The following is a 113,274-nucleotide window of genomic DNA, read 5'->3' as shown; positions in this document are numbered from 1 at the left end:
GGCGTCGACGCCGGCCACGGGCAGGACTCGCAGAGCGACTTCACGGGCCTCGAAACCCCGCCGGCCGTGACCGGCGACCAGAAAGGCACGCAGTACGTGCTGCGCGGCGATTCGCTGGGTTCGGTCGACATCGGCTCGCCGATCTACTACCGCCGCGTGCAGGTCGGCCAGGTGGTCGGCTTCTCGCTCGACAAGGACGGCACGGGCGTCACGTTCAACGTGTTCGTCAATGCGCCGTACGACCAGTACGTCGGCGTGAACTCGCGCTGGTGGCAGGCGAGCGGCGTCGACCTGCGGCTCGATTCGAGCGGCCTGAAGCTGAACACGCAGTCGCTCGCGACGGTGATCCTCGGCGGCATCGCGTTCCAGACGCCGCCGAACCAGGACAGCGGCGCGACCGCGCCGAACAACACGACCTTCCGTCTCGGCTCCGACGAGGCCGACGCGATGCGCGACCCGGACGGCCAGCCGCTGCAGGTCGTGATGAACTTCAACCAGTCGCTGCGCGGGCTCGCCGTCGGCGCGCCGGTCGACTTCCGCGGCATCGTGCTTGGCGAAGTGACGAACATCGGCATCGACTTCGATCCGAAGACCAAGAACTTCCTGATGCCGGTGACGATGAACGTGTATCCGGAGCGGCTCGGCCCGCGCTTCCGCGAAACGATCGAGAGCAAGGGCGAACCGGCCCGCCGCGAGATCGTCGAGCGCCTCGTCAGGCACGGGCTGCGCGGCCAGCTGCGCACCGGCAACCTGCTGACGAGCCAGCTGTACGTCGCGCTCGACTTCTTCCCGAAGGCGCCGGCCGTGACGATCGACGCGGCACGCCAGCCGCTCGAGCTGCCGACCGTGCCGAACACGCTCGACGAGCTGCAGCTGCAGGTCGCCGACATTGCGAAGAAGCTCGACAAGGTGCCGTTCGACCAGATCGGCGCGAACCTGAACAGCGCACTCGCGAACGCCGACAAGCTGTTCAAGCAGCTCGACACGCAGGTCGCGCCGGAAGCGCGCGACACGCTGTCGGCCGCGAAGCAGACCTTCTCGACCGCCGAGGCGACGCTGCAGCAGGATTCGCCGCTGCAATCCGACGTGCGCGGCGCGCTGAAGGAGCTCACGCGCACGCTGCAATCGCTGAACGCGCTCGCCGACTATCTGGAGCGCCATCCCGAATCGCTGCTCAAGGGCAAGCCAGGAGACAAACCATGACGACACGCGTGAACGGTTTCGCGGGCGGCGCGGCGGCGGCCTTCGCCGCGCTCGCGCTCGCCGCGTGCAGCTCGCCGCCCGCGCGGTTCTATACGCTGAGCCCGGCAGACGCCGCGGCGCCCGTGCGCACCGCGCCCGCCAACCCGGCGTTCCTGATCGAAGTGCCGTCGGTCGGCGTGCCCGAACAGGTCGCGAAGAACCAGCTCGTCGTGCAGAAGAACGCCGCGCAGGTCGACGTGCTCGAACAGGAGCGCTGGGCCGCGCCGCCCGCCGACGAGATTCGCCGCGCGCTGTCCGACGATCTCGCCGCGCAGCTCGGCACGATCGATGTCGCGAATTCCGCGTACCCGGCCGGCGTGCCCGTCTATCGAATCAGCGTGAACGTGCAGCGCTTCGAGTCGTGGCCCGGCAAGCGTGCGGCGATCGATGCGGTGTGGAGCGTGCGCGCGCTCGGCACGCAGGCGGTGATGACGTGCCGCACGAGCGTCGCCGAACCGGTCGCCGACGGCTACGACGCGCTCGTCGCCGGGCACCGGCGCGCGCTCGACGTGATTGCGTCGCAGGCTGCGTCCGGCGTGCGCGCGCTGGCCGCGCGGCGCGGGGCGACGGCTGCGTCGGCCCCATCCACGACCGCATCCGGCAAGGCGGCGGCGGCCGCGCCCGTCGTGCCCTGCCCGGCCAATCCGACGCCAGGCGGCGACGCCGGCGCGACCGGCAAGTCCGGCGCGTAAGCGTGCGGCGCGCGCGCCGGTGTCCGGTGCATTCGCGCATGCGACTGCATTCGGCACGCGTCGCCCGGTAGCGCTCATCGGCAGCGATCCGCGGGCGCGCGCCGCCGCGCCCGCGAACCGGCCGCCATCGCCGACAAGGCCGATGCTGCACGTCACCCATCGGCCGGACGGCAGCTTTGCACTGTTTGTCAAAATCCGCCGGAACCGGCGCCACGCAGTGCGGTCGGCTTGCGTTTTCGCGGCCGATTGACGATCCTACGCACTTTCCGGCCGGCTCCCCTGTCGTGCGCGCCAGCCGGCGGCGATCCGTTCGCGTCCGGCGCGATCTCCGCATCTCCCGGGGCTCGCACGCAATCCGCGTGCACCGCATCGGGGCAGCCGCATCGCGGGTCGCCGCGCATCGTCCGGCAACGCGACCCGCCTCACCGTTCTCCCCGGCGCCGCGCCGTGTTCCCGGCCGGCATCCCGAACCCGCCCGTCCAGGGCTTTCGCCAATCCGTTTATGTTTCGTTCCCTGACGACCCTGATCAAGAAGTGGCGCGCGTCGCGCAATGCGAGCCACCAGCTCGATGCGCTGCTCGCGCATGCCGACGCGCAAGCGTCGTACGCCGAGCGCAGCGAATGGCTGATCGAGCTCGCGCACTGGCTGCGCCGCAACGGCGCGATGCAGGCCACGCAGGATGCGCCGGCCGAGCGTGATGCCGACACGCGCGTGTACCCGGCGCACGCGCGGCTGCGCTACCTGTTCCACGTGCTCGATCGCAATCCCGCGTGGAAATCGCACGCGGCGCGCATCCTGCGCGGGATCCTGCGCGAATGCGACGGCATCTCGCTGCTGTGCGACGCCGGCATGCCGGTGCACTCCGGCTTCTTCGGCGCGCTGTTCGAGCGGATCGACTCGTCGCTGATTCCGCCCGCGCCGAACCGCCGCGAGCTGACGGCGCTGTTCACGCTGATGTTCCCGGCACCGGAAGACGCGCAATGGATCGATGCGCTGCCCGACGACCTGCTCGCCCGCCTCGCCGAGCTGATCTCGTTCGACGTCACCGACGAAGAACGCCACGAGCCCGGCTCGTTCTCGCGCGACCTGCTGGCCGCGCTGCACAACCTGACCTGCCAGATCAGCTCGACCGGCCTGTCGCAGACGGTGCGCAGCCGCCTGTCCGACGACGACGCGCGCAAGCCGCTCGAAGCGCAGCCGTTCTACCGCCTCACGCGCGCGATGCTCGCGGTCGAGACCGCGCACGCGGCCGCCGAGGACGGCGGCGACGCGAGCAAGCTGCTGCACGAGGTGAACTACCTGCGCGTGCTGCTCGACGAATGCCGGATCGCGGTCGATGACGTGTTCGCGCACCTGTACCGCAATGGCGTGTCGGTCGACATCGTGTTCCAGGTCGAACGGATGCGCATGCGCATCCTGCGCGCGGAAACGCTGCTCAACGCGTGGATGGCACGCGACGACCTGCGCGGGATGGCGCGCCTGACGGCCGAGCTCGTCGACGCGAACCAGAACAGCCAGAGCGTCACGCACCTCGTGCGCAGCAACTTCTCGCTGTTCGCGCGCAAGCTCGTCGAGACCAACGCGGACACCGGCGAGCACTACATCTCGCGCGGCCGCGCCGAGTACCTGAAGATGCTGCGGATGGCCGCGGGCGGCGGCCTCGTCACCGTCGCGACCGTGTGCGTGAAGTTCGCGATCACGGGCGCGCACCTGCAGTCGATGCTCGAAGGGCTGCTCGCGGGCGTCAACTACGCGGCGAGCTTCATGCTGATGCACTTCCTGCACTTCACGCTCGCGACCAAGCAGCCCGCGATGACCGCGCCGACGCTCGCGCGCGAGCTCGATGACACCGGTCACGAGGAAGGCGTGAAGGCGTTCGTCGCGTCGGTGATCGCGCTGATCCGCACGCAGGCCGCGGCGATCTCCGGCAACGTGCTCGTCGTGCTGCCCGTGTGCCTGCTCGTGCAGCTGTTCGCGGGCAACCTGCTGCACGCGAACCTGATCTCGCCGGACAAGGCGCACGCGACGCTGCATTCGTTCTCGCTGCTGGGCCCGACGCCGCTCTACGCGGCGCTCACGGGCGTGCTGCTGTGGGCGTCGAGCCTGCTCGCGGGCTGGGCCGACAACTGGTTCGTGCTGCACCGGGTCGGCGACGCGCTCGCGTACAACCGCCGGCTGCGGATCACGCTCGGTGCGTCGGGCGCCGCGAAGCTCGCGCACTTCTGCCGGTCGAACGTCGCGGGCGTGGTCGCCAACGTCGGTCTCGGCCTGATGCTCGGCCTGATCCCGGCGATCGTCACCGTGTTCCTGTTCCCGTTCGAAGTGCGGCACGTGACGCTGTCGGCCGGCTCGATCGGAATCGCGCTCGGCGTGCTCGGCAAGGATGCACTGGGCACGCCAGAGCTGTGGTGGGCCTGCGCCGGCGTGCTGAGCATGGCGGTCCTCAACGTGCTCGTGAGCTTCGCGCTCGCGTTTACGATGGCCGTGCGCTCGCGCAGCCTGCGCCGCGCCAAGGTGCGCGCGCTGGTCGGCGCGATCGTCCGCACTGTGCTGTCGAAGCCGTCCGCGCTGTTCTGGCCGGCCGGTGGAACGGCCGCGCGGGCCGGCCAGCCGGGCTCGCACTGACCGTCTGACGGCGCCGCGCCGCCCGGGCGGGCGCCGCCGCACGGGCCCTGGCGGCGCGCCGTCACGGCCGGTGCGCCCTCGGCGGCGTCCCAAATCGGACCCAACGCCGGCTCCGGCCGCCCGCGCCGCGTACAATGGTGGACTTTTGCACGTCCTCACCCGCCTTATGTCCTCGCCCACCCTGTACGAATTCTTCGCTCCCTGCCCGCGCGGCCTCGAAGCGGCGCTTGCCGCCGAGCTGGCCGAAATCGCCGGCCGCCATCTGGACGGCGCGCCGTTCACCCCGGGCGCGCAGGTGCCGGGCGGCGTGCATTTCCGCGGCGGCTGGGCCGCCGGCATGGCCGCGAACCTCCATTCGCGGATCGCGAGCCGGATCCTGCTGAAGATCGCGCACCGCCCGTACCGCAACGAACAGGACGTCTACGCGCTCGCGCTCGAGCAGCCGTGGGAACGCTGGTTCGCGTCGACGCAGACGCTGCGCGTCGACATCACCGCGATCAAGTCGCCGCTGAAGAGCCTCGAATTCGCGACGCTGCGCGTGAAGGACGCGATCTGCGACCGGATGCGCGACAAGACCGGCTCGCGGCCGAGCATCGACACCGGGGCGCCGGACGTGCGCGTGTTCGCGTTCCTGACGGCCACCGAGTGCACGCTGTACCTCGATACGTCGGGCGAGCCGCTGTTCAAGCGCGGCTGGCGTCTCGACAAGGGCGCGGCGCCGCTGCGCGAGAACCTCGCGGCCGGCATCCTGCGCCTGACGGGCTGGACGCCCGGCACGCCGCTGTACGATCCGATGTGCGGCAGCGGCACGTTCCTCGCGGAAGCCGCACAGATCGCGCTCGGCGTCGCACCGGGCGTCGAGCGCCGCTTCGGCTTCGAAAAGCTCAAGCAGTACGACATCACCGCCTGGCAGGGCCTGAAGGTCGCGGCGCTCGACGCGAAGCGCGCGGCGCGCGGCAAGCGCGATGCGCTCGGCGTGTACGGCAGCGACATCTCGGGCGACATGCTCGAGAAGGCGCGCGCGAACCTCGAACGCGCGGGCGTGCCGTCGGTATGGCTCAAGCAGGTCGACGCGCGCGGGATGACGCCGCCGTGCGACGGCCCGGGCATCATCCTCGCGAACCCGCCGTACGGCGAGCGGATCGAGGTGCGCGGCCGCAGCGCGCGCGGCGAGGTACGCGAGACGGGCCGCAACCGCGGCAACGACGACGCGTTCCGCCGCACGCACACCGACGCGCCGGACAGCGAGTTCTTCAACGCGCTCGGCGATGCGCTCAAGCAGCGCTTCACGGGCTGGCAGGCGTTCCTGCTGACGTCGGACCGGTCGCTGCCGGGCCAGCTGCGGCTGCGCGAATCGGCGAAGACGCCGCTGTTCAACGGCGCGCTCGAATGCCGGCTGTTCCGCTTCGACCTGATCGCCGGCAGCGTGAAGGCACGCCCGGCCGCGCCGGAAGGCGACGCCTGACGCGCGAAGCGGCCGCTGCGGCCGCCTGCTGACACCCAGAAGATGCCCGGCCAATCGGCCGGGCATTTTTCTTTCCGCCGCACCCATGCGGGTGGCGCCACGCGTGCCGCTCCGCCACTGTCACGCCGCTGAGGTTTCGCACGGCTCTTGCGCCGGCGAAGCTGCCTTTTGTCAGCCCCGCCGTGACTACTGACAGCACGCTGTCAGCAGCCCCCCGTCACACTGCAATCCCGGCGCAATGCAAGGCTGGTTTCCATCAAGAACCCGAACAAGACAAGGAGCTCGTCATGACGTCCGCAACTGCAACCGCAACCGCAACGCTGGAACGCGCGATCGCGTGGTTCGACATCCCGTCCCTCGATTTCGACCGGGCGATCCGTTTCTACGAAACCGTGCTGCAAACGACGCTGCAGCGCGAAGTCATCGGCGGCGTGCCGATGGCCGTGTTCGATCACGAAGCGTCGAGCACGGGCGGCAGCATCGTGTTCGATCCGCAGCAGATGAAGCCGAGCGCGAACGGCGTGCTCGTGTACCTGAACGCCGGCGAGTCGGTCGTCGCGGCGCTCGAGCGCGCGAAACGCGCGGGCGGCGTCGTGCAGGGCTCGGTCGTCGAGCTGCCGAACAACTACGGCTACATCGGCTACCTGATCGATACCGAAGGCAACCGCGTCGGCCTGCACGCACCGAAATGCCACTGAGCGCGTCCACGATCCGGCCGGCGCGGGGCTATCATCGCGAAGTCCCCCTAGCCGCTGGAGTCGAGGTGCAGCCATGACGCGCCGTGCCGACCGCCTGTTCCAGATCGCCGAGCTGCTGCGCGGGCGGCGTCTCACGACCGCGCAGCAGCTCGCCGACTGGCTGTCGGTGTCGCCGCGCACGGTCTATCGCGACGTGCGCGACCTGCAACTGTCAGGGGTGCCGATCGAAGGCGAAGCCGGCATCGGCTACCGGCTGAACCGCAACGCGAGCCTGCCGCCGCTCACGTTCACGGCCGAGGAACTCGCGGCGCTCGCGGTCGGCGCGAGGATGCTCGAGACCTGGGGCGGCGCGCGCTTCGCGGGCGGTGCGCGGTCGGCACTCGCGAAGATCGCGTCGGCGATGCCGGCCGACAAGCGCACCGCGCTCGACCGCCTGCCGGTGTTCGCGCCGTCGTTCCACATCGACGAAACGTTCTGCGCGAAGGTCGACGCGATCCACCAGGCGGTCGACACGCACCACATCGTCAGCTTCGACTACCGCGACCGGCTCGGCGCGCACACGCAGCGCCGCGTGTGGCCGCTCGGGCTCGTCTACTGGGGCGGACGCTGGACGATCGGCGCGTGGTGCGAGCTGCGCGACGACTTCCGCACCTTCGACATCGCGCGAATGGGCGACATCACCGTGCACGAGCAGTTTCCGGACATGGAAGGCCGGCGGATCGCCGACTACATGCGAATCGCGGAAGCGCCGATGCGCTGACGCGCGCGGCGCCGAGCGACAGCTTCACCGCTTCGGCATGCGCGGGCACGTCGGCAATGGCGGCAGCAGGCGGCAAGCCCGCCCCCGCCCCGCCGCCATTCGTGCGCCGGGGCGTCCGCGCGCCGATAACGCCCGTCACTCCCCGAACACCACTGACCGCTTCGGCCGCTCGTCGACGTGCAGCGAAAACACGTCGGCGCGCGCATAGTGCCCCACGACGTCGAAGTCGTAACGCGCACGCACGAGCTCATCGGTATCGATGCGCGCGGTCACGAGCCCGGCCTCGCCGATCAGCGGCTCCGTCAGCAGGTCGCCGAGCGGCCCGACGATCACGCTGCCGCCGCGGATCAGCGGCCGCTCGGGATCCCACCCCGGCACGTCGATGCCGAGCGCACGCGGCGACGGCTGCACCTGGCACGCGCTCACGACGAAGCAGCGTCCCTCGTGCGCGATGTGCCGCATCGAGCTTTGCCACAGGTCGCGCTCGTCGACGGTCGGCGCGCACCAGATCTGCACGCCTTTCGCGTACATCGCGCAGCGCAGCAGCGGCATGTGGTTCTCCCAGCAGATCGCGGCGCCTGCGCGGCCCGCGGCCGTGTCGACCACCGGCAGCGTCGAGCCGTCGCCCTGCCCCCAGATCAGCCGCTCGGTGCCGGTCGGCATCAGCTTGCGGTGCTTCGCGACGAGCCCGTCGCGCGGATCGAAGAACAGCGCCGTGCAGTACAGCGTGCTGCCGCCGCGCTCGATCACGCCGACCACGAGGCTCGCGCCCGTGCACTGCGACAGCGCGGCCAGTTCGTCGGTTTCGGGCCCCGGCACGTCGATCGCCTGCGCGGCATAGCGCGCGTACGCGTCGCGGCCCTCGGGCAACCGGTAGCCGAGCCGCGTGCCGAAGATCTCGCCTTTCGGGTAGCCGCCGAGCACGGCCTCGGGCAGCACGACGAGCGACGCGCCGCTGTCGCGGATCGCGGTTTCGTAGCCGAGGATCGTGTCGAGCGTGGCGCGCGTGCCGGCGGGCGATGCGCCGATCTGCAGCGCGGCGATGACTGAGGTGGACATGAAGACGTCTCCAGTGAGTGGGGTGACGCCATCTTTGTCGATATCATTTCATCGATCAAATCGATACAACGATAACTGACATGAATTCAGATGATATCGCCGGACTCGACCTGAACCTGCTGAAAGTGTTCGAGGCGCTGTACGAGGAAGGCGGCGCGAGCCGCGCGGCGCTGCGGCTCGGCCTCACGCAGTCGGCCGTCAGCGCGGCGCTCGCCCGGCTGCGCGTGATCTATGCCGATCCGCTGTTCGTGCGCACCGGCCGCGGGCTCGCACCGACGCCGCGCGCGGACGAACTGAAGCCGATCCTGTCCGATGCGCTCGACCGCTGCCGCGAAAGCCTCGCGATCGCGGCCGATAGCGGCGAGCGCGTCGGCCGCACGATCTCGATCGGGCTGTCGGACGACTTCGAGATCGCACTCGGCCGCGCGCTGATCGACGCGGTCGCGCGGGAAGCCGCGGGCATCCGGCTGATCTTCCGGCAAACGCACAGCGGCATCGCCGGCGACGCACTGCTGCGGCACGGCGTCGATCTCGCGATCGCGTCGGGCGGGTTTTCGGCCAACGGCCTCAGCCGGCGCGCGGTCGCGACGGGCGGCTACGCGTGCCTGGTCGATCCGGCCGGCCGCGCGCGCTCGCCGCGCACGCTCGCGCTCGCCGATTTCCTGCAGCGCGATCACCTGCTCGTGTCGTCGGGCGGCGTGATCGGGATCGTCGACGAGGCGCTGGCCGCACTCGGCCACAAACGGCGCGTCGCGGCCTCGACCACGCACTTCGCGGCGCTGCCGTACCTGCTCGCCGGTTCCGACGCGGTGGCAACGATCCCCGCGCACGCCGCACGCGCGATCGCGCAATCGACGTCGCTGCGCGCGCTCGCGTGCCCGGTCGAGCTGCCGCGCTACCCGGTGGAGATCGGCTGGCGCACGAGCACGCAGCGCGATCCGGCGATCGTGCGCGTGCGGGACACGATCGCCGCCTGCGTCGCGACGATCGTCGCGCCGTGAAAAAACGGGGCATGATTGAACCGCTACCGGTTCGGCCCTGCCGCCGGGGCCGCTCGCCGATCGAGGCAGGCCACACCGCCGATACCCGATACGTGTCGCGGCGAATGGGGCGCCCGTCACCGCCGTGCCCATGAAATGACCAGGGTCGGATTCGTCTGACGATGCGGCCGGCAGCGTCCGGGCGCAACCGGTAAAATGCCGAACCATGAAACCCGAAATCTGGACCCCGCATGTGACCGTCGCGGCGCTCGTCGAGCGCGCCGGCCGCTTTCTCGTGATCGAGGAAGAAACCTCGACGGGCCTGCGCATCAACCAGCCAGCCGGCCATCTCGAAGCCGGCGAGACGCTCGCCGACGCCGTGATCCGCGAGACGCTCGAGGAAACCGCGCATCCGTTCGTCCCCGACGCGCTCGTCGGCGTCTATCTCGCGCACTACGACCGCCCCGGCACCGCCGGCGCGACCTACCTGCGCTTCACGTTCTGCGGCACGGCCGGTGAGCCGCTGCCGGGCCACACGCTCGACGACGGCATCGTCCGCGCGCTGTGGATGAGCGCCGACGAACTGCGCGCGTGCAGCGAACGCCACCGCTCGCCGGCGGTGATGCGCTGCGTCGACGACTATCTCGCCGGGCGGCGGATTCCGCTCGATTTCGTGCATACGCATTCGGTCGCGCCGCGTCCGGACGCATTCGACCGTCAGGCGGTAAACAAATGAGCAAGCGCCGTGTAGTAGTGGGCATGTCGGGCGGCGTCGATTCGTCGGTGACCGCGTGGCTGCTGAAGGAACAGGGGTACGACGTGGTCGGCCTGTTCATGAAGAACTGGGAAGACGACGACGACGGCGAATACTGCTCGACGCGCCAGGACTGGATCGACGTCGTGTCGGTCGCCGACCTGATCGGCATCGACGTGGAAGCCGTGAACTTCGCGGCCGAATACAAGGACCGCGTGTTCGCCGAATTCCTGCGCGAATACTCGGCCGGCCGCACGCCGAACCCGGACGTGCTGTGCAACGCCGAGATCAAGTTCAAGGCGTTCCTCGATCACGCGATGTCGCTCGACGCGGAAATGATCGCGACCGGCCACTACGCGCGCGTACGCGAGCGCGACGGTCGCTTCGAACTGCTGAAGGCATTCGATCATACGAAAGACCAGTCGTACTTCCTGCACCGGCTGAACCAGGCGCAGCTGTCGAAGACGATGTTCCCGCTCGGCGAGATTCCGAAGACGAAGGTGCGCGAGATCGCCGCGCAGATCGGCCTGCCGAACGCGAAGAAGAAGGACTCGACCGGCATCTGCTTCATCGGCGAACGGCCGTTCCGCGACTTCCTGAACCGCTATCTTCCGACGAAGCCGGGCCCGATGAAGACGCCGGACGGCAAGGTGGTCGGCGAGCACATCGGCCTCGCGTTCTACACCTTCGGCCAGCGCAAGGGCATCGGCCTCGGCGGCAGCAAGGACGGCAGCGGCGAGCCGTGGTTCGTCGCCGCGAAGGACATCGCGTCGAACACGCTGTACGTCGTGCAGGGCCACGACCATCCGTGGCTGCTGTCGCGCGAGCTCGTCGCCGGCAACGTGAGCTGGGTCGCGGGCGAGCCGCCGGCCGACGGCTTCTCGTGCGGCGCGAAGACGCGCTACCGGCAGGCCGATGCCGCATGCTCGTTCGGCCGGGCCGCGCTCGGCCAGGCCGACGAAGGACGCTTCTCGCTCACGTTCGACGACGCGCAATGGGCGGTCACGCCCGGCCAGTCGGCCGTGCTGTACGAGGGCGAGATCTGCCTCGGCGGCGGCATCATCGAGTTCGCGGCCACCGGCCAGCCCGGCCAGACGGCGCCGGTACCGGCGGCAGCCCACGCGGGCGCGCTCGCCGAAGCACGCTGACATCCATTCGGTTTAGACTTGCGGCACGCCGCGCCCGGCGGAACACGATTCCGCCGCGGCCGCGGCGCGCCGCCCTCGCAGCGTACGCATGGCGGCATTTCAAGATGCTTACGGAGCCCCCATGCTTTCACGACGCTACCTCGCGATGTGGTGTGCCGTCCTGCTGCTCGTTGCGGCGGCCGCACTCGCGTCGATCCACGTGCTTCCCTGGCTGTGGATCATCCTCCCCGTCGCCCTCGTCGCACTCGGCCTGTACGACCTGAAGCAAGACCGCCACGCGATCCTGCGCAACTACCCGCTCTGGGGCCATTTCCGCTTCCTGTTCGAATTCATCCGCCCCGAGATCCGCCAGTATTTCGTCGAGGACGACACCGACGAGAAGCCGTTCTCGCGCGCCCAGCGCAGCCTCGTCTACCAGCGCGCGAAGAACGTCGCCGACAACCGCCCGTACGGCACCGAACTGAACGTGAAGGCCGTCGCGCACGAATGGATCAGCCACTCGCTCGCGCCGACGAAGCTGCCGAACCACGACTTCCGCATCCGGGTCGGCGCGAACCGCGCGCAACCATACGACATCTCGATCTTCAACATCTCGGCGATGAGCTTCGGCTCGCTGTCCGCGAACGCGATCCGCTCGCTGAACCTCGGCGCGAAGAAAGGCGGGTTCGCGCACGACACGGGCGAAGGCTCGCTGTCGAAATATCACCGCGAGAACGGCGGTGACATCATCTGGGAAATCGCGTCCGGCTACTTCGGCTGCCGCAACGAGGACGGCACGTTCAACCCGGACAAGTTCGCGAAGCAGGCCGCCGATCCGCAGGTCAAGATGATCGAGGTCAAGCTGTCGCAAGGCGCGAAGCCCGGCCACGGCGGCGTGCTGCCGGCCGCGAAGATCACGCCGGAGATCGCCGAGACGCGCGGCGTGCCGATGGGCAAGGACTGCATCTCGCCCGCGACGCACTCGGAATTCTCGACGCCGCGCGGGCTGCTCGAATTCGTCGAGCGGCTGCGCACGCTGTCGGGCGGCAAGCCGACCGGCTTCAAGCTGTGCATCGGCCATCCGTGGGAATTCTTCGGGATCGCGAAGGCGATGACCGAGACGGGCATCGTGCCCGACTTCATCGTCGTCGACGGCGCGGAAGGCGGCACCGGCGCGGCGCCGCTCGAATTCACCGACCATGTCGGCGTGCCGCTGCAGGAAGGGCTGCTGCTGGTCCACAACACGCTCGTCGGGATCGGCGTGCGCGACCGCGTGAAGCTCGGCGCGAGCGGCAAGATCATCACCGCGTTCGACATCGCGCGCACGCTCGCGATCGGCGCGGACTGGGTGAACTCGGCGCGCGGCTTCATGTTCGCGGTCGGCTGCATCCAGGCGCAGCACTGCCACACCGACCGCTGCCCGACCGGCGTCGCCACCCAGGATCCGGTGCGCCAGCGCGCCCTCGTCGTGCCGGACAAGGCCGAGCGCGTGTACAACTTCCACCGCAATACGCTGCATGCGCTGCAGGAACTCGTGCAGGCGGCCGGCCTCGGCCATCCGTCCGAGCTGCGCGCGCATCACATCGTGCAGCGCGTCGCGCCGCACGAGGTACGGCTGATGTCGCAGCTGCTGAAGTACCTGAAGCCCGGCGCGCTGCTCGACGGCCAGACCTGCGGCTATACGCTGTACGACAAGTGGTGGCCGATCGCGCGCAGCGATTCGTTCGTGCTCGGCGAGACCGTTTACACGTCGATCGAGTAACGCGTGATACGCGCGACCGCCCGTCGCCCGGGCGATCCGCCAAAAAGAAAAGCGCCTCGCGGGGCGCTTTTCTTTTGTTTGCACGATCCGCGGCCGGCAGCCGGTCAGACTTGCGGCAGCGTGTCGGCGAACGTCTGCCGCTGCGACAGCTTCACGAAATGCTTGTCGAGGTTCGGATGGCGGTCGCGCCAGTCGAGTTCGGGCATCCGGAAGTCGAGGTAGCCGAGCGCGCAGCCGAGCGCGATGTCGGCGAGCGTGTAATGATTACCGACGCACCACGTCTTGCCGCCGAGGCCCTGCGACATCGCGACGAGGGCGTCGTCGATCTTGCGCTGCTGGCGCGCGATCCAGCTCGCGCTGCGCTGTGCTTCTTCACGCAACGTGTGTTCGAGACGGATCGCCACGGCCGCGTCGAGCACGCCGTCGCCCAGCGCTTCCCAGCAACGCACCTCGACGCGCTCGCGCCCCGACGGCGGAATCAGCTTGCCGACCGGCGACAGCGTATCGACGTATTCGCAGATCACGCGGGAATCGAACACCGCGGCCCCATCCTCCATCACGAGACACGGGACCTTGCCGAGCGGATTCGATGCATGAATGTCCGTCTCCGGCGCCCACACGTTCTCGAGCTCCAGCTTGTAGTCGATCTTCTTTTCAGCAAGCACGATCCGCGCCTTTCGGACGTACGGGCTGCTGAGCGAACCGATTAATTTCATCATCTGCCTTTTTAAGGGAACCGCCGAGAGTATAAGTTGTCGCCGATCATAACCGGCCGGCGCGGCCGGGTAGGAAATCGCCCGTCCGGCCTGTGGATGGTTTGCAACAGCCGTCGCCGAGCCCCGTCCGGCGCTGCTTGCGGCCGCGGCTTTCACGCGCCGCGTCCGGCGGCGCTACAATCGCACGATGAATGCGCCCCTCGATACCGCCATCGCCGTCGACGTCTACCGCCAGCGCCGCGAACGCGTGCTTGCCGCACTGCGTGCCGCGGGCGGCGGCGTCGCCATCGTCCCCACCGCGCCGGAAATGCTGCGCAACCGCGATACGGCCTTCCCGTACCGGCACGACAGCTATTTCCATTACCTGACGGGCTTCACCGAGCCGGATGCCGTGCTCGTGCTGAGCGCGGCCGGCTCGCACGGCGCGCCGGAATCGGTCCTGTTCTGCCGCGCGAAGAATGCCGACCGCGAGATCTGGGAAGGTTTCCATTACGGGCCCGAGGCCGCGCGCGATGCGTTCGGCTTCGACGCGGCCTACGCAGTCGACGTGATCGACACCGAAATGCCGCGGCTGCTCGCCGATGCGGGCACCGTGCACTACCGGTTCGGCGCATCGGCCGAATTCGACCGCCAGCTCGCCGGCTGGATCGATGCGGTGCGCGCGCAGGCGCGCGCGGGCGTCGCCGCGCCGGACGCGCTGCTCGACCTCACGCCGCTGCTCGACGACATGCGGCTCGTGAAGGACGAACACGAGCTCGCGATCATGATGCGCGCCGCGCACATCTCCGCGCTCGCCCATCGCCGCGCGATGCAGGTGTGCCGCCCGGGAATCCGCGAATACGAACTCGAGGCCGAGCTGCTGTACACGTTCCGCAAGCATGGCGCGCAGGCGCCCGCGTACGGCTCGATCGTCGCGGCCGGCGCGAACGCATGCGTGTTGCACTACCCGGCCGGCAACGCGGCCGCGCGGGACGGCGACCTGATCCTGATCGATGCGGCGTGCGAACTCGACGGCTACGCGTCGGACATCACGCGCACGTTCCCGGCCAACGGGCGCTTCTCGCCCGCGCAGCGCACGCTGTACGACATCGTGCTCGCCGCGCAGCAGGCCGCGATCGACGCGACGCGCGCGGGCGTGCCGTTCGAGGCGCCGCACGACGCGGCCGTGCGTGTGCTGGCGCAGGGGCTGCTCGATGCCGGCATCATCCCGAAAACGCGCTTCTCGAGCGTCGACGACGTGATCGCCGAGCGCGCGTACGCACGCTTCTACATGCACCGCACCGGCCACTGGCTCGGCATGGACGTGCACGATTGCGGCGACTACCGCGAGCGGCTCGCCGAGCGCGACGCCAACGGCGCGCTGCCGTGGCGCACGCTGAAACCCGGCATGACGCTCACCGTCGAGCCGGGCCTGTACGTGCGGGCCGCCGACGACGTGCCGTCCGAATACTGGAACATCGGCATCCGCATCGAGGACGACGCGATCGTGCGCGAGCACGGTTGCGAGCTGATCACGCGCGACGTGCCGGTGGCGGCCGCCGAGATCGAGGCACTGATGCGCGCGAGCGCGCCGCACGGCGCCTGAGCGTGCCGCAGGCTGCCATCGCGCGTCGGCGGGCGCGCCGTTGACCCGCCGTTGACCCGCCGTTGACCGTTACTCCGTTTCACGAACACTGATGACGACCGCTTCCTCCCCGGCCACGCCGGACTACGACCTCGCCATCGTCGGCGCGGGCCCCGTCGGGCTCGCGCTCGCCGGCTGGCTCGCACGGCGCAGCGCGACGCAGCACGCGTCGATCGCGCTGATCGACGCGCGCGAGCCGGCCGCGAGCGCGAACGATCCGCGCGCGATCGCCGTGTCGCACGGCAGCCGCGTGCTGCTCGACACGCTCGCGTGGCCCGGCGACGCGACGCCGATCGAACACATCCACGTGTCGCAGCGCGGCCATTTCGGCCGCACGCTGATCGACCGCGACGAGCACGACCTCGCCGCGCTCGGCTACGTGGTGCGCTACGGCTCGATCGTGCAGGCGCTCGCGCAGGCGGTGCGCGGCACGCGCGTCGACTGGCTCACGTCGACCACCGCCCGCGCGCCGCAACAGGACGCCGACGGCGTCACGCTGACGCTCGACGGCCCGCAAGGCGAGCGCACGCTGCGCGCGCGCATCGTCATCAACGCGGAAGGCGGGCTGTTCCACGAGCAGCAGGCCGATACCGGCAACCATCGCCGCGACTACGGTCAGACCGCGATCGTCGGCACGGTCACGGTCTCGGCGCCGCGCCCGAACGTCGCGTGGGAACGCTTCACGCACCAAGGCCCGCTCGCGCTGCTGCCGCTCGGCGGCCCGCGCCAGGCCGAGTATTCGCTCGTGTGGTGCTGCACGCCCGACGAGGCGGCCCGCCGCGCCGCCCTGCCCGACGACGCGTTCCTGCGCGAACTCGGCGCGGCATTCGGCGAGCGCATGGGTCAGTTCGTCGCGATCGCGGGACGCGCATCGTTCCCGCTCGGCCTGAACGCGGCGCAGACGCTCGTCAGCGGACGCATCGCGATCGTCGGCAACGCCGCGCAAACGCTGCACCCGGTCGCCGGCCAGGGGCTCAACCTCGGGCTGCGCGATGCGCATACGCTCGTCGACACGCTGTCCACGCAGGGCTTCGAAGCAACCGCGCTCGCGACCTTCAACGCGCGGCGCGTGCTCGACCGGCGCTTCACGATCGGCGCGACCGACACGCTCGCGCGCCTGTTCACGGTCGACACCGGCCCGCTTCCGCTGCTGCGCGGCGCGGCGCTCACCGCACTCGAATTCGTGCCGCCGCTCAAGAAGGCGATCGCGCGCCAGATGATGTTCGGCCAGCGCAACTGACGCGCGGCGCGCCGCGCAAACCGGGTCAAATCGGCGGGGCATGGGAATACGGTAAAATGCGCGTTTTCCCACCGCCCTTTTTTGCCCGCGACGCCCGGCGCTCGCGGGTGGTGCCATTGCAATGCCCGTTATCGGCTCTCACGTTTTGCGTAACAACCTGTTCGTCGCCCCGATGGCCGGGGTGACGGATCGTCCGTTCCGCCAGCTGTGCAAGCGGCTGGGGGCCGGATACGCCGTGTCCGAGATGGTCGCGTCCAACGCGCAGCTGTGGAAAAGCGCGAAGACGATGCGACGGGCGAACCACGCAGGCGAAGTCGAGCCGATCGCGGTGCAGATCGCCGGCGCCGATCCGGCGATGATGGCCGAAGCGGCCCGCTACAACGTCGACAACGGCGCGCAGATCATCGACATCAACATGGGCTGCCCGGCGAAGAAGGTCTGCAACGTCGCCGCCGGCTCCGCGCTGTTGCAGAACGAGCCGCTCGTGCAGCGGATCGTCGAGGCCGTCGTCGCGGCGGTCGGCACGGGGCCGGATGCGGTGCCCGTCACGCTGAAGATCCGCACCGGCTGGGACCGCGAGCACAAGAACGCGATCACGGTCGCGCGCCTCGCCGAGGCGGCCGGCGTCTCGATGCTGACCGTGCACGGCCGCACGCGCGCCGACCTGTACCGCGGCGATGCCGAATACGACACCATCGCGGCCGTGAAGGCGGCCGTGCGCATCCCGGTCGTCGCGAACGGCGACATCACGTCGCCGGCGAAAGCGAAGGCCGTGCTCGACGCAACCGGCGCCGATGCGCTGATGATCGGTCGCGCCGCGCAAGGCCGGCCGTGGCTGTTCCGCGAAATCGATCATTTCCTGCAAACCGGCGAGCTGCTGCCCCCGCCGCGGATCGACGAGATCCAGCACGTGATGAACGAACACCTGGAAGACCATTACGCGTTCTACGGTGAATTCACGGGCGTCCGTACTGCGCGCAAGCACATCGGCTGGTACACTCGCGGCCTTTCCGGTGCCAACGGGTTCCGGCACCGGATGAACACGCTTGATTCCACCCGCGAGCAGCTCGCCGCCGTCAATGCATTCTTCGAGGCGCAAAAGGCGCTGTCGGACCACCTCGTCTACGTCGATGACGAAGAGGAAAACGGCCAGGGCGAGTCGGACGACCATAACCAGTTAGCAGCATGAGCAAGCACAACATCGAACAATGTGTCCGCGAGAGCCTGGACGTGTATTTCCGGGATCTAGACGGCTCCAATCCGCACGACGTCTATGAAATGGTGATGTCCTGCGTCGAAAAGCCGATGCTCGAGGTCGTGCTCGTACAGGCCGGCGGCAACCAGTCGCTCGCCGCGGAGTACCTCGGCATCAATCGCAATACGCTGCGCAAGAAGCTGCAGCAGCACGGCCTGCTGTAGGCGGCCGTCCCGTCCCCGTTTCCCTGGCTATTGGTGGTTCCATCATGATCAAGCAAGCGCTCATTTCCGTTTCCGACAAGACCGGCATCGTCGACTTCGCGAAGTCGCTGTCCGACCTCGGCGTCAAGCTGCTGTCGACCGGCGGCACCGCGAAACTCCTGGCCGATGCGGGCCTGCCCGTTACCGAAGTGGCCGATTACACGGGCTTTCCGGAAATGCTCGATGGGCGCGTGAAGACGCTCCACCCGAAAGTGCACGGCGGCATCCTCGCCCGCCGCGACCTGCCCGAGCACATGCAGGCGCTGGAGCAGCACGGCATCCCGACGATCGACCTGCTGGTCGTGAACCTGTATCCGTTCGTCGCGACGATCGCGAAGGACGACTGCACGCTCGCCGACGCGATCGAGAACATCGACATCGGCGGCCCGACGATGCTGCGCTCGGCCGCGAAGAACCACCGCGACGTGACGGTCGTCGTCGATCCGGCCGACTACGCGGTCGTGCTCGACGAAATGAAGGCGAACGGCAACGCGATCGGCTACGCGACCAACTTCCGCCTCGCGACGAAGGTGTTCGCGCACACCGCCCAATACGACGGTGCGATCACGAACTACCTGACGAGCCTGACCGACGAGCTGCAGCACGCGTCGCGCAGCGCGTACCCGGCGACGCTGAACATGGCGTTCGACAAGGTGCAGGACCTGCGCTACGGCGAGAACCCGCACCAGAGCGCCGCGTTCTACCGCGACCTCGCGGCACCGGCCGGCGCACTGGCGAACTACCGCCAGCTGCAGGGCAAGGAACTGTCGTACAACAACATCGCGGATTCGGACGCGGCGTGGGAATGCGTGAAGACGTTCGACGCGCCGGCCTGCGTGATCATCAAGCATGCGAACCCGTGCGGCGTCGCGGTCGGCAACGACTCGGCCGACGCGTACGCGAAGGCATTCCAGACCGACCCGACGTCGGCGTTCGGCGGCATCATCGCGTTCAACCGCGAAGTCGACGAGACGGCCGCGCAGGCGGTGGCGAAGCAGTTCGTCGAAGTGCTGATCGCGCCGTCGTTCACGGACGCCGCGAAGCAGGTGTTCGCCGCGAAGCAGAACGTGCGTCTGCTCGAGATCGCGCTGGGCGACGGCCATAACGCATTCGACCTGAAGCGCGTGGGCGGCGGCCTGCTCGTGCAGTCGCTCGATTCGAAGAACGTGCAGCCGAGCGAACTGCGCGTCGTCACGAAACGCCAGCCGACCGCGAAGGAAATGGACGACCTGCTGTTCGCATGGCGCGTCGCGAAGTACGTGAAGTCGAACGCGATCGTGTTCTGCGGCAACGGCATGACGCTCGGCGTCGGCGCAGGCCAGATGAGCCGCGTCGATTCCGCGCGCATCGCCAGCATCAAGGCGCAGAACGCCGGCCTCACGCTGGCCGGCTCGGCCGTCGCGTCGGATGCGTTCTTCCCGTTCCGCGACGGTCTCGACGTCGTTGTCGCGGCAGGCGCGACCTGCGTGATCCAGCCGGGCGGCTCGATGCGCGACGACGAAGTGATCGCGGCAGCCGACGAGCACGGCATCGCGATGATCCTGACGGGCGTGCGTCACTTCCGTCACTGATCGCATGCGGCCCGCACGGCCGCCGCACGCAAACCCGGCGGCATCGCACCCGCCGGGTTTTTTGTTGCGCGGCGCCGGCGCACGCGACCGCGCGGCCGGCGCCGCGCACCATTCGTTGTAGTATCGCTGCATCAGGTTTTTCTCCTCACTCATGCGAATTCTCGGCATCGACCCCGGCCTGCGCGTCACCGGCTTCGGCATCATCGACGTCAGCGGCCACCGGCTCGCCTATGTCGCAAGCGGCGTGATCCGCACGCCGACGGCCGACCTCGCCACCCGGCTCGGCACGATCTTCCAGGGCGTGTCGACGCTCGTGCGCGAACACGCGCCCGACCAGGCCGCGATCGAACAGGTGTTCGTCAACGTGAACCCGCAATCGACGCTGCTGCTCGGCCAAGCGCGCGGCGCCGCGATCTGCGGGCTCGTCTCCGGCGGCCTGCCGGTCGCCGAATACACCGCGCTGCAACTGAAGCAGGCCGTCGTCGGTTACGGCCGCGCAACCAAGTCGCAGATGCAGGAGATGGTCACGCGGCTGCTCAATCTCACCGGCCAGCCCGGCAGCGACGCAGCCGACGCGCTCGGGATGGCGATCTGCCATGCGCACAGCGGCAACACGCTCGGCACGATCAGCGGCCTCGCGCCGGCGCTCGCGAAGAAGGGGCTGCGTGTGCGGCGTGGGCGGCTCGTCGGTTGATACGACGGCACGCAACCGCCCGGCGCGGCGCGCAGCCGCTCGCGTCGCGCGCATTGCACCTGCCACCGCCCTGCCCGCCTGCTCGACCCGCGTCGCGCACGCGCGGCGCATCGCCCCGACCTGACGGCCAACCCATCGGCATCGCGCCGCACCTGCGCTACACTCGCGCTTTCTTCCTCGCATCCCGCCATCCATGATCGGTCGCATCGCCGGCATCCTGCTCGAAAAGAACCCGCCTCACCTGCTCGTCGACTGCAACGGCGTCGGCTACGAAATCGACGTGCCGATGAGCACCTTCTACAACCTGCCGCAAACGGGCGAGCGCGTCGTGCTGCTCACGCAGCAGATCGTGCGAGAAGATGCGCACCTGCTGTACGGCTTCCTGACGCCGCAGGAGCGCACGACCTTCCGCGAACTGCTGAAGATCACCGGCATCGGCGCGCGCATGGCGCTCGCCGTGCTGTCCGGCATGAGCGTGCAGGAGCTCGCGCAGGCGGTGACGATGCAGGACGCCGCGCGCCTCACGCGCCTGCCCGGCATCGGCAAGAAGACCGCCGAGCGCCTGCTGCTCGAGCTGAAGGGCAAGCTCGGCGCCGATCTCGGTGCGCTCGCCGGCGCCGCGTCGCCGTCCGACCACGCGACCGACATCCTCAACGCGCTGCTCGCGCTCGGCTATTCCGAAAAGGAAGGCCTCGCCGCGATCAAGAACGTGCCGGCCGGCACCGGCGTGTCCGAAGGCATCAAGCTCGCGCTCAAGGCGCTGTCGAAGGTGTAACGGCGGCCCGGGCAGGCGCCCGAACCGGCTGTCGGAGCCAGTGTTGCGCCACCGCGCGGCGCGCGCCAGTCGGCCGTTCGGCCAGTTCGGCCGCGTGACGGTGCGCGGTACAATGGCCGCATGATTGAAACCGACAAACTCGCCGCCGAGCGGATCATCGCCGCCACGCCCGCCTCGTCGCACGAGGAGGTGTTCGAACGCGCGCTGCGGCCGCGCCACCTCGACGACTACGTCGGCCAGGAAAAGGTGCGCGGCCAGCTCGAGATCTTCATCGAGGCCGCGAAGCGCCGCTCCGAGCCGCTCGACCACGTGCTGCTGTTCGGGCCGCCGGGCCTCGGCAAGACCACCCTCGCGCACATCATCGCGCGCGAGATGGGCGTAAACCTGCGCCAGACGTCGGGCCCCGTGCTCGAGCGCGCGGGCGACCTCGCCGCGCTGCTGACCAACCTCGAAGCGAACGACGTGCTGTTCATCGACGAGATCCACCGGCTGTCGCCGGTCGTCGAGGAAATCCTGTATCCGGCGCTCGAGGATTACCAGATCGACATCATGATCGGCGAGGGGCCGGCCGCGCGCAGCGTGAAGCTCGACCTGCAGCCGTTCACGCTGGTCGGCGCGACCACGCGCGCGGGGATGCTGACCAACCCGCTGCGCGATCGCTTCGGGATCGTCGCGCGCCTCGAGTTCTACGATGCCGACCAGCTGTCGCGCATCGTGCGGCGCTCGGCGTCGCTGCTGAACGCGCAGATCGATCCGAACGGCGCGCTGGAGATCGCGAAGCGCTCGCGCGGCACGCCGCGGATCGCGAACCGGCTGCTGCGCCGCGTGCGCGACTATGCGGAAGTGAAGGCCGACGGCCAGATCACCGCGGCCGTCGCCGACGCCGCGCTCGCGATGCTCGACGTCGACCCGGTCGGCTTCGACCTGATGGACCGCAAGCTGCTCGAGGCGATCCTGCACAAGTTCGACGGCGGCCCGGTCGGCATCGACAACCTCGCGGCGGCGATCGGCGAGGAACGCGACACGATCGAGGACGTGCTCGAACCGTACCTGATCCAGCAGGGCTTCCTGCAACGCACGCCGCGCGGGCGCGTCGCGACGCTGCTCACGTACCGCCACTTCGGGCTCTCGGCGCCCAATGCCGGCAACGCCGAACGCGGGATGTGGGACACCCCCGACGGGAAGTAGCGCGCCGCCCGCGCCAAGCCAGCCATGACCACGCCGCCCAGCCCGCATCCCGCCGCCCCCGCACCGGGCCCGCGCTGGGCCGAGCCGATCCGCAAGCGGCTCGTGGCCGGCATCACGCACCTGACGGCAGGCGGCGGCGGTCCGTCGATCGATCTTTCGTCGCCGCCCGGAGATCCGGGACTGTTCGGCCCCAACGCCATCTGCTGGCGCGTGCATGCCGATTTCACGTCGATGATGACGGGCGGCATCGCCGCGCTGCTGCTGCAGGCGCTTCATCCGCTCGCGCTCGCGGGCGTCTGGGATCACTCGTCGTTTCGCACCGACATCCTCGGCCGCTTGCGGCGCACCGCCACGTTCATCACGGGCACGACGTTCGGCAGCCGCGCCGACGCACTCGCGCTGATCGAGCGCGTGAAAGCGATCCACGCGCGCATATCGGGTACCGCGCCCGACGGCCGGCCGTATCGAGCCGACGATCCGGCGTTGCTGACCTGGGTGCATGTCGCCGAAGTATCGAGCTTCCTCGCCGCGCATTTGCGCTATGTGAATCCGTCGCTGTCGGGCGAGTTGCAGGACGGCTATTACGCTGAAACGGCATTGATCGCCGAGCTGCTCGGTGCCCGGGATGTGCCTCGTTCACGTGCCGAGGTAGCGGCCTATTTCGCGCGCATGCAGCCCGAACTCGAAGCCGGGCCGCACACCTTCGACGTCATGGACATCCTGCTGAATGTGCCGGTCGCGACGCCCGCGCTGCGGCCGGCCGCGTCGCTGATCATGCATGCGGGGATCGACCTGCTGCCGCCCTGGGCGCAGCGCATGCTCGGTGTGTCGACGTTCGCACCGCTGCGACGCGCGGTGGTCCGGCCCGGTGTCCGGGCAGTCGCCCCCGTGCTGCGCTGGGCGCTCGTGAACGGCGCGTCGAAACGCGCACGCCGCCGCGCAACCGCGACACCGCCCGACGGCAACCCGCCCTCTTGACAGCACCTCGGATCATTTCGATTGACTGCCAGTCGCGTCCACGAACCCGGTGATCGACGGCAAGACGGGCGCCGATCTCGGGCGCGTGGATGCGATCAACGGCGGGAAGAAGTACAGCAAGGGGGAATTCGACAAGCTGCGTCAGCCGATCACGGCCGACGAGCCCGGCAAGATCGCGTACGCGCTCGACGACAAGACGCGCCACGCACTGCCGCGGCAAGCCTGACGGGGAAGGCGGCCCCCGGCCGGTCACGCCGGGCGGGGCCGGTACGATCGGTCAGAGCACCTTGCGATACCCGTCGTCGTCGCTCGCGGCGTCCAGATGCGACACGTCGGCCCAATGCACGACCTGCGCGCGGCCGTCGACGTAATCGACGACGTTGATGCTCGTGTTGAGCAGCTGATAGCTGCGCGGTGCAGACAGGTCGAGACCGTTTGCAAAGCGGTACACGCAGTCGAGCACGCCACCGTGCGCGACACACGCGATCCGGCCGCCGGGATGCGCGGCGACGATCGGCTCGAGCGCATGCAGCACGCGATGATAAAACTCGCGCTGCGACTCGCCGCCGTCAGGCGCGAAGCCCGGGTCGCGGGTCTGCCACGCGGCGTAGGCATCCGGAAACAGCGTCTCGATCTCGGTGCTGTCATGCCCCTGGAACACGCCGTACGCGCGTTCGCGCAGCCCTTCGCGCAACTGCAGCGGCAACCCGAGCGCATCGGCAAAGGGTTGCGCGGTCTGCTGCGCGCGCATCAGGTCGCTCGAATAGATCGCGTCGATCCGCTGCCCGTCACGCGCTTCCCGCGCAAGCCGGACGGCCAGCCGCTGCGCCTGCGCGAGCCCCGTGTCGGCCAGCGGAATGTCGATATGGCCCTGGATGCGCTTGATGCGGTTCCAGGCCGTCTCGCCATGGCGAATGAACAGGATCTGCGTGGTGGCCATCGCGGCGCGTCTCCGGGAAAGAATCAGGGCCGCACTTGCAGCCAGAACGTCACGGGGCCGTCGTTGACGAGCGACACCTGCATGTCGGCGCCGAACTCGCCCGTCTCGACGACCGGATGGCGCTCGCGCGCGGCCGCGACGAAATAGTCGAACAGGCGCGCGCCTTCGTCGGGCGGCGCGGCCGGCGTGAAGCTCGGCCGCAGCCCGCTGTTGGTATCGGCCGCGAGCGTGAACTGCGACACGAGCAGCAGGCCGCCGGTAGCGCCCGCGCCATCGATGTTCGACACCGGCAGGTTCATCTTGCCGGCCGCGTCGCTGAACACGCGATAGCCGAGCAGCTTCGCGAGCAGCTTGTCGGCCGCGGCCTCGGTGTCGCCGCGCTCCGCGCAGACGAGCGCGAGCAGGCCTGCGCCGATCTCGCCCGTCGTGCGCTCGCCGACGCGCACGTCGGCGCGCTTCACGCGCTGGATCAGCGCGATCATGCGGTCAACGTGACGCGCGCGAAGCGGCGCTTGCCGACCTGGACGACGAACTCGCCGGCCTCGACCTTCAGGCCCTTGTCGGACACGGCCGCGCCGTCGATCTTCACGCCGCCCTGCTCGATGTTGCGCAGCGCCTCGCTCGTCGACGGCACGAGGCCGGCCTGCTTCAGCAACTGGCCGATCGCGAGCGGCGCGCCCGCGAGCGTGACCGACGGGATGTCGTCCGGCACGCCGCCCTTCGCGCGGTGGTTGAAGTCCTCGAGCGCACGCTCGGCGTCGGCCTGCGAGTGGAAGCGCGCGACGATTTCCTGCGCGAGCAGCACCTTGAAGTCGCGCGGATTGCGGCCGCCTTCGGCGTCGCGCTTGAAGCCGGCGATCTCGTCGAGGCTGCGGAACGACAGCAGTTCGAAGTAACGCCACATCAGCGTGTCCGAGATGCTCATCAGCTTGCCGAACATGTCGGTCGGCTTCTCGCTGATGCCGACGTAGTTGCCCTTCGACTTCGACATCTTCTCGACGCCGTCGAGCCCTTCGAGCAGCGGCATCGTCAGGATGCACTGCTGTTCCTGGCCGTACTGCTTCTGCAGTTCGCGGCCGACCAGCAGGTTGAACTTCTGGTCGGTGCCGCCGAGCTCGAGGTCGGCGTTCAGCGCGACCGAGTCGTAGCCCTGCATCAGCGGGTACAGGAATTCGTGGATCGAGATCGGCACGCCGCCCTGGAAGCGCTTCGTGAAGTCCTCGCGCTCGAGGATCCGCGCGACCGTGTAGCGCGACGCAAGCTTGATCATCCCGTCCGCGCCGAGCGGCATCGACCATTCGCTGTTGTAGCGGATCTCGGTTTTTTCGCGGTCGAGCACGAGCGCGGCCTGTTCGAAGTAGGTCTTCGCGTTCGATTCGATCTGTTCGCGCGTGAGCGGCGGACGCGTCGCGTTGCGGCCCGACGGATCGCCGATCAGCGACGTGAAATCGCCGATCAGGAAGATCACGGTGTGACCGAGGTCCTGCAGCTGACGCATCTTGTTCAGCACGACCGTATGGCCGATGTGGATGTCGGGCGCCGTCGGGTCGAGGCCGAGCTTGATGCGCAGCGGCGTGCCGGTGGCCGCGCTGCGCGCGAGCTTCTGCGCGAACTCTTCCTCGATCAGCAATTCGTCGACGCCGCGCTTCGTGACGGCGAGCGCATGGCGGACTTCGTCGGTGATCGGGAAAACAGGCTTGGAACTGGGTTCGGTGCTCATCGGTGCCAGGAAGAATGTCGCAAAGACAGGGATTTTCCCATAACTTGCGCGTGCATCGCTTAACGACGCGTCAGGTTGCGCGGATAATCGGGCGCAAGGCGCGTGGCACCGGCCCGCGCCGCTCGATCCAGGAGAACCCAACGTGCCGCAACGACATCCGCAACCCGCCCATCCGGCCGACGGCATCTACTTCGGGCTGATGTCGGGAACCAGCATGGACGGCGTCGACGGCGTCGCCGTGCGTTTCGAGACGGGCCGCGCGCCGGTCGTGCTCGCGGAGGCATTCGTCGGCTTCGCGCAATCGCTGCGCGACGCGCTGTTCGCGCTGCAGCAGCCTGGCGACGACGAGATCGACCGCGAATCGGTCGCGGCGAACGCGCTCGTCGCACGCTACGCGGTGTGCTGTCACGAGCTGCAGCGCACGGCCGGGCTGTCGCGCGACGAGATCCGCGCGATCGGCGTGCACGGCCAGACGGTCCGGCACCGTCCCGAGCGCGGCTACACGCGCCAGCTCAACAATCCGGCGCTGCTCGCGGAGCTTGCCCATATCGACGTGATCGCCGATTTCCGCAGCCGCGACGTCGCATCGGGCGGCCACGGCGCGCCGCTCGCGCCGGCGTTCCATGCGACGGTGTTCGGCGCGCCGGGCGAGACGCGAATCGTCTGCAACCTCGGCGGCATCAGCAACATCACGATCCTGCCCGGCGAGGGTGGCGACGTGCGCGGCTTCGACTGCGGGCCCGCGAACGCGTTGCTCGACGCATGGGCGACGCGCCACCTCGGCAAGCCGTACGACGACGGCGGCAAGTTCGCCGCGCGCGGCACCGTGCACGCGTCACTGCTCGACGCGCTGCTCGACGAGCCCTACTTCGCCGCACCGCCGCCGAAGAGCACCGGCCGCGACCTGTTCAATCCCGCGTGGCTCGACACCAAGCTCGCCGGATTCGCGCAGGTCGCGCCGGAAGACGTGCAGGCGACGCTGACGGCGCTCACCGCCGTCTCGATTGCCCGCGAGATCGCACGGCACGCGGCCGGCTGCAAGGCCGTGTTCGTCTGCGGCGGCGGCGCCCGCAACCCGGTGCTGCTCGCCGCGCTCGCGGATGCGTTGCGCGAGGCCGGCGTGCCGGCGACGGTCAATACGACCGCCGCGCTCGGCGTGCCGCCGCAGCAGGTCGAGGCGCTCGCGTTCGCGTGGCTCGCGTATCGCTTCGCCGCGCGCCAGCCCGGCAATCTCGCGAGCGTGACCGGTGCCGCGGGTGAGCGCGTGCTCGGCGCGCTCTATCCGCGCTAGATACGCAATGCACGGTCCGCGCGGCACACACCGCGTACGGACATGAAAAACGGGGCATGAAGCCCCGTTTTTCATTCCGGCGAAACGGACAGGATCCGTCGTGCGCTCAGACCGAGAACGACGAGCCGCACCCGCAGGTGGTCGTGGCGTTCGGGTTCTTGATCACGAACTGGGCGCCGTTGAGGTCGTCCTTGTAGTCGATCTCGGCGCCGACCAGGTACTGGTAGCTCATCGAGTCGATCAGGAGCTGGACGCCGTTCTTGTTCATCACGGTGTCGTCCTCGTTGACTTCCTCGTCGAACGTGAAGCCATACTGGAAGCCCGAGCAGCCGCCGCCCTGCACGAACACGCGCAGCTTCAGTTCGGGGTTGCCCTCTTCGTCGATCAGTTGCTTGACCTTGTCGGCCGCGGCGTCGGTGAAGACGAACGGCAGCGGCATATCGGTGGTCGTTGCTGCGGATTCGGTAACAGCGTTCATGCGAACTCTCCAAAAAGCTTTAGCCGCTATTGTAGGGCCGATCAGAAGATCGTGCTGATGTCCATGAAATCAATAGGTTCTTGTTGATTTCAACGCGGGGTCCCGCACGCGGGTGGCCGCCGCGCGGGCATAAAAAAAACCGCCAGCGCGAAAGCTGGCGGTTTTTCCGGCGGACGCCGCCCGGAAGCGGCGCGGCCATGAAGCGGAATTAACGCTTCGAGAACTGCTTTGCGCGACGTGCCTTGCGCAGACCAACCTTCTTACGCTCGACTTCACGTGCATCGCGCGTGACGAAGCCTGCGTTCGACAGCGACGGCTTCAGCGTCGCATCGTAGTCGATCAGTGCACGGGTGATGCCGTGGCGCACTGCACCTGCCTGACCCGTTTCGCCGCCGCCATTGACGTTGACCTTGATGTCGAACGTCTGGCCGTGGTTCGTGAGTTCCAGCGGTTGACGCACGATCATCAGCGACGTTTCGCGCGAGAAGTAGTCAGCGATGGGCTTGCCGTTGACGATGATATCGCCCTTGCCAGCCTTGATGAAGACACGTGCGACAGCGCTCTTGCGGCGGCCCGTACCGTAGTTCCAGTTACCGATCATGTGGGCTCCCCTTAGATCTCGAGCGCCTTCGGCTGTTGCGCCGAATGCGGATGCGTGGCTTCAGCGTAGACCTTCAGCTTCTTGATCATCGCGTAGCCGAGCGGGCCCTTCGGCAGCATGCCCTTGACCGCTTTCTCGAGCGCACGGCCCGGGAAGCGTTCCTGCATCTTGCCGAACGTCGTTTCATAGATGCCGCCCGGGTAACCCGAGTGACGGTAGTACTTCTTGTCCAGCGTCTTGTTGCCCGTGACCTTCAACTTGCTCGCGTTGATGATGATGATGAAATCACCAGTGTCGACGTGCGGGGTGAACTCAGGCTTGTGCTTGCCGCGCAGACGGCGTGCCACTTCGCTGGCAACACGGCCGAGAACCTTATCCGTCGCGTCAATCACGTACCATTCGCGCGTCACCTCATGGGCTTTTGCGGAAAACGTCTTCATGATCGATCCAAAAAAAATGCTTTGCCCGATGTGTTCTTCCTGCTTGTCTGTGTGCGCTTCGTGGCGCGGTGCAGGCTCTCCCTGTTCTTTTTCCGTGGGCATGAATGCGGAAAAGCCCTGAATTATAAAGGAAATGCCGCGGCGCGGTCAAAGAGAATCCACGTCCCGTGCCGGCGGCGCCCGAAATGGGCCAGAATCCGGTCGTGCCCCAACACGCCAGGCGAACCGAGCGCCCGGGGAGGCACCCATCGACGCGCGGCACCTGACCTTGCCGCGCCAGACCGGCCGACAACGGAAAAACAACAAACAAGCATGATGAAACAACGACTTACGCCCTTTCTCGCGGCCGCATTGCTGGCCGCCGCCGCGCCCGCCGGCGCCGCCCGGACCGGCTGCGAGGCCAAGCTCGACGCACTCGACGCCCGCATCGCCGACGCCCGCGGCACCCATGCCGAAGATCGCATCGCCCGCCTGCGCGCGGTACGCGAACGCGTGCGCCACTTCTGCGCGCGCGGCCACGGCCATGCATCGGCCGCAAGCGCGCCGGCCCCTGCCGCCCGAGCCGCGGACACGCTGCCTGGCGCGGCGTCGCGGCCGGCCGCACGGCAGCCCACGTAACCGGTGTCAACGATGGGTGTCGGCGCGCGCAAACTGCACGCCAATGTTTGCACGGGACGAAAAAAAGCCCGAACGGCTGGTTCGGGCTTAATCCACCTTAGGAGGAGGGTGGAGGAGACATGCGGAGGTTGCCGCAGCGCGACAACCAATGAGGCTCATTATACGAATGCGTCGCCGGCTTCACAAGAAAATTTGCATTGCGAAATCTCGCACCATAATACGGAATAAGATGCCTCTCTCGAGACCGAACGCATTTCTTCTTTAAAATCAATAACCTGATCAACCAGACCACGACCAGGAACCCGCAGCGTCTAGAGTAAAACCCCTAAAGACGGCAGGGAAAATCGGCGTTCGGCGCCCCGCCGGGCGCCGCTCACGCCGGCACGGCGTTTCGCGTCGTGCAGCGCATCAGCCGACCGTTGCGCAGCGGGCTACAATGCCGGATCGAATCCGAATCAGGCAACGCTGGAGTGCAAGCATGGAATGCAAAGTAAGCTGGATGGGTCAGGACGGCATGGCGTTTTCCGCGCAGACCGGAAGCGGGCACCTCGTCGCGATGGACGGCGCGCCGGAAGGCGGCGGCCATAACCTCGCGCCGCGCCCGATGGAAATGGTGCTGGTCGGCACCGGCGGCTGCACCGCGTACGACGTCGTGCTGATCCTGAAGAAGAGCCGCCAGGAAGTCACCGGCTGCTCGGTCACGCTGAAGGCCGAACGCGCGAGCGAAGATCCGAAGGTGTTCACCAAGGTCCACTTCCACTTCACCGTCACGGGCCACAACCTGAACCCGGCCACGGTCGAGCGCGCGATCAACCTGTCGCACGACAAGTACTGCTCGGCGTCGATCATGATCGCGAAGACGGCCGAACTCACGCATTCGTTCGACATCGTCGCGGACTGACCCCGCGGCAGCCATGGATGAAAAAAAGGGCCGGCGCTCCCGATGGAGCGCCGGCCCTTTCGCATTCGAGCGGCAAAGCAGGCCGATAAGCCGGATTCTGTGCACGCCGCATGCCGAAGCACGCAGCGCGTGGCAGCCATTCCTCTAGGCGCGCCATTGCTGACGCGCTCAAGCTTCCTACCCGCAGACGAGACGGGGGCCCCGTCCTGCATCCGAAAATGCGCGCCTGCCTACTTGGAATTGCTCCGGGTGGAGGTTACCGTGCCGGCGAACGTCGCCGTCGCCGCGGTGCGCTCTTACCGCACCGTTTCACCCTTACCTGATCCCGGCTTGCGCCGGGCCATCGGCGGTTTGCTTTCTGTTGCCCTGTTCCGCGTGTCGCCACGGATGGCCGTTAGCCATCACCCTGCCCTGTGGAGTCCGGACTTTCCTCGCCCCCGCCTGCCCGAAGGCGACGAGGCCGCGACTGCCTGGCCTGCTTTGCGACGCGCATTCTAGCACTGTGCGCCGCCGCCGGCAGCACGCGAGCGGCGGCCGCTGCGGAAAACCGCCGGATCGTCATAGAACCCGGGTGCGGCATTCGCATCGCACCAGCCCGGCACGCCAAGCACCGGCAGCGGTGCGAAATCGCGGCTCGTCAGGTCGCGGGTCGCGAGCTCGCCGGCGATCCGCGCGTCGACATGCGCGGTACGCCGCGCGTCGGGCCACGCAAAATAGTCGTCACTCACTTCGACGATCCACGTGTGCGCGGTGCAGGACTTGTAAGGCGCGACGAGCTTCTCGAGCAGCGCATGGCCGACGAGCCGCGCCTCGCAGCGCGTGCCCCACGCGTCGCGCGCCGCCACCAGCAGCTGCGGCCAGTTGAAGCCGCGCAGCGCGTCGGCGAGCGTGCGCTCGGCCGTCACGAACAGCGCGGCGTTCTCGTCGAACAGCGTGAGCGCATCGCGCAGCGTGCCACGCACGGGCCCGACGCCGCCCGCGGTGTCGATCGCCGCGGCCTGGCGTGCGTTCAACGCGGCCTTGGTGCGCGGATACGCGAACCAGACGAGCGCATTGAAGAAGTCGTGAAGATTGTGGCGGGTCGGGACGCCGCCCGTGCCGGCGATATGGGTTTCGTATGCGACGCCGGGCGGCAGCTCGGCCTGCGGCACGAAGCGCAGCGGCCTGCCGCGGCCGCTGACGCGCGCGCCGTCGTGCATCGCGCCGTTCAATGCATCGAGCAGCGCGGCCTCGCCCGCGAGCGCGGCCGCCTGCAGCATACGGCCGGGCGCCGCGTAAGGCGCAAGCCACGGCGCGGACCAGTCGATCCGCGCAAACTCCGCCGCCGCGCCGCCGGCCGCCTGGCCGGCCCCGCGCGGCGGCGCGCCGCTCACGCGAACTTCCAGCCGATCGTTTCGCCGGCGCGCAGCGGCACGACCGGCGTATCGCCCGCGAAGACCTCGCGCGGCAGCTCCCAGGTCTCGCGACGCAGCATGATCGTCTCGGTGCTGTGCGGCAGCCCGTAGAAATCGGCGCCGAAGCGGCTCGCGAAATTTTCCAGCTTGTCGAGCGCGCCGGCCTGGTCGAACGCCTCCGCATACAGTTCGAGCGCGTGCAGCGCCGTGTAGCAGCCCGCGCAGCCGCACGCGGTTTCCTTCGCGCCGCGCGCGTGCGGCGCACTGTCGGTACCAAGGAAGAAGCGCGGGTTGCCCGACGTCGCGGCCTCGACGAGCGCGACGCGGTGCGTTTCGCGCTTCAGCACCGGCAGGCAGTAGTAATGCGGGCGAATCCCGCCGACGAACAGCGCGTTGCGGCTGTACAGCAGGTGCTGCGGGGTGAGCGTCGCACCGAGCAGGCCCGGCGCCGCGTCGGCGTCGCGCACGTAGTCGGCCGCGTCCTTCGTCGTGATGTGCTCGAACACGACCTTCAGGCCGGGGAAATCGCGGCGCAGCGGCGTCATCACGCGATCGATGAACACCTTCTCGCGATCGAACATGTCGACCGACGGATCGGTTACCTCGCCATGCACGAGCAGCGGCATGCCGGTTTCCTGCATGACCTCGAGCGTCTTCGCACACTTCGCGAGATCGCTGACGCCGTGGTCGGAGTTCGTCGTCGCGCCGGCCGGATACAGCTTCACCCCGTGCACGAAGCCGCTGTCGCGCGCGCGGCGGATTTCGTCGGGCGACGTGTTGTCGGTCAGGTACAGCGTCATCAGCGGCTCGAACGCCATGCCCGCCGGCAGCGCGGCCAGGATTCGCTCGCGATAGGCCTGCGCTTGCGCGGTGGTCGTGACGGGCGGCTTCAGGTTCGGCATCACGATCGCGCGGGCGAACTGGCGCGCCGTGTGCGGCAGCACCGCGGCCAGCATGTCGCCGTCGCGCAGGTGCAGGTGCAGGTCGTCGGGACGGGCGAGCGTGAGCGTCGCCGGAGAGGAAGCGTTCGAGGCAGTCATAGGAGGCGTCGTGAGGAACGGGCTGGCCTTCTGCGGGGCCGGAACGCGCGTGCGCGGGCCGACTGACGGCAAACCGCAACACGAGGCCTTCGGCCGGCGGAATCCGCTTTTTACCGCTCGAGGCTCGGTGATATGCTAGAAGTCATATTGTACCGGGGTTCACCCGGTTGGTTACCCTGCTTCCGCCCCCCGCCCCAAGTAAAATGTGCCAACTCCTAGGAATGAACTGCGCCGCGCCGACGGACGTCACATTCTCCTTCACAGGTTTCGCGGCCCGGGGCGGCCTCACCGATCATCATGCCGACGGCTGGGGGATCGCGTTCTTCGAGGACAAGGCCTGCCGCCTCTTCATCGACCAGCAGGCGTCGGCCACGTCGCCGATCGCCGAAATGGTGAAGCGCTACCCGATCAAGTCCAAGAACACGATCGCGCACATCCGCAAGGCCACGCAGGGCCACATCCTGCTCGAGAACAGCCACCCGTTCATGCGCGAGCTGTGGGGGCGGCACTGGATCTTCGCGCATAACGGCGATCTGCAGGACTACGAACCCGATCTCGACGGCAGCGTCTACCATCCGGTCGGCACGACCGACAGCGAGAAGGCGTTCTGCGTGCTGATGCAGGGGCTGCGCGAAGCGTTCCCCGGCGCGCAGCCGCCGTTGCCGGAGCTGTTCGAGCGCGTCGGCGAGCTGACGCGCGGCATCACCGATCACGGCGTATTCAACTTCCTGATGTCGAACGGCCAGGCGCTCTTCGCGCACTGCTCGACGCGGCTGCACTACCTCGTGCGGCGCTGGCCGTTCTCGACCGCGCATCTGGTCGACGAAGACCTGTCGATCGACTTCGCGAAATACACGACACCCGAGGATCGCGTCGCGGTGATCGCCACGCAGCCGCTGACCGACAACGAAATCTGGACCTCGTTCGAACCGGGCGAGCTGATCATGTTCCAGTGCGGCGACGTCGCCGCGCGGATGCAGATTCCGGTGCCCGAGCGTGTGCTCGAGAAGCTGCGCAACCCGGCACTCGACGCATCGGCATCCGCGCCGTGCGGCGGCGTGCGTCGCGAGGCGCTGGCGGCCGGCGCCGCGGACGACACCGACGACCCGATCGATTTCTGAGCCACGCGCGCTCGCGCCCTTTCCCACTTCCCTTGCCGTCGCCACGCGATGGCGCGATGGCCGGTCACGCCCGTCCGGCTTGCCCGGTTGTCCGCGCCGGCATCCGGGCCGTGCGCACTCGCGGAAAATCGCGCCGTTCTTCAGCCCGCGGTCCGGTTTTCGTTTCATCCGAGCCACAATTCCAGGTACCGAACCGGCCTCACGCAACATTCACTTGATTTTATTAATGTTCAAGTGAAAATAATACATACGCCGAATACATAAATACCAGATGGCATAATTACATAATCCGGAATCCACATTTTATCGCGACAATTTTCCGAGAACAGTGCGTCAGGCCACCGACAAGCGGCTCAAAAACCACTTCCTTAAAAATCCACCAAACCCTTGTACAGAAAGGCTTTCAGTTCGATTAATCACTCAATCAAAAAATACAGAATGAAATCGGCATTATCGCCACATTCTTTATTTTTTTGATAATAGACCGCCACCCCGATTAGTAGACTCCCTCCATCCCCGGTGTAATGGATCACGATTGGCGCGACATCGGCAAATGCGGCAATGACCGCCGCACGCCCATTCGAGCCAAATTCCCGCCGCGGAATGCGCCTTCACCGCGCCGCGGTGGATACCACTTCAAAACAAGAAAGAGGGCTTGTCGTGAATCACTCATTTCGATCGATATGGAGCGAAGCCGCCGGCTGCTGGGTCGCGGTTGCGGAAACGACCCGGGCGCGCGGCAAGCGTTCAGGCAGCGAATCGGGCACAAGCCGCCGTGCCGGCCGCACGGCGGCCCGTCGCTCGTCGCTGCACGTCGCCGCGCTCGGTGCCGCACTGGCCGCGCTGTCGGCCGGCTCCGCGTACGCATCGACCTGCGGCGACGGTTCGGCGGTCGCGAGCGGCGGCAACTGCGCGCTCGGCAGCTTCAGCCCGACCGTGAACGACAACCTGGCCGGTGCCACGGCCGTGTCCGGCGGCGACACGGTCGGCGTGACGGGTGCATGGACCGGCGCCGCCGCCGACCCCGGCTATACGCTCACGCCGATCGGCAATACGTCCATCGTGTCGGGCAACCCGAACCAGCCGCTGCTGTCGCTCGGCGGCAAGACGCAGAGCATCAGCACGCCCGACTCGATCACCGGCACCCACACGTCGATCGCCACCTACAGCTCGTCCGCGTTCGCCGCGTCGACGGTCGGCGCGACCAACGTGCCCGTCTACCATGACGTGAACGGCAGCCAGTACGTGAACCTGCGGATCGGCACCGTCGACAACACCGGCGGCACGCTGAACATGTCGATCGGCAATCCGGCGAACGCGCCCGATGCGGCCGGCAATGCGATCTCGATCGCACCGAAGCAGACCGACCTGACCTTCGCGGACGGCACCGGCACGGCAAGGAGCGTCGTCAACTGGAATTCGCGCAACCGGATCTGGCTCGGCACCGGCGACTATCTCGCGAGCGGCGGCCCCGTCGGCAACGTCCAGCTCGACGTGCCGACCTATGCGGGCACCTTCACCGCGTTCGACGGCAGCACGTGGACCGTCGGCGACGCCGCGTCGCTCGCCGCGTACAACGACTTCCTCGTGCGTTCGGTCCAGAGCGGCGCGCTCGGCTCGCAGGCCGCGTACGACACCGCGTTCGGCCAGGCCGTCACGTTCACGCAGCAAACTTTCCAGTACGCGAACAACGTGTCCGCCGGCGACAAGAACACGCTGCCGATCGATCACCTGTCGGCGATGCACGGCACGGGCGCGAACGCGATGCTGCAGATCGGCAAGGACGGCCAGATCGACTTCCGCGGCACCAACACGATCGCGTCGAGCTCGGCCGTCCTCGCGGAAAACGGCGCGCACTTCGTCAACGACGGCCGCCTGTCGGGCGACTTCACGCTGGTGCGCCTGCTGAGCGGTGCGAGCGGCGTCAACAACGGCGTGATCTCGTCCGGCTACGCGTCCGGCGACAACGTCGACACGCGCAGCAGCACGCCGCCCGACAACTTCGGGTTCCACGCGTACACCGAGGGCAACGGCGTATACGCAAGCGGCACGGGCACGACGTTCGTGAACAACGGCGTGATGAACGTCGGCGCATGGACGCTCGACGGCAACCGCCCCGACCTGCAGAACTACGCGGTGGCCGTGACGAACGGCGCGCGCGCGTCGAACGCCGGCACGATCAACGTCGGCGTCAACGCAACGACGCTCGACAGCCAGGTGATCGGCGGTTTCGCGGCCGGCGGTACCTTCGCGAACGCGGCCGGCGGCACGATCCATCTCGGCCGCGCGGCCCAGTACGGGCCGGGGGCGGCGTCGAACGACGTCGCGCTGTCCGCGCACGCGTATGGGATCCTGCTCGGCGCATCGGGCACCGCCAGCAACCTCGGCTCGATCGTCATCGGCTCGCAGACGCAAAACGGCGCGGGGATGGCGAGCCTCGGCTCGTCGTCCGGCACGTTGCGCAACGCGGGCGCGATCGTCGTGAACGGCGCGGCGCCCGGCACGCCGCTCGCGAACGTCGGCATGCTCGCGGCCAACACGGCTGCCATCGTGACCAACACGGGCACGATCACGCTGAACGGCGTAAACGGCATCGGCATCATGGTGGTCGGCACCGGCTCGACCGCGACGGCCGCGACGTCGACCGGCACGATCAACGTGGCCGGCGGCCTCGATCCGGCTTCGGACACGCGCAACTACGGCGTATGGGCCGAAGGGCCGCGAGCAAAGGCCACGGTCGACGGTGCGCTCAACCTGACGGGCAACGGCGCGATCGGCGTCCATGCGCGCTCCGGCGCGACCATCCACGTCGGCACGAACGCGGTGCCCCACTTCATGTCGGGCACGAACCAGATCGGCTTCCATGCGTACGGCGCGGGCTCGAAGATCACCGTCGCCGCGCAGCACCTGAGCGTCGATACCGACGATTCGACGCTGTTCCGGATCGCGGGCGGCGCGGCCTATGCGGGCACGTCGTCGGTCGGCACGCTGACGACGGACGTGAACGGCCAGGGCGCGCGCGGCGTGCTCGCGACCGGCCCCGGCACGACGCTGTCGACCGGCGACGCCGTCTACAACGTCAACGGCACGAACGGCATCGCGGTGGCGATCGAGGGTGGTGCACAGGGCGCGATCGACGCCGGCGCGACGATCAACCTGAATGCGGCCGGCGCGATCGCGGGCGTCGTCGACGGCCAGGCGCACGACCTCGCGGGCGCGAATGCCGGCGCGCCGGTCGCGACGACGCTGACCAACGATGCCGCGGTCGCCTCGTCGAGCGCGGGCGTAACGGGTTTCGTCGTGCGGAACCTCGGCACACTCGAGAACCGCGACACGGTGCAGCTGACCGGCGCCGGCTCGACGGGCGTCGTGGTCGGCGCGCTCGGCACGGTCGACAACGCGTCGACGCTCCGCGTATCGAACGGCACCGGCGCGCTCGTGCAGGGCGCGTCGGCGACGCTCGCCAACGCGGGCACGATCGAGGCCGACGACGGCGTCGCGGGCGTGCACCTGACCGGCGCGGGCGCGTCGGTCGCGCTGTCTGGCACGGGCACCGTCGTCGCGAACGGCAGCGCCGACGGCGTGCTGATCGACTCGTCCGTGTCGGACGGCGGGATCGCGGCCGGCGCGACGTCGATCGCGGCGGGCGGTACCGGCAAGGGCATCGACAACCTCGGCACGAACACGACGATCGTGCTGTCGGGCACGCGGATCGGCACGACCGGCAACGGCGCCGACGGGCTATCGTCGACGGGCGCGGGCGCGCGCATCGCGACCGATGCGGCGGCGACCGTCGTGCGCACCGCCGGCGACAACGCACGCGGCCTCGTGGTGACGGGCGCGGATTCGACGCTCGCGGCCGACGGCACGACCGTCGCGACGACGGGCGCCGGCGCGCACGCGATCGTCGCGGGCAGCGGCGCGACCGCGTGGCTGTCGGGCGCGCAGGTCTCCACGGCGGGCGCGGCAGCCGACGGCCTCGTCGCACGGAACGGCGGCCGCATCGGCGACACGCGGTCGTCGATCGCAAGCGCGGCCGGCAACGGCGCGACCGTCGACGGCGGCGGCGTGCTCGCGCTGACCGGCACGACGCTCAAGGGTGCGACGGCCGGCGTGCTGAGCACCGACACGCTCGCGACCGGCGCGACGAGCTCGGTGCTCGTCGACGGCGGCAGCGTCGCATCCGTCGCCGGGCCGGCGTTCGCCGCGCGCGGCGGCACGGTCGACATCGCGGTGCGCAACGGCACCGTCGTGACGGCCGGTAAGGGCACGCTGCTCGACCTCGCGAGCGGCAGCACCGCGACCTTCAACGCATCGGCCGTGAATCTCGCCGGCGACATCCTGTCGGACGCGTCGAGCACCGGCAACGTGTTCCTGACGCACGGCACGACCCTGACCGGCAGGATCGACCCGGTCGCGCTGACGGTCGACGCCACGAGCACGTGGCATATGACCGCCAGTTCCGTGCTGAGCAGCCTGAACAACGGGGGCCTGGTCGCGTTCGCCGCGCCGTCCGGCGCGCCAACGGCGGCGGGCAGCTACAGGACGCTGACGACCGGCAGCTACGTCGGCAACGGCGGGACGATCGCGCTGAACACCTACCTCGGCGCCGACGCATCGCCGACCGACCGGCTGATCGTGAACGGCGGTGCCGCAAGCGGCACGACGGGGCTGAAGATCGCGAACACGGCCGGCACCGGCGCGCAGACGACGGGCGACGGGATTCCGGTAGTCGTCACGGCCAACGGCGGCACGACCACCGCATCGGCATTTCATCTCGCGGGCCCGGTGCAGGCCGGCGCGTATGAATACCGGCTCTACCGCGGCGGACAAAGCGATGCGAACGGCTGGTACCTGCGCTCGCAGCTCGACCCGACGGACCCCGGCGATCCGGTCGGCCCGACCGTCATCGACGGCGGCGGCAACGGCGGCAATCTCGCGTACCGCCCGGCCGTTGCAGGCTACGCGATGACACCGCTGCTGAACGCCGACTACGGCTTCTCGACGCTCGGCAAGCTGCACGAGCGCGTCGGCGACATCGACAACCTCGAGAAGCAGGCGCCGGGCAACCACGACGGCGTGTGGGGCCGCATCGGCGGACAGAGCCTCGACGCGAACGCGGGCCGCTTCGCGGCCGACGAGCGCACGTTCTTCGCGCAGTTCGGCAAGGACTGGACGCTCGACCGGGCACCCGCCGGCGGCAGCACGCATGCGGGCGTGACGGCGAGCATCGGCGTCGCGAACGCGAGCTTCAGCGACATCGCGCGCGCCGATACGCCAGGCCTGTCGACGTCGACGGGCTCGGTCGAGATGCACGCGCAGAGCGTGGGCGGCTACTGGACGCGCTACCTGTCCGACGGCACCTACTTCGACAGCGTCGGCCAGGTCACGCACTACGGCAACCGCTATCGCGACGGCTACGGCAACGAGGCATCGCAGCACGGCTTCGGCATCGCGCTGTCGCAGGAGGTCGGCAAGCCGTTCGGAATCGGCGGCACGCCGATTGCGGTCGAGCCGCAGGCGCAGCTGATGTATCAGTACCTGAAGCTGAACGGGTTCAACGACAACGTGTCGGCCGTGTCGGGCACGACCACCCACGCGCTGCGCGGGCGCGTCGGCGTGCGGATCTTCCGGCCGAACCTCGACGCGAACGCGGGCGGCGGCGCCGCGACGCCGTACTTCACGGCCGACGTGCTGCACGACTTCCTGTCGCCGGGCCAGACCGTCGTCGGCGGCACGCCGTTCGCGACGCACCTGGGCCGCACGTGGTACGAGCTCGGCCTTGGCGTGACCGCGGGCTTCGGCAAGTCGGGCGCGCTGTACGCGAACGTGAAATATGCGCGCAACATCGGCGGCGATTACCGGCGCGGCGTCACGGGGCAGGTCGGGTACCGCTACAGCTGGTAACGCGCGAGGCGAACCCGTCCGCCGGCGACCGGCGGCAAACGAAAAAAAACCGCCCGGCGTTCGGCCGGGCGGTTTCCGCATTCGCGCACACGAAGCATGCGATGCCCGAACGCTCAGTGCAGGATTTTCGCGAGAAAGTCCTTCGCGCGATCCGACTTCGGATTCGAGAAGAAATCGTCCTTGCGGTCGTCCTCGACGATCGCGCCCTTGTCCATGAAGATCACGCGATGGGCGACCTTCTTCGCGAAGCCCATTTCGTGCGTGACGACCATCATCGTCATCCCTTCCTGCGCGAGCTCGACCATCACGTCGAGCACTTCGTTGATCATCTCCGGATCGAGCGCGGACGTCGGTTCGTCGAACAGCATCGCGATCGGATCCATCGACAACGCGCGCGCGATCGCGACACGCTGCTGCTGGCCGCCCGACAACTGGCCCGGGAACTTGTGCGCATGCGCCTTCAGGCCGACTCGATCGAGCAGCTTCATGCCCTTCTCGGCCGCTTCGTCCTTGCCGCGGCCGAGCACCTTGATCTGCGCGAGCGTCAGGTTCTCGGTGATCGACAGGTGCGGGAACAGCTCGAAATGCTGGAACACCATCCCGACCTTCGAGCGCAGCTTCGACAGGTTCGTCTTCTTGTCGCCGACCGACTGGCCGTTCACGAGGATCTCGCCCTGCTGGAACGGCTCGAGGCCGTTCACGGTCTTGATCAGCGTCGACTTGCCCGAACCCGACGGACCGCACACGACGACCACCTCGCCTTTCTTGACCTCGGTCGTGCAATCGGCGAGGACCTGAAACTGGCCATACCACTTCGAAACGTTCTTGATGGAAATCATCTTGTGACCTTTTTCTGGAGACCTTTGACCAGGGCAGACGCCACCGAGCAAATCACGAAATAGCATGCACCCGCGAACAGGACCATCTCGACGGTCGTGCCGTCGCGATCGCCGATGTTGGCAGCCGTGCGGAAGAAGTCCGCGAGACTGATCACGTACACGAGCGACGTATCCTGGAACAGGACGATCGCCTGCGTGAGCAGCAGCGGCACCATCGCGCGGAACGCCTGCGGCAGGATCACGAGGCGCATGGCCTGCGCGTAGTTCATGCCGAGCGCGAACGCGGCGTTCACCTGCCCGCGCGGCACCGCCTGGATGCCGGCACGGATGATCTCGGAATAATACGCGGCTTCGAACAGCGAGAATGCGACCATCGCCGACGCAAGCCGGATGTCGATCGTCGGCGACAGCCCGAGCACGCCCTGCAGCACCTGCGGCACGATCAGGAAGAACCACAGCAGCACCATCACGAGCGGGATCGAGCGGAACACCGTCACGTATGCTTTCGCGAACCACGCGAGCGGCTTCACGCCGGACAGCCGGAGCAGCGCCAGCAGCGTGCCCCACACGATGCCGACGACGATCGCGATCAGCGTGATCTTGAACGTGATGATCGCGCCGGACCACAGCGTCGGAATCGCGCCGGGGATACTACTCCAGTCGAACTGATGCATCACTTGCCTCCGATGTAGCCGGACAGCCGCGTGCGGCCTTCGATCCAGCGCATGAACGCCATCACGACGAGGTTGATGACCACGTACGCGAGCGTCACCGCGATGAACGACTCGTAGGTCTGCGCGGTGTAGTCGACGAGCTGGCGCGCCTGCGCGGACAGGTCGAGCAGGCCGATCGTCGACGCGACCGCCGAGTTCTTGAAGATGTTCAGGAACTCGGACGTGAGCGGCGGCACGATGATCCGGTACGCGACCGGCAGCAGCACGTAGCGGTACGTCTGCCATTGCGTGAAGCCCATCGCGAGGCCGGCCGCGCGCTGGCCCTTCGGCAGCGCGTTGATCCCCGAGCGCACCTGTTCGCACACGCGCGCGCCGGTGAACAGCCCGAGACAGATGATCGACGCGGTGAAGAACTGCGTGGTCGGCGGCAGTTGCTTGATCCAGGTGCCGATCGACGCGGGCAGCAGCTCGGGTATCACGAGATACCAGACGAAGAACTGCACGATCAGCGGAATGTTCCGGAAGATCGACACGTACACGGTGCCGATCGCGGACAGCCATTTGTTCGGCACCGTGCGCAGCACGCCGAACAGCGAACCGACGATCAGCGCGATGACCCAGGCGACGAGCGACACTTCGATCGTCACCCAGAAGCCGGACATCAACCAGCCGAAATAAGTCGTCGGCTCGCCGGTCGAGACGGGGCTCAGGAAGATGCCCCAGTTCCAGTGGTAAGACATGGGCAAGACTCCAGCAAAAAGAAACGGAAGAAGCGTGGCCTCTTCCGTTTCAGTAGCGTCATTTCTGCATCAACGGCCGCGTGGTCAGTCGAGCGCCTTGTCGTTCGGGTTCGCGTACAGCTTCTTCATCGAATCGGACAGCGGGAAGTTCAGGTTCAGCCCCTTCGGCGGAATCGGGCTTTCGAACCACTTCGCGTAGATCTTCGCGGCTTCGCCCGACTTCTCGACTTGCGAGATCGCGTCGTCGACGACCTTCTTGAAGTCCGCATCGCCCTTGCGCATCATGCAGCCGTAGGCCTCTTCCGATTGCGGCGTGCCGACGATCGCCCACTCGCCCGGCTGCTTCGCCTTCGCGCGCTCGCCCGCGAGCAGCGCGTCGTCCATCATGAACGCGACCGCGCGGCCCGACTCGAGCGTGTTGAACGAGTCGCCGTGGTCCTTCGCGCTGATGATGTTCATGCCCAGCTGCTTGTCGTTGTTCATCTTGCGCAGCAGGCGCTCGGACGTCGTGCCGGCGGTGGTCACGACCGTCTTGCCCTTCAGGTCGGCGAACTCCTTCACGCCCGAATCCTTCTTCGTCATCAGGCGCGTGCCGATCACGAAGATCGTGTCGGAGAACGCCGCTTGCTGCTGACGCTCGACGTTGTTGGTCGTCGAGCCGCACTCGATGTCGACCGTGCCGTTCTGCACGAGCGGGATGCGGTTCTGCGACGTGACCGGGATGTTCTTGACCTGCAGGTTCGGCAGGTTCAGCTTCTTCTTCACCGCGTCCACGACCTTCAGCTGGAATTCGCGCGAATAGCCGACGACCTGCTGGTTCTGGTCATAGTAGGAGAACGGGATCGACGATTCGCGGTGCCCCAGCGCGATCACGCCCGTGTCCTTGATCTTCTTCAGCGTGCCGGTCTCCTGCGCATGCGCGCCGCTCGCGAACGCGCACAGCGCCGCGACCATCAGGACAGCCTTGTGGTATTTCATTTTGGTCATCTCCTTGGCTAAAACCCGCGCCAGTGTATCAAAGTAATATTTTTGAAAGTACTGGTTGTTAACCGAACTACGAATCGTCCCGTGCGAAGCCGTCCTCCCGGCTTCGGGCGCGCTTGCGGCGCCTGAATGCGCGCGCGGGCGGTGCCGGATTCGGCACCGCCCGCGAGGGTTCATGCGCGCAATCGGATGGATTGCGTCATGCCTTGATCGTAGTCACCGATCAGGGGTACAGGCCGCGCATTTCGCGCGCCATCAGGATGCGCTTGCACGCGACGATGAACGCCGCCGTACGCACCGACACCTTGTGCTCTTCCGCGACCGCCCACACGCCGGCGAACGCTTCGCGCATCACGCGCTCGAGACGGTGGTTGATCTCGTCTTCCGTCCAGAAGAAGCTCGAGAAGTCCTGCACCCACTCGAAGTACGACACGGTCACGCCGCCCGCGTTCGCGATCACGTCCGGAATCACGAGCACGCCGTTCGCGCTCAGGATGTCGTCGGCCGCCGTCGTCGTCGGGCCGTTCGCGCCTTCGACGATGATCTTCGTGCGGATCTTCGCTGCGTTCTTCTCGGTGATCTGGTTTTCCAGTGCCGCCGGGATCAGGATGTCGGTCTCGACCGTCCAGAACTCGTCGTTCGGCATCGGCTCGGCGCCTTCGAAGCCCGCGACGCCGCCCGTGCGCGCGACGTGGTCGAGCAGCTTGTTGGAATCGAGGCCGGCCGGCCGGTAGATCGTGCCCGTGTGATCCTGCACCGCGATCACCTTCGCACCCGCTTCCTGGAACAGCTTCGCCGCGATGCCGCCGACGTTGCCGAAGCCCTGCACCGCGATGCGCGCGCCTTCGATTTCCAGGCCCTTCTTCTTCGCCGCTTCGCAGCCGACGACGAACACGCCGCGGCCCGTCGCTTCCTTGCGGCCGAGCGAACCGCCGAGCGAGATCGGCTTGCCGGTCACGACGCCCGTCGACGTCTGGCCCTGGTTCATCGAGAACGTGTCCATCATCCACGCCATCACCTGTTCGTTGGTGTTGACGTCCGGCGCCGGAATGTCGGTGTTCGGCCCGATGATGATGCCGATTTCGCTGGTGTAGCGACGCGTCACGCGCTCGAGCTCACCGCGCGACAGCTTGCGCGGATCGACGCGGATGCCGCCCTTCGCACCGCCGTACGGCACGTTCACGGCCGCGTTCTTCACCGACATCCATGCGGACAGTGCCATCACTTCCGACAGCGTCACGTCCTGGTGGTAACGCACGCCGCCCTTGCCCGGACCGCGCGACACGTTGTGCTGCACGCGATAGCCTTCGAAGTGCGCGACGGTGCCGTTGTCGAGTTCGATGGGTACGTCGACGATCAGGATGCGCTTCGGACGCTTCAGCGTTTCAAGCCAGCGCGACAGCGAACCGAGGTACGGTGCGACGCGATCGACCTGCTGAAGGTAGTTGCCCCACGGGCCGAGATCGTCGGCGTGCAGGTAGGACGGGATGGACTGCAGTTGCGAAGACATGGATGCTCCAACGTTCAACGAAGTGCGCACATTGTCGAAAAACCCGTTTTTTTTATCCAATGCCGTTTGCTTATTCGATTATGCGTTTCTTGCATGATCGGGATTTTTCGCAAATCCGCGGTCGATTTGCGCAAGAACGCCCGCGATCGGTCGTGCATCGCGTCGACGAAAAATCGTCGGGGAAGCCGCCGGACGCCCGCCGGACAGGCGTCTGGCAGGCGCCGCAAGCCGGTCGTCAGCCGCGCGCCTGACCGGCCCGGTTAACCGCCCACGGTTAACCGGCCGCTTCGCGCAATTCGTCGCGCACGACGTCCCACAGCGCGCGCACGAGCTTCTGGCGCGGATCGTCGCCCTGCAGCGCGAGCTTGTCGCAGTACAGGCGGATCTCCATCGTCAGCGTGAACGGATGCGTGCCGCCGCGCGCGGAACGGTCGAGCCGGATCAGGCGGCCGCTCGCCACCGCGTCCTCGACCGCGCTGTGCGGCAGGAACGCGACGCCGTGGCCCGCGAGCGCCATCGCCTTCAGCCCTTCGGCCATGTCGGTTTCGTACACGCGATCGAGAAACAGGGGGGTCGGTGCGTTCGCAACGATGACTTCGGTCATCCGGCCGAGATACGCGTTCGGCGTATACGACAGGTACGGCACGCGCGCCTCGGCCGTGCCCGGCAGCGTGTAGCGCGGCCGGCCCGCGCGGCCCGGCGCCGAGAACGCGCTGATCGGCTCGCTGCCGAGGACCAGCATGTCGTAGCGGGCCGGGTCGAGCGCGACCGGGTGGCTCGGGTGGTGGTAGCCCATCACGAGGTCGCAGCCGCCCTCGACGAGCGACAGCACGGCGTCGTGCACGTTCAGCGCGCGCAGCCGCGTGTGGACCTGCCCCATCTTCGCCTCGATCCGCTGCAGCCAGCGCGGAAAGTACGTGAGCGACAGCGTGTGCGGCACCGCGAACTCGATGGTCGGCACCGGCGCGCCGACGTGGCCGCGCAGCAGCGTGCGCGCCTCGTGTGCCTGCGACAGCATCGTCAGCGCCTGCTCGTAGAAGATCTGGCCGGCCTGCGTGAGCCGCGTCGGATAGACCGAACGATCGATCAGTTCGGTCGCGAGCCAGGCCTCGAGCGCCTGGATGCGCCGCGAGAACGCGGGCTGCGACACGTGCCGCAGTTCGGCGGACCGGCTAAAGCTGCGCGTTTCCGCGAGCGAGACGAAGTCTTCGAGCCATTTCAGTTCCATGCAGGCGGGCGCGGCGGGCGGCGGTCGGGAAGAAGCCTGCATTCTACCGGCGGGCGGGCCCGCCCGGCGGCGTGGCGGGCAGCCCGGCGAGCCGGCGCGGGCGCCTGCCGGCAGGCCAATCGCGCGCCGCCCGGGCACCGGGTGCGTGCCGATCGCCCGCGGTGGCCGCGGCCGGACCGGTTCGGCCGGGATCGCTCCGCGCCAATGGTAAAATGTCGAATTCTCCTCCCCCTCGTTCGCACCGGCCCCAAAGGCCTCGCCCGATCATGTCCGACACTCGTCCCGATACGCTTTTCGCCCTCACCGCGCTCTCGCCCATCGACGGCCGCTACGCCAGCAAGACCGAAGCGCTGCGCGACTGGCTCTCCGAAGCCGCCTTCATGCGCCACCGCGTCACCGTCGAGGTGCACTGGCTGATCGCGCTGTCGCGCGCCGGCTTCGCGGAAGTCCCGCGCTTCTCCGACGCGTCCGAACAATTCCTGCTGCAGCTCGCCGAGCGCTTCACCGCGCACGACGCCGCGCGCATCAAGGAAATCGAGCGCGTGACGAACCACGACGTGAAGGCCGTCGAATACTGGCTGAAGGAATCGGTGAAGGGCCAGGCCGAACTCGAGAAGGCCAGCGAGTTCATCCACTTCGCGTGCACGTCCGAAGACATCAACAACACGTCGCACGGGATGATGCTCGCCGGCGCGCGCGAGCACGTGATCGTGCCGGCGCTGCGCACGGTCCACCAGCGCCTCGTCGCGCTGTCGCACGCGCTCGCGGAGCAGCCGATGCTGTCGCGCACGCACGGCCAGCCGGCCAGCCCGACGACGCTCGGCAAGGAACTCGCGAACGTCGCCGCGCGCCTCGCGCGCGCGATCACGCGCATCGAGAAGGTCGAGATCCTCGGCAAGATGAACGGCGCGGTCGGCAACTTCAACGCGCACCTGTCCGCGTATCCGGAATTCGACTGGGAAGCGTTCTCGCGCGACGTGATCGAGAACCGCCTGAAGCTGACGTTCAACCCGTACACGATCCAGATCGAGCCGCACGACTACATGGCCGAGCTGTTCGACGCGGTCGCACGCGCGAACACGATCCTGCTCGACCTCGACCGCGACGTGTGGGGCTACATCTCGGTCGGCTACTTCAAGCAGAAGACGAAGGCCGGCGAAATCGGCTCGTCGACGATGCCGCACAAGGTCAACCCGATCGATTTCGAGAACTCGGAAGGCAACCTCGGCCTCGCGAACGCGACGCTGCGCCACCTCGCCGACAAGCTGCCGGTGTCGCGCTGGCAGCGCGACCTGACCGACTCGACGGTGCTGCGCAACATGGGCGTCGCGCTCGGCTACTCGCTGCTCGCGTACGACTCGCTGATCCGCGGCCTCGACAAGCTCGAAGTGAACCCGCAGCGCCTGAACGACGATCTCGACAACTGCTGGGAAGTGCTCGCGGAGCCGGTGCAGACGGTGATGCGCCGCTACGGCATCGAGAACCCGTACGAGCAGTTGAAGGAACTGACGCGCGGCAAGGGCATCACGCGCGAAGCGATGCAGGAATTCGTCGGCACGCTGGCGATCCCGCAGGACGCGAAGGACCGCCTGCTCGCGATGACGCCTGCGTCGTACATCGGCAAGGCCGTCGAGCTCGCGAAGCGGATCGCGTAAGCGCCGCCGTCGCCAGACGGAAAAAAAGCCCGATGCGAGCAATGTCGCATCGGGCTTTTTGCTTTTCGGCCGATCAGAACGAGATCATCCGCCCCGGATTCAGCGCGCTCATCACGCTCATCGCCGCCTTCGCGGCGGGAATCGCGATCGGCGACAGCTGCCGGCCGAGCGGAATCTCGCGATGGTCGATACCGGTCAGCATCGAGAAATCGTCGTTGCGTCCGACGCAATCGTCGCAGATCGCCTTGCCGATCCGCACCGTCTGCGCGACGCCATGCCCGCTCCAGCCCTGCACCATGTACATCGGCACGCGGCCGTCGGTCTTGCGGCTGTCGGTCGCGCCGTTCAGCGTGAAGTCGCTGACGCCGCTCCAGCAGTAGTCGAGCGCGAAGCGGCCGTCATGCTGCGGAAACACCGTGTTCAGCCGCGTCAGCAGATACGCGTTGACGTCCTGCTGCGCCCAGCACGTGCCGGTGCCCTGCCCGCCGAACAGCAGGCGGTTGCCGCGCACCGGCCGGTAGTAGTCGATCTGGAACTGCGTGTCGTACACCGGCATGCCGGCCGGCATCAGCGTCGCGACGTCGACGTCTAGCGGTGCCGTCACGCTCACGTAAGTGAAGAACGGCACGGTGGTTGTGGCGCCGTCATCCAGCAGCCGGAATGTCGTGTTGTGCAGCGCGAGCACGACGCCGCGGCGCGCGGTGATCGTGCCGCCCGGCGTCACCGCGACGACGCCCGCCGGTGTTTCGTCGAGCGCCAGCACCTCGGTGCCCTCGTACAGCGCGCCGCCGTTCAGCCGGAAGCCGTGCACGAGGCCGCGCACCAGCGCGAGCGGATGGAGCTGCCCGCCGAGCGCATCGATCGCCGCGCCGTGATACAGCCCCGAACGCACGTATTCGTCGTGCAGCTGATGGCGGCCCACGAGCGTCACGCCGGCGTCGCCGAGATGGCGGCGTGCGTCCCCGCCGTCGAGCAGCGCGCTCATGTGGCCCGGGTGGACCGCCGCCGTCACGTGGCCGCGCTTGCGGTCGAGATCGAGCGCGTAACGCGCGCCGATTGCATCGATCAGGTCCATCGATTCGGCCGACGCGAAGCGCCACAGCCGCTTCGCGTCGTCGTGCGACAGGTGGTCGATCATGTCGGCCGCTTCCCAGCGCGCGAGGCCCGGCGTGAGCTGGCCGCCGTTGCGGCCCGACGCCGCAGAGCCGACGTGATGCTTGTCGACGAGGATCGTGTCGACGCCCGCTTCCGCGAGATGCAGCGCGGCCGATGCGCCGAGCAGCCCGGCGCCGATCACCAGCACGTCGCATACGGCGTCGTGCGCGAGCGGCGCGCTGTTTTCATGGCGCGACAACGACGCCTCGTACCAGTTGGCCGGACGCTCGCCGTCGTAGCGGGACGGCTCGCACCAGTTCCAGTTGTCCTTTTCGATGTTCAGTTGTGTCGGGTCGAAACGCGATTCTCCCTGGATCAGGGGTTTGTGGCTGGAAGTCATGATTGCACTTGCATGGTCTTGGGCCGCCTGTCGAAGAGCCGTGAGGCTTCGCGGGTGGGGCAGCCGGTTCCACTTGGGTGTCAACGAGATAAAGGGCGCGATGGCCCGTGTTGACGGCAGGCACGCTCGTGTCTGCCTGGATCCCGGACCGTGCAAAGCACGCATTGAAAGGTGCCGGGACACCCAATTTCTACACCGCAGAAATAATTCTACAGCGTAGAATATGCTTTCGTCAAGATGACAGCCCGCCGCCCCACCGCCCAATGAAAGACAAACCCGCCCAAGGCCCGCGCGGCCTCGACAAGGACGCGATCGTCGCGGCCGCGCTCGCGCTGCTCGAAGAGGTCGGCGAAGCCGCGTTCAGCGTGCGCAAGCTCGCGCAGTCGATCGGCTGCGACCCGATGAGCGTGCTGTATCACTTCAAGTCGAAAGAGGGCCTGAGCCGGGCGATCGCGAACGCGCTGTCGCGCTCGCTCGTGCCGGTCGACCCGTCACTGCCGTGGCGCGACCGGCTGCGCGATCTCGCGCGCCAGTACCGCGCGCTCGCGCGGCGCTACCCTGCCGCGTTCGCGCTGCTGCAGCGCCACATGAGCACGGGCCCCGCCGATCTCGCGCACATCGAGGCCGTGCATCGCGCGCTGGCCGATGCGGGCATTGCGCGCGCGGCGCTGCCGTCGGTCTGCGTCGGCTGGTACGCGAGCGTGATCGGGCTCGCCGCGGCCGAGGCCGGCGGCCTCACACGGCCCGCGAACGACGTCGAGCTCGCGGAAATGCATGCGCTGTCCGATGCCGAGCACCCGCTCGTCAAGTCGGCCGCCCCGCTCTATGCGCGGCTCGACCCGGCCGCCGTGCACGACACGATGCTTGACGTGCTGCTCGACGGCATCGCTCGGTACGCGCGCGCGGCCTGACCGGCCGCTTGCGCGCCGCAAATGAAACAGGCGCCCGGGGGCGCCTGTTTCACTGCTGCATGACGATTGCCGCGAACCGCGCTCAGTGCTGCTGCGCGAGGCCGATCTTCACCATCACTTCCTCGACGATCTGTTCGGGCGTCAGTTCGATGCCGACCACGATCGCTTCGTCCGGGCCCGGCTCCTCGAGCGTCTCGAGCTGACTCGTCAGCAGCGACGGATCGAAGAAATGGCCGGTGCGGGTCTTCAGGCGCTCGCGCAATACCTCGAACGAACCCTTCAGATACACGAACCGCACGTCGGTGTCGGTGCCGCGCAGCACGTCGCGGTACGACCGCTTCAGCGACGAGCACGTGAACACGGCCGTCTCGCCCGCGCGCTGCTTTTCCTCGATGGCCTCACGGATCGAGCGCAGCCACGGCCAGCGGTCGTCGTCGGTCAGCGGAATGCCGTGGTGCATCTTCTCCTTGTTCGCCGCGCTGTGAAACGCGTCGCCATCGGTAAAGGTGCACGACAGGCGCTCCGCCAGCATTTCGCCGATTCGCGACTTGCCCGCGCCCGACACGCCCATTGCGATCAGAATCATTGACTACCCCTTGTTACAGAACCACGCTCAGCAGCAGCGTAAAGCTCAGACCGAGCACCGAGATGATGGTTTCAAGCAGCGACCAGGTCTTGAACGTCTGGCCGACCGTCATCCCGAAGTATTCCTTGATCAGCCAGAAGCCGCCGTCGTTCACGTGCGAGAAGATCAGCGAACCGGACCCCGTCGCGAGCACCAGCAGCTCCGGGCGAACCGCCGCGCCCGACGCCGCCGCGATCGGCGCGACGATGCCGCAGGCGGTCGTCATCGCGACCGTCGCCGAACCCGTCGCGAGGCGCATCAGCGCCGCCACGAACCAGCCGAGCAGCAGCGGCGACAGGTGCGCGTGCTTCGCGGTCTCGACGATCTGCTGCGAGATCCCGCTGTCGCGCAGGACGCCGCCGAAGCCGCCGCCCGCGCCGACGATCAGCGTGATACCGGCGATCGGCGCCAGGCACTCGCCGCAGAACTTCTGGATCTGGTCGCGGTTGAAGCCCTGCAGCTTGCCGAACGTGAAGAAGCTCACCAGCACGGCGATCAGCAGCGCGACGTCGGAGTTGCCGGCAAAGCGCAGCAGGCTGTTCGGCAGCGACTTCGGCGCGAAGACCAGATCGGCCCAGCTGCCGACCAGCATCAGGATCACCGGCAGCATGATGGTGAACAGCGTGATGCCGAAACCCGGCAGTTCGCGCTTCTTGCCTTCCGCATGCGATTCGACGAACTGCGCCGCCAGCGGATTGTTCTCCGGCAGCTTCACGAACTTCGAGATCATCAGCGCGAACAGCGGACCGGCAACGATCGCGGTCGGCACGCCGACGATCAGGCCGAACGCGATCGTCTTGCCGATGTCGGCGCCGTACTGCTGCACGGCGAGCAGCGCGGCCGGGTGCGGCGGGATCAGGCCGTGCACGACGGACAGGCCCGCGACCATCGGCAGGCCGACGACGAGCAGCGACTTGCCGGTACGCTTCGCGACGTTGAACGCGATCGGGATCAGCAGCACGAAGCCGACCTCGAAGAACACCGGCAGGCCGACGATGATCGCGACGAACATCATCGCCCAGTGAATGTTCTTTTCACCGAACCAGTCGATCAGCGTGGTCGCGATCCGCTCCGCGCCGCCCGATTCGGCCATCATCTTGCCGAGCATCGTGCCGAGGCCGACGACGACCGCGATATGGCCGAGCGTGTTGCCGTTGCCCGTTTCGAACGACTTGACGATCTTGTCCATCGGCATCCCGACCACGAGGCCGAGGCCGAGCGACACGATGATGAGCACCAGGAACGGGTAGATCTTGAACCGCGCGATCATCACGATCAACGCGACGATCGCGATCACGGTGTAAATGAGCAGCATGCTGCCTTGGACAGCTCCCATGTGACTCCTCCTTGGGATTATTCGAACCGGGCGGATTGACGCGAGTATGCCCGGCTATGCAGGTCTCCGAAACACGGGGGGTACCCACCCCGTGAGGACGCTGAATTTTACTTATCTTTGCGGCCTGCGGATAGAACCGGTTCCATCAGCAAAAACCCTCGGTAAAACAAGCACTAAGCGCTTGATTACCGAGGATCAAACCGTCATTCCGTACAAGTATTAACGATGGAGCTGGCTCGCGGCTTGCGCGAGGCGCGTGACTTCGGCCCAGTCCTGCGCGGCGAGCGCGGACTTCGGCGTGAGCCACGAACCACCGACGCACACGACGTTCGGCAGCTTCAGGAAACTCGGCGCGGTCTCGACCGTGATGCCGCCCGTCGGGCAGAACTTCAGCGCCGGGAACGGGCCGTGGAACGCCTGCAGCATCGGCACGCCGCCGGCCTGCTGCGCGGGGAAGAACTTGACGATCTCGTAGCCGAATTCGAGCGCCTGGATGATGTCGCTCGGCGTCATCACGCCCGGCAGCAGCGGCAGGCCCGCATCGAGCGACGCGAGGTGCAGGTCCTTCGTCAGGCCCGGCGACACGCCGAACTTCGCACCCGCGCGCTTCGCCTGCTCGCAGTGCTCCGGCTTCGTGATCGTGCCGACGCCGACGACGATGTCGTCCGCGAGCTGGCTCGCGCGCTGGATCGCCTCGAGGCCCGCCGGCGTGCGCAGCGTGATCTCGAGCACCTTGACGCCGCCCGCGTGCAACGCGCGCGACACGTGTTCGCCCTGCTCTACCGAGTCGAATGCGAGCACCGGAATGACCGGGCCCAGCTTCACGATTTCAGCAATCGTCTTCATTGATGAAACTCCTTGAAATTCATGCAATTCATGCGGCGACGCCAACGGCCGTTTCGCCGGCCAGCGCCCCGAAAACCGATGCGCCCTGCTCGGCCGGCGCGGCGGCCGCGCGGAACACGCCGAACAGTTCGCGCCCGAAACCCGTTTCGTTGTCGGCCTGGTGCAGCGGCTGCGCGACCGGGCGCGCCTGCCATTCGGCTTCGTCGACCTCGATGTCGAGGACGCCGGCTTCCGCGTCGATCACGAGCGTGTCGCCCGTCTTCACCTTGCCGAGCGGGCCGGCCAGCAGCGCTTCCGGCGACACGTGGATCACGGCCGGCACCTTGCCCGACGCGCCGGACATGCGGCCGTCGGTAACGAGCGCGACGTGGAAGCCCTGATCCTGCAGCACGCCGAGCAGCGGCGTCAAACGGTGCAGCTCGGGCATCCCGTTCGCCCGCGCGCCCTGGAAGCGCACGACCGCGACGAAGTCGCGCTTCAGCTCGCCGCGATCGAATGCCGCCTGCACGGCTTCCTGCGAATCGAACACGATCGCGGGGGCCGTCACCTTGCGGTGCTCGGGCGCGACCGCCGAAATCTTGATCACGCCGCGGCCGAGCCGGCCCTGCATCAGGCGCAGGCCGCCGTCCGGCTGGAACGGGTCGCGAATGCCGCGCAGCACCTTCGTGTCGTGGCTCTCGGCCGTGCCGTCGACCCACGTCAGCTTGCCGTCGATCAGCTTCGGCTCCTTCGTGTAGTGCGACAGGCCCTTGCCCGCGACGGTCGTCACGTCTTCGTGCAGCAGCCCGCCTTCGAGCAGGTTGCGCACCAGGAACGCGACGCCGCCCGCCGCGTGAAAATGGTTCACGTCGGCCTTGCCGTTCGGGTAGATCTTCGCGAGCAGCGGCACGGCGGCCGACAGTTCGTCGAAATCGTTCCAGTCGATCAGGATGCCGGCCGCGCGCGCGATCGCGACGAGGTGCAGCGTGTGGTTGGTCGAGCCGCCCGTCGCGAGCAGCGCGACGATCCCGTTGACGATCGCCTTCTCGTCGATCACATGGCCGATCGGCGTGTACTGGCCACGCTCGACCGTCAGGTCGAGCACGCGGCGCGCGGCTGCGGCGGTCAGCGCGTCGCGCAGCGGCGTGTGCGGATGGACGAACGCCGAACCCGGCAGGTGCAGGCCCATCAGCTCCATCAGCATCTGGTTGCTGTTCGCGGTGCCGTAGAACGTGCAGGTGCCGTGGCCGTGATACGCGGCCGATTCGGCTTCGAGCAGCGCGTCGCGGCCGACCTGGCCGGTCGCGAACTGCTGGCGGATCTTCGCCTTGTCGTCGTTCGACAGGCCGCTCGTCATCGGGCCGGCCGGCACGAAGATGGTCGGCAGGTGGCCGAACTGCAGCGCGCCGATCAGGAGGCCCGGCACGATCTTGTCGCAGATGCCGAGGCAGAGCGCCGCGTCGAACATGTTGTGCGTGAGTGCGATCGCCGTACCCATCGCGATCGCCTCGCGCGAGAACAGCGACAACTCCATCCCCGGGTTGCCCTGCGTGACGCCGTCGCACATCGCCGGCACGCCGCCCGCGAACTGCGCGACGCCGCCGTTCTCGCGCGCGGCGGCCTTGATGATGTCGGGGAAATCCTTGTACGGCGCGTGCGCGGACAACATCTCGTTGTACGAGGACACGATGCCGATGTTCGGCTCGCGGATCGCCTTGATCTGGAACTTGTCGCTGCCTTCGAGACCCGCGAAGCCGTGCGCGAGGTTCGCGCACGACAGCGCGCCGCGCGCCGGGAACTTGCCCTGCGCGCCGTCGATGCGCTGCAGATAGGCGGAACGGGTCGATTGGCTGCGGGCGATCACGCGTTCGGTGACTTTCGCCAGAGTGGGGTGCAGCGACGTCATGCTGGGCGCTCCTGTATGCCGGCGACACCGGCGGTTGGAATCGTGGGGACGGTCGAGTGCATCGAACGAACGAAGGCAGTCTAGTAGAAAAACTACAAGCACGCAATGCGGATCAGCATACGCGCAACCCACATTCCCGCCACCAGCAAGGCTTTACCTAGTGAAAACCCTAATCAACCGCATTACCCACCCCATGAATCGCCGACGATGAAGCTAGTATTTTTATGTAGATTTTCTACAATTCGATTGCGATACACTCGCTCATCCGAACCCGATTTGCATCCGCCGTCCCATGCTGCCTCGCATTGAAGCGATCCGCGCCGAGTTGCGCCCGTCCGAGCGCAAGCTCGCCGACTACATCCTCGCCGCGCCGCGCGAGGTGCTCGACCTCGCGATGACCGAGCTGTCGACCCGCGCGGGCGTCAGCCAGCCGACCATCGCGCGCTTCTGCCAGGCGCTCGGCTGCAGCGGCTTTCGCGAATTCAAGATCCGGCTCGCGCAGAGCGTCGCGCCGGGCGTGTCGTCGGTGTATCGCGACGTCGAGCCCGACGAACCCGCACCCGGCATCATCGGCAAGGTGTTCGACCGCACGATCGGCGCGCTGATCGAGGTGCGCAACAGCCTGTCGGCCGGCAGCGTCGCCGACGCGATCGCGCTGCTGTCGAACGCGTCGCGCATCGAGTTCTACGGCGCCGGCGGCTCGGGCATCGCCGCGCAGGACATCCAGCACAAGTTCTTCCGGCTCGGCGTGCCGAGCGTCGCCTATTCGGATCCGCACACGTTCTCGATGTCGTCGGCACTGCTCGGGCCGCACGATGTCGTCGTCGCGATCTCGAACACCGGCCGCACGCGCGACATCGTCGATGCCGCGCGCTCCGCGCTCGCGTGCGGCGCGAAGGTCGTCGCGATCACGCAGAGCCATTCGCCGCTCGCGAAACTCGCGACAGTGAGCCTCGCGTCGAACGTCGCCGAGGAAACCGACGTGTTCTCGCCGATGACGTCGCGGATGTCGCATCTCGCGATCGGCGACATCCTCGCGGTCGGCGTCGCGCTGTCGCGCGGGCCCGCGCTGATGGAACGGGTCGGCCGTGCGAAGGAAGCGATCACGCGCCGCCGGATCGACGACGGCGCGAAGGATTGAGCAGGCACCGCGCCGACCGCGCGTAAACGAATAACGGCGCCCCGCGGGGCGCCGTTGCGCATCAGGCGGCACCGGCACCCTCGCCGGCCATGCCGCTCAGAACGGCTTGATCACGACCAGCGCGACCGCCGCCAGCATGCCGAGTACCGGCAGTTCATTGAACACGCGATACCACTTGTCGGTGCGGCGGTTCTCGCCGCGCTCGAACACGCGCAGCAGGTGCCCGCAGTACGCATGGTAGATCACGAGCAGCAGCACCACCGTCACCTTCGCGTGGATCCAGCCCTGCCCCTGGCCGATGCCGATCACGAGCCAGAGCCACAGCCCGCATGCCAAGGCCGGCACCGCGATCATCGTCATGAAGCGGAACAGCTTGCGCGCCATCAGCAACAGGCGCCGCACCGCGGCCGGATCGGTCTCCATGGCCAGGTTCACATAGATGCGCGGCAGGTAGAACAGCCCCGCGAACCACGCGGCGATCAGCACGATATGGAACGTCTTGACCCAGAGCATTGCCATCGGTTGCGCGCCTCGCGTTACTGTCGGCCTTCGCCGTGCCCGAGCACGACGTACTTCAGCGACGTGAGCCCTTCCAGGCCGACAGGGCCGCGTGCGTGCAGCTTGTCGTTCGAGATGCCGATTTCCGCGCCGAGGCCGAATTCGAAGCCGTCCGCGAAGCGGGTCGACGCGTTGACCATCACGCTCGCCGAATCGACTTCGCGCAGGAAGCGCATCGCGCGGTCGTGATCCTCGGTGACGATCGCATCGGTGTGGTGCGAGCCGTAGTGGTTGATGTGCTCGATCGCGGCGTCGAGGCCGTCGACGACCTTGATCGCGAGCACCGGCGCGAGATATTCGGTGTGCCAGTCTTCCTCGGTTGCATCGACGAGCGGGCCGACGCCCGCCTCGGCGAGCACCGCGCGCGCGGCCGCATCGACGCGCAGCTCGACCTGCTTGTCGCGATACAGCTTGCCGAGCGGCGGCAGCAGCGTCGCCGCGACGCCGCTCGCGACGAGCAGCGTCTCCATCGTGTTGCAGGTGCCGTAGCGATGCGTCTTCGCGTTGTCGCACACCGTCAGCGCCTTCGCGAAATCGGCGCGATCGTCGACATACACGTGGCAGATGCCGTCGAGGTGCTTGATCATCGGCACGCGTGCCTCGTTGATCAGGCGCTCGATCAGGCTCTTGCCGCCGCGCGGCACGATCACGTCGACGTATTCGGTCATCGTGATCAGCTTGCCGACCGCCGCGCGATCGGCCGTCGCGACGACCTGCACGGCATCCTGCGGCAGGCCGGCCGCCTCGAGCCCTTCGCCGATCAGCTTCGCGAGCGCCGCGTTCGATTCGAGCGCCTCGGAGCCGCCGCGCAGGATCGTCGCGTTGCCCGACTTCAGGCACAACGCGGCCGCGTCGATCGTCACGTTCGGGCGCGACTCGTAGATGATGCCGATCACGCCGAGCGGCACGCGCATCTGGCCGACCTGGATCCCGCTCGGGCGGTACTTGAGATTGCCGATCTCGCCGATCGGGTCGGCCAGCGACGCGACCTGGCGCAGGCCTTCGACCATCGTCTTCAGCGCGTTGTCCGACAGCGTCAGGCGGTCGATGAACGCCGCATCGAGCCCCTTTTCGCGAGCGCGGGCGACGTCGCGTGCGTTCGCATCCTTCAGCGCCTGCGCATCGCGCTCGATCGCGCGGGCCACGGCGTCGAGCGCCGCGTTCTTCGCGGCCGTGCTGGCGCGCGCCATCGCGCGGGAAGCGTGCCGGGCACGGCGGCCCAGATCCGTCATGTACTGGTCGATATCCATCGTGTGACTCGAGAAGCGAGCCGCTTGGCGCGGCGTGAATGCGTGGGGAAGCGTGGCGCGCGGCGGCAAGCGGGCCGCGCCATCCATCGAAATATTGTAAGCGGGTTGCGATGCGTGCGCTGAAGGCCCGGACTTAACGCCGCACGCGACCCGCGGTCGGCGGTCGCTCACCGTGGGCGCCCGCGACCGTCATCGCGAGCTGGAACAGGCCGTCCCACGGATCGGGCGGCGGATCGTCCTGCGTGCGGCGGCCCGGCGTGACGGCCGACAGCCCCTTCACCTGCCGGTCGAGCTTCGCGGCGAACGCGAGCGCCTTCTCGAGCCCGGTTTCCGACACGCGGTTCAGCGCGGGGCCGATCAGCCGCTCGCGCGGGCCCCACACGCGGTTTTCGCGCAGCAGCGTGGCCAGCGGCTTGCCGGCCGTCGTGCCGCGCTTGATCCGCAGCAGCGTGCGCAACTCCTCGACGACGGCCCACATCACGAGCACGATCGCCTCGCCCTCGCCCTTCAGCCCGTCGATCATCCGCGCGAGCCGCGCGGCGTCGCCCGCGAGCATCGCCTCGTTCAGCTTGAAGACATCGTAGCGCGCGACGTTCAGCACCGCGTCGTGCACCTGCTCGAACGACAGCACGCCCTGCGGATAGAGCAGCCCGAGCTTCTGGATCTCCTGGTGCGCGGCGAGCAGGTTGCCCTCGACGCGCTCCGCGATGAACTGCAGCGCACGCCGGCCATCGTCGCCGGGCGCGACGCGCTGGCCCTGCATCGACAGACGCTGGCCGATCCAGTTCGGCAGTTGCGCGCGGTCGACCGGATCGATCTTCAGCGCGACGCCGCCGTTCTGCAACGCGGTAAACCACGCGGATTTCTGCGTTGCAGCGTCGAGGCGCGGCAACGTGACGAGCATCAGCGCGTCGGGATTGGGCGCGGCCGCGAGCGTCTTCAGCGCATCGGCGCCTTCCTTGCCGGGCTTGCCCGACGGAATGCGCAGCTCGATCAGCTGGCGCTCGCCGAACAGCGACATCGCCTGGGTTGCGCCGAGCAGCACGCTCCAGTCGAAGCCGCGCTCGACCGTATGCACCGAACGCTCGGTGAAGCCGGCCGCGCGGGCGGCCGCGCGAATGCGGTCGCACGCCTCCTGCGCGAGCAGCGGCTCGTCGCCGAAGACGGTATAGAGCCCGGCCAACCCCTTCGCGAGGTGCGGCTCCAGCGCATCAAGTCGCAGTTGCATCGATACGTGCGCCGTCGATCAGAGCGGCGGCGGCGGCAACGGCGCGCGCGGCGCGACGCCCGGCACCACGTCTTCCGGCGCCGGCGTCAGCGAGTGGACGATCGCGAGACGCCGCATCAACTGGTCGACCGCATCGTTCTGCATGTCGCCGTACAGGATGTCGGCTTCCTGCGCCTTCGCGTTCGTGTACTGGTCGCTGTACGTCATCGCACGGTTCAGCGCGATCGCGCTCGGCGGGATCAGCACGGTGCCGTCCTTGCTCGTCAGCGTGTAGTTCAACGTGTAGAACAGCGCGTATTCCTGCGCGGAGCCGTACTTGTTGAGCGTCAGCGTGTTCTGGCCGCGCGACTCCCACATGCGCAGCACGGCGTCGGCGTCGTCCGCCGACTTGACGATCTTCGTGTCGCTGCCGGCCTCGACGAGACGCACCAGGCGCGCCTCGACGGGCGCCGGCGCGCCAGCCACCAGCAAGTGCTTGAACGCGTAGTCCTGCTGGCCGCGCAACTGGAAACCGCATGCCGACAGCGCGACCGCGCTGCCGACGAGCACCAAAAACGATCTGCGGATCACCTTCGCTCCTTCTGTGTGCGCCCGACGGCCAACGGCCGTCAGACGACGATGTTCACGAGGCGGCCGGGCACGACGACGATCTTCTTCGCCGGCTTGCCGTCGCTGAACTTCGCGAACGCCTCGTCGGCCACCGCCGCGGCTTCGATCACCTCGCGGCTCGCGTCCTTCGCGACCTTCAGCGCGCCGCGCACCTTGCCGTTCACCTGCAGCACGAGCTCGATCTCGGCCTGCTCGAGCGCGGCCTCGTCGACCTTCGGCCAGGGCGCGTCGAGCAGCGGGCCGAATTCGTCCGCGTAGCCGAGCGCCTTCCACAGCTCGAACGTGACGTGCGGCACGACAGGGTACAGCACGCGCAGCAGCACGCCGTACGTCTCGCGCAGCACGCCGGGCGTCGCGCCCTTCGCGCCGTCGATCGCGTTCAGCATCTTCATCGCGGCCGACACGACGGTGTTGTACTGCAGACGCTGGTAGTCGAAATCGGCCTGCTTCAGCACGCTGTAGATCTCGCGGCGCAGCGCCTTGTCGGCGTCGCCGAGCGCGGCCGCGTCGAAGCCCGCACGCACGGCGAGCGCTTCGCGATTCGTCGCACCGAAGCTCCACACGCGGCGCAGGAAGCGGCTCGCACCCTCGACACCCGCGCCCGACCACTCGAGCTGCTGCTCCGGCGGCGCGGCGAACATCGTGAACAGGCGCGCGGTGTCCGCGCCGTACTGGTCGATCAGCACCTGCGGATCGACGCCGTTGTTCTTCGACTTCGACATCTTCTCGATGCCGCCGAGCACGACCGGCTGGCCGTCGGCGTTCAGCGTCGCGCCGACCGGGCGGCCCTTTTCGTCGAACGTGACGGTCACGTCGGCCGGGTTGTACCAGGTCTTCTTGCCCGACGCGTCCTCGCGGTAGAACGTCTCGTTCAGCACCATGCCCTGCGTCAGCAGGTTCTTGGCCGGCTCGCCGAACTTCACGAGGCCGAGGTCGCGCATCACCTTGGTCCAGAAACGCGAGTACAGCAGGTGCAGGATCGCGTGCTCGATGCCGCCGATGTACTGGTCCATCGGCATCCAGTAATCGGTGCGCGCGTCGACCATCGTCTCGGCGTCCGGCGCCGTGTAGCGCGAGAAGTACCACGACGAATCGACGAAGGTGTCCATCGTGTCGGTCTCGCGCTTCGCGGCCGCGCCGCACTTCGGGCACGAGCAGTTCAGGAACGCTTCCGACTTCGCGAGCGGGTTGCCCGAGCCGTCCGGCACGAGGTCTTCCGGCAGCACGACCGGCAGGTCCTGCTCCGGCACCGGCACGTCGCCGCACGACGGGCAGTGAATGATCGGGATCGGCGTGCCCCAGTAGCGCTGGCGCGACACGCCCCAGTCGCGCAGGCGCCACGTGACCTGCTTGTCGCCGAAGCCGCCGGCCTTCAGGTCGGCCGCGATCGCGTCGACCGCCGCGCCGTAAGCGAGGCCGTCGTACTTGCCGCTGTTGACGCAGGCCGCGACGTCCTTGTCGCCGTACCACTCCTGCCACGCGTCGAGCGAGTACGTCTGCCCTTCGGCCGCGATCACCTGCTTGATCGGCAGGTCGTATTTCTTCGCGAACGCGAAGTCGCGCTCGTCGTGCGCGGGCACGCCCATCACCGCGCCTTCGCCATAGCTCATCAGCACGTAGTTGCCGATCCAGACCTCGACCGGCTCGCCCGTCAGCGGGTGCGACACCGAGAAGCCCGTCGCGACGCCCTTCTTCTCCATCGTCGCGACATCGGCCTCGGCGACGCCGCCGCGCTTGCATTCGTCGATGAACGCCTGCAGTTCCGGCTTGCCCTGCGCGAGGCGCGTGGCGAGCGGGTGCTCGGCCGCGATCGCGCAGAACGTGACGCCCATGATCGTGTCGGCGCGCGTCGTGAACACGCGCAAGAGCGCCTTCTCGCCGTCGAGTTCGTACGGGAAGCCGAAGTTCACGCCGAAGCTCTTGCCGATCCAGTTCTGCTGCATGATCTTCACGCGCTCGGGCCAGCCGAGGCCGTCGAGATCGTTCAGCAGCTCATCCGCGTACTGCGTGATGCGCAGGTAGTACATCGGGATCTCGCGCTTCTCGACGAGCGCGCCCGAGCGCCAGCCGCGACCGTCGATCACCTGCTCGTTCGCGAGCACGGTCTGGTCGACCGGGTCCCAGTTCACGGTGCCCGTCTTCTTGTACGCGATGCCCTTCTCGAGCATCTTCAGGAACAGCCACTGGTTCCACTTGTAGTAGTCGGGCTTGCACGTCGCGATCTCGCGCGACCAGTCGATCGCGAGGCCCATCGACTGCATCTGGCCCTTCATGTAGTCGATGTTGTCGTAGGTCCACTTCGCGGGCGGCACGCCGTTCGCCATCGCGGCGTTCTCGGCCGGCATCCCGAACGCGTCCCAGCCCATCGGCATCAGCGTGTTGTAGCCGTTCATCCGCAGATAGCGGTACATCACGTCGTTGATCGTGTAGTTGCGCACGTGACCCATATGCAGCTTGCCGGACGGGTACGGCAGCATCGACACGCAGTAGAACTTCGGCTTCTGCGAATCTTCCTTCGTCTTGTAGGCATCGGCTGCGCGCCAGTCGCCCTGGGCGGCGGCTTCGACGTCGGCGGGTACGTATCTCTCGTGCATGGTGTGGTTCGGACTAGGCTTTAAGCGGCGCGCCACGAGGCGGGCACGCGGAAGTGGACGAAATCGGGCGGCCCGGCGGCGGGAGCAGGCTCACGGTTCTCTGGCCTGCATCATGGTTTCCGGATATTCGCCGGGTAACCCGGAGATTCTCCAGGTTACCCGGCGAAACCCTGCCAACCGGGCGAAAACGACGATTATACCGTCCGTGGCGGGCGGTACGGCCGGTCTCGCGGGACGGGACGCATTCTTGCCTGCACGGGGCTCGCAGGCAGCCGACAGGTCAGGGTTTCGCGCCCGCGGCAGCCGGCGCGGCAGCCGGCGCGGCGCCCGCCGGCGGCACGTCGGTGACGAAGCCGATCCGCACGAGGCCCGCGGCCTGCGCGGCGCCCATCACCTGCGCGATCACGTCGTAGCGGGTCGCGCGCGACGCGCGCAGCCGCAGCTCGGGCGGTGCGGCGCTCGCGGCGGCGGCCCGCAAGCGCGCCGGCAGCGCGTCGAGTGCGACGGGTGTGTCGTCCCAGTACAGCTTGCCGGCGTCATCGATCGACAGCGTGACCGCTTGCGGCGTGTCGCGCGCGACGCTGGCCGCGACCTTCGGCAGGTCGAGCCGGATCGCGTGCGTCATCAGCGGCGCGGTGATGATGAAGATGACGAGCAGCACGAGCATCACGTCGATCAGCGGCGTCATGTTGATCTCCGCCATCGGCGCGGACGTCTTGTGGTGCTCCAGTCCGCCGAATGCCATGGTCGTTCCTCCCGGCCGCGCGTCAGGCGCCTTGCGCGCACACGAATACGTGCAGGTCGCGCGCGAAGCCGTCGAGCTCCTCGGCGAGCTGGCGCACGAGCCGCCCGAGGATGTTGTAGGCGAGCACCGCGGGGATCGCGACGACGAGCCCGAACGCGGTCATGATCAGCGCCTCGCCGACCGGCCCCGCGACGTTCTCGATCTGCGCCTGCCCGCTCGCGGCGATGCTGCCGAGCGCGTGGTAGATGCCCCACACGGTGCCGAGCAGCCCGACGAACGGCGCGGTGCTGCCGATCGACGCGAGCAGCACCTGGCCGAACTCGAGCCGCCGCTGCGAGCGCAGCATCGCGTGACGCAGCGCGCGCAGCACGCGTTCGCTGCGCTCGACACGCGCGGCCAGCGCGGCCGGATCGTGTTCGTCGGCCGCATCGCGCGCGGCTTCGGCGAGCGGCACGAACACGCGCTCGCGATCGGTGCCGGCGAGCGCGGCGATGCCCGCGTCGAGCGACGCCGCGCGCCAGAACGCGGCGAGCGCGCGCGGCCCCTGCCGCTTCGCGCGGACCAGCAGCCAGGCTTTCATGACGAGGAAGCACCAGCTGGCGACGGACATCGCCAGCAGCACATAGGCGACGGCGTGCGTGATCGCATCGCCGCTTTCGAGGTAGTGGACAACGCCGGTGGGAATCGCCATCGGAGTTTCCCCGTGTGGGTCAGCGCAGGCCGAGCACGTCCTGCATGTCGAACAGGCCGGCGCCGCGCGCCGACAGGAAGCGGACCGCACGCAGCGCGCCCTGCGCGTACGACACGCGGCTCGACGACTTGTGCGTGATCTCGATCCGTTCGCCGATCCCGGCGAACAGCACCGTGTGATCGCCGACGATGTCGCCGCCGCGCACGGCCGCGAAGCCGATCGTCGACGGATCGCGTTCGCCCGTCACGCCCTGGCGGCCGTATACCGCGCAGTCGTCGAGCGAGCGCCCGAGCGCGCCGGCCACGGCCTCGCCCATCATCAGCGCGGTACCCGACGGCGCGTCGACCTTGTGACGGTGGTGCGCCTCGATGATCTCGATGTCGTAACCGTGCGAGAAATGCTTCGCCGCGAATTCGAGCAGCTTCAGCGTGACGTTCACGCCGACGCTCATGTTCGCCGCGAACACGATGCCGATCCTGCCTGCCGCGGCCTGCAGCTCGGCCTTCTGCTCGGCGGTGAAGCCGGTCGTGCCGATCACGAGCTTCACGTCGTGGCGCAGCGCGGCCGCGACGTGCGCGATCGTGCCTTCCGGCCGCGTGAAGTCGATCAGGTAGTCGGCCTGCGCGAACACGGCATCGAGGTCGTCGGTCAGCTTGATCCCGGTTTCCTTGCCCAGGAACGCACCTGCGTCCTGGCCGAGGAACGGCGAATCGGCGCGGTCGAGCGCGCCGACGAGCTGCGCGTCGGAATCGTTGAGAACGGCTTCGATCAGCATCCGGCCCATACGGCCCGATGCACCGGCAATCGCAATCTTCATGGCTTTCTACACGACAGGTCTAAAGGCGGGCGGCGCATGCCGCCCTGTTTCCGCACGCTGGCCGCTTACTGCGACTGGGCCGGCGCGGTGAGCGGCTGGTTCTGCAGGTTGTCGGAGCCTTGCGGGCCGACGGGCGGCGACGCCTCGCTCGGCACGTTCGGCTGCGGCGGCCGATGGAACTGGAACTGCGGCTGGATCGCCGGCGCGGCGCCCGGCGGCTGGCCGCCCGGCACCGGCGCGCCGGCCGAGGCCTGCGCGGACGGCGTGAAGCGGCGGGCGGTCGCGCCCTGGCCCGACACCTGGTTGGTCGCGCGGTTCGCCGCGCGCGCCGCCTGGGCATTCGCATCCTGGTCGACCGCCGCGCCGGATGCCGCCCCGGCGGACGGGCTCGCGGCAGCGGCAGCCTGCGCGGCGCTCGCAGCGGCAGCGGCTTCGGCCGCCTTCTTCGCCGCGGCGGCGGCCTTCGCCTTCTTGCCGCCGCGGTCGCCGTCGATATCGGCCAGCAGGTCGAGTTCGGACGGCAGGTTCTCGGCGCCCGACCAGCTCGCGAGGCGATCGCCCGAGAACGTCAGCACGAGGTCGCGCTGCTGGACGACGGACGTCGAGCCGCGCTTGAAGTAAAAGAGGTAATCCCAGCGGTCGGCATGGAACATGTCCGACAGCAGCGGCGTGCCGAGCAACGCGCGGACCTGCTCGCGCGTCATCCCGGCCTGCAGCTGCGCGGCCTTCTCCTGCGACACGAAGTTGCCCTGCACGACAGTGATCCGATAGGGCGTGATGCTCTGCGCGATGCGCTGCGTCACGCTGTCGTACGACGAACAACCAGCCAGCGCGGCAACGGCGGCGGCAGCGATGATGGCACTCCGCATGCGACTCCTCTGAAAGTGCGAAAGAGATTCCGGGAACATTTCCGTCACCGTGCTGGCCCGCGTCGCGGGTCGCGCGTGTTTCTGGAACGGCGAAAAGCCGGTAACATTGAAGCCCTGCATTGTACTCTAGGGATGCCTAGCCATGACCAATCCGACGGATCTCAAGAATATCGGGCTAAAGGCCACCCTACCGCGCCTCAAGATTCTCGAGATCTTCCAGCAGAGCCCCGTGCGTCACCTGACGGCCGAAGACGTCTACCGCAACCTGCTCAACGAGCAGCTCGACATCGGGCTTGCCACCGTTTACCGCGTGCTCACGCAGTTCGAGCAAGCCGGCCTGCTCACGCGCAGCAACTTCGAATCCGGCAAGGCCGTGTTCGAACTGAATGAAGGTTCGCACCACGATCACCTCGTCTGCCTCGATTGCGGCCGTGTCGAGGAATTCTTCGATGCCGAGATCGAAGGCCGCCAGCAGGCGATCGCGAAGGAACGCGGCTTCCGGCTCCAGGAACACTCGCTCGCGATGTACGGTTCCTGCACGACCGAGAACTGCCCGCACCGCAAGCACTGATCCGCATCCTGCGCGCATGCGCGACGGCCCGGCCGGCATCTCGCCGCCCGGGCCGTGTTCTTTTCGGGACAGGAATGAAAGCGGCCCGCGCGTCGCGTGCGGGCCGGGCCGGAACGTTTTCAATCGATCGTGCGGCGGCGAGCCGTGCCGCCGCCGCGCGATCGTCGATGCTCGATGATCGACGCCTGAGCCTGATGCGTGATCCCGCCTTCGCGCGCGTCAGGCCGCGCTCGCGCGCGCCGGCTCGAACTCGAGCGCCCACGCGTCGTCGAGCGGAATCTCGTCGCAGTTCGGCTGCGGGCCGCCGCGGTCGACGATCACGAAGTCGCTGACCGCGTCGAGCGCGAGCAGCGGATGGTGCCAGACACCCTTCGCGTAATTCACGCCCTGCCAGCCTTCGGCCAGGAACGCGCGCATCGCGTCGGGCCGGAACTCGCCGGCCGGCGCGACGACGATCGCGTAGCGCGACACGGCCGCCAGCGGGATGAATGCCTGGCTGCCGTGCGGATGCCGCTCCATCAGCGTGATCGCGACCGGCAGCGCGCGCGGCTGCGCGCGAAACACGCTGACGAGCGGCCGGCCGCCGTCCGCGCAGACGTCGATCGTCGCGAGATCGTGGAAGCGCTCGGTCGTGCCGCCGTTGATCGGAAAGTGCCGCGCGCCTTCGAGCGCGATCACGTCGCCGAACGGCGCGAACGCCTCGCGGGTCAGGCGCTCGACGCGCAGGATGCGGGGTGCGCTCATGCCCTTGCCCTCCTTCAAGCCGGATCGCCCCACAGACGCAGGCGCGACACGCCGCCGTCCGGGAAGATGTTGAAGCGCACGTGCGTGACGGGGCCGAGTGCCGCGAGCTGGTCGAACGTATGCACGTGGTCCATCTGCAGCTTCTGCTCGCCGAGCAGTTCGGCCCAGAACATCGCCTGCGTGACGAGCGAATCGTCGGTGCCGCCCGTGACCCGCGCGGCCTGCAGCGAACAGCGGTCGGGGAAGTTGCCCTTGAAGAACGCCGTATCGACCTCCACGCGCCGGATGATGCCCGGCCGCGCCAGCGCGACGATCGCCCAGTCGTTGCCGGGCTCGCGGCGGCGCCGCGTTTCCCAGCCGTCGCCCATGTTCGCGCCGCGCCCCGGCATCAGCATCTGCGAGGCCGGGCCGAAGTGCTGGTTGTTCGCGGCCACCAGGTAGCCGCCGTTCTCGATCGCCGCGAGATCGACGAGCTCGCCCGCCGGCACGTGGCGCCAGTCGCGCTGCGGCTGGCCGTACACGCGCAGCCGCGCGAGCCCGCCGTCCGGATACAGGTTCACGCGCAGGTGCGTGACCGGCCGCGCATCGTCGACGCTCACGTAGTGATGCGAATTGCCCTGCAGCGTCGTCGCGGGAACGATCGTGCGCCATTCGGCGTCGTCCGGCGGCGTGTCGCCGTCCACCGCGCAGGCCTCGATCGACGCGGCCGGCGGGAAGTTGCCGGTGAAGTGGCTCGTATCGAGATCGACGCCGTAAATCACGCCCGGCCGCGCCAGCCGGACCACGCAGAAGTCATGGCCGGTGGTGCGCTTGCGGCGTGTCTCCCAGCCGTCCATCCACTTGCCGTGGTCGTCGTACTTGCCGGGAATGAAGACCGCCGGCTCGGGATTCAGCATGCGCTCCTTCGGTGCGAAGAATTCGTCGCTGGCGAACAGCGCCTGCGCGCCCAGGCGCGGGTCGGCGAGGTTCATGTAGCGTCGCGTGAAGGCCGGCGCGTTCGGGTCGAGGATGGGGGCTGCCATGTCGTCTCCATTGATCTTTAGAGGGGCCGGCGCGTCGTCGCGCCGGCCGCGGGAAGTCGATCGCGCGACGCGGTCGGGGAAGCCGCTTCGCGCGGGGGTGCGCTCAGAGCGCGTGCGCCTGGTCGCCGGCGACCGGTGCGTCGCTGCCCTGCGCGTCGGCCACGTAGCGCAGTTCGCGGTTCAGCACGCGCTTCGCGCGGGCCCGATCGATGTCGTTTTCCCACACCGCGACGACCACCGTCGCAACGCAGTTGCCGATCAGGTTGGTCAGCGCGCGGGCGATCCCGACGAACCAGTCGACCGGCAGGATCAGCACGAGGCCCAGCACCGGAATCGCGGGAATCGCCGACAGCGTCGCCGCGAGGATCACGATCGCCGAGCCCGGAATTCCGTGCGCGCCCTTCGACGTGACGAGCGACACGAGCAGCACGACGATCAGGTCATGCGTGGACAGCGGCGTGTTGGTGGCCTGCGCGATGAACAGCACGGCGAGCGTCAGGTAGATCGAGAAGCCGTCGAGGTTGAACGAATAGCCGGTCGGAATCACGAGGCCGACCGTCGAATCCTTGATGCCCATGTATTCGAGCTTGCTCATCACCTGCGGCAGCACCGCGTCCGACGATGCCGTGCCGAGCACGATCGACAGTTCCTCGCGCAGGTAGCGGATCAGCTTGAACACCGAGAAGCCCGCCATGCGCATCACCGCGCCCAGCACGACCGTGACGAACACGAAGCAGCTCAGGTAGAACACCGCGACGAGATAGCCGAGCTGCTTGAGCGATGCGACCCCGTACTTGCCGGTCGTGAACGCGATCGCGCCGAGCACGCCGAGCGGTGCAAGCTTGATGATGAAGCCGATGATGCGGAAGAACACGTGCGACAGTTCCTCGATCAGGCTGTTCACGCGCTGCGCCTTGTCGCCGAGCAGCGACAGCGCGGAGCCGAACAGCACCGCGAACACAAGGATCTGCAGGATGTCGCCCTTCGCGAACGCGTCGATCGCGGTGTCGGGGATGATCTTCATCAGGTAGCCGGCCGTGTCCTTCAGGCTTTCGGCGTTCTTCGCGTACGACGCGAGCGAGGCCGCGTCGAGCGAGCGCAGGTCGATGTTCATCCCGACGCCCGGGCGCGTGAGCCACGCGAGTACCAGACCGATGCCGAGCGCGAGCGTCGTCATGATCTCGAAGTAGATGACGGCCTTCAGGCCGACCCGGCCGACCTTCTTCAGGTCGCCCGCATTGGCCATCCCGCTGACCACGACGCAGAACACGATCGGGCCGATGACCATCTTGATGAGCTTCAGGAAGCCGTCGCCGAGCGGTCGCAGCGACTCGGCGAAATGCGGGAAGAACGCGCCGAGCGCGACCCCCAGGATTAGTGCGACGACTACCCGGCCAAACAGCGAGTTGAGGAATTTCGACACGGCGCTCTCCCGATCCAACGGTTGCAGTTTCGTCTGTTCATACTGGTAAGACCAGTGATGTTATGGTGGATAGTAGGAAGCCGATATAGTCGCGTCAAGGACGGATCGAATAGGGATTTCCCGCCCCGTCGCGTGTGCGTGCGATGCACCAAACGGGGGCTGATCGTGGCTTTCCCGTAGGCCGCGCTTGCACCGCGCGCGTGCGGATTACAATACCGGTCAGACCGGCCATCGTTCACATCATGAAAAATGTTCCGCACACCGTGACCGACGCCGCCATCGCGACGATCCGCGACCGGATCGAGGCAGGCGTATATCCGGTCGGCAGCCTGCTGCCGGCCCAGCGCCAGCTCTCCGAGGAGCTGGAGATCAGCCGCGCGTCGCTGCGCGAGGCGCTGTCCACGCTCGAGGCGCTCGGGATGCTGCGCATCCGCGCCGGCAAGGGCGTGTATGTCGAAAGCGCGCAGGCGACGGCCGCCCATCCGTGGCAGTTCGCCGAGCAGTCGTCGCCGCCCGACACGTACCAGATGCGCTATGCGCTCGAAGGGTTCGCCGCGCGGATGGCCGCGCACGTCGTCACCGACGACGACATCGCGTGGTTCGAGGACAACCTCGCCGGCCTGCACGTCGCGCTGACCGAAAGTGCGCTCGACGAAGCGTCGCGGCTCGACTTCGACTTCCACATGCGGATCATCCATCTCGCGGGCAACGCGGCGATCGAGTCGGTGCTGCGCAGCAGCGCGGACATCATGAAGGAAAGCCAGCGCATGCCGTTCTACCGGCGCGAGCTTCTGCTGTCGACATGGCACGAGCACCGCGCGATCGTCGACGCGCTGATCGCCCGCGATGCGGCAGCGGCCGGCACCGCGATCGAGACGCACATCACGAACGCCGCGCAGCGCGCGGGCATCTTCTTCCCGACGCCGGGCGCGTGACGCAGCGTCATGCAGCCATTCCGACGGGCAGATCGGCCCGCTCGAGACCGTCGGCGCGCTCGCGGCGACGTCGGCTGTGGCTCGCGTCGCAGCGCGTGGGCGCGCGGCAAGCCACGCAATAAGCCGCTCCCGCGTCATCAATTGAAAAGGCACGCTCCGCGAACCCGCGGGCGTGCCTTTTTTGCGTCGGCGCAATCGCGCGCCATCAGCGGATAATCATGCGCCCTCGTCCGCGAAATCGATCAGCACCTTCATCGCGCGCTGCCGGTCGCCGGCCAGCTCGAACGCGTGGTTCGCGTCGCGCATCGGAAACACGCCCGTCACGGCCGGGCGCAGGTCGACGCGCTCCGCATTGATCAGCTGCACCGCGAGCGCGAATTCCGCATGGAAGCGGAACGAGCCGCAGATCGACAGTTCCTTCGCGACCACGACGTTCTGCGGCAGGCTGACGTCGCCGCCGAGCCCGAGCTGCACGACGACGCCGCGCGGCCGCATCACGTCGAGGCCGTCGCGCAGCGCGCGCGCATTGCCCGAACACTCGATCATCACGTCGAACGTGCCCTTGTCGGCGCCGTGGCGCGCGACCCAGCCGCCGTCGGTCGCCGCGTTGATCGTGCGGTCGGCGCCGAGCGCGCGAGCAACCTCGAGCGGCGCATCGACCACGTCGGTTGCGACGATCTCCGCCGCGCCGTGCACGCGCGCCGCCGCGACCGCCAGCACACCGATCGGCCCGCACCCCGACACGAGCACGCGCCGGCCGATCAGCGGGCCCGCGCGCGATACCGCGTGCAGCCCGACCGCGAACGGCTCGGCGAGCGCCGCGAGCGACAGCGGCACATGGTCCGCCACCTTCACGCACTGCGCGGCGTCGCACACGAGCGCGTTGCGAAACGCGCCCTGCACGTGCGGCATGCGCATCGCGCTGCCGTAGAAGCGCATGTCGAGACACTGGTTCGGCAACCCTTCGAGGCAGTAGCGGCACGCGCCGCACGGGCGGCTCGGATTCACCGCGACGCGATCGCCGACCTTCACCGACGTCACGTCCGGCGCGACCGCCGCGACCGTGCCGGCCACTTCATGGCCGAGCACCATCGGCTGCTGCAGCCGGATCGCGCCGAAGCCGCCATGCCGGAAGTAATGCAGGTCGGAGCCGCAGATGCCGCCCATCGCGACATCGACACGCACCTGTCCCGGGCCGATCTCGCCCGCGTCCTGCTCTTCGAGCCGCAAGTCGTTCGGCCCATGGATCACGAGACACATGCAACGCATACGCATGACGTTCCTCCCTTCCCTAGACGGCGCTGGTCAGCCCGCCGTCGACGAACAGCGTCTGGCCGTTCACGAAATCGGATGCGGCCGACGCGAGGAAGATCGCCGCGCCGCACAGCTCGTCGACGCGCCCCCAGCGTCCGGCCGGCGTGCGCTTGCACAGCCAGTCGGAGAACGCCGCGTCGTCGACCAGCGCGCGATTCAGTTCGGTCTCGAAATAGCCGGGCGCGAGGCCGTTCGCCTGGATGCCGTGACGCGCCCAGTCGGCGCACATCCCTTTCGTCAGCATCCGCACCGCGCCCTTCGTCGCCGCATACGGCGCGATCGTCGGCCGTGCGAGTTCGCTCTGCACCGAGCAGATATTGATGATCTTGCCGCGGCCGCGCGTGATCATGTGGCGCGCCACCGCCTGCGCGACGTTGAACACACCGTCGAGATTCACGCGCATCAGCGCGTGCCAGTCGTCCGGATCGAATGCATCGAGCGGCGCGCGGCGCTGGATGCCCGCGTTGTTCACGAGGATGTCGATCGCGCCGACGCGCGCCTCGAAATCGTCGATCGCCGCGCGCACCTGCGCGTGCTCGGCGACGTCGAACACTGCGTAGTCGGCCGCGAAGCCTTCCTCGCGGAAATGGCGCGCGAGCGTCGCGGCCTTCTCCTCATTGCGATCGTTGATCACGATTGCCGCACCGGCTTGCGCGAGCCCGCGGGCGAGCGTCAGCCCGATCCCGCGTCCGGAACCCGTGATCAGTGCGCGGCGGCCGTCCAGGCGGAACCGGTCAAGCGCGTTGCTCATGCATGTCTCCTCGTGCCATCGAGCCGGCCGCCGGTCGCGGCCGGTCTCGCGTCGAGGGTATCTTCGGCGCTCGGCCGGGGGCGCGCCAATGGTCTTTTTTGATCCGGTTATCATGAAATCCGATCACCGTTCGCCGCCGGCCGCCCATCATGGAACTCAAGCAATTGCGCGCCTTCGTCACACTCGCGGAAGAGCTGCATTTCGGGCGCGCCGCGCAGCGCCTGTTCATCGTGCAGTCCGCGCTGAGCATGCAGATCAAGGCGCTCGAGGAAGCGCTCGGCGCACGGCTGTTCGAGCGCGACCGCCACAAGGTCGAACTCAGCGACACGGGGCGCGTATTCCTGCCCGAAGCACGGGCGACGCTGCAGCAGGCCGCGCGCGCGGAGCAGATGGCGCGGCTGTCGAGCCGCGGCGAGATCGGCACGCTGCGCATCGCGTTCGTGTCGTCGGTGCTGCCGACGCTGCTGCCGGCCGTGCTGCGCACGATGCGCGAGCGCTATCCGCTGATCACGGTCGAACTGAAGGATTTGCCGACGCCCGACCAGGTCACCGCACTGCGCGACCGGCGCATCGATTTCGGGATGATCCGGCTGCCCGCCGCGTATGCGGGCATCGGCACGCGCGTGGTGCTCGAGGAAGGCTTCGTCGTCGCGCTGCCGCTCGACCATCCCCTCGCCGCGCACGCCACGATCGCGCCGGCCGCGTTGCGCGGCCAGCCCGCGTTCGTGCTCGCGCGCCGCTACGCGCCCGGCTTTCACGACGACATGCTGCTCGCGCTGAGCCGTGCGGGCACGACGCTCGAGATCGGGCAGGAATTCGGGGAATTCACGACGATGCTCGCGCTCGTCGCGGCCGGGATGGGCATCGGGCTGATCCCGGCGCAAGCCGCGAGCGCACTGCCGCCGAACGTGCTCGCGCGGCCGCTCGACCTGGCCGGCCACCGCACCGGCATCGGGCTCGCGTGGACCGACCTCGACAGCCCGCTGAAACACGCGTTCGTCGACGCGCTCGAACACGTGACGGCGAACGCCGGGCAATAAAAAACCCGGCCGGTAAATAAACCGGGCCGGGCTCGTTCGCCGCGCGGGCCGCCTCGCGGCGGCCGCACGACGTGCGGGATTACTTCGCGTTCGCGAATGCGACTGCCGTATCCAGCATGCGGTTCGAGAAACCCCACTCGTTGTCGTACCAGCTCGACACCTTGACGAGGCGGCCCGACACCTTGGTCAGCGTTGCGTCGAACGTCGACGAAGCCGGGTTGTGGTTGAAGTCGATCGACACCAGCGGTGCGTCGTTGTAGCCGAGGATGCCCTTCAGCGCGCCTTCCGATGCTTCCTTCATGATCGCGTTGACTTCCTCGACCGTCGTGTCGCGCTTCGCGATGAACGACAGGTCGACGATCGACACGTTGATCGTCGGGACGCGGATCGCGTAGCCGTCGAGCTTGCCGTTCAGTTCCGGCAGCACGAGGCCGACGGCCGATGCAGCGCCCGTCTTCGTCGGGATCTGGCTGTGCGTGGCCGAACGCGCGCGGCGCAGGTCTTCGTGGTAGACGTCCGTCAGCACCTGGTCGTTCGTGTACGCGTGGATCGTCGTCATCAGGCCGGTTTCGAGGCCGATCCGGTCGTTCAGCGGCTTGACGAGCGGCGCGAGGCAGTTCGTCGTGCACGATGCGTTCGAGATGACGGTGTGCTCGGCCTTCAGCACGTCGTGGTTCACGCCGTAGACGATCGTCGCGTCGACGTCCTTGCCGCCCGGCGCCGAGATGATCACCTTCTTCGCGCCGCCCTTCAGGTGCGCGCTCGCCTTTTCCTTCGTCGTGAAGAAGCCCGTGCATTCCATCACGACGTCGACGCCGAGCTCGCCCCACGGCAGTTCCGCCGGGTTGCGGTTGGCCAGCACGCGGATCTTGTCGCCGTTCACGACGAGGTAGTCGCCGTCGACCGACACTTCGCCCGGGAACTTGCCGTGCGCGGTGTCGTACTGGGTCAGGTGCGCGTTGGTCTTCGCGTCGCCCAGGTCGTTGATCGCGACGATCTCGAGATCGTGCTTCTTGCCGTTTTCATAGAACGCGCGCAGCGTGTTGCGGCCGATACGGCCGTAGCCGTTGATTGCGACGCGGATCGTCATGGTCTATCTCCTGATGGCTGAAAAAATTCGTTTCGTGCAGCTTCACGGTGCGACGCGCGCGGCATGGCGCGCGTCGCGAATGCTTTTAGGCCAGCACGGCCTTCGCGGTCTCGACGACGTGCTCGACGGTGAAGCCGAAGTACTTGAACAGCACGCCGGCCGGCGCCGATTCGCCGAACGTGTCGATCCCGACGATGCCGCCTTCGAGGCCGACGTACTTGTGCCAGAACGCGGTCACGCCCGCTTCGATCGCGACGCGGCGCACGCCGTGCGGCAGCACGCGTTCGCGGTATTCGGCGTCCTGGCGGTCGAACACGTTGGTCGACGGCATCGACACGACGCGGGCCGCGATGCCCTGCTGCGCGAGCGGCGCGACGGCCTTCATCGCGAGCTCGACTTCCGAGCCCGTCGCGATCAGGATGATCTTGCGCGCGACGATCTCTTCGTCCCAGTCCTTCAGCACGTAGCCGCCCTTCGCGACGTTCGCGATCTGCGCATCGGTGCGCGGGTTGAACGCGAGGTTCTGGCGGCTGAAGATCAGGCTCGACGGACGGTCGGCGGCAACCGCGTGCGTCCATGCGACGGCCGTCTCGACCGTGTCGGCCGGACGCCACACGTCGTGGTTCGGGATCAGGCGCAGGCTCGACACGTGCTCGATCGACTGGTGCGTCGGGCCGTCTTCGCCGAGGCCGATCGAATCGTGCGTGAACACGAAGATCGACGGGACCTTCATCAGCGCCGCGACGCGCAGCGCGTTGCGGCTGTAGTCGGAGAACGTCAGGAACGTGCCGCCGAACGGCTTGTGGCCGCCGTGCAGCGCGAGGCCGTTGATCGCGGCGCTCATGCCGAATTCGCGCACGCCGTAGTTGATGTGATTGCCGAGCAGCACGCCCGCGCCTTCCGGATTCGCGCGCACCGCCTTCGACGCCTTCCAGTTGGTCAGGTTCGAACCGGTCAGGTCGGCCGAGCCGCCGAGCAGTTCCGGCAGTGCGGCGGCCAGCCCTTCGATCGCCTGCTGCGACGCCTTGCGGGTCGCAACCGTTTCGGCGCGCTCGTTCGCGCCGGCGATGATCGCCGCGGCCTTCTCGGCCCAGTCGGCCGGCAGCTTGTTGGCCATCCGGCGCTCGAATTCAGCGGCTTCTGCCGGGAATTTCGCGCGATATGCGGCGAACGTCGCATCCCATTCGGTCTCGGCACGCTTGCCGGCTTCCTTCGCGTCCCATGCCACATAGACTTCCTGCGGAATCACGAACGGCTCCCACTTCCAGCCGAGCGCTTCGCGCGTCTTCGCGATTTCTTCCGCGCCGAGCGCCGCGCCGTGCACGTCGTGACCGCCCGCCTTGGTCGCCGCGCCCTGGCCGATCACCGTCTTGCAACAGATCAGCGTCGGCTTGTCCGACAGCTTCGCCTTCGCGATCGCCGCGTCGACCGCGTCGACGTCATGGCCGTTCACGTTCGGGATCACGTTCCAGCCGTACGCCTCGAAGCGCTTCGGCGTGTCGTCGTGGAACCAGTTCACGACGTCGCCGTCGATCGAGATGCCGTTGTCGTCGTACAGCGCGATCAGCTTGTTCAGCTTCAGCGTGCCCGCGAGCGAGCAGGCTTCGTGCGAGATGCCTTCCATCAGGCAGCCGTCGCCGAGGAACACGTACGTGTGGTGATCGACGATCTTCGCGCCGTCGCGGTTGAACTCGTCGGCCAGCAGCGCTTCGCCGAGCGCCATGCCGACCGCGTTCGCGAGACCCTGGCCGAGCGGGCCGGTGGTCGTCTCGACGCCCGGCGTGATGCCGTATTCCGGGTGCCCCGGCGTCTTCGAGTGCAGCTGGCGGAAGTTCTTCAGCTCTTCCATCGGCAGGTCGTAGCCGGTCAGGTGCAGCAGCGAGTACAGCAGCATCGAGCCATGGCCGTTCGACAGCACGAAACGGTCGCGATCCGCCCAGTGCGGGTTCGTCGGGTTGTGCTTCAGATGGCGCGACCAGAGCGCAACGCCGATTTCGGCCATGCCCATCGGCATGCCGGGGTGGCCGGAGTTCGCTTGCTGGACGGCGTCCATCGCGAGCGCACGGATCGCGTTGGCCATCAGGGTGGTGGAGGCGGGAGACGAAGTCGTCATGTCGAGTCCGGAGAACGAGTCGAGGAAACGGGGCACGGCGGCATCCGGAAGCTCGGGCGTCGATCGTTCCCGGCGCGCGGTGCGGCGCCTGACGGACGCGAAGCGGACGGAGCCTACGGACGAGGCTGCAAAGCTCGTCATTTTAACAGATGGGCTGACATTTCCCTTGTCGGCGCGTAGTGTTCCGGCACGGTTTTCCGCCAAACCGCGCGCCTCCTATAATTCAGACGTCGGAACTGCCTGCCCCGAGCGGCCCGCCCGTGAACACGACCCTTCTCTTCCATCCCACGCCCGACGCCGCGTACGGCTTCCCGAACGCGCGCCGGCTCGCGCACGTCGCGTCGCCGCATCAGCACATCGAGGTCTGGGAAACCCCGCAGCTCGGCCGCCTGTTCACGCTGGACGGCCGGCCGATGACGTCGGTCGGCGACGAATACGTGTACCACGAGTGCATGACGCACCCGGCCGCGCTCGCGCATCCGTGCCCGCGCAAGGCGCTCGTGCTCGGCGGCGGCGACGGCGGCGCCGCGCGCCAGCTGCTCAAGCACGCGTGCATCGAGCGGATCGTCGTCGCGGAGCTCGACGACGAAGTGGTCGGCATGGCGCGCCGCTATCTCGACGACGTGCACCAGGGCGCGCTCGACGACCCGCGCGTCGAGGTCGTGATCGGCGACGCCGCGCATTTCGTCGCGTCGACCGTCGAGCATTTCGATCTCGTCGTGTTCGACCTCACGCCGCCCGATTCGCCGGCGGCCGGCCTCTATACGCGCGAGTTCTACGCGCGGCTCAAGCGGATCCTCACACCGTGCGGCGCGATCTCGATGCATCTCGGCTCGCCGGTGTTCCACACGGCGCGCATCGCCGCGCTGCTCGACGACCTGCGCGCGAGCTTCGCGGTCGTCGATCCGCTGTCCGCGCACGTGCCGCTGTACGGATCCCAATGGCTGATGGCGATCGCGAGCGACACGCTCGATGCGGCCGCGCTGTTTGCGCACGACATCGACGAACGGCTCGCCGCACGCCGCGTGCAGGGCTTGCGCTACTACGATGCGCGGCTTCATGCGGCCCTCTTTGCCCTGCCGCGCGCGCTGCGCGATACACTGGGCGCTCGCCGCTGAGCTTCCGGGCGAACGCCTCGTTCGGCGGGTTGGCCGCGCCTTCTCCGTCGCTCGACCCGCGACGCACGGGCCCGGGACGATACAGGGGCCCGCCGAGGTAGCCGCGGCACGGCGCGGGACCGAACCCCGGGCGCCGCTATCCGCCGACCGCAAGGCATGGGACCGGCGTAGCCGCTCAAGCGCCAACACTGTTCGACAGGAGATTTCATGACCGATCCACGTCCGGCCAACGTGCCTTGGTTGACGCCTTATCTGGCCGTGCGCAATGCGCAGGCTGCCATCGAGTTCTTCCAGGCCGCATTCGGCTTCGAGCTGCGCGACGTCCACGACGAGGACGGCGCGATCATGCACGTCGAGATGACCTATCGCGGGCAGCTGATCGTGATGTTCGCGCCCGAAGGCGCGTTCGGCTCGATCGCCCTTACGCCGAAGAGTGCGCACGCAACCGCCCCGCAGTCGTTCTATCTGTATGTCGACGACGTCGACGCGACCTGGCAGCGCGCGCTCGACGCAGGCGCGAAGTCGCTGACCGCGCCGCAGGACCAGTTCTGGGGCGACCGCTTCGCGCAGATCGAGGATCTCGACGGCTACCGCTGGGCGCTCGGACGCCGCCTGGTCGCATGAACGGAGCCGCATCAAGCATGAATGAAGCCACCACCACCGCGGCCGTGCCGCGCTTTTTCGTCGAAGCGGCGCTGCACGCCGATGCGACGCTCACGCTGCCGGCCGACGTCGCGCGTCACGCGCAAGTGCTGCGGCTGCAGCCCGGCGACACGCTCGCGCTGTTCGACGGCAGCGGCGGCCAGTACCGCGCGCGGCTCGTCGAGATCGACAAGCGCAACGCGCTCGCGCAGATCGAAGCGTTCGACCCGGCCGAGGCCGAGCCGCCCTATCGCGTGACGCTCGCGCAAGGCATCGCCGGCGGCGACAAGATGGACTGGGTGATCGAGAAAGCCGTCGAGCTCGGCGTCGCGGCGGTCGTGCCGCTGTCGACCGCGCGCGGCGTCGTGAAACTGTCGGGCGAGCGCGCGGACAAACGCGTCGCGCACTGGCGCGGCGTCGTGCGCGCGTCGTGCGAACAATGCGGGCGCAACCGCGTGCCCGAGGTCGCGGCGGTACGGGGCTTCGGCGCGTGGCTCGATACGCTGCCGGCCGCGCCGGCCGGCGGTGAGTTGCGGTTGCTGCTGTCGCCGCGCGCGAGCATCCCGTTCGCATCGCTGCCCGACGCGCCGCCCGCGGCAGCCGTCACGCTGCTGATCGGGCCGGAGGGAGGGCTGTCGCCGGACGAGGAAAACGCGGCCCGCGCACACGGGTTCACCGCGTTGTCGCTCGGGCCCCGCGTGCTGCGCACCGAGACCGCCGGTGCGGCCGTGCTGGCAGCGCTCGCGGCGCGCTGGGGCGGATGGTGATGAGATCGACGCGCCGTGGCACGCGGTGGCACGGCGCGTATTCATGGGAAAACGGCCTTCTCTCGAAGGTTTGTTTCATGCACCCGGCGCGACCGCTGCGGCAGCCGGGCCGACCGGGATTGCCTCGAAAAAAGGCGTCCGATGACAGGCCGGTGTCGGCGAGCGACGTCCCGCACCGGCCCGTCCGCGTCGCGCGGACGCAAAAAAACCCGCTTGACGCGGGCTTTTCGGCAGATCGGCCGCAGGCGCGCGGCCAATGGATACGCGCGATTCGCGCTTACGCGAACGAATAGAACACGCGGAACGCGACCTTGCGCTCGGCCCAGAACTCGGCGGCTTCGCGGAACACGTCGAGCAGCGTCTCGCGCCCTTCCTTGTCGAACTTCTGCGCGATCGGCAGCCCTTCGAGGACGATCACGAAACCGGGCTGCGCGCCGGCCTTCGCGACGAGGTCGGTCAGGCAGTCGTACAGCGCGTCGTAGTTCTTCCCGAAATGCTTCGGAAACAGGAACGACGTCGCGATCGTCTCCATCACCTCCTGCTTCGACTGCGCGGCGCCGCAATACGCGTACAGGAAATGCTGGCCGAGCCGGCCGGCTTCGTCGGCGAGATCCTGCACGCGGAACGCGCGGATCGACTGCACGAGGTTGGGTCGCACGGTCGTGAAAAGGCTCATAGGCTCCTCGTTCGATGAAAGCCCGGGCTCGGCTTCCTGTTGCTCCGCCGCGCCGCCGGCCTGTGCCGCCGCGTGTAGTTGCATCACGCGCTGAAACAGATTGCCGTCGCCGGCCGCGAACAGTTCCGCCGCCGCCGTGTCGTGCGCGTAGATGGAGTCGCTCATGCCGTTCATCCCGAAGTCATTCAACAATACGTTTAAAACTGTTGTAGTGGTCGTCCGTGTAATAACAGTTGTCGATCCGGCGCAATGGCCCGCCACAGACGATCCGGCGCGCGCCGCGATTGCGTGCGCGCGGCGTCGGCACCGTGTACTCGTGGTAGTAGCCGCGCTTCGCCTTCGGCAGGATCCGCTCGCGGTTGCCGAAGACGACGCCGTCCTTCTCGTACGGATAGGGGCCACCAGCGCCGATCAGGCCAAGCGTGGTCACGGCCTCGCGCGGCAGACGGGCGGTCGGGATCGTATCGACCCCACCGACGGCCAGGTCGGCCGAAACGGCCTGCCGTGCGTAAGCGGCGGAAACCAGACTGCCCGTCGGCGTACCGACGATACCCATCGCGAACATCGCGAAGACGGACGCGAGCGCGCCGTTGCGGAGCCACTTGCGTGCCATGAACCAGGGTTCCCGCTGTTAAATCAAGTAGTTGACGACCAACCAAAGGCGTTAGCGTAGCGCTATTGTCCGCGCGAATCAATGTTCGTTTGGGAATCGAAAGGCCGGCCCGGCACCGAATCGCGCATTTTTTACCGAAACAAGACTACATTTATCTTACATGAGATAAAATACGAGCGGCATCTCTCGTATGGCAAGACCCTGCCTCCTTGCCGCGCTCGCTACCCGGAGTGGAGAGATGCTGCTGTTGCTTATGGGAAGCGCGTTTGCGCCCTGCCCGCGGCGTGCCCATTGCGGGCACGCCTCTTTTTGCTTTTGTTTACAATTTCGCCCGACGCGCGGCACCGGCTCGACCGGCACCGCGCGTTCGTTCCGGCTCAGCGTGCGGCGTTCACGTCGGCGACCAGCAGCGCCGCCATGTTGACGATGCGGCGAACCGTCGCCGATTCGGTCAGCACGTGCACCGGCTGAGCCGCGCCCAGCAGGATCGGCCCGATCGCGATGTTGTTGCCGGCGGCCGTCTTCAGCAGGTTGTACGCGATGTTCGCGGCGTCGATGTTCGGCAGGATCAGCAGGTTCGCGTCACCTTCCAGCGTCGATTCCGGCAGGATTTCCTTGCGCAGCGCCGCGTCGAGCGCGACGTCGCCGTGCATTTCGCCGTCAACCTTCAGTTCCGGCGCACGTTCCTGCAGGATCGCGAGCGTATCGCGCATCTTCTGCGCCGAGGGTGCGTTGCTCGTGCCGAAATTCGAGTGCGATAGCAGCGCGACCTTCGGCTCGATGCCGAACCGGCGCACTTCTTCCGCGGCCATGATCGTGATCTCGGCGAGCTGCTCCGGGGTCGGATCGACGTTCACGTGCGTGTCGACCAGGAAGATCTGGCGGCCCGGCAGCACCAGGCCGTTCATTGCCGCGTACACGCTGCAGCCCGGGCGCTTGCCGATCACCTGGTCGATGAAGTGCAGGTGGCGGTGCGTGGTGCTGATCGTGCCGCAGATCATCCCGTCGGCTTCGCCCTTCTTCACCAGCATCGAGCCGATCAGCGTCGTGCGGCGGCGCATCTCGACGCGCGCGAGCTGCTCGCTGATGCCCTTGCGCGCCATCATCTTGTAGTACGTCTGCCAGAAGTCGCGGTAGCGCTCGTCGTGCTCGGTGTTGACGACCGTGAAGTCCGTGCCCGGCGTGAGGCGCAGGCCGTAGCGCTGGATACGGTGCTCGATCACCGACGGACGGCCGATCAGGATCGGCTTCGCGAGCTTCTCGTCGACGATGATCTGAACGGCGCGCAGCACGCGCTCTTCCTCGCCTTCCGCGAACACGACGCGCTTCTTCTCTTCCTGAGCGGCGCGCGCGATCTGGAAGATCGGCTTCATCGTCGTGCCGCTGTGGTACACGAACTGCTGGAGGTGAACGCGGTACGCCTCCATGTCCTCGATCGGGCGCGTCGCGACGCCGCCGTCCATCGCGGCCTGCGCGACGGCCGGCGCGATCTTGACGATCAGGCGCGGATCGAACGGCTTCGGAATCAGGTATTCGGGCCCGAACGACAGATCCTGGATGCCGTACGCGGTCGCGACGATGTCGCTCTGCTCGTGCTGCGCGAGTTCGGCGATCGCATTGACGGCCGCGATCTCCATTTCACGCGTGATCGTCGTCGCGCCGACGTCGAGCGCGCCGCGGAAGATGAACGGGAAGCACAGGACGTTGTTGACCTGGTTCGGATAGTCGGTCCGGCCAGTCGCCAGCACGGCGTCCGGGCGCACTTCGAGCGCCAGTTCCGGCAGGATTTCCGGCGTCGGGTTCGCGAGCGCCAGGATCAGCGGGCGCTCGGCCATGCCCTTCACCATCTCCTGCTTCAGCACGCCCGCGGCCGACAGCCCGAGGAAGATGTCCGCGCCGTCGATCACTTCGGCCAGCGTCCGCGCTTCGGTTTCGCGGGCGAAACGCTCCTTGTCCGGATCCATCAGCTCGGTGCGGCCCTTGTAGACCACGCCGGCCAGGTCGGTCACCGTGATGTTCTCGAGCGGCAGGCCGATGTCGACGAGCAGGTCGAGACACGCGAGCGCGGCCGCGCCTGCGCCGGACGCGACGAGCTTGACCTTCTTGATGTCCTTGTTGACGACCTTCAGCCCGTTCGTGACGGCCGCGGCCACGACGATCGCGGTGCCGTGCTGGTCGTCGTGGAACACCGGAATCTTCATCCGCTTGCGCGCTTCGCGCTCGACGATGAAGCAGTCCGGCGCCTTGATGTCTTCCAGGTTGATCCCGCCGAAGGTCGGCTCCAGCGCGGCGATCACGTCGACCAGCTTGTGCGGGTCCGACTCGTTCAGTTCGATGTCGAACACGTCGATGCCGGCGAACTTCTTGAACAGCACGGCCTTGCCTTCCATCACCGGCTTCGACGCGAGCGGTCCGATGTTGCCGAGCCCGAGCACCGCCGTGCCGTTGGTGACGACGCCGACCAGGTTGCTGCGCGCGGTGAAGCGCGCCGCGTTGAGCGGGTTCTCGACGATCTCCTCGCACGCGTACGCCACACCCGGCGAGTACGCGAGCGCGAGGTCGCGCTGGTTGATCATCTGCTTGGTCGGGGCGATCGCGATTTTCCCGGGCGTCGGGAATTCGTGATAGTCGAGCGCGGCTTCGCGGAGCTTGGCTTTGGAGGAGGCTTGGGTGGACATGTGTCTCGTGACGGGCGGATTAGAATAACTGTTCGACGGCATTGTAGCGCCAATCATCGGCCGCCAGACCGGCGATTCGGGTGCAACAGCCGCGACAAAAATGGGCTGAACGGTGCAGGAACGGCGCCGTTCGCTGCGTACAATGCCGTTCCTTTCATCGCTTCCGGGTCCGTCCGCCGTGCCAGCCGCCTTGTCCGAGTTTTCGCTGATCGATCGCTTCTTCGCGCGCCGCGCGGCCCGGGGGGCGCGTGCGTCGACGCTCGGCATCGGTGACGATTGCGCGCTGATCGCGCCTCGATCCGGAAAATTGCTGGCCATTTCGACGGACATGCTGGTCGAAGGCCGCCATTTCTTCGCCGACGTCGCGCCCGACGCGCTCGGCCACAAGACGCTCGCGGTCAACCTGTCGGATCTCGCGGCGATGGGTGCCGAGCCACGTGCGTTCACGCTCGCGTGCGCGCTGCCGCGCGCCGATGCCGCGTGGCTCGAGGCGTTCAGCAACGGGCTGTTCGCGCTCGCCGAGCGATTCGGCTGCGAGCTGATCGGCGGCGACACGACGAGCGGGCCGCTGAACCTGTGCGTGACCGTGTTCGGTGAAGTCGCGCCGGACGCGGCGCTGCGGCGCGATGCCGCGCGCGACGGCGACGACGTGTGGGTGTCCGGCACGCTCGGCGACGCCCGCGCGGGGCTCGGGCTCGCGCGCGGCGAATGGAGCGCCGGCGCGGCCGAGGCCGCCGCGTTCCGGCAGGCGCTCGAGCGTCCCGAGCCGCGCATCGCGCTCGGGCTCGCGCTCGCGGGCGTCGCGCACGCGGCGCTCGACATCTCGGACGGCCTCGCCGGCGACCTGCGGCACATCCTGACCCGCTCGAACGTGCGCGCCGACATCGACGCGGACGCGGTGCCGCGCTCGGCCGCGCTCGCGACGCTGCCGCCCGACGTGCAGCGACGCTGCACGCTGGCCGGCGGCGACGACTACGAACTGTGCTTCACCGCGCCGGCCACGGCCCGCGCGGCGGTCGACGCGGCCGGCGCGCGCGCCGGCGTTCGCGTCACGCGAATCGGTACAATACATGCGTTGCCCTCGCCGTCGGAGCAGCCCGCGATCGCGTGGCGCGACGCCGCCGGCGCGCCCCTGACTCTCACGTTGCACGGTTTCGACCACTTCCATGCAGACTGACCCGACGACCGCGCAAACCGCGGCCGCGCCCGGCGCCGCCCGGAAAGTGCCGCAGCGCGCCACCGCGCGCTTCATGCTGTCGCACCCGGCGCACATCGTGTCGCTCGGCTTCGGCAGCGGGCTCGCGCCGTTCATGCCCGGCACGTTCGGCTCGCTGTTCGGGTGGCTGACGTTCGTCGTGCTCAACCGCTACCTGACGGTGCCCGAATGGTGGGCGCTGATCGCGCTCGGGTTCGTCGCCGGCACGTGGATCACCGGCTTCACCGCACGCAAGATGAGCACCGCCGATCCGGGCGCCGTCGTCTGGGACGAAATCGTCGCGATCTGGCTCGTGATGCTGTTCGTCACGCCCGCGACCTTCATCGGCCAATTGTGGGCATTCGTCGTGTTCCGCTTCTTCGACATGCTCAAGCCGCCGCCGATCCGCTATTTCGACCGTCGCGTGAAAGGCGGGCTCGGCATCATGGTCGACGACCTGATCGCCGCGTTCATGACGCTGCTCGTGATCGCCCTGTGGCGCTCCGTCATCGGCTGACCGTTTTCCGACTCCCGTTTCCCGACGCGCATGCCAACCGATTCCGTCGTCCACCAGCTTGCGATCCGCGCAGGCAACAAGCTGCGTGACGAGCACCTGTCGCTCGCCATCGCCGAATCCTGCACGGGCGGCATGATCGCCGCCGCGATCACCGACATCTCCGGCAGCAGCCAGTGGTTCGAGCGCGGCTTCGTCACCTATTCGAACCAGGCCAAGACCGAGATGATCGGCGTGCCGTCCGACCTGATCGAGAAGCACGGCGCCGTCAGCGAGCCGGTCGCGCGCGCAATGGCCGAAGGCGCGCTGCGCAACAGCCGCGCGCAGGTCGCGCTGTCCGTCACCGGCATCGCCGGCCCGGCGGGCGGCAGCGAGAAGAAGCCGGTCGGCACGGTGTCGTTCGCATGGAGCAACCGGCTGCATACCGACGTCGAGACGCGCGTGTTCAAGGGCGACCGCGAGCAGATCCGCACACAGGCGGCCACGCATGCGCTGCGCGGGCTGCTGAAGCTGCTCGACGAGCGCGAAGGCTGACCACCGGCGCACCGGCAGCGGCGGCCGGCGCCCCTCCCCGCTTACTGGATCGCGTCGGGCTTCACGACGATCCAGTTCCTGTCCGCCGTGACCGGCAGGCCGAGCGCCTTCTGCCGCGCGGCCGATTCGTCCGACCACGCGCGGATCCGGGCCATCTGCCTGTCCTTCTTGTTCACCCACACGCGCACGCCGCCGCGCGCGACGTCGGTTGCATTCAGCAGCATGTAGCCGTCCGATTTCGGCGTGTCGCCCGCGACGAGCACCGGCTTCTTCCACTGGTCGATCCAGCCCGCGATCGAGCCGAGCTTGCCTTCGTACCACGTCATCGGGTTCATCAGGAACGGCGTGATCACGAGATCGCGGTTCGCGGCCTCGTCGTACTTGCCGGCCTTGATCTGCAGCCGCGACGTCGTCAACGCGCCCGTCGCCGGGTTGCGCAGCAGCGTCGTCCGCAACAGGCGGAGACGAAAGCGGAGGGGAACAACGGACAAGGCGACCCGCGCTCGCGCTCGCGGGCCTGCCGGAGCGGGCCGCCCCGACGGGCGGCCCATATTTCAGCGATGCGCGTTGATCGTGTCGCGCGTCTTCTGCGCGGCGAGCGCCGCGGCTTCGGCAAAATCCTCGCCGTTGCTCGCGTACAGGATCGCGCGCGACGAGTTGATCATCATCCCGGTGCCGTCGGCGGTGCGGCCCGCATTGACGGTCGCCTGCACGTCGCCGCCCTGCGCGCCGATGCCGGGAATCAGCAGCGGCATGTCGCCGACGATCCCGCGCACGATCTCGATTTCCTTCGGGAAGGTCGCGCCGACCACCAGGCCGAGCTGGCCGTTCCTCGCATTCCACTGGTTCGCCGCGAGGTCGGCGACGACCTGGTACAGCGGCCGGCCGTTGGTGTCGAGGAACTGCAGGTCCGAGCCGCCCGGGTTCGACGTGCGGCACAGCACGATCACGCCCTTGCCTTCATGCTCGAAGTACGGCTCGACCGAGTCGTAGCCCATGTACGGGTTCACGGTGACCGCATCCGCGCGATAGCGCTCGAACGCCTCGCGCGCGTACTGCTCCGCGGTGCTGCCGATGTCGCCGCGCTTCGCGTCGAGGATCACGGGCAGGCCCGGATGCTGGAGGTGGATGTGCGCGATCAGGCGCTCGAGCTGGTCTTCCGCGCGATGCGCGGCGAAGTAGGCGATCTGCGGCTTGAACGCGCTCGCATACTGCGCGGTCGCGTCGACGATCTGCCGGCAGAATTCGAAGATCGCGTCGGGTTGGCCGTCGAACTGCACGGGAAAGCGCGACGGCTCGGGATCGAGGCCGACGCACAGCAGCGAATTCGTGCGCTGCCACGCGGCGCGCAGCGATTCGATGAAAGTAAGCGGGGAAGACATGGCGGATACTCGCGGCAAACCGTTGGTAGACCGCGTATTTTACCCGCGTCGCCGGCGTCCCTCGCGCGCGGCCGCATCGGCGCGCGTATCGGTGCGCTCGACGGTGAACGCGAAACGCCGCGTGAGCCGCTCGCCCGGCGCGAGCAGCGTCATCCCGTGCGCGGCCGCGCCGCCCGGCAGGTTCACCGCGTTGATCGGATGATCGACCGGCTCGAAGCAGAAGAAATCCTCGCCGGGCGGCGTATACAGCACATATGCATCGGCGTCGGCCGCCACTGTCAGCGACAGCCCGCGGCGCGGCCAGCTCACCGTCGCGTGGCCGCCCCAGCCGGTGAATGCATGATTGACGAGCGTCGCCGGCAGCGGATAAGCGACACCGAACTGCCAGGCCGGCGGCACGCTCACGTGCCGCACCGGCAGGAAATCGGCACCCGACAGCCACAGCCCGCCCGCGGCCGCGGCCAGCCCGGTCGCGTCGTCGCGCACCAGGAACGGATGCACGCCGAGCCCGAACGGCAGCCGTGCACGCCCGGCATTCTCGATCGTCAGCGCGATCGACAGCGTCGTGTCGTCGAGCGCGAACGACTGGATCGCGCGAAACGCGTAAGGCGCGCCGCTCGCGCGATCGAGCGACAGCTGCAGCGTCGTGTCGGTCGCGTCGTCCACCTGCCACGGCGCGAGCCAGCCGTCGCCGTGAATCGGCAGCGGCTCGTCGCGGCGATTGCGCGGCACCGCGACGCTGCGCCCGTCGCATTCGAAGCGGCCGTTGCCGATCCGGTTCGAGTACGGCAGCAGCGGATAGCACGCGAGCGCGTTCGGATCCGTCGCCGTTTCCGGGTGCTCGCAGCGGCGGAACACCGGCACCAGCACGCCGTGGTCGCCACGCCAGTCAAAGCGCGCGATGCCGCCGCCGAGGTGCGGCAGCACGTCGAGCCGCAGCGCCGCGTTCGACAGCGTGACGGCCGCCGCATGCGCGGCGCCGACGCCCTGCGCGAACGCGGCGGTCTGCGGGCCGGCGCTGACCGGCTGTGCGGCGGCAGCCAGGCGCGCGCGGCGCGACTGGCTCGTGGACGACACTGCGTGCGAGGACGTGGCGGTCATGGTGAGCTCCTTTCCTTCGTCGATGAAGCGATACGGGACGTCGCGCGGCGCCGCGCGAACGCGAACACGAACACCGGCAATCAGGCCCAGCCGCCGTCGACCACCACGTCCTGCGCGGTGATCATCCGGCTGTCGTCGGCCGCGAGGAACAGCGCCATCCGCGCGAGATCGTCCGGCAGCAGCTCGGCGTCGATGCACTGGCCGGCCTTGATCGCCGCCCGGCCCGCGTCGTCGAGCCACAGCCTGCGCTGCTTGTCGGTCATCACCCAGCCGGGCACCAGCGAATTCACGCGGATCCCGAACGGGCCGAGATCGCGCGCGAGCCCGCGCGTGAGCCCCTGCACGGCCGCCTTCGCCATCACGTAGACGGGATAGCCGCCGTTCTTCAGCATCCAGCTGATCGAGCCGAGATTGATGATCGCGCCGCCGCCGCGCTGCTTCATGTCGTCGATCACCGCCTGCGCGGCGAAGAACTGGTGGCGCAGGTTCACCGCGATGCCCGCGTCGAACGACGCGGGCGTCACGTCGCCGATCGCGTGGCGCGTATCGTTGGCCGCGTTGTTCACGAGCACCGCGATCGCGCCGATCCGTGCGCGGATCGCGTCGATCGCATGGCGCAGCGCATCGATGTCGGTCAGGTCGCACGGGAGGAACAGCGGCGCGTGGCGCACGTCCGGCCTCTGCGCGAGGCTTTCCGCGAGCGCCTGGCCCGCCTGCGCGTCGAGATCGACGAACGCGACGCGCGTGCCCTGCCGCGCGAAGTGCTCGACGAACGCCGCGCCGATCCCGGTCGCGCCGCCGGTGATCAGCACCGCGCGATCCTCGAGGCTCGGGTAGCGCGCATGGCGCGCGTCGCTCACGGCGCGCGGATCCTGCGCGGAAGTGTCGATGGTCATGCGAATCGTCTCCGTGGAATCGGTCAGTCGCGTGCGCCGCGGTTCTTCAGCTGGTCGAGCAGCACGGCCGCGAGCAGGATCGCGCCGCGCACCAGGTACTGGTAGAACGCGTCGATGTTCAGCAGGTTCATCACGTTCTCGACGGTACCCATGATCAGCACGCCGATCACGACGCCCGAGATCGTCGCGCGGCCGCCCATCAGCGACACGCCGCCGAGCACGCACGCGGAGATCACGTTCAGCTCGAAGCCCTGCGCGGCGTTCGGCTGGCCCGACGTGATGCGCGACGCGAGGATCACGCCGGCGAGCGCCGTCACCGCGCCCTGGATCAGGAAGATATACACGCGCGTGCGTTCGACGTTGATCCCCGCGAGACGCGACGCCTCGGGATTGCCGCCGATCGCGAGCGTGTTGCGGCCGTACACGGTCTGGTTCAGCAGCACGCCGAACACGATGAAGCACATGAGCGTGACCCAGATCGGCAGCGATACGCCGAACAGCGACAGCCCGCCGAGCGCGATGAACGTATCCGACGACACGCCGACCGCCTGCCCCTTCGACACGATGAAGCCGAGCCCGCGCACGATTTCCATCGTCGCGAGCGTCGTGATCAGCGCGTTGATGCGCAGGTACGCGATCACCGCGCCGTTCACGAAGCCGATCGCCGCACCGGCCGCGACCGCCGCGACGATCGCGACGAACGTGTTGTCGGTCGCGTTCAGCACCATCGCGCACAGCACGCCGGAGAACGCGACGGTCGAGCCGATCGACAGGTCGAAGTCGCGCGAGGCCAGACAGAACATCATCGTGCACGCGACCATCCCGATCTGCGAGATCGACAGCGCGAGGCCGAGCATGTTGTCGATCGAGAAGAAGTGATCGACCGTCAGCGACATCGTCACGAACATCACCGCGAAGATCGCGATCAGGCTGTATTCGGTGAGGTGCTGCCACCACTTCTGGCGGTCGCTCTGCTGTGGAACCAGCGCGTCGGCCGACGGCTTCACGGCTGCGCTGGCGAGGTTTTCCCTGACTTGCATGGTTGTGTCTCCTGCTCCTGCATCGCGCGGCCCGCGCCGCGCGTGATCGATTCGAATATCGTGCGTCGCCCGCGGCGACCTGACACCGCGTCAGGCCGCCTCGACGACGCTCGTCTGCGGCAGCGCGAGGCTCAGCACCGCGTGCTCGTTCGCCTGCTCGCGCGGCAGCTCGCCCGCGATGCGGCCTTCGCGCATCACGACGATGCGATCGGCCACGCCGAGCACTTCCGGCAGTTCCGACGACACCATCACGATCGCGCAGCCGCGCTCCGCGAGCCGGTAGATCACGTCGTAGATCTCGTGCTTCGCGCCGACGTCGATGCCGCGCGTCGGCTCGTCGAGGATCACGACCTTCAGGTCGGGCTCCGCGAGCCAGCGAGACAGGATCGCCTTCTGCTGGTTGCCGCCCGACAGGAAGCGGATCTTCTGCCGCCGGTTCGGCGTCTTGATCTTCAGCCGCTGGATGAAGCGGTCGGCGGTCGCGCTTTCGGTCTTGCGGTCGATGAAGAGCCCGGCGCGCAGCGAATGACGGCGGCAGCTGATGTTGATGTTCTCCGCGACCGACGCCATCGCGATGATCCCTTCCTCCTTGCGGTCTTCCGGGCACAGCACGATGCCGTGACGAATCGCGTCGCCGGTGCGCTTCACGTCGATGCGCTTGCCGTCGAGCGTCAGCTCGCCCGCGCGCCGCCGATCCGCGCCGTACACGAGCCGCATCAGTTCGCTGCGCCCGGCGCCGACCAGCCCGAAGAACCCGACGATCTCGCCCGCGCGCACCGAGAAGCTCGCCGGTTCGCGCAGCGCCGGACCGTCGACGCCTTCGGCCGAAAACCGCACGTCGCCGAGCGCGCGCGGCGCGTAATGGTAGATGTCCGAAATCTCGCGCCCGACCATCTCTGCGACCAGCCGCTCGCGCGGCACGTCGGCGAGCGATTCGTGCGACGCGATCTTGCGCCCGTCGCGGAAGATCGTGCACGCGTCGCACAGCCGGTAGATCTCGTCCATCCGGTGCGAGATGTAGATCAGCGCGCGGCCCTGCGCACGCAGGTCCTCGACCAGCTTGAACAGCACCTCGGTCTCGCGATGCGACAGCGAGCTCGTCGGTTCGTCGAGCGCGATCACGCGCGCGTTGCGCATCAGCGCCTTGCAGATCTCGACCATCTGCCGCTGCGCGATCGACAGCCGCCCGAGCTTCGCGTCGGGATCGAGATCGACGCCCATCGCGGCGAGCCGCTCGCGCACGTGGCGCTTCGCCTCGCCTTTCCTCACCCAGCCGAGCGCATTCGGCAGGCGGCCGAGCAGCAGGTTTTCCGCGACCGTCAGGTCGGGCACGTACTGCAGTTCCTGGTGAATCACTGCAATGCCGGCCGCGATCGACGCAGCCGCACTCGAGAAATGCACGGGCTGGCCGTCGACCAGCACGCTGCCCGCATCGGGCTGGTATTCGCCGCCGAGAATCTTCAGCAGCGTCGACTTGCCCGCGCCGTTCTCGCCCATCAGGCCATGCACCTCGCCCGCATGCACGTCGAACGAAATGCCGTCGAGTGCGCGCACGCCGGGAAATACCTTGCCGATATTGTCAAAACGCAGTGCCGCTGACACGTCGTCTCCCCACTTGCAGATCCATCGATCGCCGGCCGCCGCATCGCCGCGGCAGCCGGCAAGCCGCTTACTTCGATGCGAGCCCCATCTCCTCGCGCACCTTCGACACGTTGTCGCGCGTCGCGAGCATGCCCGTCGTCAGCGTCAGCGCCGGCGGTGCCTTGCCCTGCGTGATCCACGCATACATCAGGTCCGAGGTTTCCTCGCCGTGGCGCTTCGGGCTGATGATCACGGTGCCGTAGAAGCCCGTCGGCTGCGGCTTCTTGAACTCGTTCAGCGCCGATTCGGAACCGCCGATGCCGATGCCGATCATGTTGTCCGCCTTGAAGCCGCGCCCTTCGGCCGCGCGCACCGCGCCGAGCACGGCCTCGTCGTTCAGGCCGTACGCAACCCAGTGCTTGAACTGCGGGTTCTTGGTGAGCGCGATGTTCGCCGCGTTGAACGCATTCTCGGTGTCGGTCTTGGCCTGCGGCGCCGCGATCACGTTCGCCTTCGGGAAGCCGGCCGCCACCAGCGCGTCGGTCGCGCCGCTCGTGCGGTCGTGCGCGGTCGGCAGCTGCTCGTACGTGATGTCGATCGCGCCGACGTCCTTCATGTTCCAGCCGCGCTTCTTGATCTCGGCCGCGATGCCGTCGCCGACCTGCTTGCCGATGTTGTACGCGGAGATCCCCATGTGCGGCACCGCCTCGAGCGGCTTGCCCGCGCCGTCGACGAGGCGGTCGTCGACCGTCATCATCTTCAGGTTGTGCGACTTCGCCTTCGCGACGATGCCCGGCCCGAGCTTCACGTCCGGCGTGCAGATGATGAAGCCCTGCACCTTCTGCGCGGACAGGTTGTCGATCGCGCTCATCACCTTCTCGCCCGACGGCGCGCCGATCTTCACGAGCGTGAAGCCCTTGTCCTTCGCGGCCATCTCGGCGAACTTCCATTCGTCCTGGAACCACGGCTCTTCCGGCTGCTTCACCAGAAAGCCGATCTTGACCGGATCGGCCGCGTGCGCGACCGGGCTCCCCATTACCACCGCGGCCGCGGCGGCCAGCGTTACGAACGTTCTGCGTTTCATCTCCAGTGTCTCCTTCATCGAACGGGATGCAGCCGCTTGTTGGTTTCGACGCAGCGTGCGCGCGGCCGTCGCACGTGCGGTCTTTCGAATCGTTGCGTCAGTCGTGATACAGCGCCGCGCGCCCGCCGTCGACGGTGATGCACGCGGCATTGATGAACGGCGCCTCGTCGGACGCGAGGAACACGGCCGTCATCGCGACCTCCTCCGGTTTGCCGATCCGCTTCATCGGCTGCAGTGCGAGCGTCTCGGCACGCGCCGCGGCCGGGTCGGCCTGCGCATCCCACCAGTCGCGCGTGAGCTGCGTCTCGATGTAGCCGGGCGCGATCGCGTTCACGCGCACGTTGCGCGCCGCGTATTCGATGCCGAGCGCACGCGTGAGGCCCAGCACGCCGTGTTTCGCGACCGGGTACGGAAAGCAGCCCGGAATGATCCGGAATGCGTGCGTCGACGCGATGTTCACGATGCTGCCGCGACCGCGTTCGACCATCCCGGGCAGCGCCGCGCGGCAGCCGTGCCACACGCCATCGAGGTCGACCGCGAAGCAGCGGCGCCAGTCGTCGTCCGTCATCGTCAGCGGATCGGCGAACACGTTGATGCCGGCGTTGTTCACCAGCACGTCGAGCGTGCCGAGCGCGGCTTCGGTCTGCGCGAGCGCGTCGCGCACCGAGTCCTGCCGCGCGACGTCCGCATGCAGCGCCAGTACGCGCGCACCGTCGATGTCGTCGGCGATCGCGGCAGCCGCGCGCTGCGCCTGCGGGAAATCGAGGTCGACGAGCGCGACGGCCGCGCCCTCGCGCGCGAACGCCCGCGCGATCGCGGCGCCGATCCCGCGGCCCGCGCCCGTCACCATCGCGACCTTGCCCGCGAGGCGTCCCATCATGCGGCTCCGCTACGCGCCGCGCGCAGGCCGGCCTGGAACGCGCGTGCATTCGCCGCGGTCGCATCCGGCGACTGGCCGGGCCGGTACAGCGCCGAGCCGAGGCCGAAGCCATTGGCACCGGCCGCGAGGAACGGCTGCATGTTGTCCGGCGCAATCCCGCCGACCGGAATCAGCGGCACCGCGCGATCGATCACCGCGCGCCATGCCTTCACGACGGGCACGCCGAGCTGCTCGGCCGGGAACATCTTCAGCACGTCGGCGCCGTTCGCGAGCGCGGCGAACGCCTCGGTCGGCGTCGCGACACCCGGTGCGCTCGCGAGCCCGCGCTCACGCGCGCGGCGGATCACGGCCGCGTCGCTGTGCGGCATCACGATCAGCGTGCCGCCGGCATCCTGCACACGGTCGACAAATTCGGCGCGCAGCACGGTGCCCGCACCGACGATCATGTCGTCCGGCAGCGCGCGGCGCAGCGCAGCGATGCTGCCGAACGGATCGGGCGAGTTGAGCGGCACCTCGACGATCCGGAAGCCGGCTTCATGCAGCGCAAGGCCGTGGTCGGCCGCTTCGGCGGACGTGATGCCGCGCATGATCGCGATCAGCGGGCACGCGTCGAACGCACGCATCAGTGCGGGATGCGGCGTGTACGGCGCGGGCAGCTTAAGGTCGGACGACATCGGCAGTTCCTCTTCAATCTCTTCAATCGGTTCATTGATCGGCGCAGACGGGTTCGCCGTCCGCGCGCACGAGTCCGGCACGCGACGCGATCCACCACAGGCCGCGCTCGGTCGCCTGCGCGACGACACGCGCATGCGTGCAGCCGAACACGCGCAGCGCGTCGACGTAGCGCGCACACAATCCGTCGTCGCCGATCAGCAGCAGCGGCTGGTTCGCGAGCGCGACGCCGCGCTCCGCGAGCATCGCGTCGAGCGCGTTCAATTCATGGCCGATCAGCAAACCGGACAGGTAGTCGCCCTGCGCGTCGGGCGCAAGCCGGTCGGTCAGGCCGAGCGTGCGCGTGCTGAAGATCGTCGCGAGCAGCCCCGTGTGCTGCGCGCCGCGGGCCACCGCGACGCCGCGCGCGAATGCCGCTCGGTCGGGCAACGCGCTCGCGCGCATCGTGCGGCCGAGGATCGTGTGATCGCGCAGCGCCGCGAACAGCTCGCCCGTCATGAAGGTCTGGAAGCGCTCGATGAGCCCGTCCTTCACCCATGCCCACTTCGCATGCGTGCCCGGCAAGCCGATCAGTACCCCTGAACGATCGGCATCAAGCAAGGGATCGTTCGCCAGTGCGCCGAATATCTGCGTTTCTTCGCCGCGCATCACGTCGGGCAGTTCGCCCGCCGCGATCACGCCCGGCACGATCGACACCGTCGTGCCGCGCGCCGTCGTCACCGTGACGAGGCCCGCGACGAGCGCGTCGGCGCCGGCCGGCACCGCGACGTACGGCGCCTCGCGCCAGCCCTGCGCGCTGCCGACCATCCCGGCGGCCAGCACCGGCACGCCCGGCGCGCGGTCGAGCCAGTCGCCGCACGCTTCCTCGAACACGACGTCGAATGCACGCGCGCCGCCGGCCGGCACGTGCATCACGCCCGCCGCGCGGCTGCGCGTGTCGATGAGCGCGCCGTGCGCGTCGAACAGATACGCGCGCAGCGACGTCGTGCCCCAGTCGAGCGCGATCAGCGACGGTGCGGCGGAACTGGCGTCCGGAGCGGTCCGGGTCGAATTGGTCATCGTTTGATCCTGCGGGTACCCTGCGGCGGGCTCCAGCCCAGCTCCGCGGAAATGGCTCGCGCTTCGCGCTGCACGAGCGGAATCAGTTCGTCCATCCGGTCGTGCGGCATGTACGGGATCGTGCTCGCGACCGACACGGCCGCGACGATCGCGCCCGATGCGTCGCGGATCGGCGCGGCCACGCAGCGGATCGACGCCTCGTTTTCCTCGAGGTCGAACGTATAGCCGCCGGCCGCGTAATGCGCCATGCGCTGCAGGAACGCGCTCGTCTCGGGGCGGTTGTCCGGCTTGAAATTGACGCCGGCCAGCGCGCGCCGCGCGGCCTCGAACAGCGAGCGCCACAGGTCCGGATCGAGATCGAGCATCATCGCCTTGCCGATGCCGGTCGACGCGAGCGGCATCCGGTGGCCGACGCGCGAACGCATCTCAAGGCCGCGCGTGCCGGGAATCTTGTCGATGTACAGCACGTCGTCGCCGTCGCGCACGCCGAGGTGAATCGTGTCGAGCGTCGCTTCCGCGAGCGCCTCGAGGTGCGGCCGTGCGACCGCCGTGAGCGGCATCTGCTCGAGCGCGATCGTGCCGAGCTCGATCAGCTTCGGGCCGAGCAGGTAGCCGCCCTGCACCTGGCGCAGGTAGCGCGCCTGCACGAGGCTGCTGACGAGGCGGTGCGTCGTGCTGCGCGTCGTGCCGAGCGCCGCGCCGATCGCACGCATGTCGCGCGCGCCGTTTGCGATCGCTTCGAGGATCGCGAGACCGCGCAACAGCGTCTGCGTGCCGGCCTGCTGCGCGGCAAGGTCGAGCGGCGTGCTGGTCGCGCCGATGCTGTCGGTCAGCGGCACATCGTCCGGCGTCGCGCGCCGGGCGTCGAGAGCAAGGGAATCGGGCATCTTGGTCATGGAACAGGCTTCTTCAACGGAATCGGTGAAGCCGCGGTCGCGAGGCCGGAACGAGGTCGGGCGTCGCGGCAATGCGGCGGTCGATGCACCGAGGAAAGCGCCCGGCGAACTTCATGGAATGTGTCTCCGTGTGCGTCGGGCGCCGCGCGATGCGTGGGTCCGAAGCTGTCGATGTGCTTCGGATTGTAGGAGCGCACGCACTCGCCTCCAATATTTGAATGCGTTGTCCAGATAATGAGAAAACGGCCATGCCATGTGCACGGGGGCGGAACCCGACGTGCCGCGGGTTCCGCCCCCGTTATCCACGCGCGCCGCGCTTACTGCTGGTCCGTGCCGCGCGCCTGCATGTAGCGCTGCACGTCGGAGAACGACACGCGGCCGCTACCGGTCGCGTCGATCTGCCGGAAGTGGTTCGCGACGTAGCCGAGGCCGGCCGCGCGCGCCTGCGCTTCGGTGATCGAACCGGTGTTCTGCGTATCGGCCGCGCCGAACTGCCGCGCGAGCTTGCGCACCACCTGCGCATGCAGCGCGGCGCCGGTCGTCTGCGTGCCGGCGGTCGGCTTGCGCGCGGCCGGCGGCACGTATGGATCGCCGAGCTGCGCCTGGCGCGCGCGTGCCGGGATGGCGGCGTCGCTCGCCTGCGCGAACGCGGACACCGATGCGGATGCTGCAACGCCGGCGCATGCAAGCGCCGCGGCAACGACGATGAAACGTTTCTTCATGTCAGGCTCCAGTCTGGAATGAGGTCGTCGACGGCCGGCGAACGGCGAGCCCACGGGCGCGCGTCGCCAGGCCCGCACATCGCATCAGTGCGCGGCCGCGTTGTAGAAAGTCACGAGGTCGGCTTTCTCCTGCGGACGCGACGTATCGTCGAGATAGACCATGTGTCCACCCTGATAGTCCTTGATCGTCAGGTTCGGTTGCGATCCGAGCCGCGCGAGGTCGAGCTCGGTCTGGTAGAACGGCGTCGCGATGTCGTGATAGCCGTTCAGCGACAACACCTTCAGCGACGGATTCAGCGTCAGCGCCGCGGCGAGATCGGGGATCGTGTCGGGCATCGCGAGGCCGTCGTGCGACCAGTCCCAGGTCTGGATCGCATTGCTGCTGAGCGAATACGCGGACTGTGCGCTGTACCTGAGCACGTTCGGCAGGTAGCTGCCGATCGTGTCCGTGAACGGCTTCGTGATGAACGTGCTCGACGGGTCGCCGTCCGCGGCGAGCGGGCTCGACGACGGCACGTTCACACGTGCGTCGTAGCGGCCGATCAGCGTGCCCGGGATCAGCGACACCTGGAAGCTGTTGTCGAAGAAGGTCGGGACCACGTTGAAGTCCGCATTCCACAGCGACTGCTTCACGCCGGTCGAATTCACCATCGTCGTGACGAGACTCGACGGCGGCGGCGTATGGCCCGCAAGGTATGCGTTTACGGCGGGCGCGTAGCTGCCGGCCGTCAGCAGGCGCATCTGGTCCGCGTATTGCGGCAGGCTCGACGGGTTCGGATTGTCGAGCTGGTAGTACGCGCCGACCGTGCCGTAGGACGGCACGAAGCCCGCGCAGCTCACCGGGCTCGCGCCGTTGTTCGAGTTGCCGACATAGTCGCTCGCCATGTCGCAGTTCGTGTTGTAGTTCAGGATCGACGACTGCAGCACGATGCCGGCGAGCTTCACGCCGGCTGTCTCCAGCAGGTTCGCGAGCACGTCGGTGCGCGGCGTGCCGTACGACTCGCCGAACAGGTATTTCGGAGAATCGTTGCGCTGGTTCACGGCAAGGTAGCGCGTGACGAAATCGCGGAACGCGCCGGCGTCCTGGTCGACGCCCCAGAACGTCTGGTTCGTGTTCGGCGCGATCGCTTCGGAGAAGCCGGTACCGATCGCATCGACGAACACGAGGTCGGTTGTGTCGAGCAGGCTTTCCGCGTTGTCGACGAACGGGAACGTCGACGTGTTCGCGTCCGGGTCACCCGTCTGGATCCGCTTCGGACCGAACGAGCCGAGATGCAGCCATACCGATGCGGAACCGGGGCCGCCGTTGTACAGGAACGTGACGGGCCGTTTCGCGGCGGGCTGGTTGTCGGCGGTGTACGCGATGTAGAAGAACGATGCCTCGGGTGCACCCGTCTGCAAATTGCGCGCGACGAGGTGGCCGGCCGTGGCCGTGTAACGGATCGTCCGGCCGTTCAGCGTGATCTGGTGATGCGTGACGGCGGCTTTTTCGACCGCGGCGGACGCGTCGAGCGACGCGCTCGCACTCGACGAATAACGGTTGGGATCGTTGTACGGCCTGTCCACCTGCGCGGCGGGATCGGCTGAATTGTCGGTACCTGCTGCGGCGGACGACGTCACGTCGTCGTTGCAGGCCGTCAGAATCAGCGAAGAGAACACAACCCCCAACAACAGCTTCGCTTTGCTCGCTGGCATCGTTGCCTTCCTTCTCTCGAATGTTTTTTGTGTCGAGCAGCCGGATAGGCCGCCCCCCGCCTCGATTACGGCCGATAAGCCGAGGCGCTGGCCAATATACGCGAGCGGGTCGGCTTTGAAAAATTTGGAAATATTGGCTTGATGGCCGGTGCAGTGCACACCTTTCAGGAATGCTTCGATTCGCGAACCATCGTTTTTCGGCTGCCTTTCAGCGGTCTGCGCGTTTACCGGGAAACACTAAAATCACGCGGATTTCGTGCCATGTCGACCAACAAAATCGCGCCGACGCAGGCATTGCTCAGTCAAGCGAAATAGACGATTTCGTCTAATGGATGCGGCCCGACAAGCGGGCGACACGAATGCGCTGCGGCGCAGCAATGGCGCGCGGGCGACGGAACGGACAATGCGACGGCGCGATCGCGCCGCTCACTGCGATTGAGGAAGCTCGGCCGCGCCCATCCGGCGGGCAATGACGGCCGCGCGCTGCGCCTGGTAGGCCGAGCCGCGATGCGCGTCGAACCAGCGCGGCTTCGGCAGCATCACCGCGAGGCGCGCCGACTGCCACGCGCCGAGCCGGCTCGCGGGAATCCTGTAGTAATAGCGTGCGGCGGCCTCGGCGCCGTACACGCCGCGGCCCCATTCGACCGAATTCAGGTAGATCTCGAAGATCCGCTCCTTGTCGAGCACCGTCTCGAGCATCCACGTGACGATCAGTTCCTGCCCCTTGCGGATGTAGCTCTTCTCGCGCGACAGGAACAGGTTGCGCGCGAGCTGCTGCGTGATCGTCGAGCCGCCCGCGACGATCTTGCCGCGCGCCTTGTTCTTCTCCCACGCCTGCAGGATCGCGTCGACGTCGTAGCCGTTGTTGGTCGCGAAGGTCGAATCCTCCGACGCGATCAGCGCGCGCTTCAGGTTGCGCGAGATCTGGTCGTACGGCACCCATTGGTGCTGGATCTGCGCGGGCGGCTTGTCGCGCGACAGCCACCATGCGTCGGTGCGCATGAACGCGGTCGAACCGGGATTGATGTACGACCACAGCGCGATCTGCACGAGATAGAACAACTGCGTCGCGAGCCACGCGCCCGCGAACACCGAACCCGCATAGACGATCCAGCGGGTCGGGCTGACCGTGCGCGTGCGCTGCGTGCCGCTTACCGCCACCACCCGCCGCGCTCCGGTCAGGCCGCCGCGAGCGCCTGGCGCAGCGCGGCCAGCACCGGTGCGCCGTCCGGCCGCACGCCGCGCCAGATGAAGAACGATTCTGCCGCCTGCTCGACCAGCATCCCGAGACCGTCGGCCGTGCGCGCGCCGAGCGTCGCCGCATGCTGCATGAACACCGTCGGCTGCGCGCCGTACATCATGTCGTACGCGAGCGTGCCCGCACCGAACGCGGCCGCGTCGCACTCCGGCAGCGCCGCATCGAGGCTGCCGGCCGTCGCGTTGACGATCACGTCGTACGGTTCCGCGCGCACGACGTCCGGGCCGCCGCCCGACAGCACGCAGCCCGCATCGTGCGCGGCCTGCGTGAACTGGCCGACGAGCGCCTCGGCCTTGCTCGCGGTGCGGTTCACGATCGTGATCGACAGCGGTGCGCGCTCGAGCATCGGCAGCACGACGCCACGCGCCGCGCCGCCCGCACCGAGCAGCAGGATGCGCGCGCCCGCGAGCGACACGCCGAGATTCAATTCGATGTCGCGTACCAGGCCGACGCCGTCGGTGTTGTCGCCATGGATGCGGCCGTCGGCGTCGATGCGCAGCGTGTTTACCGCGCCCGCTGCCGCCGCGCGCGGCGACAGCGTGTCGGCGAGCGCATGCGCGTCGAGCTTGAACGGCACCGTCACGTTCGCGCCGCGGCCGCCTTCGGCGACGAACGCACGCACGGCGGCCTCGAAACCGTCGACCGGCGCGAGCCGGTGCTCATAGACGATCGCCTCGCCCGTCTGCGCGGCGAACTGCGCGTGGATGAACGGCGACTTGCTGTGCGCCACCGGATTGCCGAACACCACGTAGCGGTCGGCGCCGCTCGTCGACGCGTTTGCGGTCATGATGCGCGCCCCTCTTCGGTTTCCTGGCCGTTGCCGGTCGCGGCATCGCCACCATCGACCGTCACGCCGTCCGATTCGGCCAGCGCTTCGGCCTCGCTTTCCGCCGACGCGTCTTCCGCATCGACCAGCGTGTCGTCGCCGCCTTCGGCCTCACCCTCGTCGTCGGCCGCTTCGCCGCTCGTCACGGTCGGCGCGTCGAGCACGTTCAGCAGCCGCACCGATGCCTCGATCGTCAGCTCGTCGAGCGACATCACGTCGAGCAGCACGCGCGTGCCGCGCGCATGCACGCCGAGCCCCGGCACGTGCAGCAGCAGCGGAATGTCCTCGAGACGCACGAGATCGCCCTTCACGACGCTCGCGACCACCTGCTTCTTCTGCTCCTGCGCGAGCCAGCGCAGGCACCAGAAGTATTCCATCCGGCGCTGGTAGTCGGCGTACGCGGTATAAGTGTCGTCGAAGCCCTGCACGACCGCGTACAGGTCGGCGTCCTTCGGCTTGAACGGCGCGGCGAGCTTCGCGGTGACGCCGTGCTGCACGCACGCGAGCAGCTGCCACTGGTTCACGAGGTCGACGTAGCGGCGCAGCGGCGACGTGCTCCACGCGTACTGCGCGACGCCGAGGCCTTCGTGCGGCGCGGCCGTCGTCTGCATCCGCGTGCGCTTCGGGCCCGGCGCGCCGAAGCCGCGCTGCGAACGGTAGATGCCGGGCACCGTGTGATCGTGCAGGAACGCACCCCACGTCGAGTTCGCGAGGATCGCGAGCTCCGACACGATCAGGTCGAGCGGCGACCCGCGGCGGCGCGGCGTGATCGACACGTGCTCGCCTTCGACGTAGAAGTTGTAGTCGGTGTTGCGCTGCACTTCGCGCTTCAGGCCGTAGCCCGCGCGCGCGACCTGGCGCTTCTCGAACAGCGCCTGCGCGAGCGGCCACAGCACGGCGATGTCGTCCTTGTGCGGGTAGTCGCCGGTGCCGGCCGCGAGCGTCTCTTCGTTGACGAGCTCGTCGAGCGTGTTGTGGCGCAGGTTGTTCTTCACGAACACGCGTTCGGCGCGCGTCTCGTTCGCGACGATGTCCTGCGTCTCACGGTTGACGATGATGTACAGCGACAGCGCCGGGCGGTAATCGCCCTCCTTCAGCGTGAACACGTCGACGACGTCGTCCGGCAGCATCGTGATCTTGTCGCCCGGCATGTAGACGGTCGACAGGCGCGCGCGCGCGATCGCGTCGACCGCGTCGCCACGCACGATACCGAGCGCGGGCGCCGCGATGTGCACGCCGATCCGCACGCGACCGTCGGACAGGTGCTCGACCGAGAACGCGTCGTCGATTTCGGTCGTCGTGATGTCGTCGATCGAGAACGCCTCGACGTCCGCGCGCGGCAGGTCGTCCGGCAGCGCGCCGACCGTGACGGCCGGGAAGCCCGTGCCGTGCGGGAAGAATTCCGCGAGGAAGCGCGCCTCGTGCAGCGCACGCGGCGACGCGATGCCGCCGCAATCGAGCATCAGCCGCGCCGGCGACACGCCGCGCGCACCGGCCGCCGCCTCGAGCGCCTTGTATTCGATCGCGTTCTTGTCCGGCCGCGTCAGCAGCCCGAGCACCTTGCCCGCGAACGCCTCCGGCAGCTTGCCGGCCTTCAGCTCCTCTTCATACTGCGCCTGGACGAGCGCCTGCTGGCGCTTGCGCTCGAGCGACGCGAGCGCCATCTTGAGCTGCTCTTCCGGCGCGCGCTGGTACTGGCCGCGCCCCTTGCGGCGGAAGTAGACGGGCGAGCCGTGCAGCCGCAGCACCAGCGCCGCGCGCTCGACCGGGCCGTAGGTCGCGCCGAAGTATTCCGCGGCCAGCGCCGTGTACGCGAATTCGTCGGCCGGCGCGCATTCCCACAGGAAATCCAGGTCGATCTGCTGCGCGGCCGTGTCGGCTTCCTGCATCAGTTCGCCCGCGGCCGGCTTCTCGAATTCGATCAGCACGTCTTTTGCGCGCACTTTCGCCCGCCGCCCGCCCGGCAACTCGACCTGAAACGCGTCGCCCTGGCGCGACAGCACGCTGCCCGCCTTGAAACTGCCCGATTCCTCGAAGAAAACGTTCACTCAGTACTCTCGTTCAGACTGCCGGGCGCCGCACCGGCGGCGCCGCATGATGATGGGAATTCGATCGGCATGACGCCGGGTTCATGACGTTCTGTCGTCGCAAAAGGCGAGAACGTCGTCGACATAGTCGGCAAATTCGCTGATTCCGTGATCGCTGCCTTCGATCACGCGCGTTTTCGCGCCCGGGTAATGGGCGAGCATCTCGCGGTAGTCCAGCACTTCGTCGCCCGTCGCCGCGAACAGATAGTAGCGTTCGGGCCGCGAAATCGCCGGCACGCGCAGCGCATCGAGCTCCTGCAGGTGATGGCGTTCGACGACGATCGAGCCGCCGCCGTGCCACAACGGCTGTTCGCCCAGATGCTGTTCGAGATCGCGCTGCGGCGCGATCGCCGGATTCAGCAGCACGGCCTTCCAGCCGTGCCTTTCGGCGAGCCAGGTCGCGTAGTAGCCGCCGAGCGAGCTGCCGATCACCGTCACGTCGCGCGCACCGGCCACCTCGGCTTCCGCGACGGCGATCGCGTCGAGCGGCGACACCGACAGCGACGGGCAGCGCCACTCGTGCGTACGGCCGAGTTCGGCCATGCGCGCGGCGAGCAGCCGCGACTTCTGCGACTCCGGCGACGACCGGAACCCGTGCAGGTACAGGATCACGCGCGGCTCCCGAGCGCGTCGAGCAGCTTCTGGTGCACGCCGCCGAAGCCGCCGTTGCTCATCACGAGCACGTGGTCGCCCGGGCGCGCGGCCGCGACGACCGACTTCACCAGCAGATGAAGATCGTCGAACGCGCGTGCCTTGTCGCCGAGCGGCGCGAGCGCGTCGCCGAGGTTCCAGCCGAGCGCGTCGCGCCCGGTCGGCGCGCCATAGCCGAACACCAGATCGGCGTCGGCGAGGCTTGCCGGCAGTTGCGCCTTCATCACGCCGAGCTTCATCGTGTTCGAGCGCGGCTCGAGCACGGCCAGAATGCGGGAGTTTTGACGACCGATGCGCGCACGAAGGCCGGCGATCGTGGTGTCGATCGCGGTCGGATGGTGCGCGAAGTCGTCGTAGACGGTCACGCCGTCGACGCTGCCGCGCACTTCCATGCGCCGCTTCACGTTGCGGAACGAGGCGAGGGATTCGGCGGCCTGCGCGGGCGGCACGCCGACGTGGCGGGCGGCGGCGATCGCCGCGAGCGCGTTCATCCGGTTGTGGTCGCCCTGCACCTGCCACGCGACTTCACCGACGCGCTCGGCGTGGCGATACACCGCGAACCGCTCGTCGACCGGCACGCCGTCCTCGGCCGGCAGCGCCTGCCAGCCGCCATCGACGCCGAAGCGCTCGACCTCGCTCCAGCAGCCGCGCGCGAGCACGCGCTCCAGCGCATCCGAACGGCCATTGGTCACGATCCGGCCGACGCCCGGCACGGTGCGCACGAGATGGTGGAATTGCGTTTCGATCGCGGCAAGATCCGGGAAGATGTCGGCGTGATCGAATTCGAGATTGTTGAGCACCGCGGTACGCGGCCGGTAGTGGACGAACTTCGAGCGCTTGTCGAAGAACGCCGTATCGTATTCGTCGGCCTCGATCACGAAGAAGCTCGAATCGGTCAGCCGCGCCGAGACGCCGAAGTTCAGCGGCACGCCGCCGATCAGGAAGCCCGGGTTCAGGCCGGCATCTTCCAGCAGCCACGCGAGCATCGACGACGTGGTCGTCTTGCCGTGCGTGCCCGCGACCGCCAGCACCCACTTGCCCGCCAGCACGTGCTCGCCGAGCCATTGCGGGCCGGACACGTAAGGCAGGCCGCGATCGAGGATCGCCTCCATCAGCGGGTTGCCGCGCGTGACGACGTTGCCGATCACGAACAGGTCGGGGTTCAGGTCGATCTGCTCGGCACCGTAGCCCTCGATCAGCGTGATGCCCTGCGCCTCGAGCTGCGTGCTCATCGGCGGATAGACGCCCGCGTCGCAACCCGTCACCGTGTGGCCCGCCTCGCGCGCGAGCACGGCGAGACCGCCCATGAAGGTGCCGCAGATGCCAAGAATGTGGATGTGCATAGATGAATGCTTTCGCGCCGCCGGGCGCCGTCGATTCGGAAAGGAAGGTCTGCGGCACGCCGGGCAGGCCACCCGGCCAACGACTTTCGCCGCGACACAAAGACCGTTATTGTAACTGACGGTCCGCCCTGCCCGGCGGCCCGAACGACGGATCCGGATGCCGGCCGGCGCGGCGGGCGGCACGCAGCCGCATCGCGTTCGGGCGTGGCGGCGATCGAGTATGATTGCCGGATCATGTCTCGCAAACCCCTTGTCGACCCGCGGCGCGCCCGCGAGGAAATCGCCCAGTCCGCCGCCCGCCTGATCGCGGAGGACGGCCTCGATTACGCCAGCGCGAAGCGCAAGGCCGCGCGCCAGCTGCTCGGTGATACGCGCGTTGCCGGCGAATGGCTGCCGGATAACGACCTGATCGAGGAAGAACTGCGCGAGTACCTCGCCCTGTTCCAGAGCGACACGCAGCCGGACGAACTGCGCCGCCTGCGCGAGATCGCGCTCGACTGGATGCGCCGGCTCGCCGAGTTCAATCCGTATGTGACGGGCGCGGTGCTGAACGGCACCGCGAACGCGCATTCGGACATCCATTTGCAGATATTCACCGACAACCCGAAGGACGTTGCGATCTACCTGCTGAACCAGAACGTTCAGTACGACGTGTCCGAGACGCGGCATTTCGCCGGCCGCGCCGACGTCGAGACGCTCAGCTTCCTGTGGCGCCCGCGGCGTGACGTCGACGCGATCGGCATTCACGTCGCGCTCTACGCGAGCGACGACCTGCGCGGCGCGGTCAAGGCCGATGCCCGCGGCCGGGTCGCGCGCGCGGACGCCGCCGCCTTGCGCGTGCTGCTCGAAGCCGGCCACGCTCCTTCCGAACCGGAATGATTCAAGAATGATGATGAAACGCATGTTGGCGCTCGCGGTGGTCGCGGCGGCCGCCGTCGCCGGCGGGATCGCCGCCGGCCACTGGTTCCGGGGCGGCAGCGCCGACGACGGCATCGCCGTCGCGGCGCCCGCCGCACAGGGCAATCCGGTCGAACAGCTGTGGGCGGCGTCGCTGACCGGCGTCGACGGCAAGCCGGCATCGCTCGCTTCCTTCAAGGGCCAGAAGGTTGTGGTCAATTTCTGGGCGTCGTGGTGCGGCCCGTGTGTCGAGGAGATGCCGGAACTCGTCGCGCTGTCGCATCAATACAGGCAGAAAGGCATTCGCTTCATCGGGATCGGCGTCGATTCCGACCAGAACGTGAAGAATTTTCTGCAGAAGGTGAAGGTCGACTATCCGGTTTTCGTCAGTGGTTATGCGGGCGCCGATCTGGCCCGTAATTTCGGAAATACGGCCGGCGCGCTGCCGTTTACGGTCGTCATCGACGAAAACGGCAAGATTCGCGAGACAAAATTAGGACAAATCAAACCGGCCGAGCTGAAAAAGACCCTCGACGCATTGTGATCGTCCCGAACGGCCGCGCGCACGTTGGCGGCGATTTGTGCGTCGATCGCCGCAAATTCACGTGAATTCGCTGATACTTTGCCGCCGCGCCGGTAATTCTTGCAGGTCCGGCGCGATCGGTCGTTCGGCAAAACTAGACAAATTTCTCTAAATAGCGCTAAAGTTCGCGCAATTCCGCAGAAATAGAAGCGACCATGACACGATTGCTGGTGCTGCACGGCCCCAACCTGAACCTTCTCGGCACCCGGGAACCGGAGGTGTACGGCCGCGTCACGCTCGCGCAGATCGATCAGGCGCTTGCCGCGCGGGCTCAGGAAGCCGGCGCCGAACTGTCGTCGTTCCAGAGCAACCATGAAGGCGCGCTCGTCGACCGCATCCAGGCCGCGCGAGAGGAACAGACCGATTTCATCCTGATCAATCCCGCCGCGTATACGCATACGAGCGTCGCGATCCGGGACGCGATCGCCGGCGTCGGCATCCCGTTCGTCGAGGTTCATCTGTCGAACGTGCATCGCCGCGAAGCGTTCAGGCACCACTCCTACTTTTCCGACCAGGCCGAAGGCGTGATCTGCGGGCTCGGCTGGAAAGGTTATCTGTACGCGCTCGAGTACGCGCTGGACAAGCTGCAAGGCGCGTCGCGCGGCTGATTTCGCGATCTAGATTCAGCGCCGGTCCCACCGGCGCTTTTACGTATTGAAAGGGGAATTCCCGATGGATCTTCGTAAGCTGAAAACTCTGATCGACCTCGTCTCCGAATCCGGCATCTCCGAGCTGGAAGTGACGGAAGGCGAAGGCAAGGTGCGTATCGTCAAGAACGCGCCGCCGGTCTATGTCCAGCCGACGGGCGGATTTGCCCCGCAGATCAGCGCACCGGCCCCGTCGGTCGCGCTGCCGGCCGATGGCGCGGCTGCCGCGCCGGCCGCCGCAGGCGTTGCCGCACCGGCCGTCCCGCAAGGCCACGTCGTGACGTCGCCGATGGTCGGCACGTTCTATCGCGCGCCGTCGCCGGGCGCGGACCCGTTCGTCCAGGTCGGCGACACGGTCAAGGAAGGCCAGACCATCTGCATCATCGAAGCGATGAAGCTGCTCAACGAGATCGAGTCGGACAAGGCCGGCGTGATCAAGGAAATCCTCGTCGAGAACGGCCAGGCCGTCGAATACGGCCAGCCGCTTTTCGTGATCGGCTAAGTCCCCCGCGCGGCCCACCCGGCCGCGCGCCGCCGATGCTCGCCAGGCGCCGTTCGCGCGCCCCTCGAAGAGACGAATACTCGCTATGTTTGAAAAAATCCTCATTGCCAACCGCGGTGAAATCGCGCTGCGCGTCCAGCGTGCGTGCCGCGAGCTCGGCGTCAAGACGGTGGTCGTCTACTCGGAAGCCGACAAGGAAGCCAAGTACGTGCGCCTCGCGGACGAAGCCGTCTGTATCGGCCCGGCCCCGTCGAACCTGAGCTACCTGAACATGCCGGCGCTGATCAGCGCCGCGGAAGTCACCGATGCCGAGGCGATCCACCCCGGCTACGGCTTCCTGTCGGAGAACGCCGACTTCGCGGAACGCGTCGAGCAGTCGGGCTTCACGTTCATCGGCCCGCGTCCGGAAACGATCCGCCTGATGGGTGACAAGGTCACCGCGAAACAGACCATGATCAAGACCGGCGTGCCGTGCGTGCCGGGTTCGGAAGGCGCGTTGCCGGACGATCCGAAGGAGATCGTGAAGATCGCGCGCGCGATCGGCTATCCGGTCATCATCAAGGCAGCGGGCGGCGGCGGCGGGCGCGGGATGCGCGTCGTGCACACCGAGGCCGCGCTCGTGAATGCGGTCAACATGACCCGTGAGGAAGCCGGCCGTGCGTTCGGCAACCCGCAGGTGTACATGGAGAAGTTCCTCGAGAACCCGCGCCACATCGAAATCCAGGTGCTGTCGGACGCGCACAAGAACGCGATCTGGCTCGGCGAGCGCGATTGCTCGATGCAGCGCCGTCACCAGAAGGTGATCGAGGAAGCGCCGGCGCCCGGCATTCCGCGCCGCCTGATCGAGCGTATCGGCGACCGCTGCGCGGACGCGTGCAAGAAGATGGGCTACCTCGGCGCGGGCACCTTCGAATTCCTGTACGAGAACAACGAGTTCTACTTCATCGAGATGAATACGCGCGTGCAGGTCGAGCACCCGGTGTCGGAGATGATCACGGGCGTCGACATCGTGCAGGAACAGATCCGCATCGCGGCCGGCGAGAAGCTCCTGCTGCGCCAGCGCGACATCCAGTTCCGCGGACATGCGATCGAATGCCGGATCAACGCGGAAGATCCGTTCAAGTTCACGCCGTCGCCGGGCCGGATCACGTCGTGGCATACGCCGGGCGGCCCCGGCGTGCGCGTCGACTCGCATGCGTACAATGGCTATTTCGTGCCGCCGAACTATGATTCGATGATCGGCAAGGTGATCACCTACGGCGCGACGCGCGACCAGGCGATCCGCCGGATGCGCATCGCGCTGTCGGAAATGGTCGTCGAAGGCATCCATACCAACATCCCGCTGCACCGCGAGCTGATGATCGACTCGAAGTTCGTCGAGGGCGGCACCAGCATCCATTACCTCGAACACCGGCTCGCCCAGAAGCAGCAGGTCGCACCGGAAGAAGCGTAAGCATGAGCTATCGCGAACTCGTCGTCGAACTGGCCCGTGAGCATGCGGAGGCGCTGTCCGACGCACTGCTCGAACTCGGCGCGCTGTCGGTGTCCGTCGAGGACGCCGACGCCGACACGCCCGACGAGCAGCCGCTCTTCGGCGAGCCGGGCCTGGTTCCCGAACGCACCGCGTGGCAGCACTCGCGCGTGATCGCGCTGCTGTCGCCCGATCACGAGCCGGCCGTGCTGCTCGCGGCGGCCGCGAACGAAATCGGCGTCGCCGAGACACCGAAGTTCGACGTGCGTGAAGTCGAGGAACAGGACTGGGTGCGGCTCACGCAGTCGCAATTCGAGCCGATTCCGATCGGCGAGCGGATCTGGGTCGTGCCGTCGTGGCACGACGCACCCGACCCCGACGCGCTGATCCTCGAACTCGACCCCGGTCTCGCCTTCGGCACCGGCAGCCACCCGACCACGCGCCTGTGCATGGAATGGCTCGAACAGTCGGTGAAGCCCGGCCAGTCGGTACTCGACTATGGCTGCGGCTCGGGCATCCTCGCGATCCTCGCGCAGAAATGCGGGGCGAACCCCGTGGTCGGCATCGACATCGACCGCCAAGCGGTCGAATCGGCGCGGCAGAACAGCGAACGCAACCATGCGGATGTCACGTACGGGCTGCCCGACGCATGTCCGGCCGGCGAATTCGACATCGTCGTCGCGAATATCCTGTCGAACCCGCTGAAGCTGATGGCGTCGATGCTCGCATCGAAGGTGAAACCGGGCGGGCGCATCGCGCTGTCGGGCGTGCTCGCACGCCAGGCGGACGAAGTCGCGGCCGTCTATGCGCGCTACGTCGACATCTCGGTCTGGCGCGAACACGAAGGTTGGGTATGCCTCGCCGGAACCCGGCGGGAAAGCCATTAGAATAGCGCTGTCCTTCACTCTGGCCAGCAGGCCGCCCGGCTCGACATGCTTCTTGCGACGCGCTGCCCTCATTGCGAAACCGTCTTCCGGCTGCAGCAGGAACAGCTCTCGCTGCATGACGGGCTCGTGCGTTGCGGACACTGCCAGCAGGTCTTCAACGCATCGCAGTCGCTCGTGCCCGACCCGGCGCAGCAGCCCGAGCCGGCGTTGACCGAAGCGGGGCCGGCCGAGCCGGCCGCCACCCTGCAACACGACGTCGCGCCCGCGCGGCTCTTCGCCACCGACGTACCGGTCGGGTCGGCGTCCGATACCGACTACAAGCCGGAAGGCTGGGACATGTGGGCGCCGTGGCTCGATGCCGGTGTCGACCCGTCCCTGCAGCACACCGGACAGACCGTGCGCGCCGAGCCGCTGGTGCCGCTCGCGCTGCCGGCCACGGAGGCCGGTGTCGTTCACTTGTCCGGCACGCCCGCACCGATCGCCTCCGCCCCTGCCGAGCTGCACGCCGCGGTCGCGCATCCGGCCGAACCGGAAGCGACGCCGCACGAAACCGACGCATCGGGCACGTCGCGGGCTGCGCCGACTGCCGAGCCCGACCTGCGCGAACCGCGCTTCGTCGCGCACACGCCATCGGCCGAACAAGCCGCAGCAGAGCCCGCCGAACCGGTTGGCAACGCGCGCTTCGCGGTGCCCGACGACGAGCACGCACCGCGCGAACCGCGCTTCGCGTTCAGGCCGGCGCAAGCCGCATCCGAACCCGCATCCGGACCCGACACCCACGCCGGCGAACGCACCGCCGCACCGGCCGCGGCCGCCAGCGAACCGGCCGTCCAACTGGCCGTCCCCTTCCCCGCCGCACTGACCGATGACGACCGCCCGCACTTCGCCGTCACGCGCGAGACGCGCGCGCCGCAGCGCCGCGGGATGCTCGGCGGCTTTTTCGGCGGGCTCGTCGCCGCCGCGCTCGCGGTGCTGCTCGTCGCGCAGCTTGCGTGGTGGCAGCGCGAAATCGTGATGATCTACTGGCCCGTCACGCAGGGCTGGTTCCGCCAGGCGTGCGCGCCGCTCGGCTGCAAGGTCGCGCCGCCGCGCGCGATCGACGGCCTGCGGCTCGACGCGACCGACCTGCGCCAGCTCGACGGCCCGCGCGTGCTGGAGCTGAAGGTGCCGCTGACGAACCGCTACCGCGTCGCGCTCGCCTACCCGTCGCTCGAGCTGACGCTGCTCGACGACACGAATCACGTGACCGTGCGCCGTGTGCTCGCGCCGCGCGACTACGTGCGCCCGGGCACGCCGATCGACGCCGGGCTGCCGCCCGGCACGACACAGACGATGGTCGTCCGTCTCGACACGAACGGCGCGCCCGCCTCGAATTTCCGCGTCCAGATCTTCTATCCGTGACGCCCCGCGGCGCGCGCATGCGCGCCGTCTCAACCCGCGCGCCGCAGCGGCGCGCTATTTCGGAGCACGAACATGAGCAAAGTTACGCTGGGTGGCAACCCGATCGATCTCGCCGGCACGTTCCCGGCCGTCGGCTCGCAAGCCCCCGACTTCAAGCTGGTCGGCAAGGATCTCGCCGACCTGTCGCTCGCCAGCTTCGCCGGCAAGCGCAAGGTGCTGAACATCGTGCCGAGCCTCGACACGCCGACCTGCGCGACGTCGACCCGCAAGTTCAACGAAGCCGCGTCGTCGCTCGACGACACGGTCGTGGTCGTCGTGTCCGGCGACCTGCCGTTCGCCGCCACGCGCTTCTGCACGACCGAAGGCCTCGCGAACGTCGTGACGGCTTCGACGTTCCGCGGCGGCCGCGCATTCGCGAACGCCTACGGCGTCGACGTGACGAGCGGCCCGCTGAACGGCCTGACGGCCCGCGCGGTCGTCGTGCTCGACGCGCAGGACAAGGTGATCCACGCGCAACTCGTCGGCGAGATCAAGGACGAGCCGAACTACGACGCAGCGCTCGCCGCACTGAAGTAATCCGCTGCCGCCCGGCCCTGCCGCGCGAGGCCCGACGGTCTGCGCGCACCGGCCGGGCGGCCGCTTCCCTTTGCTCTCTACAGGAACGCACGCCTTGACTACGCTGATTTGCGGCTCGCTCGCCTACGACAACATCATGACCTTCGAAGGCCGGTTTCGCGAGCACATCCTGCCCGACCAGGTTCACCTTCTGAACGTGAGCTTCCTCGTGCCGACGATGCGTCGCGAATTCGGCGGTTGCGCGGGGAACATCGCTTACGCGCTGCACATGCTCGGCGGCGACGCGCGCATCATGGCGACGGTCGGCGCGAACGACGCCGATCGCTATCTCGAGCGTCTCGACAGCCTCGGCCTGTCGAAGGCCAGCGTGCGCGTGGTGCCTGAAACGCACACCGCGCAGGCAATGATCACGACCGATCTCGAGAACAACCAGATCACCGCATTCCACCCGGGCGCGATGATGGAGTCGCACCTGAACCGCGCGGACGAAGTGCCGGGCGTGAAGCTCGGCATCGTCGCGCCGGACGGCTTCGACGGGATGGTCCAGCACGCCGAGCAATTCGCGAAGGCCGGCATCCCGTTCATCTTCGATCCGGGCCAGGGGCTGCCGCTGTTCGATGGCGCGACGCTGCGCCGCATCATTGAACTCGCGACCTTCGTCGCGGTCAACGACTACGAGGGCAAGCTCGTCAGCGACAAGACGGGCTGGTCCGAACAGGAAATCGCCAGCCGGGTTCAGGCGTTGATCATCACGCGCGGCGAGCACGGTGCCACCATTCTTCACAAAAACGGCGAAGAACAGATTCCGGTCGTGCAAGCAGAACGTGTCGTCGATCCGACCGGCTGCGGCGACGCGTTCCGGGGCGGCCTGCTGTACGGCATCGAGAACGGCCTCGACTGGGCAACCACGGGCCGCCTCGCGAGCCTGATGGGCTCGATCAAGATCGCCCACCAGGGGCCCCAGACCTACGCACTGACGCGCGCCGAAATCGACGCGCGCTTCGAGGCTGCCTTCGGTTACAGTCTCAAATGAATATTGTGGGAGAGCAAAGATGTTGACCAAGAAAACCCTCACGCTCGCGGCCATGCTGACGGCCACGCTGACGCTCGCCGGCTGCTTCACGGCGCCGGGCTCGGCGGATGTCTATAGCGTCGGCCAGGCGCAGCGCGAACAGACGGTGCGCATGGGCACGGTCGAAAGCGTCCGCGCGGTGCGCATCCAGTCCGACGGCGGCGGCAGCGCGATCGGCACGCTCGGCGGCGGTGCGCTCGGCGCAGTCGCGGGCAGCGCGATCGGCGGCGGCAAGGGATCGATCCTGACGGCCATCGCGGGCGGTCTCGTCGGCGCGGTCGCCGGCAACGCGGTCGGCGAAAACCTCAGCACGGCAAACGGTGTCGAAATCACCGTGCGCCTCGACAACGGCGACCTGCGCTCGATCACGCAAGCGGCAAGCGGCGAAATGTTCCGCGCCGGCGAGCGTGTGCGGCTGCTGTCGAGCGGCGGCGTCACGCGCGTCACGCACTAACGAGCATCCTCAGCACGCGGCGCAAGCCGCGGTCGAACGCATGTGCGAAGCTGCACATGCGTTTTTTTTGTCCGCAATGCGCTGCCGGCCGCCGGCCGGCGCTTCGATGAATACGGACGAAAAAAATCCCGCCACCTGAGCCAGATGGCGGGATCGATTGAGTAGCGCTACTCAACCCGCGGACACCACGTGAGTGTCCGGGTGGTACTGGTCAGCCGCGATTACGGACGGCTGCCGGTCGGGAACGGCCATGCCGCTGCCGGGTTGAGCGCGGTCTTCACGCCCGATGCCGGCGCAACCGATGCGGTCGACGCGGTGGTTGCCGGTGCAGCCTTCTTCACGACGGCCTTCTTCGGAGCAGCAGCCTTCTTCGCAGGGGCAGCAGCCTTCGGTGCGGCAGCCTTTTTCGCAGGGGCAGCCTTCTTGGCGGGCGCAGCCTTCTTGGCAGCAGCCTTCTTCGCCGGCGCGGCCTTCTTCGCAGCTGCCTTCTTCGCCGGTGCGGCCTTCTTCGCAGCAACCTTCTTCACTGCGACCTTCTTGGCTGCAACCTTCTTCGCTGCGGCCTTCTTCGCCGGTGCGGCCTTCTTCGCGGCAACCTTCTTCACCGCGACCTTCTTAGCAGCAACCTTCTTGGCTGCAACCTTCTTCGTTGCGACCTTCTTGGCCGCGACCTTCTTCGCAGCGGCCTTCTTCGCCGGTGCGGCCTTCTTCGCGGCAACCTTCTTCACCGCGACCTTCTTGGCAGCAACCTTCTTCACTGCAGCGGCCTTCTTCGCCGGAG

General features: G+C 68.0%; 104 protein-coding genes, 1 other RNA gene and 2 pseudogenes (2 of these 107 running past the window's edge). 47 read left to right on the top strand and 60 right to left on the bottom strand.

Going from position 1 to position 113,274, the window contains the following annotated elements:
* The 6 genes from DIE22_RS08085 to DIE22_RS08060 all read left to right on the top strand — a co-directional run.
* Positions 1–1,203, top strand: partial view of an intermembrane transport protein PqiB gene (locus DIE22_RS08085; RefSeq protein ID WP_124498221.1) — the 3' portion only. 417 nt of this gene lie to the left of the window's left edge; only the last 1,203 of its 1,620 coding nucleotides appear in the window; its start codon lies off the left edge, out of view; its stop codon occupies positions 1,201–1,203.
* On the top strand, positions 1,200–1,934 hold the full coding sequence (locus DIE22_RS08080; protein WP_124604840.1) for a membrane integrity-associated transporter subunit PqiC: 735 nt from the start codon (positions 1,200–1,202) through the stop codon (positions 1,932–1,934). Before DIE22_RS08085 ends, DIE22_RS08080 begins: the two co-directional genes overlap by 4 nt.
* A gap of 502 nt (positions 1,935–2,436) precedes the next feature.
* Complete coding sequence (locus DIE22_RS08075; RefSeq protein ID WP_124498219.1) at positions 2,437–4,560, top strand: site-specific recombinase; 2,124 nt, start codon at positions 2,437–2,439, stop codon at positions 4,558–4,560.
* 166 nt (positions 4,561–4,726) lie between these two features.
* On the top strand, positions 4,727–6,025 hold the full coding sequence (locus tag DIE22_RS08070) for a class I SAM-dependent RNA methyltransferase (protein WP_124604839.1): 1,299 nt from the start codon (positions 4,727–4,729) through the stop codon (positions 6,023–6,025).
* Between the two features lie 287 nt (positions 6,026–6,312).
* Complete coding sequence (locus tag DIE22_RS08065; protein ID WP_124498217.1) at positions 6,313–6,723, top strand: VOC family protein; 411 nt, start codon at positions 6,313–6,315, stop codon at positions 6,721–6,723.
* A gap of 73 nt (positions 6,724–6,796) precedes the next feature.
* Entirely contained in the window at positions 6,797–7,483 is a 687-nt protein-coding gene (locus DIE22_RS08060) for a YafY family protein (RefSeq protein ID WP_124498216.1), read from the top strand.
* 135 nt (positions 7,484–7,618) lie between these two features.
* Here DIE22_RS08060 and DIE22_RS08055 read toward each other — a convergent pair whose 3' ends face one another.
* A complete protein-coding gene (locus tag DIE22_RS08055) occupies positions 7,619–8,542 on the bottom strand; it encodes a carbon-nitrogen hydrolase family protein (RefSeq protein WP_124498215.1) in 924 nt (307 codons plus the stop codon).
* Positions 8,543–8,622: 80 nt separating this feature from the next.
* Here DIE22_RS08055 and DIE22_RS08050 point away from each other — a divergent pair, with 80 nt between their 5' ends.
* The 4 genes from DIE22_RS08050 to DIE22_RS08035 all read left to right on the top strand — a co-directional run bounded on the left by DIE22_RS08050 (position 8,623) and on the right by DIE22_RS08035 (position 13,165).
* Positions 8,623–9,543 carry a LysR family transcriptional regulator gene (locus tag DIE22_RS08050; RefSeq protein WP_124498214.1) on the top strand — a complete coding sequence of 307 codons (921 nt, stop codon included), beginning with the start codon at positions 8,623–8,625 and terminating at the stop codon, positions 9,541–9,543.
* Positions 9,544–9,748: 205 nt separating this feature from the next.
* On the top strand, positions 9,749–10,258 hold the full coding sequence (locus tag DIE22_RS08045) for an NUDIX hydrolase (protein WP_124498213.1): 510 nt from the start codon (positions 9,749–9,751) through the stop codon (positions 10,256–10,258).
* Complete coding sequence (gene mnmA, locus DIE22_RS08040; RefSeq protein ID WP_124498212.1) at positions 10,255–11,424, top strand: tRNA 2-thiouridine(34) synthase MnmA; 1,170 nt, start codon at positions 10,255–10,257, stop codon at positions 11,422–11,424. Before DIE22_RS08045 ends, mnmA begins: the two co-directional genes overlap by 4 nt.
* A gap of 121 nt (positions 11,425–11,545) precedes the next feature.
* Complete coding sequence (locus tag DIE22_RS08035; protein ID WP_124604838.1) at positions 11,546–13,165, top strand: FMN-binding glutamate synthase family protein; 1,620 nt, start codon at positions 11,546–11,548, stop codon at positions 13,163–13,165.
* 104 nt (positions 13,166–13,269) lie between these two features.
* Here DIE22_RS08035 and DIE22_RS08030 read toward each other — a convergent pair whose 3' ends face one another.
* Positions 13,270–13,884: a glutathione S-transferase family protein gene (locus DIE22_RS08030; RefSeq protein ID WP_124498210.1), complete on the bottom strand. Its 615-nt coding sequence runs from the start codon at positions 13,882–13,884 to the stop codon at positions 13,270–13,272.
* 184 nt (positions 13,885–14,068) lie between these two features.
* Here DIE22_RS08030 and DIE22_RS08025 point away from each other — a divergent pair, with 184 nt between their 5' ends.
* The 10 genes and pseudogenes from DIE22_RS08025 to DIE22_RS07980 all read left to right on the top strand — a co-directional run.
* Entirely contained in the window at positions 14,069–15,466 is a 1,398-nt protein-coding gene (locus DIE22_RS08025; RefSeq protein ID WP_124498209.1) for an aminopeptidase P N-terminal domain-containing protein, read from the top strand.
* 91 nt (positions 15,467–15,557) lie between these two features.
* Positions 15,558–16,745 carry a UbiH/UbiF/VisC/COQ6 family ubiquinone biosynthesis hydroxylase gene (locus DIE22_RS08020; RefSeq protein ID WP_124604837.1) on the top strand — a complete coding sequence of 396 codons (1,188 nt, stop codon included), beginning with the start codon at positions 15,558–15,560 and terminating at the stop codon, positions 16,743–16,745.
* Between the two features lie 121 nt (positions 16,746–16,866).
* Entirely contained in the window at positions 16,867–17,934 is a 1,068-nt protein-coding gene (dusB, locus tag DIE22_RS08015; protein ID WP_124498207.1) for a tRNA dihydrouridine synthase DusB, read from the top strand.
* Positions 17,931–18,164, top strand: a complete 234-nt coding sequence (locus tag DIE22_RS08010; protein ID WP_006476892.1) for a Fis family transcriptional regulator — start codon at positions 17,931–17,933, stop codon at positions 18,162–18,164. Before dusB ends, DIE22_RS08010 begins: the two co-directional genes overlap by 4 nt.
* A 44-nt stretch (positions 18,165–18,208) precedes the next feature.
* The gene (gene purH, locus DIE22_RS08005; protein WP_044848279.1) at positions 18,209–19,774 is read left to right on the top strand and encodes a bifunctional phosphoribosylaminoimidazolecarboxamide formyltransferase/IMP cyclohydrolase; all 1,566 of its coding nucleotides are present in this window, start codon (positions 18,209–18,211) and stop codon (positions 19,772–19,774) included.
* Between the two features lie 151 nt (positions 19,775–19,925).
* Positions 19,926–20,468, top strand: coding sequence for a crossover junction endodeoxyribonuclease RuvC (ruvC, locus tag DIE22_RS08000; protein ID WP_124498206.1), 543 nt, complete (start codon positions 19,926–19,928; stop codon positions 20,466–20,468).
* 193 nt (positions 20,469–20,661) lie between these two features.
* Positions 20,662–21,243, top strand: a complete 582-nt coding sequence (gene ruvA, locus DIE22_RS07995; protein WP_014898064.1) for a Holliday junction branch migration protein RuvA — start codon at positions 20,662–20,664, stop codon at positions 21,241–21,243.
* A 120-nt stretch (positions 21,244–21,363) separates the two neighbouring features.
* A complete protein-coding gene (gene ruvB, locus DIE22_RS07990; RefSeq protein WP_124498205.1) occupies positions 21,364–22,431 on the top strand; it encodes a Holliday junction branch migration DNA helicase RuvB in 1,068 nt (355 codons plus the stop codon).
* Positions 22,432–22,455: 24 nt separating this feature from the next.
* The gene (locus DIE22_RS07985) at positions 22,456–23,409 is read left to right on the top strand and encodes an oxygenase MpaB family protein (RefSeq protein WP_124498204.1); all 954 of its coding nucleotides are present in this window, start codon (positions 22,456–22,458) and stop codon (positions 23,407–23,409) included.
* A 31-nt stretch (positions 23,410–23,440) separates the two neighbouring features.
* Positions 23,441–23,635: pseudogene (locus tag DIE22_RS07980) on the top strand (chromosome partitioning protein ParB); the annotation flags it as partial.
* 51 nt (positions 23,636–23,686) lie between these two features.
* Here DIE22_RS07980 and DIE22_RS07975 read toward each other — a convergent pair.
* Genes DIE22_RS07975 through tyrS form a run of 3 tightly spaced genes read right to left on the bottom strand, consistent with a single transcriptional unit; the run spans position 23,687 to position 26,069 of the window.
* Positions 23,687–24,349, bottom strand: a complete 663-nt coding sequence (locus DIE22_RS07975) for a histidine phosphatase family protein (protein WP_124498203.1) — start codon at positions 24,347–24,349, stop codon at positions 23,687–23,689.
* 23 nt (positions 24,350–24,372) lie between these two features.
* On the bottom strand, positions 24,373–24,831 hold the full coding sequence (dtd, locus tag DIE22_RS07970; RefSeq protein WP_124498202.1) for a D-aminoacyl-tRNA deacylase: 459 nt from the start codon (positions 24,829–24,831) through the stop codon (positions 24,373–24,375).
* Positions 24,828–26,069 carry a tyrosine--tRNA ligase gene (tyrS, locus tag DIE22_RS07965; protein ID WP_124498201.1) on the bottom strand — a complete coding sequence of 414 codons (1,242 nt, stop codon included), beginning with the start codon at positions 26,067–26,069 and terminating at the stop codon, positions 24,828–24,830. The genes dtd and tyrS overlap by 4 nt, the downstream gene beginning before the upstream one ends.
* Before the next feature lie 142 nt (positions 26,070–26,211).
* Between tyrS and DIE22_RS07960 the strand changes: the two genes are divergently transcribed.
* Positions 26,212–27,360 (top strand): anhydro-N-acetylmuramic acid kinase, encoded by a 1,149-nt coding sequence (locus DIE22_RS07960; RefSeq protein WP_124498200.1) that lies wholly within the window; start codon positions 26,212–26,214, stop codon positions 27,358–27,360.
* Between the two features lie 106 nt (positions 27,361–27,466).
* Here DIE22_RS07960 and erpA read toward each other — a convergent pair whose 3' ends face one another.
* The 3 genes from erpA to rplM all read right to left on the bottom strand — a co-directional run bounded on the left by erpA (position 27,467) and on the right by rplM (position 28,879).
* A complete protein-coding gene (gene erpA, locus DIE22_RS07955; RefSeq protein ID WP_124498199.1) occupies positions 27,467–27,838 on the bottom strand; it encodes an iron-sulfur cluster insertion protein ErpA in 372 nt (123 codons plus the stop codon).
* A gap of 208 nt (positions 27,839–28,046) precedes the next feature.
* Positions 28,047–28,439, bottom strand: coding sequence for a 30S ribosomal protein S9 (gene rpsI, locus DIE22_RS07950; protein WP_011883283.1), 393 nt, complete (start codon positions 28,437–28,439; stop codon positions 28,047–28,049).
* An 11-nt stretch (positions 28,440–28,450) separates the two neighbouring features.
* The gene (rplM, locus tag DIE22_RS07945; protein ID WP_009687896.1) at positions 28,451–28,879 is read right to left on the bottom strand and encodes a 50S ribosomal protein L13; all 429 of its coding nucleotides are present in this window, start codon (positions 28,877–28,879) and stop codon (positions 28,451–28,453) included.
* Between the two features lie 312 nt (positions 28,880–29,191).
* Here rplM and DIE22_RS07940 point away from each other — a divergent pair, with 312 nt between their 5' ends.
* Positions 29,192–29,497: a DUF1090 family protein gene (locus DIE22_RS07940; RefSeq protein WP_124498198.1), complete on the top strand. Its 306-nt coding sequence runs from the start codon at positions 29,192–29,194 to the stop codon at positions 29,495–29,497.
* Between the two features lie 436 nt (positions 29,498–29,933).
* On the top strand, positions 29,934–30,398 hold the full coding sequence (locus tag DIE22_RS07930; protein ID WP_124498196.1) for an OsmC family protein: 465 nt from the start codon (positions 29,934–29,936) through the stop codon (positions 30,396–30,398).
* Positions 30,399–30,468: 70 nt separating this feature from the next.
* Here DIE22_RS07930 and rnpB read toward each other — a convergent pair.
* From rnpB to pyrC, 3 genes are all read right to left on the bottom strand, one after another.
* Positions 30,469–30,880, bottom strand: an RNA gene (rnpB, locus tag DIE22_RS07925) — RNase P RNA component class A.
* A gap of 12 nt (positions 30,881–30,892) precedes the next feature.
* Positions 30,893–31,771 (bottom strand): DUF3025 domain-containing protein, encoded by an 879-nt coding sequence (locus tag DIE22_RS07920; protein ID WP_124604836.1) that lies wholly within the window; start codon positions 31,769–31,771, stop codon positions 30,893–30,895.
* Entirely contained in the window at positions 31,768–32,832 is a 1,065-nt protein-coding gene (gene pyrC / locus DIE22_RS07915; RefSeq protein WP_124604835.1) for a dihydroorotase, read from the bottom strand. The genes DIE22_RS07920 and pyrC overlap by 4 nt, the downstream gene beginning before the upstream one ends.
* A 203-nt stretch (positions 32,833–33,035) precedes the next feature.
* On the opposite strand from pyrC, the gene DIE22_RS07910 reads away from it, so the two are divergent.
* A complete protein-coding gene (locus DIE22_RS07910; protein WP_124498193.1) occupies positions 33,036–33,953 on the top strand; it encodes a class II glutamine amidotransferase in 918 nt (305 codons plus the stop codon).
* A 660-nt stretch (positions 33,954–34,613) separates the two neighbouring features.
* Complete coding sequence (locus DIE22_RS07905; protein ID WP_124604834.1) at positions 34,614–39,860, top strand: autotransporter outer membrane beta-barrel domain-containing protein; 5,247 nt, start codon at positions 34,614–34,616, stop codon at positions 39,858–39,860.
* 113 nt (positions 39,861–39,973) lie between these two features.
* Here DIE22_RS07905 and DIE22_RS07900 read toward each other — a convergent pair whose 3' ends face one another.
* The 6 genes from DIE22_RS07900 to DIE22_RS07875 form a co-directional block, all read right to left on the bottom strand.
* Positions 39,974–40,699: an amino acid ABC transporter ATP-binding protein gene (locus DIE22_RS07900; RefSeq protein WP_014898077.1), complete on the bottom strand. Its 726-nt coding sequence runs from the start codon at positions 40,697–40,699 to the stop codon at positions 39,974–39,976.
* Entirely contained in the window at positions 40,696–41,373 is a 678-nt protein-coding gene (gene gltK / locus DIE22_RS07895; protein ID WP_124500292.1) for a glutamate/aspartate ABC transporter permease GltK, read from the bottom strand. The genes DIE22_RS07900 and gltK overlap by 4 nt, the downstream gene beginning before the upstream one ends.
* A complete protein-coding gene (locus DIE22_RS07890) occupies positions 41,373–42,113 on the bottom strand; it encodes an amino acid ABC transporter permease (protein WP_124500291.1) in 741 nt (246 codons plus the stop codon). The genes gltK and DIE22_RS07890 overlap by 1 nt, the downstream gene beginning before the upstream one ends.
* Positions 42,114–42,197: 84 nt before the next feature.
* A complete protein-coding gene (locus DIE22_RS07885; protein WP_185640572.1) occupies positions 42,198–43,091 on the bottom strand; it encodes a glutamate/aspartate ABC transporter substrate-binding protein in 894 nt (297 codons plus the stop codon).
* A gap of 229 nt (positions 43,092–43,320) precedes the next feature.
* On the bottom strand, positions 43,321–44,607 hold the full coding sequence (locus DIE22_RS07880) for a Glu/Leu/Phe/Val dehydrogenase (protein ID WP_124500289.1): 1,287 nt from the start codon (positions 44,605–44,607) through the stop codon (positions 43,321–43,323).
* A gap of 274 nt (positions 44,608–44,881) precedes the next feature.
* Positions 44,882–45,835: a LysR substrate-binding domain-containing protein gene (locus tag DIE22_RS07875; RefSeq protein WP_124500288.1), complete on the bottom strand. Its 954-nt coding sequence runs from the start codon at positions 45,833–45,835 to the stop codon at positions 44,882–44,884.
* A 266-nt stretch (positions 45,836–46,101) separates the two neighbouring features.
* Here DIE22_RS07875 and purB point away from each other — a divergent pair, with 266 nt between their 5' ends.
* Complete coding sequence (purB, locus tag DIE22_RS07870) at positions 46,102–47,490, top strand: adenylosuccinate lyase (protein ID WP_124604833.1); 1,389 nt, start codon at positions 46,102–46,104, stop codon at positions 47,488–47,490.
* 73 nt (positions 47,491–47,563) lie between these two features.
* Here the strand turns inward: purB and DIE22_RS07865 are convergent, their stop codons facing one another.
* Positions 47,564–48,985 carry an NAD(P)/FAD-dependent oxidoreductase gene (locus tag DIE22_RS07865; protein WP_124604832.1) on the bottom strand — a complete coding sequence of 474 codons (1,422 nt, stop codon included), beginning with the start codon at positions 48,983–48,985 and terminating at the stop codon, positions 47,564–47,566.
* Between the two features lie 263 nt (positions 48,986–49,248).
* On the opposite strand from DIE22_RS07865, the gene DIE22_RS07860 reads away from it, so the two are divergent.
* A complete protein-coding gene (locus DIE22_RS07860) occupies positions 49,249–49,896 on the top strand; it encodes a TetR/AcrR family transcriptional regulator (RefSeq protein ID WP_124500296.1) in 648 nt (215 codons plus the stop codon).
* Between the two features lie 82 nt (positions 49,897–49,978).
* Here the strand turns inward: DIE22_RS07860 and DIE22_RS07855 are convergent, their stop codons facing one another.
* From DIE22_RS07855 to edd, 4 genes are all read right to left on the bottom strand, one after another.
* Positions 49,979–50,482 carry a gluconokinase gene (locus tag DIE22_RS07855; RefSeq protein WP_124500285.1) on the bottom strand — a complete coding sequence of 168 codons (504 nt, stop codon included), beginning with the start codon at positions 50,480–50,482 and terminating at the stop codon, positions 49,979–49,981.
* Between the two features lie 13 nt (positions 50,483–50,495).
* On the bottom strand, positions 50,496–51,857 hold the full coding sequence (locus DIE22_RS07850; protein WP_124500284.1) for a GntP family permease: 1,362 nt from the start codon (positions 51,855–51,857) through the stop codon (positions 50,496–50,498).
* A gap of 219 nt (positions 51,858–52,076) precedes the next feature.
* On the bottom strand, positions 52,077–52,703 hold the full coding sequence (gene eda / locus DIE22_RS07840; protein ID WP_124500283.1) for a bifunctional 4-hydroxy-2-oxoglutarate aldolase/2-dehydro-3-deoxy-phosphogluconate aldolase: 627 nt from the start codon (positions 52,701–52,703) through the stop codon (positions 52,077–52,079).
* Positions 52,704–52,731: 28 nt separating this feature from the next.
* Positions 52,732–54,588 (bottom strand): phosphogluconate dehydratase, encoded by a 1,857-nt coding sequence (edd, locus tag DIE22_RS07835; protein ID WP_124500282.1) that lies wholly within the window; start codon positions 54,586–54,588, stop codon positions 52,732–52,734.
* Positions 54,589–54,880: 292 nt separating this feature from the next.
* Here edd and DIE22_RS07825 point away from each other — a divergent pair, with 292 nt between their 5' ends.
* Positions 54,881–55,729, top strand: coding sequence for a MurR/RpiR family transcriptional regulator (locus DIE22_RS07825; RefSeq protein WP_011350936.1), 849 nt, complete (start codon positions 54,881–54,883; stop codon positions 55,727–55,729).
* A gap of 96 nt (positions 55,730–55,825) precedes the next feature.
* On the opposite strand, the gene DIE22_RS07820 is transcribed toward DIE22_RS07825, so the two are convergent.
* The 9 genes from DIE22_RS07820 to DIE22_RS07780 all read right to left on the bottom strand — a co-directional run bounded on the left by DIE22_RS07820 (position 55,826) and on the right by DIE22_RS07780 (position 65,090).
* Positions 55,826–56,248 (bottom strand): CopD family protein, encoded by a 423-nt coding sequence (locus tag DIE22_RS07820; RefSeq protein WP_006760213.1) that lies wholly within the window; start codon positions 56,246–56,248, stop codon positions 55,826–55,828.
* A gap of 17 nt (positions 56,249–56,265) precedes the next feature.
* The gene (locus DIE22_RS07815) at positions 56,266–57,537 is read right to left on the bottom strand and encodes a glutamate-5-semialdehyde dehydrogenase (RefSeq protein WP_124604831.1); all 1,272 of its coding nucleotides are present in this window, start codon (positions 57,535–57,537) and stop codon (positions 56,266–56,268) included.
* Positions 57,538–57,670: 133 nt separating this feature from the next.
* The gene (gene holA, locus DIE22_RS07810) at positions 57,671–58,765 is read right to left on the bottom strand and encodes a DNA polymerase III subunit delta (protein ID WP_124604830.1); all 1,095 of its coding nucleotides are present in this window, start codon (positions 58,763–58,765) and stop codon (positions 57,671–57,673) included.
* An 18-nt stretch (positions 58,766–58,783) separates the two neighbouring features.
* Positions 58,784–59,335, bottom strand: coding sequence for an LPS assembly lipoprotein LptE (gene lptE, locus DIE22_RS07805; protein ID WP_124500279.1), 552 nt, complete (start codon positions 59,333–59,335; stop codon positions 58,784–58,786).
* A gap of 38 nt (positions 59,336–59,373) precedes the next feature.
* Positions 59,374–61,968, bottom strand: a complete 2,595-nt coding sequence (gene leuS / locus DIE22_RS07800) for a leucine--tRNA ligase (protein WP_124604829.1) — start codon at positions 61,966–61,968, stop codon at positions 59,374–59,376.
* Positions 61,969–62,248: 280 nt separating this feature from the next.
* A complete protein-coding gene (locus DIE22_RS07795) occupies positions 62,249–62,713 on the bottom strand; it encodes a biopolymer transporter ExbD (RefSeq protein WP_124500277.1) in 465 nt (154 codons plus the stop codon).
* Positions 62,714–62,735: 22 nt separating this feature from the next.
* Entirely contained in the window at positions 62,736–63,404 is a 669-nt protein-coding gene (locus DIE22_RS07790; RefSeq protein WP_124500276.1) for a MotA/TolQ/ExbB proton channel family protein, read from the bottom strand.
* A 19-nt stretch (positions 63,405–63,423) separates the two neighbouring features.
* On the bottom strand, positions 63,424–64,221 hold the full coding sequence (gene dapB / locus DIE22_RS07785) for a 4-hydroxy-tetrahydrodipicolinate reductase (protein ID WP_124500275.1): 798 nt from the start codon (positions 64,219–64,221) through the stop codon (positions 63,424–63,426).
* A 65-nt stretch (positions 64,222–64,286) separates the two neighbouring features.
* Positions 64,287–65,090, bottom strand: a complete 804-nt coding sequence (locus tag DIE22_RS07780; RefSeq protein WP_124500274.1) for an outer membrane protein assembly factor BamE — start codon at positions 65,088–65,090, stop codon at positions 64,287–64,289.
* Positions 65,091–65,232: 142 nt separating this feature from the next.
* Here DIE22_RS07780 and fur point away from each other — a divergent pair, with 142 nt between their 5' ends.
* Entirely contained in the window at positions 65,233–65,661 is a 429-nt protein-coding gene (gene fur / locus DIE22_RS07775) for a ferric iron uptake transcriptional regulator (protein ID WP_011350926.1), read from the top strand.
* Between the two features lie 219 nt (positions 65,662–65,880).
* Here the strand turns inward: fur and DIE22_RS07770 are convergent, their stop codons facing one another.
* The 3 genes from DIE22_RS07770 to DIE22_RS07760 all read right to left on the bottom strand — a co-directional run bounded on the left by DIE22_RS07770 (position 65,881) and on the right by DIE22_RS07760 (position 68,850).
* Complete coding sequence (locus DIE22_RS07770) at positions 65,881–66,405, bottom strand: ureidoglycolate lyase (protein WP_124500273.1); 525 nt, start codon at positions 66,403–66,405, stop codon at positions 65,881–65,883.
* 14 nt (positions 66,406–66,419) lie between these two features.
* A complete protein-coding gene (gene alc, locus DIE22_RS07765; protein WP_124500272.1) occupies positions 66,420–67,427 on the bottom strand; it encodes an allantoicase in 1,008 nt (335 codons plus the stop codon).
* 103 nt (positions 67,428–67,530) lie between these two features.
* The gene (locus DIE22_RS07760) at positions 67,531–68,850 is read right to left on the bottom strand and encodes a C4-dicarboxylate transporter DctA (RefSeq protein WP_124500271.1); all 1,320 of its coding nucleotides are present in this window, start codon (positions 68,848–68,850) and stop codon (positions 67,531–67,533) included.
* Positions 68,851–69,092: 242 nt separating this feature from the next.
* On the opposite strand from DIE22_RS07760, the gene DIE22_RS07755 reads away from it, so the two are divergent.
* Positions 69,093–69,785 (top strand): FadR/GntR family transcriptional regulator, encoded by a 693-nt coding sequence (locus DIE22_RS07755; protein ID WP_124500270.1) that lies wholly within the window; start codon positions 69,093–69,095, stop codon positions 69,783–69,785.
* A gap of 216 nt (positions 69,786–70,001) precedes the next feature.
* On the opposite strand, the gene DIE22_RS07750 is transcribed toward DIE22_RS07755, so the two are convergent.
* Both DIE22_RS07750 and DIE22_RS07745 read right to left on the bottom strand, forming a co-directional pair.
* A complete protein-coding gene (locus DIE22_RS07750) occupies positions 70,002–71,060 on the bottom strand; it encodes an L-idonate 5-dehydrogenase (protein ID WP_124500269.1) in 1,059 nt (352 codons plus the stop codon).
* 16 nt (positions 71,061–71,076) lie between these two features.
* Positions 71,077–71,850, bottom strand: coding sequence for an SDR family NAD(P)-dependent oxidoreductase (locus tag DIE22_RS07745; protein WP_124500268.1), 774 nt, complete (start codon positions 71,848–71,850; stop codon positions 71,077–71,079).
* Positions 71,851–71,999: 149 nt separating this feature from the next.
* On the opposite strand from DIE22_RS07745, the gene DIE22_RS07740 reads away from it, so the two are divergent.
* Positions 72,000–72,890, top strand: coding sequence for a LysR substrate-binding domain-containing protein (locus DIE22_RS07740; protein ID WP_124604828.1), 891 nt, complete (start codon positions 72,000–72,002; stop codon positions 72,888–72,890).
* Positions 72,891–72,969: 79 nt separating this feature from the next.
* Here DIE22_RS07740 and gap read toward each other — a convergent pair whose 3' ends face one another.
* Together gap and tkt are read right to left on the bottom strand one after the other, a co-directional pair.
* Positions 72,970–73,980 carry a type I glyceraldehyde-3-phosphate dehydrogenase gene (gap, locus tag DIE22_RS07735; RefSeq protein ID WP_124500266.1) on the bottom strand — a complete coding sequence of 337 codons (1,011 nt, stop codon included), beginning with the start codon at positions 73,978–73,980 and terminating at the stop codon, positions 72,970–72,972.
* An 85-nt stretch (positions 73,981–74,065) separates the two neighbouring features.
* On the bottom strand, positions 74,066–76,093 hold the full coding sequence (tkt, locus tag DIE22_RS07730; RefSeq protein WP_124604827.1) for a transketolase: 2,028 nt from the start codon (positions 76,091–76,093) through the stop codon (positions 74,066–74,068).
* A 260-nt stretch (positions 76,094–76,353) separates the two neighbouring features.
* Between tkt and speE the strand changes: the two genes are divergently transcribed.
* The 3 genes from speE (at position 76,354) to DIE22_RS07715 (ending at position 78,620) form a co-directional block, all read left to right on the top strand.
* The gene (gene speE, locus DIE22_RS07725; protein WP_124500264.1) at positions 76,354–77,211 is read left to right on the top strand and encodes a polyamine aminopropyltransferase; all 858 of its coding nucleotides are present in this window, start codon (positions 76,354–76,356) and stop codon (positions 77,209–77,211) included.
* A gap of 207 nt (positions 77,212–77,418) precedes the next feature.
* Positions 77,419–77,835: a glyoxalase/bleomycin resistance/extradiol dioxygenase family protein gene (locus DIE22_RS07720; protein ID WP_124500263.1), complete on the top strand. Its 417-nt coding sequence runs from the start codon at positions 77,419–77,421 to the stop codon at positions 77,833–77,835.
* A gap of 17 nt (positions 77,836–77,852) precedes the next feature.
* The gene (locus DIE22_RS07715) at positions 77,853–78,620 is read left to right on the top strand and encodes a 16S rRNA (uracil(1498)-N(3))-methyltransferase (protein WP_124500262.1); all 768 of its coding nucleotides are present in this window, start codon (positions 77,853–77,855) and stop codon (positions 78,618–78,620) included.
* Between the two features lie 277 nt (positions 78,621–78,897).
* Here DIE22_RS07715 and DIE22_RS07710 read toward each other — a convergent pair whose 3' ends face one another.
* The 3 genes from DIE22_RS07710 to DIE22_RS07700 form a co-directional block, all read right to left on the bottom strand.
* Positions 78,898–79,461: a barstar family protein gene (locus DIE22_RS07710; protein ID WP_124500261.1), complete on the bottom strand. Its 564-nt coding sequence runs from the start codon at positions 79,459–79,461 to the stop codon at positions 78,898–78,900.
* A gap of 16 nt (positions 79,462–79,477) precedes the next feature.
* Positions 79,478–79,909, bottom strand: coding sequence for a ribonuclease (locus tag DIE22_RS07705; protein WP_006760307.1), 432 nt, complete (start codon positions 79,907–79,909; stop codon positions 79,478–79,480).
* Positions 79,910–80,286: 377 nt separating this feature from the next.
* Positions 80,287–82,629 (bottom strand): NADP-dependent malic enzyme, encoded by a 2,343-nt coding sequence (locus DIE22_RS07700; RefSeq protein WP_409364649.1) that lies wholly within the window; start codon positions 82,627–82,629, stop codon positions 80,287–80,289.
* 100 nt (positions 82,630–82,729) lie between these two features.
* On the opposite strand from DIE22_RS07700, the gene thiL reads away from it, so the two are divergent.
* Genes thiL through DIE22_RS07685 form a run of 3 tightly spaced genes read left to right on the top strand, consistent with a single transcriptional unit; the run spans position 82,730 to position 84,830 of the window.
* Entirely contained in the window at positions 82,730–83,764 is a 1,035-nt protein-coding gene (gene thiL / locus DIE22_RS07695; protein WP_124604826.1) for a thiamine-phosphate kinase, read from the top strand.
* The gene (locus DIE22_RS07690; RefSeq protein ID WP_124500258.1) at positions 83,754–84,299 is read left to right on the top strand and encodes a phosphatidylglycerophosphatase A; all 546 of its coding nucleotides are present in this window, start codon (positions 83,754–83,756) and stop codon (positions 84,297–84,299) included. The genes thiL and DIE22_RS07690 overlap by 11 nt, the downstream gene beginning before the upstream one ends.
* Positions 84,300–84,329: 30 nt before the next feature.
* Positions 84,330–84,830 carry a CinA family protein gene (locus DIE22_RS07685; protein WP_124604825.1) on the top strand — a complete coding sequence of 167 codons (501 nt, stop codon included), beginning with the start codon at positions 84,330–84,332 and terminating at the stop codon, positions 84,828–84,830.
* 41 nt (positions 84,831–84,871) lie between these two features.
* Here the strand turns inward: DIE22_RS07685 and DIE22_RS38675 are convergent.
* From DIE22_RS38675 to mpl, 18 genes and pseudogenes are all read right to left on the bottom strand, one after another.
* Positions 84,872–85,279, bottom strand: a pseudogene (locus DIE22_RS38675) (haloacid dehalogenase-like hydrolase); the annotation flags it as partial.
* A gap of 105 nt (positions 85,280–85,384) precedes the next feature.
* On the bottom strand, positions 85,385–86,212 hold the full coding sequence (pyrF, locus tag DIE22_RS07675; protein ID WP_124604824.1) for an orotidine-5'-phosphate decarboxylase: 828 nt from the start codon (positions 86,210–86,212) through the stop codon (positions 85,385–85,387).
* Positions 86,213–86,251: 39 nt separating this feature from the next.
* Positions 86,252–87,313 carry an aldose 1-epimerase gene (locus tag DIE22_RS07670; protein ID WP_124500255.1) on the bottom strand — a complete coding sequence of 354 codons (1,062 nt, stop codon included), beginning with the start codon at positions 87,311–87,313 and terminating at the stop codon, positions 86,252–86,254.
* Positions 87,314–87,393: 80 nt separating this feature from the next.
* Positions 87,394–88,209, bottom strand: coding sequence for an SDR family NAD(P)-dependent oxidoreductase (locus DIE22_RS07665; protein ID WP_124604823.1), 816 nt, complete (start codon positions 88,207–88,209; stop codon positions 87,394–87,396).
* A gap of 23 nt (positions 88,210–88,232) precedes the next feature.
* The gene (araH, locus tag DIE22_RS07660; protein WP_124500253.1) at positions 88,233–89,249 is read right to left on the bottom strand and encodes an L-arabinose ABC transporter permease AraH; all 1,017 of its coding nucleotides are present in this window, start codon (positions 89,247–89,249) and stop codon (positions 88,233–88,235) included.
* A gap of 90 nt (positions 89,250–89,339) precedes the next feature.
* Positions 89,340–90,851 (bottom strand): L-arabinose ABC transporter ATP-binding protein AraG, encoded by a 1,512-nt coding sequence (gene araG, locus DIE22_RS07655; protein ID WP_124500252.1) that lies wholly within the window; start codon positions 90,849–90,851, stop codon positions 89,340–89,342.
* Positions 90,852–90,918: 67 nt separating this feature from the next.
* On the bottom strand, positions 90,919–91,914 hold the full coding sequence (locus DIE22_RS07650; protein ID WP_124500251.1) for an arabinose ABC transporter substrate-binding protein: 996 nt from the start codon (positions 91,912–91,914) through the stop codon (positions 90,919–90,921).
* Between the two features lie 97 nt (positions 91,915–92,011).
* Entirely contained in the window at positions 92,012–92,791 is a 780-nt protein-coding gene (locus DIE22_RS07645) for an SDR family oxidoreductase (protein ID WP_124500294.1), read from the bottom strand.
* The gene (locus DIE22_RS07640) at positions 92,791–93,468 is read right to left on the bottom strand and encodes a 2-dehydro-3-deoxy-6-phosphogalactonate aldolase (protein WP_124604822.1); all 678 of its coding nucleotides are present in this window, start codon (positions 93,466–93,468) and stop codon (positions 92,791–92,793) included. The genes DIE22_RS07645 and DIE22_RS07640 overlap by 1 nt, the downstream gene beginning before the upstream one ends.
* A 31-nt stretch (positions 93,469–93,499) precedes the next feature.
* Positions 93,500–94,525, bottom strand: coding sequence for a 2-dehydro-3-deoxygalactonokinase (locus tag DIE22_RS07635; RefSeq protein ID WP_124500249.1), 1,026 nt, complete (start codon positions 94,523–94,525; stop codon positions 93,500–93,502).
* Positions 94,522–95,421: an IclR family transcriptional regulator gene (locus DIE22_RS07630; RefSeq protein WP_124604821.1), complete on the bottom strand. Its 900-nt coding sequence runs from the start codon at positions 95,419–95,421 to the stop codon at positions 94,522–94,524. The genes DIE22_RS07635 and DIE22_RS07630 overlap by 4 nt, the downstream gene beginning before the upstream one ends.
* A gap of 317 nt (positions 95,422–95,738) precedes the next feature.
* Positions 95,739–96,143, bottom strand: coding sequence for an EF-hand domain-containing protein (locus DIE22_RS07620; RefSeq protein ID WP_124604820.1), 405 nt, complete (start codon positions 96,141–96,143; stop codon positions 95,739–95,741).
* 84 nt (positions 96,144–96,227) lie between these two features.
* A complete protein-coding gene (locus DIE22_RS07615; protein WP_185640571.1) occupies positions 96,228–97,838 on the bottom strand; it encodes a S10 family peptidase in 1,611 nt (536 codons plus the stop codon).
* A gap of 426 nt (positions 97,839–98,264) precedes the next feature.
* The gene (gene mtgA, locus DIE22_RS07610) at positions 98,265–99,002 is read right to left on the bottom strand and encodes a monofunctional biosynthetic peptidoglycan transglycosylase (protein ID WP_124604819.1); all 738 of its coding nucleotides are present in this window, start codon (positions 99,000–99,002) and stop codon (positions 98,265–98,267) included.
* Positions 99,003–99,016: 14 nt separating this feature from the next.
* A complete protein-coding gene (gene aroE, locus DIE22_RS07605) occupies positions 99,017–99,883 on the bottom strand; it encodes a shikimate dehydrogenase (RefSeq protein ID WP_124604818.1) in 867 nt (288 codons plus the stop codon).
* The gene (locus DIE22_RS07600; RefSeq protein ID WP_124604817.1) at positions 99,880–101,970 is read right to left on the bottom strand and encodes an RNB domain-containing ribonuclease; all 2,091 of its coding nucleotides are present in this window, start codon (positions 101,968–101,970) and stop codon (positions 99,880–99,882) included. The genes aroE and DIE22_RS07600 overlap by 4 nt, the downstream gene beginning before the upstream one ends.
* A gap of 81 nt (positions 101,971–102,051) precedes the next feature.
* On the bottom strand, positions 102,052–102,621 hold the full coding sequence (locus DIE22_RS07595; RefSeq protein WP_124500242.1) for a YqiA/YcfP family alpha/beta fold hydrolase: 570 nt from the start codon (positions 102,619–102,621) through the stop codon (positions 102,052–102,054).
* Complete coding sequence (gene mpl, locus DIE22_RS07590) at positions 102,618–104,003, bottom strand: UDP-N-acetylmuramate:L-alanyl-gamma-D-glutamyl-meso-diaminopimelate ligase (RefSeq protein WP_124500241.1); 1,386 nt, start codon at positions 104,001–104,003, stop codon at positions 102,618–102,620. The genes DIE22_RS07595 and mpl overlap by 4 nt, the downstream gene beginning before the upstream one ends.
* A 234-nt stretch (positions 104,004–104,237) precedes the next feature.
* Here mpl and DIE22_RS07585 point away from each other — a divergent pair, with 234 nt between their 5' ends.
* From DIE22_RS07585 to DIE22_RS07540, 10 genes are all read left to right on the top strand, one after another.
* On the top strand, positions 104,238–104,882 hold the full coding sequence (locus DIE22_RS07585) for a UDP-N-acetylmuramate--alanine ligase (RefSeq protein WP_124500240.1): 645 nt from the start codon (positions 104,238–104,240) through the stop codon (positions 104,880–104,882).
* A gap of 7 nt (positions 104,883–104,889) precedes the next feature.
* Positions 104,890–105,444 carry a TlpA disulfide reductase family protein gene (locus DIE22_RS07580; protein WP_124500239.1) on the top strand — a complete coding sequence of 185 codons (555 nt, stop codon included), beginning with the start codon at positions 104,890–104,892 and terminating at the stop codon, positions 105,442–105,444.
* 194 nt (positions 105,445–105,638) lie between these two features.
* Positions 105,639–106,091, top strand: coding sequence for a type II 3-dehydroquinate dehydratase (gene aroQ / locus DIE22_RS07575; protein ID WP_040143361.1), 453 nt, complete (start codon positions 105,639–105,641; stop codon positions 106,089–106,091).
* A gap of 64 nt (positions 106,092–106,155) precedes the next feature.
* Positions 106,156–106,632, top strand: coding sequence for an acetyl-CoA carboxylase biotin carboxyl carrier protein (gene accB, locus DIE22_RS07570; protein ID WP_124500238.1), 477 nt, complete (start codon positions 106,156–106,158; stop codon positions 106,630–106,632).
* Positions 106,633–106,717: 85 nt separating this feature from the next.
* A complete protein-coding gene (gene accC / locus DIE22_RS07565; protein WP_124500237.1) occupies positions 106,718–108,085 on the top strand; it encodes an acetyl-CoA carboxylase biotin carboxylase subunit in 1,368 nt (455 codons plus the stop codon).
* Between the two features lie 2 nt (positions 108,086–108,087).
* Positions 108,088–108,990, top strand: a complete 903-nt coding sequence (gene prmA, locus DIE22_RS07560) for a 50S ribosomal protein L11 methyltransferase (protein WP_124500236.1) — start codon at positions 108,088–108,090, stop codon at positions 108,988–108,990.
* Positions 108,991–109,035: 45 nt separating this feature from the next.
* Positions 109,036–110,391, top strand: coding sequence for a DUF3426 domain-containing protein (locus DIE22_RS07555; protein ID WP_124604816.1), 1,356 nt, complete (start codon positions 109,036–109,038; stop codon positions 110,389–110,391).
* A 72-nt stretch (positions 110,392–110,463) separates the two neighbouring features.
* On the top strand, positions 110,464–110,967 hold the full coding sequence (gene tpx / locus DIE22_RS07550; protein ID WP_124500234.1) for a thiol peroxidase: 504 nt from the start codon (positions 110,464–110,466) through the stop codon (positions 110,965–110,967).
* Between the two features lie 94 nt (positions 110,968–111,061).
* On the top strand, positions 111,062–112,000 hold the full coding sequence (locus tag DIE22_RS07545; protein WP_124500233.1) for a carbohydrate kinase family protein: 939 nt from the start codon (positions 111,062–111,064) through the stop codon (positions 111,998–112,000).
* A gap of 19 nt (positions 112,001–112,019) precedes the next feature.
* Positions 112,020–112,493 carry a glycine zipper 2TM domain-containing protein gene (locus DIE22_RS07540; protein WP_059465339.1) on the top strand — a complete coding sequence of 158 codons (474 nt, stop codon included), beginning with the start codon at positions 112,020–112,022 and terminating at the stop codon, positions 112,491–112,493.
* Between the two features lie 221 nt (positions 112,494–112,714).
* On the opposite strand, the gene DIE22_RS07530 is transcribed toward DIE22_RS07540, so the two are convergent.
* On the bottom strand, positions 112,715–113,274 hold the 3' portion of the coding sequence (locus DIE22_RS07530) for a histone H1-like DNA-binding protein (protein WP_124604815.1). 73 nt of this gene lie beyond the right edge of the window; only the last 560 of its 633 coding nucleotides appear in the window; its start codon lies off the right edge, out of view; its stop codon occupies positions 112,715–112,717.

Origin of the sequence: Burkholderia sp. Bp9142, from assembly GCF_003853415.1 — a bacterium.
Classification (GTDB): Bacteria; Pseudomonadota; Gammaproteobacteria; order Burkholderiales; family Burkholderiaceae; genus Burkholderia.
Note: the sequence above shows the minus strand (reverse complement) of the source record. Positions and strands in the feature narration are given on the sequence as shown.

What these genes read in the sequence shown, in the direction of transcription:
- DIE22_RS08070 (WP_124604839.1), top strand. Translation starts at nt 4,727, where the DNA reads ATGTCCTCGCCCACCCTGTACGAATTCTTCGCTCCCTGCCCGCGCGGC.
- DIE22_RS08075 (WP_124498219.1), top strand. Translation starts at nt 2,437, where the DNA reads ATGTTTCGTTCCCTGACGACCCTGATCAAGAAGTGGCGCGCGTCGCGC.
- DIE22_RS07865 (WP_124604832.1), bottom strand. Translation starts at nt 48,985, where the DNA reads ATGACTTCCAGCCACAAACCCCTGATCCAGGGAGAATCGCGTTTCGAC.
- DIE22_RS08030 (WP_124498210.1), bottom strand. Translation starts at nt 13,884, where the DNA reads ATGATGAAATTAATCGGTTCGCTCAGCAGCCCGTACGTCCGAAAGGCG.
- DIE22_RS07910 (WP_124498193.1), top strand. Translation starts at nt 33,036, where the DNA reads ATGTGCCAACTCCTAGGAATGAACTGCGCCGCGCCGACGGACGTCACA.
- DIE22_RS07620 (WP_124604820.1), bottom strand. Translation starts at nt 96,143, where the DNA reads ATGAAGAAACGTTTCATCGTCGTTGCCGCGGCGCTTGCATGCGCCGGC.
- tyrS (WP_124498201.1), bottom strand. Translation starts at nt 26,069, where the DNA reads ATGAGCACCGAACCCAGTTCCAAGCCTGTTTTCCCGATCACCGACGAA.
- ruvA (WP_014898064.1), top strand. Translation starts at nt 20,662, where the DNA reads ATGATCGGTCGCATCGCCGGCATCCTGCTCGAAAAGAACCCGCCTCAC.
- DIE22_RS07715 (WP_124500262.1), top strand. Translation starts at nt 77,853, where the DNA reads ATGAATGAAGCCACCACCACCGCGGCCGTGCCGCGCTTTTTCGTCGAA.
- prmA (WP_124500236.1), top strand. Translation starts at nt 108,088, where the DNA reads ATGAGCTATCGCGAACTCGTCGTCGAACTGGCCCGTGAGCATGCGGAG.
- pyrC (WP_124604835.1), bottom strand. Translation starts at nt 32,832, where the DNA reads ATGACTGCCTCGAACGCTTCCTCTCCGGCGACGCTCACGCTCGCCCGT.
- DIE22_RS08045 (WP_124498213.1), top strand. Translation starts at nt 9,749, where the DNA reads ATGAAACCCGAAATCTGGACCCCGCATGTGACCGTCGCGGCGCTCGTC.
- DIE22_RS07860 (WP_124500296.1), top strand. Translation starts at nt 49,249, where the DNA reads ATGAAAGACAAACCCGCCCAAGGCCCGCGCGGCCTCGACAAGGACGCG.
- alc (WP_124500272.1), bottom strand. Translation starts at nt 67,427, where the DNA reads ATGGCAGCCCCCATCCTCGACCCGAACGCGCCGGCCTTCACGCGACGC.
- DIE22_RS07855 (WP_124500285.1), bottom strand. Translation starts at nt 50,482, where the DNA reads ATGATTCTGATCGCAATGGGCGTGTCGGGCGCGGGCAAGTCGCGAATC.
- DIE22_RS07975 (WP_124498203.1), bottom strand. Translation starts at nt 24,349, where the DNA reads ATGGCCACCACGCAGATCCTGTTCATTCGCCATGGCGAGACGGCCTGG.
- tkt (WP_124604827.1), bottom strand. Translation starts at nt 76,093, where the DNA reads ATGACGACTTCGTCTCCCGCCTCCACCACCCTGATGGCCAACGCGATC.
- gap (WP_124500266.1), bottom strand. Translation starts at nt 73,980, where the DNA reads ATGACGATCCGCGTCGCAATCAACGGCTACGGCCGTATCGGCCGCAAC.
- DIE22_RS07770 (WP_124500273.1), bottom strand. Translation starts at nt 66,405, where the DNA reads ATGAGCGCACCCCGCATCCTGCGCGTCGAGCGCCTGACCCGCGAGGCG.
- DIE22_RS08060 (WP_124498216.1), top strand. Translation starts at nt 6,797, where the DNA reads ATGACGCGCCGTGCCGACCGCCTGTTCCAGATCGCCGAGCTGCTGCGC.
- DIE22_RS07710 (WP_124500261.1), bottom strand. Translation starts at nt 79,461, where the DNA reads ATGAGCGACTCCATCTACGCGCACGACACGGCGGCGGCGGAACTGTTC.
- DIE22_RS07900 (WP_014898077.1), bottom strand. Translation starts at nt 40,699, where the DNA reads ATGATTTCCATCAAGAACGTTTCGAAGTGGTATGGCCAGTTTCAGGTC.
- dtd (WP_124498202.1), bottom strand. Translation starts at nt 24,831, where the DNA reads ATGATCGCGCTGATCCAGCGCGTGAAGCGCGCCGACGTGCGCGTCGGC.
- DIE22_RS07740 (WP_124604828.1), top strand. Translation starts at nt 72,000, where the DNA reads ATGGAACTCAAGCAATTGCGCGCCTTCGTCACACTCGCGGAAGAGCTG.
- DIE22_RS08035 (WP_124604838.1), top strand. Translation starts at nt 11,546, where the DNA reads ATGCTTTCACGACGCTACCTCGCGATGTGGTGTGCCGTCCTGCTGCTC.
- accB (WP_124500238.1), top strand. Translation starts at nt 106,156, where the DNA reads ATGGATCTTCGTAAGCTGAAAACTCTGATCGACCTCGTCTCCGAATCC.
- DIE22_RS07795 (WP_124500277.1), bottom strand. Translation starts at nt 62,713, where the DNA reads ATGGCATTCGGCGGACTGGAGCACCACAAGACGTCCGCGCCGATGGCG.
- ruvC (WP_124498206.1), top strand. Translation starts at nt 19,926, where the DNA reads ATGCGAATTCTCGGCATCGACCCCGGCCTGCGCGTCACCGGCTTCGGC.
- erpA (WP_124498199.1), bottom strand. Translation starts at nt 27,838, where the DNA reads ATGAACGCTGTTACCGAATCCGCAGCAACGACCACCGATATGCCGCTG.
- DIE22_RS07875 (WP_124500288.1), bottom strand. Translation starts at nt 45,835, where the DNA reads ATGGAACTGAAATGGCTCGAAGACTTCGTCTCGCTCGCGGAAACGCGC.
- DIE22_RS07690 (WP_124500258.1), top strand. Translation starts at nt 83,754, where the DNA reads ATGCAGACTGACCCGACGACCGCGCAAACCGCGGCCGCGCCCGGCGCC.
- DIE22_RS07790 (WP_124500276.1), bottom strand. Translation starts at nt 63,404, where the DNA reads ATGGCGATTCCCACCGGCGTTGTCCACTACCTCGAAAGCGGCGATGCG.
- aroQ (WP_040143361.1), top strand. Translation starts at nt 105,639, where the DNA reads ATGACACGATTGCTGGTGCTGCACGGCCCCAACCTGAACCTTCTCGGC.
- eda (WP_124500283.1), bottom strand. Translation starts at nt 52,703, where the DNA reads ATGAAGACGATTGCTGAAATCGTGAAGCTGGGCCCGGTCATTCCGGTG.
- araH (WP_124500253.1), bottom strand. Translation starts at nt 89,249, where the DNA reads ATGCAAGTCAGGGAAAACCTCGCCAGCGCAGCCGTGAAGCCGTCGGCC.
- DIE22_RS07890 (WP_124500291.1), bottom strand. Translation starts at nt 42,113, where the DNA reads ATGTCTTACCACTGGAACTGGGGCATCTTCCTGAGCCCCGTCTCGACC.
- thiL (WP_124604826.1), top strand. Translation starts at nt 82,730, where the DNA reads ATGCCGTTCCTTTCATCGCTTCCGGGTCCGTCCGCCGTGCCAGCCGCC.
- dapB (WP_124500275.1), bottom strand. Translation starts at nt 64,221, where the DNA reads ATGAAGATTGCGATTGCCGGTGCATCGGGCCGTATGGGCCGGATGCTG.
- DIE22_RS07850 (WP_124500284.1), bottom strand. Translation starts at nt 51,857, where the DNA reads ATGGGAGCTGTCCAAGGCAGCATGCTGCTCATTTACACCGTGATCGCG.
- DIE22_RS08025 (WP_124498209.1), top strand. Translation starts at nt 14,069, where the DNA reads ATGAATGCGCCCCTCGATACCGCCATCGCCGTCGACGTCTACCGCCAG.
- tpx (WP_124500234.1), top strand. Translation starts at nt 110,464, where the DNA reads ATGAGCAAAGTTACGCTGGGTGGCAACCCGATCGATCTCGCCGGCACG.
- DIE22_RS07700 (WP_409364649.1), bottom strand. Translation starts at nt 82,629, where the DNA reads ATGCCGTCGAACAGTTATTCTAATCCGCCCGTCACGAGACACATGTCC.
- mpl (WP_124500241.1), bottom strand. Translation starts at nt 104,003, where the DNA reads ATGCACATCCACATTCTTGGCATCTGCGGCACCTTCATGGGCGGTCTC.
- rplM (WP_009687896.1), bottom strand. Translation starts at nt 28,879, where the DNA reads ATGAAGACGTTTTCCGCAAAAGCCCATGAGGTGACGCGCGAATGGTAC.
- DIE22_RS07640 (WP_124604822.1), bottom strand. Translation starts at nt 93,468, where the DNA reads ATGTCGTCCGACCTTAAGCTGCCCGCGCCGTACACGCCGCATCCCGCA.
- DIE22_RS07825 (WP_011350936.1), top strand. Translation starts at nt 54,881, where the DNA reads ATGCTGCCTCGCATTGAAGCGATCCGCGCCGAGTTGCGCCCGTCCGAG.
- DIE22_RS07780 (WP_124500274.1), bottom strand. Translation starts at nt 65,090, where the DNA reads ATGCGGAGTGCCATCATCGCTGCCGCCGCCGTTGCCGCGCTGGCTGGT.
- edd (WP_124500282.1), bottom strand. Translation starts at nt 54,588, where the DNA reads ATGACGTCGCTGCACCCCACTCTGGCGAAAGTCACCGAACGCGTGATC.
- DIE22_RS07650 (WP_124500251.1), bottom strand. Translation starts at nt 91,914, where the DNA reads ATGAAACGCAGAACGTTCGTAACGCTGGCCGCCGCGGCCGCGGTGGTA.
- dusB (WP_124498207.1), top strand. Translation starts at nt 16,867, where the DNA reads ATGCCCGTTATCGGCTCTCACGTTTTGCGTAACAACCTGTTCGTCGCC.
- DIE22_RS07630 (WP_124604821.1), bottom strand. Translation starts at nt 95,421, where the DNA reads ATGACCAAGATGCCCGATTCCCTTGCTCTCGACGCCCGGCGCGCGACG.
- mnmA (WP_124498212.1), top strand. Translation starts at nt 10,255, where the DNA reads ATGAGCAAGCGCCGTGTAGTAGTGGGCATGTCGGGCGGCGTCGATTCG.
- DIE22_RS07540 (WP_059465339.1), top strand. Translation starts at nt 112,020, where the DNA reads ATGTTGACCAAGAAAACCCTCACGCTCGCGGCCATGCTGACGGCCACG.
- DIE22_RS07635 (WP_124500249.1), bottom strand. Translation starts at nt 94,525, where the DNA reads ATGACCAATTCGACCCGGACCGCTCCGGACGCCAGTTCCGCCGCACCG.
- DIE22_RS08050 (WP_124498214.1), top strand. Translation starts at nt 8,623, where the DNA reads ATGAATTCAGATGATATCGCCGGACTCGACCTGAACCTGCTGAAAGTG.
- DIE22_RS07670 (WP_124500255.1), bottom strand. Translation starts at nt 87,313, where the DNA reads ATGACCGCCACGTCCTCGCACGCAGTGTCGTCCACGAGCCAGTCGCGC.
- DIE22_RS07940 (WP_124498198.1), top strand. Translation starts at nt 29,192, where the DNA reads ATGATGAAACAACGACTTACGCCCTTTCTCGCGGCCGCATTGCTGGCC.
- aroE (WP_124604818.1), bottom strand. Translation starts at nt 99,883, where the DNA reads ATGACCGCAAACGCGTCGACGAGCGGCGCCGACCGCTACGTGGTGTTC.
- DIE22_RS07820 (WP_006760213.1), bottom strand. Translation starts at nt 56,248, where the DNA reads ATGGCAATGCTCTGGGTCAAGACGTTCCATATCGTGCTGATCGCCGCG.
- DIE22_RS07880 (WP_124500289.1), bottom strand. Translation starts at nt 44,607, where the DNA reads ATGTCTTCGCAACTGCAGTCCATCCCGTCCTACCTGCACGCCGACGAT.
- DIE22_RS07985 (WP_124498204.1), top strand. Translation starts at nt 22,456, where the DNA reads ATGACCACGCCGCCCAGCCCGCATCCCGCCGCCCCCGCACCGGGCCCG.
- DIE22_RS07885 (WP_185640572.1), bottom strand. Translation starts at nt 43,091, where the DNA reads ATGAAATACCACAAGGCTGTCCTGATGGTCGCGGCGCTGTGCGCGTTC.
- DIE22_RS08080 (WP_124604840.1), top strand. Translation starts at nt 1,200, where the DNA reads ATGACGACACGCGTGAACGGTTTCGCGGGCGGCGCGGCGGCGGCCTTC.
- DIE22_RS08020 (WP_124604837.1), top strand. Translation starts at nt 15,558, where the DNA reads ATGACGACCGCTTCCTCCCCGGCCACGCCGGACTACGACCTCGCCATC.
- ruvB (WP_124498205.1), top strand. Translation starts at nt 21,364, where the DNA reads ATGATTGAAACCGACAAACTCGCCGCCGAGCGGATCATCGCCGCCACG.
- DIE22_RS07755 (WP_124500270.1), top strand. Translation starts at nt 69,093, where the DNA reads ATGAAAAATGTTCCGCACACCGTGACCGACGCCGCCATCGCGACGATC.
- fur (WP_011350926.1), top strand. Translation starts at nt 65,233, where the DNA reads ATGACCAATCCGACGGATCTCAAGAATATCGGGCTAAAGGCCACCCTA.
- DIE22_RS08065 (WP_124498217.1), top strand. Translation starts at nt 6,313, where the DNA reads ATGACGTCCGCAACTGCAACCGCAACCGCAACGCTGGAACGCGCGATC.
- DIE22_RS08010 (WP_006476892.1), top strand. Translation starts at nt 17,931, where the DNA reads ATGAGCAAGCACAACATCGAACAATGTGTCCGCGAGAGCCTGGACGTG.
- DIE22_RS08055 (WP_124498215.1), bottom strand. Translation starts at nt 8,542, where the DNA reads ATGTCCACCTCAGTCATCGCCGCGCTGCAGATCGGCGCATCGCCCGCC.
- leuS (WP_124604829.1), bottom strand. Translation starts at nt 61,968, where the DNA reads ATGCACGAGAGATACGTACCCGCCGACGTCGAAGCCGCCGCCCAGGGC.
- DIE22_RS07665 (WP_124604823.1), bottom strand. Translation starts at nt 88,209, where the DNA reads ATGACCATCGACACTTCCGCGCAGGATCCGCGCGCCGTGAGCGACGCG.
- accC (WP_124500237.1), top strand. Translation starts at nt 106,718, where the DNA reads ATGTTTGAAAAAATCCTCATTGCCAACCGCGGTGAAATCGCGCTGCGC.
- DIE22_RS07685 (WP_124604825.1), top strand. Translation starts at nt 84,330, where the DNA reads ATGCCAACCGATTCCGTCGTCCACCAGCTTGCGATCCGCGCAGGCAAC.
- DIE22_RS07555 (WP_124604816.1), top strand. Translation starts at nt 109,036, where the DNA reads ATGCTTCTTGCGACGCGCTGCCCTCATTGCGAAACCGTCTTCCGGCTG.
- DIE22_RS07930 (WP_124498196.1), top strand. Translation starts at nt 29,934, where the DNA reads ATGCCGGATCGAATCCGAATCAGGCAACGCTGGAGTGCAAGCATGGAA.
- DIE22_RS07815 (WP_124604831.1), bottom strand. Translation starts at nt 57,537, where the DNA reads ATGGATATCGACCAGTACATGACGGATCTGGGCCGCCGTGCCCGGCAC.
- gltK (WP_124500292.1), bottom strand. Translation starts at nt 41,373, where the DNA reads ATGCATCAGTTCGACTGGAGTAGTATCCCCGGCGCGATTCCGACGCTG.
- DIE22_RS07745 (WP_124500268.1), bottom strand. Translation starts at nt 71,850, where the DNA reads ATGAGCAACGCGCTTGACCGGTTCCGCCTGGACGGCCGCCGCGCACTG.
- DIE22_RS07615 (WP_185640571.1), bottom strand. Translation starts at nt 97,838, where the DNA reads ATGCCAGCGAGCAAAGCGAAGCTGTTGTTGGGGGTTGTGTTCTCTTCG.
- DIE22_RS07580 (WP_124500239.1), top strand. Translation starts at nt 104,890, where the DNA reads ATGATGATGAAACGCATGTTGGCGCTCGCGGTGGTCGCGGCGGCCGCC.
- rpsI (WP_011883283.1), bottom strand. Translation starts at nt 28,439, where the DNA reads ATGATCGGTAACTGGAACTACGGTACGGGCCGCCGCAAGAGCGCTGTC.
- pyrF (WP_124604824.1), bottom strand. Translation starts at nt 86,212, where the DNA reads ATGTCTTCCCCGCTTACTTTCATCGAATCGCTGCGCGCCGCGTGGCAG.
- DIE22_RS07645 (WP_124500294.1), bottom strand. Translation starts at nt 92,791, where the DNA reads ATGGGACGCCTCGCGGGCAAGGTCGCGATGGTGACGGGCGCGGGCCGC.
- DIE22_RS07705 (WP_006760307.1), bottom strand. Translation starts at nt 79,909, where the DNA reads ATGGCACGCAAGTGGCTCCGCAACGGCGCGCTCGCGTCCGTCTTCGCG.
- DIE22_RS07585 (WP_124500240.1), top strand. Translation starts at nt 104,238, where the DNA reads ATGTCTCGCAAACCCCTTGTCGACCCGCGGCGCGCCCGCGAGGAAATC.
- purB (WP_124604833.1), top strand. Translation starts at nt 46,102, where the DNA reads ATGTCCGACACTCGTCCCGATACGCTTTTCGCCCTCACCGCGCTCTCG.
- purH (WP_044848279.1), top strand. Translation starts at nt 18,209, where the DNA reads ATGATCAAGCAAGCGCTCATTTCCGTTTCCGACAAGACCGGCATCGTC.
- holA (WP_124604830.1), bottom strand. Translation starts at nt 58,765, where the DNA reads ATGCAACTGCGACTTGATGCGCTGGAGCCGCACCTCGCGAAGGGGTTG.
- DIE22_RS07720 (WP_124500263.1), top strand. Translation starts at nt 77,419, where the DNA reads ATGACCGATCCACGTCCGGCCAACGTGCCTTGGTTGACGCCTTATCTG.
- DIE22_RS07750 (WP_124500269.1), bottom strand. Translation starts at nt 71,060, where the DNA reads ATGCGTATGCGTTGCATGTGTCTCGTGATCCATGGGCCGAACGACTTG.